Source organism: Kribbella sp. NPDC104218, assembly GCF_055584105.1.
Map to the genome: position 1 here is coordinate 114,391 of NZ_JBVJMQ010000005.1, position 115,343 is coordinate 229,733.

The window sequence follows — 115,343 nt, forward strand, 5'->3', positions numbered from 1 at the left end:
TGGAGCCGATCACCAGCGCGATCTGCGGCTCCTCCGGCACGCAGGGCTCGACGATCGGCGGCACCACGGCGGCGGCCAGGTCGCGGACGATCTGGGCGCACCCCGCCGGATGCGAGTCCAGGAACAGGAAACCACGGCCGACGGGCTTGACCACGCGCTCACTCATGGCACGACCCTAACCCGCAACGCCGTTCGGGGTGGCGGGGCGTTTGAAGAATGCGTAGGCGCCGGTGCCGAGGGCGGCGATGGCTAGGACTGCTGCGCTGAGGGCCAGGGACCAGGTGATGCCGATGGCGGTGCCGGCCAGGCCGACGGTGAAGCCGCTGCCGATGCGGAGGCCGCCGGAGGAGGTGTTGTAGAGGCCGATGATGCGGCCGCGGTCGGCAGCGGGAGCCTCGAGCTGGACGACGGTTTGGGAGACGGACATGGAGACGAAGTTCGCGACGCCGCTGATCATCAAGGCGATCAGGGCGAGGATGTAGTAGCCGGTCAGGGCGAAGACGACGATGCTCAGGCCGTAGCACGCCGTCGCGACGACCGCGGTTCGCACGGTCGGGCGCAGCCGGCCGGTGGCTTCGATGACCAGGCCGCCGACCACTCCGCCGAATCCGGCCGCGAACAGCAGGGCGCCGTATGTCAGGCCGGTGGAGCCGGACCCGAGGGATTCGGCGAACTGCGGCATCGCGGTCTGGATCGAGGCGCCGACGAAGAACGAGCCCAGGCCTGCCAGGATGATCATGCTCCCGATGGTCGGGCTGATCGTCAGCCCGCGGGCCGCACGCAGCGCGGCGAGCGGCCCGACGCGGGGCCGGGCGCCGGCCCCTTCGCGGACGTGGCCGGTGAAGCGGGTGCGGAAGAGCAGGATCGTCAGCGGCAGGTAGATGGCGATGTTCGCGAAGATGCCGCCGGTCGGGCCGAGCAGGAGCAGCAGCGCCGAGCCGACGACCGGGCCGCACAGCACGCCCAGGCTGCGGAAGGTCGCGTTCAGGCGGACGGCGCTGGGCAGGTCGTCGCGGCCGACGAAGTCGTGCAGCATCAGTTGTTCGGCGGGACCCCACAGTGCGCCGGCGCAGCCGTGCAGAACGAGCAGGACACATGCGTGCCAGACCTGGAGCGAGTCGGTCAGGAAGAGCAGGCCCCAGCACAGGGACACGACCATGAACAGCGCCTGCGCGGACTGGATGACGCGCCGGCAGTCGTACCGGTCTGCCAGCGATCCGGACAGCACGGAGAACAGCAGGAACGGCAGCCAGTGGCTGATCACCTGGAATCCGGCCAGCGCAGGCGAATGGAACTCCCGCCAGAGCACCCAGTACGTGATGACGTGCTCGATGTTGTCGCCCATCATCGCCAGGCCGGTCCCGAACAGGTACGGCCGCGCGTCCCGGTTCCGGAGCGCGGCGAAGCGCGGCGGCCGGGCAGGTTCGGGCTGGTGGTCGATCGAGCCGCAGGCTCGGCACATGCGGATGCCTCCAATTTACGAGGCATTGTGCCTCGGAAACGAAGATTAACAGATCCAAGACACGATGTCTCGGTATGGTGCTCCGATGAACCGGTCACCAGGACGCCCGCGCAGCGAGGAGGCGCGCCGCGCGGTGCTCAACGCGGTCGACGACCTGCTGGTCGAGATCGGGTACGGCGCCATGACGATCAAGGGCATCGCGGAGCGGGCCGGGGTCGGCCGGCAGACGGTGTATCGCTGGTGGTCGACGAAGGCCGAGATCCTGCTCGAGGCAAGTGTCATCGACGGCCGGCAGGAGCTCGGTACGCCGCCCCGATCCGATCCCGCGAGTGATCTGGTCGCCTACCTGACGGCCTTGACCGCCTTCCTCACGACCTCGCCGGCGGGGCTGAGCTATCGGGCGCTGATCGGCGAGGCCCAGCACGATCCCGCCGTGCTCGGCCTCGTTCGGCAGGCGGATCTGCTGGGCGCCAGCGCCGGCGACGTCCTCGAGCGCGTTCGGCCGGCCGCGCCGGAGATGCCGGATACCGCGCTCGCCACCGCCCAGTTGATCGGGCCGGTTGTTTCCGCTGTCCTGACCAGTCCGTCGCCGCTACCGCCGAAGGCGTTGCGCCTGCACGTGACGACGCTCCTCAAGGCCTGGCGGTAGCGGCTCGGCTCAGTTCCAGTACACGTCCGAGTCGTCCGGCTCGACGGTGACGTCGGCGCCGAGGCGGCGCAGGTTCCCGGCGAAGTCGGTGTAGCCGCGGTGCACGTGATGGGCGGCCGAGACCAGGGTCTCGCCCTCGGCGGCCAGGCCGGCCAGGACGAGCGCTGCGCCGGCGCGGATGTCGGAGGCGACCACCGGGGCGCCGGACAGCCGCGGGACGCCGCGGACGACGGCGTGGTGGCCGTCGGTCTGGATCTGCGCGCCCAGCCGGGTCAGCTCCTGCGCGAACGTGAACCGGCCCTCGAAGAGGTTCTCGGTCACCATCGCGGCGCCGTCGCTGATCGCGTTCAGCGCGATCACGAAGGCCTGCAGGTCGGTCGCGAACCCCGGGTAGGGCAGCGTCACGACGTCGACGGGTTTCGGCCGGTCGTTCATCCGGACCCGGAACCCCGGGTTCAGGACCTCGATCTCGGCGCCGGCCTTGTGCAGCTTGTCCAGCGGCAACTCGAGGTGCTCGGCGTGACCGTTCGTGATCGTGACGTCGCCGCGGGTGATCGCCGCGGCGAAGGCCCAGCTGCCGCTGACGATCCGGTCCGGGACGACGACGTGGTCGACCGGCTTCAGCAGCCCGCTGACCCCGGTGATCTCGATCCGCGGCGAGCCGGCGCCCTCGATCTGCGCGCCCATCTCGACCAGCATGATCGCGATGTCCTGGATCTCCGGCTCGCGGGCCGCGTTCTCGATCACGGTCGTACCGCGGGCCAGCACGGCCGCCATCATGATCGTCTCGGTCGCGCCGACACTCGGGAAGTCCAGCCAGACCTCGGCGCCGTGCAGCCCCTGCGGGGCCTCGGCGATCACGAAGCCGTGCTCGATGTGCACCTTCGCGCCCATCGCCTCCAGCCCGGCGACGTGCATGTTCAGCCCGCGGGAGCCGATGTTGTCCCCGCCGGGCAGTGCGACCTCAGCGCGGCCGCAGCGGCCCAGCAGCGGGCCCAGCACCGAGATGGACGCGCGCAGCTTGCGCACCAGGTCGTAGTCGCACTGGTAGCCGATCTCACCCGGGACGGCGATCGTGGCCAGCCCGGCGTCCGCCTCGACGCTCACCGAACAGCCCAGGGTGTCCAGCAGTTGGGCCATGAAGGTGACGTCGAGGATGCCGGGCACCTGCCGCAGCGTCGTCGTCCCTTCGGCCAGCAGCGCCGCCGCCATCAGCTTGAGCACGCTGTTCTTCGCCCCAGCCACCTCCACGGCTCCCTCGAGCCGTGCCTCACCTGCGATCCGAAACCGTTCCACTGGTCGACTGTAGCGTTTAGACGTAGTCACCTTTGCGTAGAGTCCCTGCCATGGCTGTGAACTTGACGCGGATCTACACCCGCACCGGTGACGCTGGCGAGACCCGCCTGGGCGACAACTCGACGACTTCGAAGACGGACCCGCGGCTGGCGGCGTACGGCGATGTCGACGAAGCCAACTCGGCGATCGGGGTCGCGATCGCGGCCGGCCACCTGAACAGCGCGCTGGTGGTGCTGCTGACCAGGATCCAGAACGACCTGTTCGACGTCGGCGCGGACCTCTGCAACCCGATCACGCCGAACCCGGAGTACCCGCCGCTGCGGATCACGCAGGAGTACATCGACCGGCTCGAAGGCTGGTGCGACGAGTACAACGGCCGCCTGTCCAAACTGCGCTCGTTCATCCTCCCGGGTGGCACGGTCGGCGCGGCCTACCTGAATGTCGCCCGGACGGTCGTACGCCGTTCCGAGCGCACAGCGTGGGAGGCGGTCGAGGCGCACGGCCCCTCGGTCAACCTGCTCGCCATCACCTATCTGAACCGGCTGTCGGACCTGCTCTTCATCCTGGGCCGGGTCGCCAACCTGTCGTCGGGTGGCGACGTCCTCTGGGTGCCCGGCGGCGAGCGGACCTCCTGACTATCCCAGCTGCCAGTTGAGCGGCATGCGGAGCAGACCGGCCGGCGGGAGGCCCAGCGCGCTGTAGAGGCCGCTGGTCAGGCCGTCCAGCGTGAGCGGCTGCGTCGTGACCGCCAGATCGTCAGTAGTGGTCGGTGGGCGCAGCTGGTCAAGCAGGTTGCGGTGCGGGACGGTAGCGACTCGAATGTCGTCCCGGTCCAGCCCGGCGCGGTCGCAGGCGAGCGTCAGCGCGTGCTGGAAGCCGCCGAGCTCGTCGACCAGCTTGCGTTCGTGAGCGTCCGCTCCGGTCCAGACCCGGCCGCGAGCGAGCCGCTCCAGCTCCTCCTCGGGTAGGCCGCGGTCCTGGGCGGCCTTGGCGACGAAGTCCTGGTAGATGCGGTCGAGCGTCTCCTCGAGGCGGGACCACTGCTCGTCGGTGAACTCCTCCTGCGCGGAGAACATCCGGGCGTTCGCGCCCTCGGAGACTGCCTGCTGCGAGATGCCGATCCGCGCCAGCGCGTCCCGGACGACGCCCTTCCCGGTCAGGACGCCGATGGACCCGGTGATGGTGCCCGGCTGCGCCACGATCACGTCGGCCGGCATCGCGACGAAGTACCCACCGGAGGCGGCGACGCTGCCCATGGAGGCGATGACCGGCCGGCCAGTGGCCCGCAGCCGCAGCACCTCGTTGCGGATGGCATCCGACGCGACGTACGAGCCGCCTGGGCTGTCGATCCGCAGTACGACGGCCTTGACCTTCTCCTGGTCCGCAACCGCGCGCAGCGCCGCACCGACCGTGTCCGAGCCTGAGCCCGGCCCACCGAGCGGACTGGCCGAGTTACGGCCGACGGTGATCCCGCCGGAGACCCGCACCACGGCGACCACCGGCTTCTCCAGCCAGGGGAGGCGGCGCTGGAACTCGGCGAACGTGCGCGGGCCGCGGCGTACGTAGCGCTCGGCCAGCAGTCGCTCGGTCTCGCCGAGCCTCTTCGCCAGCTCGTCGTACACGTCGGACCGGTAGCCGAGCCGATCGACCAGCCCGGCGTCCAGCGCCGCCTGGGCGGGCAGCGGTGCGCTGTCCACCAGCTCACGCACCCGCTCCGGACTCAGCTTGCGACGGACGGCGATGCCGTCGGCAATCTGCTCGTACGCCGACTCGGCCAGCCGGGCCGCCATCTCGCGTGCCGGACCGGTCATCTCCTTCTCGGTGAAGGTGTCCGCGGCGGTCTTGTACTCACGCCGCTTGCCGAACTGCGGAATCACTCCGGCCTTGTCGAGGGCCCCTCGCAGGAACACGGCCTGGACGGCGACGCCGGTGATGCCCAGCTCGCCGGAGGGCTGCACCCAGATCTCGTCGAAGGCGGTGGCCAAGTAGTAGGGGACCGTGCCGCTACCGGTCTCGCCGAACGACTCCGTCCACGCGATCGCGGGCTTTCCTGAGGTGCGGAAGTCGGCCACGGCGTCCCGCAGGTCCTGCACCTGGGAGAGCGACAGCGCGGGGCCGCCCACATGCGCCACGACACCGGCCACCGACTCGTCGCGCGCGGCCTTGCGCAGCGCGGCGACCAGCTCCCGCAGTGTCGGCAGATGCCGCGCACGGAAGGCAGCCACCGGCGAGGCCGGCGGCGTCTCGATCACACCACGGGTCAGGTCCAGCTCGAGCAGAGTCGCCATACACCGACATTAGTCACTGCTGTGGATTTCCCAAGGCCTGGCGGCTCGAAGCCCCTCAACCGCGAGCCGCCAGGTGCTCCTGGGATTACTTCACTTCGTAGGCCCGCTTGATGGTCTGGTCGACCTTGTTACCGGCCGCATCCCGGGCCTGCGCCCGCAGCGTGACGTAACCGGCAGCCGAGTGGTCCAGCGCCGCCGTCCAGGTTGCGGTGCCGGTTCGGCGTACTGACACCTGCTGCCAGGTCTTGCCGTCGTCGAACGATGCGGACAGCTCCAGCGCGACGATCGGCCGCTTGGGTGCCAGGAACGCCGTCTGCACGGTGACCGGGAACTGGAACCGGCCCTGCGGCGCATAGTTCCGGTCGTCGAGCTCTGGTGTGTAGCGGACGTTCAGCAGTGGCAGTGCGGTGTTCACGCCGTCCGGCGTGCGCTGCGAGCGGAAGGTCCACTTCGAGGCGATCTCCGGCGACAACCTGGTCCAGTCGGCGGCCCGCTTGGTCACCTTCGTCAGCTCGTACGTCGCCGCATCCGGCGGGACGGCGAACGTCTGTACTGATGGTGAATCGGTCGCACCGATCTCCCGCCCGTCGCGGGCCAGCGTCGTCCGTTCCGATGCCAGACCGGTGTCGCCGAGCCGGTCCGGGTGACCGTCGGCGAACGACGGCACGTAGATGCTCAGGCTGTCGCCGTCCCGCGCCGACCACGGCCGAGCCTTTCGGCCGGGGTTTCCGATCCGGGAGTCGGCCAGGCTCGGTCCGAAGACCCCGCGCTGCCAGTTTTCCTTGGTCGTCCGCCCAGCGGGGTACGACCGCGCGGGGGAGTCCAGCACGGTCAGGTAGTCGAAGCCCGCCTCCTCGCTGTACCGGTAGACCTCGTTCGAAGCGCCCCACAGCACGTTCTTCGCGGTGTAGTACTCGTTGCGCCGGAACGGCAGCGTCATCCCGACCGAGGGTGTGAAGATGAACGCCGGCACCCAGGTGCCGTCGCCGTTCTGCTGCGGCAGCGTCGGGTAGCTGTAGTTGTTGGCGCGGTATCCCGGCTCTCCGGCGTACGACGCGTCCACGTGCGCGTAGTCGGCCGGAGCAGTGACCAGCGACGGTGCAGCGGGGACGTTGCCGCCCGGCCAGATGGCGGAGTCGTGGTAGAAGTACGGGCTGTCCAGGAAGAGCTCCCCGCTCGGGTCCGGCCCATCGGGCATGCCCACCCAGACGGCGTGGGCGTACATGGTGAACCCCTTGCCGGTACCGGTCTTGCGCGGGACGACGTACAGCTTGGGCACGTAGTTCGCGTTGCCGCCGTTGATGAGTCCGACACCGCCGGTGTACGACCAGTCGTCGATCTGGCGCGCTATGCCGACTCCTGTCGACGCTGTCGTCGCGTCGGTGACCGGAGCCTTCAGAGCGATCCCGCGGGCGGCGCGGCCGTCGAGAGTGATCGGTCCGCCCTTGTCGAGGACCAGGTCCGGCTCGGAGTAGTAGGTGCCTTCCTGATAGCCGTAGCCGTTGTCGTTGAACTTCGCCGCGAGACCGTCAACGATGTAGCGGCCGGCCGGCAGCTCGACCTTCTCGCCGGCCGGGACGAAGTGCCAGACCATGCGGTCGGGATCGACCAGATAGGCGCCGGAGAGGTGCTGCTCGTCGTTGCGGGCCGGTGCGCCGGTCCGGTCCAGCATGTTCAGCGTGTACTCGTGGGTGGTGACCTCTTTACCCACTCCGATCGTGGTGCGGACGGTCGACCCGTTGCCGGTGGCAACGAGCCAGGCGGCGTGCGCGCCTTCGGCCTCCGGACCAGAGGTGTCAGCAGTGACGTCGACGGTCGCACTGCCGTTGGCCGGCACCAGAAGGGACGTCGTGCTCAGCCGGAACAACTTGGCGCCATCGAGCCGCAGCGACAGCCGAACCGGTTGGGAGCTGTGGTTGAAGTACGTCACCGGCTTGGTGACCGGCTTGTCGTCGTCGTGCGGTGCTTTCTGCAGCCCCAGGCTCAGATTGCTCGGAATGGCCAGCACCGGCTGCTTCAGCGCGCTGGCGACGTCCACCCGGCCGGCGCCTTGGCTGTAGATGCCCTGGTCGCGCAGGTACAGCGAAGAGCCCATCAACGCGGACTTCAGCTGCGGCGCCTTCCAGTCCGGGTGCGCCTGCGCCACCAGCGCAGCCGCACCGGCGACGTGCGGCGACGACATCGACGTCCCCGAGAGGTCGGCGTACGAGTCGTTGATCGCGAACGGGTCCAGCGGGGTGTTCGCGGCCCGAGCGGCGACGATGCGGCTGCCGGGCGCCGTGATGTCCGGCTTGACCGTGAGGTCCCCGAACCGCGGGCCCTGACTGGAGAAGTCGCTGCGGGTGTCGGACTTCGTCACCGACGCGACCGCCAGGGCGGCGTCCGCCGCGGCCGGTGTCGACACCGTGGTGTCCACGCCGAAGTTGCCCGCCGAGATGACGAACAGCGCACCGGTACTAGCGGTCAGCTCGTTGACCGTCTGGGACAGGATGTCGGTGCCGTCGGTCGGACCGGCGCCGATACTCATGTTGATCACCCGGGCGCCGGACTTCGCGGCCCACTCCATCCCGGCGATCATCGCGGAGGTCTCGCAGTTGCGAAGGCCACAGACGCGGCCGATCATCAGGTCCGCCTCCGGTGCGACGCCGCGGTACTTGCCGGCCGAGGCGGCGCCGGTGCCGGCGACCGTCGAGGCGACGTGCGTACCGTGACCGGCCTTGTCGACCGGCGATTCGTCGTCCGCGACGAAGCCCTTGGTCGCCACCACGCGGTCCTTGAGATCGGGGTGCGTCGGATCCCAGCCGGTGTCGAGGACAGCGACCTTGACGCCCTTGCCGGTCAGACCGGCCTTCCAGGCGGTCGGTGCGCCGATCTGCGGGACGCTGCGGTCGAGGAGCGGTGTGGCGCCGCCGTCCAGCCAGAGCTTCTGCACAGTGCCGGCCAGACCGGTGCGGCGCTTCGCCTGGGTGCTGTTCAGCCAGTTCCACCACAGGTCGCCGGCCTGCTTGCGGTCTTGACCGATGGCGACCGCGTCGATGCTCGGCAGTTCGCGCTTGACCTCGGTGCCCTCCGGCAGCGCGGACCGGACTGCGCGGGCCGTGCCGTTGGCTGCGTACTGGACCAGCAGCGGTAGCTGCGGCGCGGACTTGTCGTCCAGACCGAGCTTGTCGAGCAGTGCAATGTCGAACAGCCGAGAGTCGATCACACCGGCGTGCACGAGTGGCATGGCGTCCAGCGGGACGACCAACTGCTGCGTCTTGAGCGACAGCTTGTGGAACGCCATCGGTCCGCGGCCGGTGCCGGGACGGACGTCGACCGGTACGACGCCGGTAGCGGTCCGCCGGGCGATCACCTTGTCGCCGGTGACCAGGGTGAAGGTCAGCGACGACAGGTCGCTCGACGCGGACGCCGTCGTACCGGGGGCGCCGGCGCCGACAGCGGGCGGGACGGCGGCGGCGAGGCCGACCAGAGCGACAGCTGTCGCCGCGGCAACGGCCTTGTGTGGGCGGAATCTGGGCAAGAGGTCACCTCTCGGGGAAGGGCGTTTCCGGGCAGGGTGAAGCGCGGTACCGGCCAGACGGCCGGTACCGGAATCAGAAGTGCGTCAGCGGATGCTGGTCGAGGGCGGCTTCGGCCGCTCGTTCGTCCAGCCGGACTCGAGCACGATGTCCGCGCCGTCGACCTTGATGCCTTGGTTCAGCGAGGCGAGCAGACGGCCGTGGACGGGGTCGATGATGTAGTCGATGCGGCCGTCGCTGTACAGCGTCGGCTGCGCCCCGGGCTTGACCCGCCCGTAGTCGAGCTTGAGCGAGATCTTGGTGCCGACGCGTCCGAGCGGGTCCTTGACGTTCTGCTCGATCGTCACGCCGGGAATCGTCGAGAGTACCCGGAGGAGGGCACCACGCAGCTTCGGCGGGGACGGCGCCTCGAACAGCAGCCGCCCGGCCGAGGAGTACAACTCGTGGTGCAACAGCGCCTGGTTGCTCGGGTCGGCGCCGCGGGCCAGCAGCGCGCGCAGCTTGACCGGGTCGGTCGGCAGTGCAGCGATCTGCTGGGCTGTGAGCGGCTTGCTGCCGGTCACGTAGTAGCCCGTAGGCACGTCCTGGAAGGACATCTCGTTGACTACGGGCCGAGTGGGCTCGTAGGTGATCGGATTGGCCAGCTCGCTCTGCTCCCAGGACTTCGGGGAGCCCTGCGCACGCCACTTGGCCTCGTCGGCAGGTGTCGCCGGCCGGTAGCCGAGCTCGGTCCAGCCGAACCAGGACTTCGCCCCTGGCTCCATCGGCATCCAGCGCTCGGTGATCGACTGCCGCTTCAGCGAGTACCTCGGGTTCCCGACGCGGGTCCCGGCGTCGACGTGCAGCATGCGGACCCGGAAGTACTTGCCGGAGACCTTCTCGTCCTTCTCCTGCTGCACAGCGGCCGCGAGCAGCGCCTCACTGGCGCTGGCCAGCTTCGGCGGCGTCAGAGTCGCCGGTGCGACACCGACGTCCCCGCTGGTGTCGCCGTTCAGTAGCGGCACGCCGAGGGCCACGACGGTGACGACAGCCGTGGCTCCGGTGACGGCAGTACCGATCCAGCCGATCCGCGCCAGCGTCGACCGGCTGCGGTTCTGCTCCTCGCTGATCAGAGTCTGCAGCTTCCGCCGGGCCGCGGCGGACGCCTCGGGCGTCGGACCGTCCTGCTCCGGGTAGGCGTTGCGAATGGACTCGAGCTCGTTCATCAGGAGTCACCTGCTGTCGGATCGGTGTGGCCGAGGGACTCGCGGATGACGCGCCGGGCCCGGGACAGTCGCGAGCAGACTGTCCCGTAGGCGATTCCGAGCGCGGCTGCGACCTCGTCGTACGTGAGCTGGCCGAGAGCTACCAGTAGCAGCACCTCACGGTCCTTGGTGGAGACTTTGGCCAGTGCGGCAGCCAGCTCCCGGCTGACGCCCTGCGCGGTCACCTGGGCGGCGACGCGCTCTTCGTGCCCAGTAGTCGGTTCTGGCAGCGGCAGCTTCGCCGTGGCCCGCCAGGCTCGCACCTCGTTGCGGCGGTGCCGCCGGATCAGGTTGGTCGCGATGCCGTACAGCCAGGCCCGGACGACGCCGTTGCGGCTGTTGAACCGCTCCCGCTGCCGGAACGCGATCAGAAACGTCTCCGCGGCCAGGTCGTCGGCGATGTCGCTGCCGAGCCGGCGGGCGACGTACGCGTGCACCTGGCCGAAGTAGGTGTCGAAGATCTGCGTGAACCGGTCCGGCTCCCGGACCGACGCCTCCAGGGCGCGGCTGTCCTCGTCCGAGGTCTCCACCGGTGCGGCGGAGACCCGCCCGGGGAAGACTATGGCCGCCAGGGCCACGTCGGGCGTCATCGCACTCCTCGTGTCTGCTGGGTCGCCGCCAAGCGGCTCGCCCTGTTCTTGCCCGATGTCCCCAAGACCCTTCTCGTGACCCCGATCACACCTGCCCGGCGCCCGGGCCGGCGGCGGGTAGACGCGCGAGGACGCCGTTCGGAGGACAGCGAACGGTCAGGAAATTGCCAGGAACGGGCTCAGCGGGTGTCCAGCAGGCCACGGGCGGCCTGTTCGTCCTTCGGCCAGACGTAGACCGTCCAGCCGTCCCTGGTCCGGGCGGTGGTCGCCTTGATCCCGAAGTCCTTCAGCTTGGACACCGCGATCCGCGCCTCGTTGTGGCTGCGCTCGGTGCGGACGTCGATCAGCAGGCCGAACGAGTCCCGCCGGGCCGGGCCGTCCTCGATCCGGCGGACCAGCGAGCCGCCCTTGGCCTTGGAGAACGCCCAGCGGCACAGCAGCACCATGACCACCGCCAGTGCGATGGCCACGACCGGGAACAGGAAGTACCGCTCGGCGAACACACATCCATTCTCCACCGGTACTGAAACAAAATGTCCTGACCCCTTGGCAACCATCCGTGTCCCCGGGGAGTCTTTACCAACACACGCTGCAACAGCGGCCGAGGACTCGGGGGCCGCCGAAAGAGCGGAGGGCACGGACATGCACGCACCGACCCATGACAACGTCGTACAGCTGACCGGCATCCTGGACGTGCGCACTGTGGGCGACGTCCGGCAGACACTCAACCATCTGATCGACACCTCCGAGGGCGACGTGATCGTCGACCTCGAGGCCGTGGACGCGGTCGACGCGACCGGTCTGGGTCTCCTGGTGGCGACCCACCGCCGGACGCAGCTGCTCGGCCGGCAGCTCGTCCTGTGGCACCCACTGCCATCCGTGGTGCGGATCCTGGCGGTCACCCGCCTGCATCGCATCCTGCACGTCGAACGGACGCCGCTGCCGATCAGCGCCTGATGTGACGCAGCCCCCTCGTGACACGAGTCACGAGGGGGCGACTCACAAGGGCACACAGTCCTACTCTCGAGTACATGGCGAGCCTTGAGCGGGATCGGCCGTGGGTGATGCGGACGTATGCGGGGCATTCGTCGGCGGCTGAGTCGAATGCGCTGTTCCGGCGGAACCTGGCCAAGGGCCAGACCGGGCTGTCGGTCGCGTTCGACCTGCCGACGCAGACCGGGTACGACGCGGACCACCCGCTGGCCAAGGGCGAGGTGGGCAAGGTCGGGGTGCCGGTGGCGCATCTGGGTGACGTACGCGCGCTGTTCGACCAGATCCCGCTCGCGCAGATGAACACCTCGATGACGATCAACGCGCCGGCCATGTGGCTGCTGGCGCTCTACCAGGTCGCCGCGCAGGAGCAGGGCGCTCTGCCCTCGGAGCTGACCGGTACGACGCAGAACGACATCGTCAAGGAGTACCTGTCCCGCGGGACGTACGCGTTCCCGCCGGACGCCTCGCTGCGGCTGACGACCGACCTGATCGCCTACACGGTCGCCAACGTCCCCAAGTGGAACCCGATCAACATCTGCAGCTACCACCTGCAGGAGGCCGGGGCGACGCCGGTCCAGGAGCTGGCGTTCGCGCTGTCGACGGCGATCGCAGTACTGGACCGGGTGCGCGACGGGGGACAGGTGCCGCCGGAGCGGTTCGGCGACGTCGTCCAGCGCATCTCCTTCTTCGTGAACTCGGGTGTCCGGTTCATCGAGGAGATGTGCAAGATGCGCGCCTTCGTCCAGCTGTGGGACGAGCTGACGCTGGAACGGTACGGCGTCACCGACGCGAAGGCGCGCCGGCTGCGGTACGGCGTCCAGGTCAACTCGCTCGGCCTGACCGAGGCGCAGCCGGAGAACAACGTGCAGCGCATCGTGCTGGAAATGCTCGGTGTGACGCTGTCGAAGAACGCTCGGGCCCGTGCGGTCCAGCTGCCCGCGTGGAACGAGGCCCTCGGTCTGCCGCGGCCCTGGGATCAGCAGTGGTCGCTGCGGATGCAGCAGGTGCTCGCCTACGAGTCGGACCTGCTCGAGTACGCCGACATCTTCGACGGCTCCCATGTCGTCGAGGCGAAGGTTGCCGAGCTGGTCGAGGGCGCCCGCGAGGAGATCGATCGGGTGCAGGCGATGGGCGGTGCGGTCGCTGCGGTCGAGAGTGGCTATCTGAAGCAGGCTCTGGTGGCGTCGCATGCCGAACGCTGGCAGCGGATCGAGTCCGGTGAGCAGGTCGTCGTCGGCGTCAACAAGTTCGAGAACACCGAGCCGTCGCCGCTGACCGCTGATCTGGACACTGCGATCCAGACGGTTGATCCGGCCGCGGAGCAGGCAGCTCTGGCCTCGCTGCGGGATTGGCGAACGCAGCGGGACGCCGAAGCGGTGGAAACCGCTCTGGTGAAGCTGCGCGAGACTGCGAAGGGCAGCGAGAACCTGATGCCCGCGACGCTGGAGTGCGTGCGTGCGGGGGTCACCACTGGTGAGTGGGCCGGTGTGCTGCGGGAGATGTTCGGCGAGTACCGCGCTCCGACCGGAGTGTCCGGCTCGGTTGGGGTGTCGGCCGGTGGTGAGGCGATTGCCGCGGTGCGCGAGAAGGTGGCGAGCACGTCCACCGAGCTGGGTGGACGGCTGCGGTTCCTGGTCGGCAAGCCCGGTCTGGACGGTCACTCGAACGGCGCCGAGCAGGTCGCCGTCCGGGCTCGTGATGTCGGTTTCGAGGTGATCTACCAGGGCATCCGGCTGACACCGGAGCAGATCGTTGCGGCTGCGGCCGCCGAGGACGTGCACTGTGTCGGGCTGTCGATCCTGTCCGGCTCGCACATGGAGCTGGTCCCGGCCGTCGTGGCCGGCCTGCGTGAGGCCGGCCACGAGGACGTCCCGGTGGTCGTCGGCGGCATCGTCCCGGACGCCGATGCCAGAGCGCTGCTCGCATCCGGAGTAGCCGCCGTCTACACGCCGAAGGACTACGACCTGACCGGAATGATGTCCGACATGGTCGATGTCATTCGGCGGGCCAACAAGCTCTAGGCGCTCTTGGCCCGGATGACGTCCTCGACGGACTTGGGCAGCGTGGTCTCGAAGTCGAGGAGCTTGACCCAGGTGGGCGTGACGGTGATGACGACCATCTCGGTGTAGAGCGCTTTCACACCGGCCTCCCAGTCCGGGTACTGCTCGTCGGTCATCACCTTGTGGCCGGCGTGCAGGTAACCCGCCGGGATGCTCTGGACCAGCTCCAGCTCGGCCGTGCCGCGGATCAGCAGCACCTTGGGCGGGAACGAGCCCTTGTCGATCGTCAGCGCGACCTTCGGGTTCTTCTTCAGCGCGGCGACCTTGGCGGACTTCGGCAGGGTCGCGATCTGCAGCTGGTCACCGTGCACCCAGAAGCCGATCGGGATCACCCGCGGGTCGCCGTCCAGCCCGTTGTAGGCGAAGCGGGCCGGCTCGGGGCCGTTGAGGAGCTGCTGCGCGTAGGGCTTGGCGAGGATCTCGGCGATCAGTTCGGGGGTCATGTCGGTTCCTTCCGTTGAGGTGCTGTCAGCAGTGAGACGGAGCCGCCGGACGGTCCTCGACATCGTTAGGTTGGCAATTGTGGAGAATTTCGGATTCGGTCCCGGAACGGTCCAGGTCGCCGAGGACGGCACCGTAGCCGGGGTGACGCACCCCGACGGTCGCCAGGTGCTCCTGGACGGCGAACAGCACGCCTGGGGCAAGGGGTTCGTGGTCTCCGACCACGGCAGCCACCGGATCGGCACTCCGGCGCTGGTGCGCTGGCGACAGACCGGGATCGACCTCCTCTACCAGCTGGGTGAACTGGAGCTCCGCGTCGGCCGCCGCTTCGGCGAGCACTGGACAGAGACGTACGAACTCCGCAACACCGTCACCGAGCCGGTCGAGATCGGCTCGCTCGCGGTCAGTACGCCGTACCGGGACATCTACCGGTCCAGCCAGGAGAGCCTCACCGGTGCGGTTCATGCGCACGTCTGGACCGGGGGAGCGGACGCCTGGGTCTGGGCGGTGCCTATGTCCGGTGGTGGGCCCGGTCTGGGGCTGCAGCTCAAGGAGGGTGCGCTCTGGGCGTACTCCGTCGAGTCGCGCGACGCGAGCACCAGCAGCAACATCCGTGGCCACATCTACCTGCACGTCACCGACCACGCCCGGGCTCCGCACGCCATGGGCGGACAGCCGGTCATCACGCTCGCACCGGGTGCGTCGTACCGCTGGACGTGGCAGCTCGGTTGGTACGCCGATCTGCCGGCCTTCCACGCCGACCGGCAGCCGCTACTCGACGCCGACCGGCTGGCGGCTGAGGTGGGCGAGACGATCGAGCTCCGCGGCCACGAGCCGGTTACCGCGGACAGTCCGGGCTTGAAGTACGTCGAGACGCCCGACGGCCGCGCGCGGATCGCGCTGCTCTTCCATGAGCCACTACAGGTCATCGCGGAACGCCGAGTGCGGTTCATCCTCGACCGTCAGCGCCGACCAGAGCTGTCGGACAGTCGCCGGTACGCATTCGTCCCGTACGACGTCGACAGCGGGCTCACCGTCGTCTCCGGCACCTGGCGTGACTGGTCGGACGGCCGGGAGCGCGTCGGCATGGCCCTCCTGCTCCAAGAGGTCCGCGACCAGGGGTGGGGCGACCGCAGTGAGCTCGACGAGGCGTTGGCCGGGTACGAGCGGTTCGTCCGTGAGTATCTGGTGGACGCTGATGGCACAGTCCAGGAAGACAGCGACAACCGCGGCCACGTGCGGCTCTACAACTTCCCTTGGTTCGCCCGCTTCCTCCTCAGCCAAGGGGACCGCGAAGGCGCCACTCGAGTGCTCAACCGGTACTACGAGCTTGGCGGCGACCACTTCCTCGCCTTCGACCTCGGTCCGCTGCTGGCCGAGCTAGGACTGCACGAGCACCTCGTCCGGCACGCACGCACCTTTGTCGAGTACGGCGACGCGTTGCCACCCCATGAGGTCAACTACGAGCAATCGATGGTTGCACCGCTGCTGGAGCTGCTGGTCTGGGCCCACCGCGTCGCACCGGACCAAATCGACGCGTCCGAGCTCACCCGGCGGCTGCCATGGCTGACCGCCTTCGCAGCCGACCAGCCGGACGTACGCCTCCGGCACGTGCCCATCCGGCACTGGGACGGCTACTGGTTCGGCCGCCTCCGGCTCTGGGGTGATGTCTTCCCGCACTACTGGTCCATCCTCAGCGCCGCCGTGTACGCCGCCTGGCCGCGCGAGCTGGTCAGCAAAGACCAGGCGGCCTGGCTGGACGCCGCCGCGGACGCCGTCCTGCGGGCGAACCTGGTCAACTTCGCACCGGACGGCTCGGCGACCTGTGCATTCGTCTACCCGAGTTGCGTGAACGGCCAGCCCGCCCACGTCGCCGACCCGCTCGCCAACGACCAGGACTGGGCGCTGGTCTACGCACTCTGGGCTGTTAAGAAGACCACAAGTGAGTGAGATGACACCGGCAGCTTACGAAAGATAGCTACCTGAGCAGGGGTCACCGATGGTAACTTCGCGACATCGACCGCCACCGCCCGGGTGGCCGATCTTGGTGGGGGATGTCGCGTGGTTGCCAATGTCTCCGCCGGCTTCGGCCGGCAGCCGCAGAATCTGTCCGAACACGAGAAACTCGTCCGCGAACTACTGCCGGTCGACGTCGCCGAGGCCTACCTCGAGCTGACGTACACCGGCGCCCGGGTGACGCACCTGGGCGACCCGACCGACCAGGAGCTGCTGAACCGGCAGCTCGCCTATGTGCAGCCCGGCCGGAACACTCCGGTCATCCGGGCCGTCGATCCGCTGATCGCTGTGACCGGCCTGCTGACCCAGGTCCATCACGAGCTCACCAAACAGCACGGCCGGCTCCTGCAGGGGTACGTCGCCGCGGCAGAGATGCACCAGCAGCAGTTGCACGACCGCCGGTCGGATCACGTGCCGTCGGTGCTCGCCCAGGTCATCACCGACCCCGACGAGCTGACTGCACGCTGGACGACGTCCATTCAGACCGTCCAGTGCACCTACCGCTCGATTGTCACCGGCGAAGGCCCGGAGCCGGTGCTTCCGGCGCCGATCAACGGCCGGTGCGACACCATGAAGTTCCGTGAGCTCTGTACGCCGGAGTACCTGGCGGACCGTGGTGCGCAGACCGCTCTCGACGCCGGAGTCGACGTCCGGACGACGCGCGAGCTGCCGACGCGCCTGGTGATCGTGGACGACCACTTCGCGCTGATCGGGCTTGCGGGCGGTGGCAGCACCGGTGCGGTGCTGGTGCGTTCGGCCGCAATGGTCGCTGCGCTGACGCAGTACTACGACCAGCTCTGGGAGACGGCCACACCAGTCATCCAGAACGAGACAAAGGGCCTGAGCGGCACAGAGCGCGAGGTGCTGCGGCTGCTCGTCCACGGGCTCAAGGACGACGCCATCGCGCGTCACCTCCAGCTCAGCGTCCGTACGGTCCGCCGACACATCGCAGCGATCATGGAGTTCGTCAGTGCGCCGACGCGGTTCGCGGCCGGTGCAGCTGCGCAACGGCTGGGGTTGCTGGACTGAAACGGTGGGCCGCTGCAACGGCCCACCGTCGTTTCAACGCAGGGTCGGCAGCAGGCCCTGCAGGCTCTCCATCAGGTGGCTGTGCACGCTCGTCCCGTAGGACACCCGACGGGCACCTGCGGCGATCAGCTCAGCCGGTGTCGGCCCAGCCGGTGCGGCGTGGGCGTTGATCGGCCCACCGATCTCCGCGACCAGCTCTGGCAGGACGCCGATCGGGGCGAAGATCGGGTAGACGCAGTCCGCCCCGGCGCGGCGGTAGTCCCGGCCGCGTGCGACCGCATCGGCCACGGTCCCTTGGAACAGGAAGACGTCGACTCTGGCGTTGATGACCAGATCCGCACCGGCGGCCGCACGTACCTCGGCCAGGTAGTCGGCGAACTGAGCAGGGTCGGTCAGGCCGCCGCTCCCGGAGTCCTCCAGGTTGCAGCCGACCGCGCCGGTCTCCAACAGTCGCTCGGCGAACTCCTTGGCCGCCAGGCCGTAGCCGGCCTCCATGTCCGCAGTCACCGGTACGTCGACTGCCCGGACGACCCGGCCGACGGCGGTCAGCATTTCCGCGGCCGGAGTCAGCTCGCCGTCGTCGTACCCGAGCACGCGGGCCATTGCGCCGCTGCTGGTGGCTACTGCCGGCGCACCGCTCGCAGCGATGAGCTTGGCGCTGACCGGATCCCAGGCGTTCGGCAGGACCAGTGCGGGCCCGGAGTGGTGCCGGGCCCGAAAGGCTTCCGCAGTCATCGCCGGCTCAGCTCGGGTGGTAGTGGCCAGGAGCCATCTTGCCGGTGACGCCGATCCGGTTCCAGGCGTTGATCGTGATGATCAAGGCGATCAGCTGGGCCAGGTCCTTGTCCTCGAACTGTGCGGCCGCCGCGTCGTACGCCGAGTCCGGCACATGGCCGTCGTGGACCAGCGTCACCGCCTCGGTCAGCTCGAACGCGGCCAGCTCCTGCGCGGTGAACAGGTTGGCGGACTCCCGCCAGACCGGCAGCACGTTCAGCTTCTGCTGCATCCCGCCCTCGTGCAGGTAGTCCAGCGAGTGCATGTCGGTGCAGTACGCGCAGCCGTTCACCTGGGAGGCGCGGGCCCGCACCAGGTGCGCGAGCAGCGGGTCCAGACCGACACCGGCGGTCGCGTCGAGGGCGATCATCGCCTGGTAGAACTCCGGGGCCAGGTTGGCCAGCTTCACACGTCGTGTTGTCATATGACCACCGTAGGCCTGGATCGGCCCAGGTGTATGGTCCACTTCCATGGAGGAATCAGGGGCCAATTCCGGTGCGGACCTGCATCTCGACCTGGCTGCGTCCCGCGGCCGGAGCGACCTGGTCCGCGCGTTGCACGCGTCGATCCGGAGTGGCCGGCTGGCCGCCGGCACGCGGCTGCCGTCGTCGCGATCGCTGGCCAAGGACCTCGGGATCGCCCGGAACACGGTCGCCGACGCCTACGGTCAGCTCGTCGCCGAAGGCTGGCTGACCGCCCGCCAGGGTTCCGGGACTGTAGTCGCCAGCCGAGCGGCTGTGCCCCCGCAGCCGGCCACCACCGTGCCGCAGGAGACGACGTACCGGTACGACCTCCGGCCGGGCTCACCCGACGTGTCGACGTTCCCGCGCGGCGAGTGGCTGGCCGCCGCGCGCAAGTCCTGGATGGCGGCGCCGAACGAGGCCTTCGCGCTCGGTGACCCCCGCGGCCGGATCGAGCTGCGCCGGACGCTCGCCGACTACCTCGCCCGGTCGCGCGGCGTCCGCGCCGACCCGGAGCGCATCCTGATCTGCTCCGGCTACGTCCAGGCGCTCAGCCTGCTCTGTGAGACCGTCAAGAACCTCGGTGGGACGACGATCGGCACCGAGGAGTTCGGCTACGGGGTGCACCGCGACGTGATCCGCGCCCGCGGCCTCCAGCCGATTCCGATCCCGCTCGACGAGCACGGCGCCGATGTGGCCCATCTGGCCGGCCAGGCCGTTCTGCTGACTCCGGCGCACCAGATGCCGACCGGCGTCCCGCTGTCGCCGGAGCGGCGTACTGCGGCGGTGGAATGGGCTGCCGAGACCGGAGCGGTGCTGATCGAGGACGACTACGACGGTGAGTTCCGGTACGACCGGCAGGCCGTCGGAGCTCTACAGGCGCTCGACCCCGAGCGCGTCCTCTACACCGGCACCGCCAGCAAGAGCCTCGCCCCCGGCGTCCGCCTGGCCTGGATGGTGCTCCCGCAACATCTGCTCGAGCCGCTTGTCGCCGCCAAACGCGTCAGCGACTACCAGACCGCCACTCTGGAGCAGCTCGTGCTCGCCGAGTTCATTGCCTCCGGCCACTACGACCGGCACGTTCGACGCTCCCGGCTGCACTACCGCCGGCGCCGCGACCGCCTCGTCGAGCTGCTCGCCGTCCGCGCTCCCAAAGTCGAGGTCGCCGGTATCTCCGCCGGCATGCACGTTCTCCTCGACGTCCCCACCGACGCCGACGACATCGTCGCCCGCGCCGCTCGCCAAGGCCTCGGCCTCGCCTCGATGTCCACCTACCACCACGCCCCGACGCCCACCACCCGCCAAGCCGTCATCGTGGGGTACGGCACCCCACCCGATCACGCTTACCCGGGCGCTCTCGACCTACTTTGCCAGGTGCTGGGCGTCTAAGGCTTTCGCCAACTCACTGATCTGAGCGGGCCCAACCTGGCAGCAGCCGCCGACGTAAGCCGCGCCGGAGGCGACCCAGGTCGGAGCGAGGGCGGCGAAGTCGGCCGGGCTGCCGGTCCAGCGCCGGGCTTCGGCGTCCCAGGTCTCGCCGCTGTTGGGGTAGGCGACCGCGGGGCGCCAGGTGACCGCGACGGCGCTGGCGACGGCTGCGCGGACGTCGCCCGGGGCGCAGCAATTGATGCCAACAGCAACGATCTGCGGGACGGCGGTGAGCGCGAAAGCGTCGGCGAGCGGCTGACCGGCGCGGGTCGCGCCGTCAGCGGCGGAGTAGGCGAACCAGGCGGGGAAGTCGAGCTCGCGCAGCAGCTCGACGAGGACTTCGGCCTCGTCGAGATCCGGGATGGTCTCGATCGCGAGCAGATCCGGACCGGCGTCGATCAGCAGCTCCATCCGCGGGCCGTGGAAGTCGCGGAGGGCGGACGCCGGGACGCCGTACCGGCCGCGGTACTCCGAGCCGTCCGCGCGGAAGGCGCCGTACGGGCCGACCGAGGCGGCCACCAGCCGGTCGTCGTCGAACTCGTCCCGAACGTCGCGCGCGATCCGCACACTCGAGCTGATCAGCCGCTCCGCCTCCGGCGCCGGGACGCCGGCCTGCGCGAAACCGGGCACGCTCGCCTGATAGCTCGCGGTGGTCGCCACCATCGCGCCCGCCGCGAAGTACGTCCGATGGACGGCGGCGATCTCGCCGGGGGCGTCCTTCAGCAGCCGCGCCGACCAGAGCGCGTCGGACAGGTCGTGGCCGCGATCCTCGAGGGCGTTCGACATCCCGCCGTCGAGGATGATCGGACGCTCAGCGCCCATTGGCCAGCGCCAGCACCTCGTCGGCGCAGCCCCACGACAGCGTCACCCCGGAGCCGCCGTGTCCGTAACAGTGGATGACGTCGCCGACCAGCTCGCATCGAACCTCCGGCCGGGTCGGCCGCAGCCCCACCCGCTCCCGCAGGACGGTTGCCGTCCGCAACTGGGGCACGAAGGTCGCCGCCCGCGCCAAAATCGCCTTACTGCGCTCGGGATCCGGCGCCAGCGTCCAGTCTCCGGCCTCGCTCGTGCCGCCGACGATCACGTCGTTCGACCGCGGAACGACGATGGTGTCACCCGCAATCAGCCACTCGGTCAGCCCACACTGCGCGACGCTCAGCACCTGCCCGCGCACCGGCGTGACCGTCGAGTCGGACGCCGTCAGCCGCGCGCCCAGCCCGGCGCAGTTCACCACCAGATCGGCCGAGCTCGGCAGGCCGGACAGCGCGGCGCGCGTCAGCGTCCCACCGGCGGCCTCCAACCGCTTCACCAACATCGGCAAGTACATCGGCATCTCGACGACCGGAGTCGTGAACGCCAGCCCATCCGCGAACCCGACCGGCGGCGACGCCACCCGGGTCAGATCCGGCAGGACATCTGCCCAAGCCGGCTCCGGCGTCCGCTCGACGTACAGCTCCCGCCCGTGGCGAAGCTGCACCGACGACTCCTGCTCGGCCAGCTTCACGAACTCGTCGTACGACGTCCGCGCCCAGGCGGCCACCCGCTCGACCGGACCGGCCAGGTACGGCGACCAGATCGCCCCGGCCACCGCCGACGTCGTCTCCAACGGCAGATCGCGCGCGATCACCGCGACCTCGTACCCGCTCTCGGCCAGCCGGACCGCACAACTCAACCCGATGACGCCGGCACCCACCACGATCACGCGCATTCACACATTGTCACGTGATCGTGGCGGTTACGCCATGGCGGCCTCAGTGCAGGTCGACGGCCAGCGAGTAGAGCCGGGTGATCTGCGCCGGGTTGATGTTGTCGTCGGACAGCAGGTACAGCTGCCGCCGGCCGCCGGGCAGGTGACCGCCGAGGGCGAGCGCTTCGACGTTGTCCAGCAACGGGTTCGGCTGCGGTTGGTTGGCGACGGCACCGGACGGCGGGCAGTTCACCAGATCGAACAGCAGCTTCTTCCGCAGGAAGACCTTCGACGGCGCATCGGCCAGCGAAGCGCGCCGCGTGACGTCGGTCGCGTGCCGCAGCGAGACGCTGAACACGCGGATCGTGTTGCCGACGCCCGCGACGAACGTCCGCTCCATCGAGACCAGCTGCTGCGGGCTCACCCAGGCCAGCTCGACCAGCGACAGACCGGCGTCGGTCTTGTAGGCGTACTGCGCGGTCGGCTGGTAACCATGCCCCGAGCGGCCCGTGTAGCGGATGATCCGGTTCGCATCAGCGCCGTCCGGTGCGAGCGGCGCCTCCATCCCGGCGAACAGCGACCGTCCGTCCCGGCTGGCGGCGAGCGACTCGAACGTCCCGTTCGAGGCTGCCTCACCGGCCGGCGCGACCTGGAAACGCGCCGGGACCGGCAGCGAGGCGAGCTCCTTGCCGTCCGTGAGCCGGAAACGCCGGATCGACGGCTCCCGCTCGGACGTCGCCAGGATCGTCCGGTTGCCGCGCTCGACGACGAGCCCTTCGCCGTCGAAGTCCTGCCCGTTGTACGGCGTCCCGTCCGGACGCTTCAGGATCGTCATCCCGGTCACGCTCACGGTCGGTTTGCTACTGACCTTCAGCTGGAAGACGCGGGCCGGGGTGGTGAGCACGTTGTCGACCAGCGCGGTCGCGGTGTTCGGGCCGGTCAGGTTCAGCGCCGACAGCCCCGCGACCGGTTGGCCGTCGTACGTCGTCTTGTTCAGCGCGTCGCTGAACCCCAGGAAGCGGGCGTCGGGCGAACACGCGCCGCCGGCCGGCGGGGGAGTGGCGGTCGCGGTCAGGGTGGTGGTCAGAGTGGTGAGAACGACAGCAGTGGCGAGCGGCTTCTGCCAACGCATGCAAGGCTCCTCGATCAACGACGGATGAACATCAGCGCACCAAACAGGGACGCTTCGGATCGAAACTCCAGTCCTTGATCACATACTGCATGGCGATCGCGTCGTCGCGAGCACCGAGTCCATGTTCGAGGTAGCGCTCATGGGCTGCCGCCAGCGCTTCGCGGTTCAGGGTGACGCCCAGACCGGGAGCGGTCGGGACGGCGATCCGGCCGTCGACGATCTGCAGCGGATCGGTCGTGAGGGCCTGGCCGTCCTGCCAGATCCAATGCGTGTCGAGGGCGGTGATGGGGTCGGGCGCGGCCGCGCCGGTGTGGGTGAACATCGCCAGCGAGATGTCGAAGTGGTTGTTGGAGTGTGAGCCCCAGGTGAGGCCGAAGTCCGCGCAGAGCTGGGCGACGCGGACCGAACCGGCCATCGTCCAGAAGTGCGGGTCGGCCAGTGGGATGTCGACGGCGTGGGAGCGGATCGCGTGCGCGAGCTCGCGCCAGTCGGTGGCGATCATGTTCGTTGCCGTCCGCAACCCGGTCGCCCGCCGGAACTCGGCCATCGTCTCGCGGCCGGAGAAGCCGGGCTCGGCGCCGCACGGATCCTCGACATAGGCCAGGACGTCGTCCAGACCGTTGCACAGGGCAATGGCTTCGCGGACCGGCCAGGCGCCGTTCGGGTCGATGGTGATCCGCGCCTGCGGGAAGCGGGCGGCCAGCGCGCGGACCGCCTCGATCTCGCGAGCGCCTGCGAAGACGCCGCCCTTGAGTTTGAAGTCGGCGAAGCCGTAGCGCTCCTGCGCGGCCTCGGCCAGGACGACCACGGCCTCGGGCGTCAGCGCCGGTCGGCGGCGGAGCTGGGACCAGCGATCGGGCCCGGAATCGTCAACCAGGTAAGGCAGATCGGTCTGCGCGGGGTCGCCGACGTAGAAGAGGTAGCCGAGGACCGGTACGTGCGTACGTTGCTGGCCGTCGCCGAGCAGCTCCGCGACCGGGACGCCGACGTACTGGCCGAAGAGGTCGAGCAGCGCGGATTCGACACCGGTCACGGCGTGCACCGTCGTCCGGAGATCGAAGGTCTGCAGGCCGCGGCCACCGGCGTCCTGGTGGGCGAAGGTCGTCGAGATCGTGCGGAGGAGCTGCCGGTAGCGGGCGATCTCCTGGCCGATCAGCAGCTCGGCGGCCGCGGTGATCGTGGCCGCGATCTTCGCGCCGCCGGGGACCTCGCCGAGGCCGGTGTTCCCCGAGCTGTCGGTCACGATGACGATGTTGCGGGTGAAGAACGGGCCGTGCGCGCCGCTCAGGTTGAGCAGCATGCTGTCGTGGCCCGCGACCGGGACGACCTCGACGGAGGCGATCGTCGGCGTCACTTGACGCGGCCGATCAGGTCGGTGAGCTGGGCGAACTCGTCCGCGGTGAGGTCCTGCAAGGGCGGGCGGACCGGACCGGCGTCGCGGCCGATCGCGCGGACGCCGGCCTTCACGATCGAGACGGCGTACCCCTTGGCGCGGTCGCGGATGTCGAGGTACGGGATGACGAAGTCGTTCAGCTTGCGGTACACCGCGTCGCGGTCCTGGGCCAGGACGTCGGCGTAGAAGCCGAGCGCGAACTCGGGGACGAAGTTGAAGATCGCCGACGAGTAGGTGCTGACGCCGAGCTGCAGCAACGGCAGCGCGAAGGTCTCGGCGGTCGGCAGGCCGCCGATGTAGGTGAGCCGGTCGCCGACCCGCGCGTAGGTCCGCGTCATCTGCTCGATGTCGCCGACGCCGTCCTTCAGGCAGACCAGGTTGTCGTTGCGGTCGGCAAGCTCCGCGACCGAGACGTCGGTGAGGATCGCGTTGGCCCGGCTGTAGACGGCGACGCCGAGCGAGGTGCTGCGGCAGACGGCCGAGACGTGCTCGACCAGGCCGCGCTGCCCGGCCTCGGTCAGGTACGGCGGCAGCAGCAACAGCCCGTCGGCGCCCGCGGCCTCGGCGGCGCGCGCCTGCTCGATCGCGGCCGCCGTCCCACCGGTCGCCGGGGCGATCACCGGCACCTTGCCGGCGACCTCGGAGACGGCTGCACGGACGACGGTGTCGATCTCGGCCGGGGTCAGCGAGAAGCCCTCACCGGTCCCGCCGGCGGCGAACAGCCCGGCGACGTCGTACTGGCTGAGCCAGGACAGGTGCTCACGGTAGGCGGTCTCGTTGAAGGTCAGGTCGTCGTGGAACGGCGTGACCGGGAACGAGAGCAGTCCGGTCTTCAGCTGGGCGGCGAGTTCGGTGGGGGTCACCTGGCCAGCGTAGGAAGTCTGGTGGATACCTGTCCAAGACTGCTTTTGGATCTATTGATGCTCTGAGAGCATCGATAACACCCGGCGCAGGACCGGGCTGGTCGACTCCCGCCGCCAGATCGCGTGCAGCTCGACCGGCTCGCCGGGGAGTGCGATCTCGCGGTACGTCACGCCCGGCACGCCGAGATCGAGCGCGGACTCCGGGACGAGCGCGACCCCGCGACCGGCCGCGACCAGGAGGACGACGGTGAGGACCTGCTGCACGCGCTGGGTGATCCGGTGCTGGGAGCCGGCCAGGAAGCGGACCGTCAGCTCGTGGAAGTAGCCGGCGCGCGCCGGGTCGTAGCTGATCACCTGTTCGTCGGCGAAGTCCGCCGCGGTCAGCGTGCGATCGAGCGTCGCGAGCCGGTGGCCGATGGGCAGGACGGCACGGAGCGACTCGCGGACGACGACGCGGGAGTCGAGAAGCGTGGTGTCGAAGGGCGGCCGGCCGAGCGCGAGGTCGAGCTCGCCGTGCAGGAGACCGTCGACCTGCGCCGGGGTGACCCGCTCGTGCAGGATCACGTCGACGTCCGGGAGCTCCTCGGAGATCCGGCGGAGGAACGGGCCGAGGGTGCGGATCGCGGTCACGGCGGTGAAGCCGAGCCGGAGCGTCCCGGCGGCGCCGCTGTCGACGCGGCGGGCGAGGTCGCCCGCGGTCTCGACCAGCGCGAGCATCCGGCGGGCCTCGGTCAGGAACGCCTGCCCGGCCTCGGTCAGCACGACGCGGCGGTTGTCCCGTTCGAGCAGCCGGACGCCCACGGCCCGCTCCAGCTTCTGGACCTGCCGGCTCAGCGGCGGCTGCGTCATGCTGAGCCGCTCGGCGGCGCGGCCGAAATGCAGCTCCTCGGCGACGGCGACGAACGCACTCAGCTGGTCGAGCGAGAACATGATTCCCGAAAGGTATCACTCGATGCCTAAACAGCCTTGGACACGCATCGACGGGCGTTCCTACGCTCACGCAATGAAGCTCAACCGCCACGCAGTGCTGATCGCGGCCGCCGGAGTCCTCCTGACCGGCTGCGGCGGAGTGAAGACGACCGCCGGGGGTGGGGCCGGGGAGTACCCGACCGGCAACATCCAGATGAGCGTCGGCAACGCGCCCGGCGGCAGTACCGACCTGATCACCCGGGCCATTGCCGAGGGCATCGGCCGGGAGCTGGGCGTCGCCGTACCGGTGGTGAACAAACCGGGCGCGAACGGCGCGCTGAACGCGAAGGAGCTGGCCGCCGCGAAACCGGACGGCTACCGGATCGCCGTCCAGAACGCGTCGCTGTTCACGATCACGCCGCTCGCGGTGTCGGCCGCCGAAGCGGTCTCGATCGACGACTTCGAGCTGATCGGCGGGATCTCGCAGGACGACTTCGTGCTGCTCGCGCCGGCGGCGTCCGGGGCGAAGACGATCGCGGATCTGCGCAAGGGCGGGAAGAACCTCAAGTACGGGACCACCGGGGTCGGGACGGGCGCGCAGCTGGCCTCGGCGCTGACCTTCAAACAAGCCGGGATCCCGGCCACCGACGTCCCGTTCGACGGCGGCGCGCCCGCGCTGACCGCGTTGCTGGGCAGTCAGATCGACGTCGCGACCATCCAGGTCGGGGACAGCATCGCGCAGATCAAGGCGAAGAAGGTCGTACCGATCGCGGTCTTCTCGGACGCGCGGATCAAGTTCCTCCCGGAGGTCGCGACGGCCAAGGAGCAGGGGTACGACGTCGTCGTCTCCCAGTACCGCTTCCTGACCGCGCCCAAAGGTACGCCGGACGCCGTCAAGACCAAGCTCGCCGACGCCGCGAAGAAGACCTTCGCCACCGAGGCCTACCGGCAGTTCAACGACAACCACTGCCTGACGCCGATCGAGGTCACGCCCGACGAGGTCCACAAGATCCTCGATCAGTACGCCGCCAAGTACAAAGCCCAGCTCGACCAGTACAAGATCACTCTCGGCGCGAAGAAGTGACCGAGGACGGGCCCGCTCCCGGCGGGGCTTGGTATCAGGTCGGCGCCGCGGTTGTCGCCGCGGCTGTCGGGGTTGCCGGGTTGGTCGGCTCGTGGTCGCTCGGGCTGGGACGGCTCACTGCGCCGGGGCCGGGGTTGTGGCCGTTCGCCGTCAGTGTGTTGATCACCGGGCTTGCCGTGGTGCTCGGGGTGACCGGGCGCGGCGCGGCGGATACCGAGCGGTTCACCACCGCGAGTTTGCGGACGGCGGGGGTTGTGGTCTGCCTGGTGTTGTTCGCCGTGCTGTTGCCGTTGGTCGGGTTCGAGATCCCTTCGCTGCTGTTGGTGCTCGGCTGGATGCGCGTGCTGGGTAAGGAGGCCTGGGGGCTGTCGGCGGTGGTGAGCGTGGGGACGGTCGCGGCCTTCTACGGGTTGTTCGTGGTCCTGCTCGAGATTCCGTTGCCGCGGTTGATCTGATGGAGTTCCTTGAGCCGCTCAACCTGCTGTACTGCCTGATCGGCGTCGTGATCGGGATGCTGATCGGCGTCCTGCCCGGCTTGGGGCCGGCGGCAACGATCGCGATCCTGCTGCCGGTCACCTACGGCGTGGAGCCGGTGTCGGCGATCATCCTGCTGGCGGGCATCTTCTACGGCGCCCAGTACGGCGGGACGATCACGTCGGTACTGCTGAGACTGCCCGGGGAAGCCTCTTCGGTGGTCACCGTGTTCGACGGCCATGCGCTGGCCAGACAGGGCAGAGCCGGGACGGCGCTCGGCGTCGCCGCGATCGGCTCGTTCATCGGCGGCACCGTGTCGATCGTCGGGCTCACCCTGCTCGCGCCGCTGGTGGCCGCGGTCGCGCTCGACTTCGGGCCGCCGGAATACGCGGCACTGTCGTTGTTCGGCGTCCTGCTGGTGGCGACTGTCGGCAACGGCGGGCGGACGAAGGCGCTCATCGCCGCGGGGCTCGGGTTGCTGCTGGCAACGGTCGGCCGGGACACCTTCACCGGTGCGAGCCGGTTCACCTTCGACACCCTGAACCTTGCCGACGGCATCGACTTCGTGCCGATCGCGATGGGCCTGTTCGGGCTCGGCGAGATCCTGCACAACCTGGAGGAGCGGCATCGCACCGCCCCGGCGCCGGCCACGGTCGGCAACGCCTGGCCGTCGCGCGCGGATCTCAGGCAGTCGAGCGGCGCGATCGGCCGCGGCTCGGTCATCGGGTTCGCCCTCGGCGTCCTGCCCGGCGGCGGCGCGACGCTGTCGTCCCTGGTCGCGTACGCCGTCGAGAAGCGCCGGGCCAAGCAGCCCGAGCGATTCGGCCAGGGCGCGGTCGAGGGCGTCGCCGCGCCGGAGACCGCGAACAACGCGGCCGCGACGTCGTCGTTCATCCCGCTGCTCACCCTCGGCATCCCGGCGAACGCGACCATGGCGCTGCTGTTCGGCGCGCTGCTCATCCACGGCATCCCGCCCGGCCCGCAGCTGATCACCGAACACCCGGACCTGTTCTGGGGTGTGGTCAACTCGATGTACGTCGGCAACGTCCTGCTGCTGATCATGAGCATCCCGATGGTCGGGCTGTTCGTGAAGATCCTCCGCGTCCGGCCCGCGATCCTCGCCCCGATCACCGTGCTGATCACGCTGATCGGCGTCTACACGGTGGCCAACCAGGTCTTCGACATCTTCCTGGTGATCGGCTTCGGCGTCCTCGGCTACCTGCTGAAGAAGTTCGGCTTCGAGCCCGGCCCGCTGGTGCTCGCGTTCGTCCTCGGCAGCCTGCTGGAGACCGCCGTCCGCCAGTCCCTGCTCATCTTCGGCGGTAACCCGGCCGGGTTCTTCACCCGCCCGATCTCGGCCACCGTCCTCGTCCTGCTCCTGCTCGTCCTGCTGCTCCCCGTCGTCCGCAAGCTCCGCGCCCCTGCCGATCGGGCAGGGGCGCGGGCGGAGTCGAGGACTACTCGACGGTGACGGACTTGGCCAGGTTGCGCGGCTTGTCGACGTCGTGGCCGAGGGCGACGGCGGCGTAGTACGCGAGGATCTGGAGCGGGATCGTGAGCAGGATCGGGTCCAGCTCGGGCTCGTTCTTCGGGACCACGATCTGCGCGGCGACGCCGTCCGGGACGTCGACGTCCGGGTGGGTGACGACGTACAGCGGGCCGGAGCGGGCGGCGATCTCGTGCAGGGCGCCGATGTTGCGGTCGAGCAGCTCGTCCTGCGGGACGATCGCGACACTCGGGACGTCCGGCGAGATCAGCGCGAGCGGGCCGTGCTTGAGCTCGGAGGTCTGGTACGCCTCGGCGTGCCGGTAGGAGATCTCCTTGAGCTTCTGCGCGCCTTCGCGGGCGACCGGGTAACCGCGGGTCCGGCCGACGAAGAACAGGCTCTCGTGCTGGGCGAGGCGACCGGCGATCTCGGCCAGCTGCTCCTCCTGGGCGACGATCGAGGCGATGTGCTCGGGGAGCTTCTTCAGGCCCTCGATCAGCCGGCGGCCGTCGGCCGGCGAGACATCGCGGATCCGGCCGAGGTGGATGCCGAGCATCGCGAACGCGACGGCCATGTTGGTCAGCGCCTTGGTCGAGGCGACCGAGACCTCCGGGCCGGCGTGCAGGTAGACGCCGCCGTCGACGGCGCGGGCGATGCTGGAACCGACCGCGTTCACCAGGCCGATCACCCGGCCGCCCTTGCGCTTCAGCTCCTGGACGGCGACCAGCGTGTCCAGCGTCTCGCCGGACTGGCTGACCGCGATGTACAGCGTGTCCCGCTCGACGACCGGGTTGCGGTAGCGGAACTCCGAGGCCGGCTCGGCGTCGGCGGGGATCCGGGCGACCTCCTCGATGAACTGCGCGCCCATCTGACCGGCGTAGTACGCCGAGCCGCAGCCGAGGATCTTGACCCGCTTGATCTCGCGCGCCTCACGGGCGTCCATGTTCAGGCCGCCCAGGTGGACGGTGTGGAAACGCTCGTCCAGCCGGCCGCGGAGCGCGCGGCCGACGGCGTCCGGCTGCTCGTGGATCTCCTTCATCATGAAGTGCTCGTGCAGGCCGCGCTCGTACTCGTCGGCCTCCCAGTCGACCGTCTTGGCGGTCTTGGTGGTCGGCGAGGCGTCCTGGGTGAAGGTGCGGTAGCCGTCGGCCTTGACGGTCGCCATCTCGCCGTCGTCCAGGTAGACGACCTGACGGGTGTAGCGGATCAGCGCGGCCGCGTCGGAGGCGACGTGCATCTCGCCGTCGCCGATACCGAGGATCAGCGGGCTGCCGTTACGGGCGACGACGATCCGGTCCGGGAAGTCGAGGTCGACCACGGCGATGCCGTAGGTGCCCTCGATCCGGCGCAGCGCGGCCATCACCTTCTCCTCGAGGGTCGCGCCGTCGGACTGCTCGATCAGGTGCGCGAGGACCTCGGTGTCGGTCTCGGAGCGCAGTTTGACGCCGGCGTCCTCGAGCTGGCTGCGCAGCGCGCCGGCGTTGTCGAAGATGCCGTTGTGGACGACGGCGATCCGCTCGTTACCGCTGGCGTGCGGGTGCGCGTTGTCCTTGCTCGGGCCGCCGTGGGTGGCCCAGCGGGTGTGGCCGATGCCGAGCTTGCCGCCGAAGCGCTTCGGCAGCGAGGCCTCCAGCTCCCGGACCCGGCCGGCGTCCTTGTGCACCTTCAGCTCGCTGGATCCCATGACGGCCACGCCCGCCGAGTCGTAGCCTCGGTACTCCAGCCGGGCCAGGCCGTCCACCAGGATGGGCGCGGCCGGCTTGGTGCCGACGTACCCGACGATTCCGCACATGTGTTGGTGCCTTTCGAAGGTCGTTTGCTTGCTGTCAGCCGTAGACGATCCGTCGCAGCTGACGGGCGGAGAGTTCGGGCGAGCGCACGGGCCAGTGCCGCAGCTCGCTGCCCACCCGCGCGAAGATCTCGTCGTTGCGGGCGCCGTAGGTCTGCAACTCACGATGCCGGCGCCGGACGTACTCCTCGGCGGTCTCGGTGAAGTACGCCAGCACGTCCGCGACCACTCGTCGCGCGTCGTCCGCGGACAGCCCGGTCGTCCGGCTGACCTGCTCGGCCAGCTCGTCCACCGGCGCTGCCGCCGCCTCACTGATCACCCGACAACTCTGCAGCGCCAGAAACCGAAAAGCCAACATCCTGCCCGAAATCGGGCAAGAAACCTGAGATGTCAGCCTTACGGCTGGTACGGCGGCTGGGGCGGGGGCTGCTGGTACGGCGGCTGACCGGGGTACTGCTGACCGGGGTACTGCTGACCGGGGTACTGCTGCTGGTGCTGCGGCGGGTAGGGCTGCTGGAACTGGGGTGGGAACGGCTGGCGGCGCTTGCGCTGGGATCGAACAACCAGGAGCACGATCACCACGGCGGCGATGGCTGCCAGCGGCAGCGCGAGCCAGACAGCCCAGCTCAGCGCCGTTTCGAAGGGGTTCGCCGGTTCGGGTGGCATGAGGGGCTCCTGGGGTCAGAACAGACGCAGTACGTCGGACTCCATGCCGCGGAGGGCGTCGTAGTCGACCGTCACGCACTCGAGACCGCGGTCGGCGGCCAGGAACTGGGCCTGGGGTTTGATCAGCTGTGCGGCGAAAATACCGCGCACCGGGGCCAGGAGCGGGTCGCGGTTGAGCAGTTCGAGGTAGCGGGTGAGCTGCTCGACGCCGTCGATCTCGCCGCGGCGCTTGATCTCGACGGCGACGTGGTTGCCCTCGGCGTCCCGGCAGAGCAGGTCGACCGGGCCGATCGCGGTCGGGTACTCGCGGCGGACCAGCGTCCAGCCCTCGCCGAAGGTGGTGACGTGCTCGGCGAGCAGCTCCTGCAGGTGCGCCTCGACGCCGTCCTTGATCAGGCCGGGATCGGTACCGAGCTCGTACGCCGTGTCGCTGTGCACCTCCTCGAGCGTGATGCGCAGCTCCTCACCGGCCTTGTTCGTCACGCTCCACACGTTCTCGTCCTCGTCCACGACGAGCTTGCACGGCGGCGACATCCAGTTCAGCGGCTTGTACGAACCGCCGTCGGCGTGGATCAGCACCGACCCGTCCGCCTTCACCATCAGCAGCCGCGGAGCCATCGGCAGATGAGCAGTCAACCGGCCGGAGTAGTCAACGGAACACGTAGCAATCACCAAGCGCACGAGGAGTGACGGTACAGCACTTCGACGTGCGAAGGTGGTTGGCATGAACCTCATGTGTCCTGCGCGGATTCTGCTCCTGCCGGGGGACACAGCCGAGGTCGCGGAGCGGGTGGCACAGGTCTACGCGGCGACCTTCGACGCCGCGGCCGGTGCGCGGCTGGCGGAACGACTGGGCGTACGCCTGACCGTCGTACCGGAGTTGACCGCAGATCCGGAGCGGGAGCTCCAGACAATCTCGGACCAACACCGCGGCGAGACCGTGGTGGTGCTGGGCATCGACCTCGGACTGCGGCTGCCGGCGCTGGTCGAGCACACCGGCGACGGCTGGACGCAGCTGCCCCGCACGCCGGACCAGCCGTGACTGAAGCCTTCCAACAGACGCTCCGCGCCGGCGTCCTGCTCTTCTCACCCGATGGGGTCGCGGTCATCGAGCGGGTCCGAGCGGGGACGACGTACTACACGTTGCCCGGCGGTCAGCTGGAGGACGGCGAGACTGCGGCCGAGGCGGCCCGCCGGGAGAGCTTCGAGGAGCTCGGCGTCCAGGTGGCGATCCATGGACTGGTCGCGGTGGTGCATTTCGGTCTGCAGACGCAGCACTACTTCCTGGCTGAGGCGGTCGGCGGTGTCTTCGGCACCGGGGGCGGGCCGGAGATGGGCAGTTCGGTGGACTCTGAGGCGGGGAGCTATCGGGCGATGTGGTTGTCGCCGCGGCGGTTTGTGGAGCTGCGGCCGAAGCCGATCGGTGCGGCGCTGGCCGCCGTATCGGATCCGGGGGAGCTGGTGACTCGCTGGTTGGACTCGCCGGTAGTTTTTGATGAGCCGAGGTGACTTGGCTCATGGGCTGGACCAGTGGGGGACTGGCATAGTGCCTGCATGGGTCGCGAACTGCAGACGGTGGGTGTGGTCGGTCTCGGCACGATGGGCGCCGGTATCGCGGAGGTGTTCGCGCGGAACGGGCTGACCGTCGTGGGCGTGGAGCGGGACGACGAGGCGGTCGCGCGCGGGCGGGGGCACATTCAGCACTCGACCGACCGGGCGGTGAAGCGCGGGAAGCTGTCGGTCGAGGACCAGCAGGGGCTGTTCGACCGGGTGAGCTTCGCGACGTCGCTGGAGGCGCTGGCCGACTGCGATCTGGTGATCGAGGCCGTGGTCGAGCGGCTCGAGCTGAAGCGGGAGATCTTCTCGGCGCTCGACAAGATCGTCCGCGAGGACGCGATCCTCGCCACCAACACGTCGTCGTTGTCGGTCACCGAGATCTCGGTCGCCACCCAGCGGCCGCGCCGCGTGGTCGGGATGCACTTCTTCAACCCGGCTCCGGTGCAGGAGTTCGTCGAGGTGATCAAGACGGTCGTCACCGAGCCGGATGTCGTCGAGGACGTGCAGGCGCTGGCCCGCCGGCTCGACAAGGTGCCGGTGGTCGCGGCCGACCGGGCCGGGTTCATCGCGAACGCGCTGCTGTTCGGCTACCTCAACCACGCCGTCTCGATGGTCGAGTCGCACTACGCCACCCGTGAGGACGTCGACGCCGCGATGCGGCTCGGCTGCGGCTACCCGATGGGCCCGCTGGCCCTGCTCGACCTGATCGGCCTCGACACGGCGTACGAGATCCTGGACACGATGTACAAGCAGGGCCGCAACCGCCTGCACGCCCCTGCCCCGATCCTCAAGCAGATGGTCACCGCGGGCCTGCTCGGCCGTAAGACCGGCCGCGGCTTCTACACCTACGAGGCACCGGACTCGCCGGTCGTCGTCGACGACGACCAGACCCCGAAGCCGAACGGCGCCGAGACGGCGATCCGCCCGATCCAGCAGGTCGGCGTGGTCGGCTCCGGCACGATGGCCGTCGGCATCATCGAGGTCTGCGCCAAGGCCGGGTACGACGTCCTGTACGTCGCTCGCGGCACCGAGAAGGTGGACAAGGTTCGGGCGGGTCTCGAGCGCTCGCTGGAGAAGGGCGTCCAGCGCGGCAAGCTCTCCGAGGAGGAGCGCGACGCGGCGCTGCGCCGGATCACCGGCACCGCGCGCCTGGACGACCTGGCCAACGCCGACCTGGTGATCGAGGCCGTCGTCGAGGAGCTGAGCGTCAAGCAGGCGCTGTTCGAGACCTTCGACGAGATCTGCAAGCCGACCGCGATCCTGGCCACGACGACGTCCAGCCTGCCGGTGATCGACCTGGCGATGGCGACCAGGCGCCCGGCCGCGGTCGTCGGCCTGCACTTCTTCAACCCGGCCCCGGTGATGAAACTGGTCGAGGTGGTCAGCACGGTCGCCACCGCGCCGGACGTCGCCGACACCGTCGCCGCCCTGGCCGTTGCCGCCGGCAAGCACCCGGTCCGCTGCGGCGACCGGGCCGGCTTCATCGTCAACGCGCTGCTGTTCCCGTACCTGAACGACGCCGTCCGGATGCTCGAGGCGCACTACGCCGGCGTCGACGACATCGACGCCGCGATGAAACTCGGCTGCCGCCTCCCGATGGGCCCGTTCGAGCTCCTCGACGTGGTCGGTCTCGACGTCTCGCTCGCCATCCAGCGCACGCTCTACCTGGAGTTCCGCGAGCCCGGCTTCGCCCCCGCGCCGCTGCTGGAGCACCTGGTCACCGCCGGCTACCTCGGCCGTAAGACGGCGCGCGGTTTCCGGGACTACGCGAAGGTCTGACGGACCGCGCACCTGGCACACTTCCGCAGGTGCGAGAAAAGTTCGCGGGGTACGTGTTCGCCGGCTGCATGCTGTTCCTGCACTTCGCGCTGACCCTCGGACTGATGTTCATGCCCGGTCAGGTCGGCGCCGACTGGCCGGGCTGGCAGTCGACGATGTTCATGGTCGGTATCACGGTGATTCCGGCAGCGATGTGGCTGATCATCATGTCGTCCGGTGGGCTGGCGGCCGCTCGCTGGATCTCGGCCGTCGCGGTCGGCGGTGTCCTGCTCCGCGTGCTGTGGACGGCGTACGACGGCGGCTGGTCCGCGACGGTCGCCGTACTGCCGGTGCTGCTCTTCCTGCTGGGTATCGCGGTGTGGCTGGTCTACACCTGGCCCCGGTCGTCCGGTACGCTCCGAGACCTCGCCGCACGGCACGGCTGGCAGGTGGAGGACGCCCGCAAGCTGAACCTGCCGGCGCTGCCGGTCCCGGTCGGCCCGGCCTGGAGCGTCCGCGACGCCGTCCGGACGCCGAGCGGCGGCGTGGCCTTCGAGGTGCGCTGGCTGCAGTGGCACTGGCTGATCGCCCACCGGCGCCGGTTGAGCGTCTTCGCCCGGGTTCTCGACGTCGCGCTACCGCCGTTCGAAGTCCGGCCCGGTGGGCTGGCGCGCTCCGATCTGGAGCTGGAGAGCGGTGAGTTCAACCGCAGCTTCGACGTCATCGGCGACGACCCGCGCTACCTGATGGCGACTCTGCACCCCCGGAACCTGCAAGCGCTCCTCGACGCCCGGCCGATCAGCTTGGCCGTCAACCGCGCTGCCCTCGTGCTGTCGGACGACGGCCCGCTGACCGACTCGCTCACCCGCGGCCTGACCGCCCTCGACCGGCTCTCCATCCCGTCCCACGTCGCCGAGGACTACGGCCACTACCGCGGCGCCACCCCCGGCCAGGGTCTCCGCTTCCGCGTACCGGACCTCCCCGCGAACGTCATCCTGGCCCGGCTGTTCTTCTTCGCCGCGAGCCTGCTCGGTCTCACCTACCTGTCCTGCCTGGCGGCGGTGCGGATCTACGGCGGATAAATGGGAAAGATCTTCAAGCCGGGAGAACTGCCGGCGCTCGGCTCCCGGTTGTTGATGATCTTCACGCACGCCGCGTTGTACCCGATGGACGACTTCGTCGGCGCGGACTGGCCGGAATGGACGTCGTTGATGACGACCTTCTCGCTGACGATCCTGCCAGTGGCTTGGCTGCTGGTGTGGGCCGGTGCGAGTGCGGCGCCGGTCGGTCGCTGGATCGCGCTGGCCGGTGTGCTGGCGGCCATCCTGCGGGTGCTCTGGGTCGTCTACGACAGCGGGCCGATGCCGACGATCGCCGTCGTCCCGCTGCTGGTGGCGCTGCTCCTGATCGCGGTGTACCTCGTCTACACCTGGCCGCGGCGGGCGTCCCGCGCGCTGCGAGAGCTTGCCTGGCGCAACGGTTGGCAGGTGGTCCCGACCAGGAAACTGCAGTTGCCGATCCTGCCGCTGCCGGTCGGCGTGGCCCGGAGCACCCGGGACGCCGTACGGACGCCGACCGGTGTCGCCTTCGAGGTGCGCTGGGTGAAATGGCATTGGCTGGTCGCCCGCCGGGTCCGGCTGAGCGCCTTCGTCCGGCTGGTGGACTTCAACCTGCCGACCCTGGAGGTCCGGCCGGGCGGGCTGACCCGATCGGACCTGACGCTGGAGAGCGGTGAGTTCAACCGCAGCTTCGACGTGATCGGCGAGGACCCGCGCTACCTGATGGCCGTCCTGCACCCACGGAACATGGAGGTGCTGCTCCACGCCCGGCCGATCGGCCTGGCCGTCGACGGCCGGGTGATCGCGTTGTACGACAGCAGTCCGCTGACCGAATCGCTGACCCGCGGCCTCGCCGCCCTGGACCGGCTCACGATCCCGCCGTACGTGCTCGAGGACTGGGGACGCTACGCGGGCCCCAACCTGCCCCGGCCCGGCCTGAAGTTCCGGGATCCCGAGAAATGGTCGCACCGGACGGCGCTGCTGCGGTTGGTCGGATTCTCGGCCGGGTTGCTCGGGTTCACCTGGCTCGGGTGTTTCATCGGGGTGTCGATCTACGGTTCCTGATCGCCGTAGTCGCCGCACGGGCCGCCGCCGATGGCTTCGGGGAGGGTGGTCGGCTGGTGGTCGGGGCGGATGAGGGGGTTGTAGAAGGCGGCGATCTCGGTGCTGGCTTCCGGGACGTAGTGGAAGATCAGCGACCGGCGGAAGCGGTCGGCGCTGCTGTTCGGGCGGGATCCGTGGACGACGCTGCCGTGGAAGAACAGCACGTCACCGGCCGTCATCTTGGTCTGGACCTTGTGCAGGCCGGCCGGGATCGGGACCTCGGCATTCGTGAAGGACTCGGTCAGGTCGGCGGCCTCGGGGCAGACCAGCTCGGTCCGGTGTGAGCCGGGGACGACGGCCAGGCCGCCGTTCTCGGCGTCCACGTCGTCGATCGCGATCCAGGCCGCCAGGCAGGTCTCGGGATCGGCGCGGAGGAACATGTTGTCCTGGTGCAGCGCCTGACCGCGGGCGCCCGGCGGCTTGAAGTAGAACATTGACTGGGCGGCCAGCGGCGGGCCGATCAGGGTGCTGACGACATCGAGGATCCGGCTGTCGAGCATCAGCTCGCGGGCGAGCCGGCCGGCCTCGACGTCGGTCCGCCGGTGCGGGTGCACGAAGCGGGGGTACCGGGCCAGCGGGTCGCCGTCCGGGATGCCGTCGTCGAAGTCCATCGAGCGGTCGGACTCGACCTGCTCCATGAAGGCGGCCCGGACCTGCGCGACCTCGGCCAGGCCGAGCAGCTGGGGGACCTGGACGACGCCTTCGGCGGCGTAGATCTCGGCAAGTGCTGTCATACCTTCAGGATCGGCTCGCCGAGCCTGGCCCGGCGATAGGCTATGACGCTGTGAACCTTCGAGATCCTGCTGAGTCGCCCTCGCCGGTCGTACGTCGCCTGGTCACCGGCGAGTTCGACGAAGGACCGGAGTACCGGACGTTCCGGCGGCGCGGGACGACGGACTGGCTGCTCGTGCTGACCCTGGACGGCGCCGGTCACTTCAGCGCCGTCGCGGCCGAACCAGGGACGATCGTGCTGGTCCGGCCCGGCACACTGCACGACTACGGGACCGTGGGGGAGCGTTGGCACTTCCTGTACGCGCACCTGCACCCCAAGCCCGAATGGCTCCTGCTCCTGGACTGGCCGGTCGTTGCTCCCGGCATCCTCCTGCTCCGGCCCGCGAACACCGATCGGATCGCCGACCACCTGCGCGACGCGGTCCGTTTCCAGCGCAGCGTCCTGCCTCAAGGCGAGTTGCTCAGCCTGAACGCCCTCGAAGCCGCCCTGCTCTGGTGTGACACGCAGAATCCGAAGGCCGTCCGCATCGACGACCGCCTGCTGCGCGCCATCGAGCTCGTCGACCAGAACCTCAAAGCCCCGCTCGACCTCACCGATCTGGCTCGCGCCGCCAACCTCTCCGTCTCCCGCTTCGCGCACCTCTTCCGCGCCCAGCTCGGCATCACCCCGCAGCAGTTCGTCGAACGCCGCCGGATCGACGCCGCCCGCCGCCTCCTCGAACTCACCACCCGCTCGATCGCCTCCGTCGCCGCCGAAGTCGGCTACCCCGACCCCCTCTACTTCTCCACTAGATTCCGGCTGTCCACGGGGAGTAGCCCTACGGCGTACAGACGTCGTTGACGCGTACGCTTCTGACCATGACTTCGCGTGTGTTGGGGATCGCGGCGGCCGTACTGCTACTCGGTGTGGTTGCTTGTGCGCCGGAGGACCAGTCGAGCGGGACGCCGGCGCCGAGCGGGGCCGATGCCTGCAGCAAGGACAAGCTGGCGGTGAAGACGGCCGGGACGCTGTCGGTCGGGACGGACAAGCCGGCCTACGAGCCGTGGTTCAGCAAGGACGACCCGGCCAACGGCCAGGGCTACGAGTCGGCGGTCACCTACGCGGTCGCTGAGAAGCTCGGCTTCGCCAAGGACGCGGTGAAGTGGCAGACCGTGCAGTTCAACGCCGCGTTCGCGCCGGGCCCGAAGAAGTTCGACCTGGACGTCAACCAGGTGTCGATCTCGGACGCGCGCCGTAAGGCGGTCGACTTCTCGTCCGGGTACTACGACGTCCGGCAGACCGTGATCACGACCGCGGGCAGCAAGATCGCGAACGCCAAGTCGGTCGCCGAGCTCGCCGACGCCAAACTCGGCGCCCAGGTCGGGACGACGAGCTACACGGTCGCCAAGGACCAGATCAAGCCCAAGCAGCAGGTGGCGGCGTACGACACCAACGACCTGGCCGTGCAGGCGCTGAAGAACAAGCAGCTGGACGGGATCGTCGTCGACCTGCCGACCGCCTTCTACATGACCGCGGCCCAGCTCGACGACGGCAAGATCGTCGGCCAGCTCCCGGCGTCCGGGACGGCCGAGCAGTTCGGGTTCGTGCTGGAGAAGGACTCGAAGCTGACCGGCTGCGTGTCCCAGGCTGTCGACGCGCTGAAGGCCGACGGCACGCTGGCGAAACTGCAGCAGCAGTACCTGACCGAGGAAGGCGCCCCCGAGCTCTCATGAGCTGGGAACCTTCGGCGCTGCAGCAGGAACGGACGGCGTACCGGCGGCGGCAGGCGCGGCGCTCGACCTGGATCGCGGCCGGCAGCTCGGTCGTGCTGCTCGTGCTGGTTGCCTTCGGCATCGGTTCGACCCCGGGCTGGCCGCGGGTCCGGGAGACGTTCTTCAACGTCGACCGGGCCTGGGAGGCGTTGCCGACGGTCGCTCAGGGGCTGTGGCTGAACATCCGGGTGATGCTGGTCTGCGCGGTGCTGATCGTGCTGATCGGGATGACGCTGGCGATCCTGCGGACGTTACGCGGGCCGATCTTCTTCCCGCTCCGGGTGTTCGCGGCGGCGTACACGGACGTGTTCCGCGGGTTGCCGTTGCTGCTGGTGATCTTCCTGCTGGGCTTCGGCGTACCGGCGCTGCAGTTGCGCGGGCTGCCGACCGACGCGGTGATCTGGGGTGGGGCGGCGCTCGTGCTGACCTACTCGTCGTACGTCGCGGAGGTGTTCCGGGCTGGGATCGAGTCGGTGCATCCGTCGCAGCGGGCCGCGGCGCGGTCGCTTGGGCTGACCTATCGGCAGACGCTGCGCTTCGTCGTCCTGCCGCAGGCGGTGCGCCGGGTGCTGCCGCCGCTGCTGAACGACTTCGTCAGCCTGCAGAAGGACTCCGGCCTGATCGCGGTCCTCGGCGTGATCGACGCCATCCGCGCCGCCCAGCTGGAGACCGCGATCGACTTCAACTTCACCCCGTACGTCGTGGCGGGGCTGCTGTTCGTCGCGCTGACCATCCCATTGACCCGGCTGACGGACTACGTCGCGCGGAGGCAGGGCTGGTACGGCGTCGGAGGGGGACCGGTATGACGCTCTTGTCGCTGCGCGGAGTGCGGAAGTCGTACGGCGCGAACGTCGTCCTCCAGGATTTCAGCCTGGACGTCGCCGAGGGGGAGTGCGTCGTCCTGATCGGCGCCTCCGGGTCGGGGAAGTCGACGTTGCTCCGGTGCGTCAACCTGCTCGAGGTGGTGGACGACGGCGTCGTCGAGCTCGCTGGTCGTGACATCACCGACCCGCGGGTGAACGCCGACCAGGTTCGCTCCGGGATCGGATTCGTCTTCCAGTCCTACAACCTCTTCCCGCACCTGACCGTCCTGGACAACATCACTCTCGCTCCCATCCGCGTCCACGGCGTCCCTCGTGATGTCGCTCGCACCCAGGCCCTCGCCATGCTCGCCCGCGTCGGGCTCGCCGAGAAAGCCACCGCCAGACCCGACGAGCTCTCCGGCGGCCAGCAGCAACGCGCCGCCATCGCCCGGGCGATGGTCAACAACCCCCAGCTGCTCCTCCTCGACGAAGTCACCTCGGCCCTCGACCCCGAACTCGTCGGCGAGGTCCTCGACCTCCTCCGCGACCTCAAACGCGAAGGGATGACGATGCTCGTCTGCACCCACGAGATGTCCTTCGCCCGCGAGGTCGCCGACCGGGTCTGCTTCCTCCACCAAGGCCGCCCGCTGGAAGTAGGCCCACCCGCTCAAGTCCTCGACAACCCCCAGGAACCCCGCACCCGAGAGTTCCTCAGCCGAATCCGCAGCTGATCAGCGGGCGGAGCCCCCGCCCACCACACCACCGTGCCGCCCCCGCGCCGTGCTGCGCGCAGCGCCTTCCTCCGCCCGCCCGCGTCAGCGGGCGGAGAGGTATTGGAGGACGGCCATCACGCGGCGGTTGTCGTCTTCGGACGGGGGCAGGTCCAGCTTGGCGAAGATGTTGTTGGTGTGTTTGCTGACCGCCTTCTCGGTGACGAAGAGGGCGGCGGCGATGGCGGCGTTCGAGCGGCCTTCGGCCATCAGGCCGAGGACTTCGGACTCGCGTGGGGTGAGCCGGCCGATGGGCTCGTCGCGGGTGTTGCGGGCGAGCAGCTGGCCGATCACGTCGGGGTCCATCGCGGTGCCGCCGGCGGCGACCCGGCGGACCGAGTCGAGGAAGTCGGCGACGTTCGAGACGCGGTCCTTGAGCAGGTAGCCGACCGCGCCGCCGCCGGTCAGGAGCTCCCGGGCGTAGAGCTGCTCGACGTACTGGGACAGCACCAGGATCGGCAGGCCGGGCACCTTCTTCCGCGCCTCGATCGCGGCCCGCAGTCCTTCGTCGGTGAACGTCGGCGGGAGCCGGACGTCGACGACCGCGACGTCCGGCCGGTGCTCCACCAGCGCGGGCACCAGCCGGGGTCCGTTGTCGACCGCCTCGACGACCTCGAAGTCGTGCGCCTCCAGCAGACGGATCAGGCCGTCCCGGAGGAGGGCGTGGTCTTCAGCGATGAGGACTCGCAAGGCAGCTCCATGATCACGGTGGTCGGCCCGGCGCTCGGGCTCACCACGGTCAACGTACCGTCGAAGGCGGCCAGCCGCCGCTCGATACCGTACAGACCGCCGCCGGGCCGGATCACCGCCCCTCCCACCCCGTCGTCGCCGACCAGGATGTGCAGCTTCTCGTCCTCGTGGGTGATCTGGATCCAGGCGTTCGTCGCGGCCGAGTACTTGACCGCGTTGGCCAGCGCCTCGGCGACCGCGAAGTACGCCGCGGACTCCACCGGCGCGGCCGGCCGGCCCGGGACGTCGAAGGTGACGTCGACCTTGAACGGGCAGGACAGCGCGAGCGCCTTGACCGCGCCCTCGAGACCGCGATCGGCGAGCACCGGCGGGTGGATCCCGCGGACCAGGTCGCGCAGCTCCGACAGCGCCGTACTGGCCGATTCGCGGGCCTCGGTGAGCAGCGCGGCCGCCGTGGCCGGGTCGCGGGCGACCATCTCCTCGGCCATGCCGAGGTTCATGCTCAGGGCGGCCAGCCGGGCCTGCGCGCCGTCGTGCAGGTCGCGTTCGATCCGGCGCAGCTCGGCCGCCTGGGTGTCGACGGTCTCGGCGCGGGACTCCGCCAGCTCGCGGACCCGCAGCGCCAGCTTCGCGCTCTCGGTCGGCCCGAGCAGCGAGCGGGCGATGTACGCGTTCGCCTTCAGCAACCGCTCACCGGCCGCCTGCCAGATCAGGAACCCGAGCAGCGCGACCGGCATCACCAGGAAGCTGGTCCAGAAGTTCACCCAGACCAGGCCGCCGAACGGTTCGTTGAAGATCCCTCGCGGCGTCACGCCGACCAGCAGCGGGTAGACGCCGTAGAAAAGTGTGGTCAGGAACAGCACCGCGCTCACCAGACACAGGACGAAGCCGATCACCGCGTTCACCAGCAGCCAGATGATGTCGCGCCAGGTGGCCGGGTCGGTCAGCGTCGTCCGCAGCCACATCAGGACGCCGGGCATCGGGGGCTTGCGGTACGGGCGGGGGATCCGCTCGCCGATGAAACCGGCCAGCATCGTCCGGTGGCAGTTCGCGAACCAGCGGGTGGCCGGCACGACGCCCAGCAGCAGCGGGATCCCGACCCAGACCGCGATCAGCGGCACCGACACGACGCTCAGCACGAAGAACGCGATACCGACCTCGGCCAGAACGGCGAGGAACAGCGCGATCCACGGCTGCGCGAGTTTGGGATACCGCATCGGCGGCCTCTCCACGACCTGAGTGCTCATGGCCACCATCATGACCGACCGTGAGCCTCGAACCAGTGGTGCTAACTCCCCAATGCGCGGGTGGCCTAACCCCCGGCCGCTGCGGGAGTTAGGCGGCGTGCCCGGCGCCGCGGTACCGACCAGGCTGGTCCCATGACGAGCACAGTGACGACAGCACCCACCCGCGGGAGCGGTTTCGCCCCGCTGCTTCGCGAGATCAAGAGCGCCGGGCTGTTCGAGCGGCGGACGGCGGCGTACGGGATCTCGATCGCGGTCAACGTAGGTCTGATGGCGCTCACCTGGGCCGCGATCGCGGCGGTCGGCGCGTCCTGGTGGGTGCTGCTGCTCGCCGTCCCGCTGGGCATCCTGACCACCCGCGCGGCGTTCTTCGGGCACGACGCCGGCCACCAGCAGATCGCGAGCTCGCGTAAGCTGCACGACTGGATCGGCGTCCTGCACGCCGACCTGCTGCTCGGGATGAGCTATGCCTGGTGGAACGACAAGCACAACAGACACCATGCCAACCCGAACCACACCGACAAGGATCCGGACGTCGGCGAGGGCATCCTGGTCTGGACGATGGAGCAGGCCGAGGGCCGCAAGGGTCTGGAGGGCTGGCTGACCCGCAACCAGGCGCGGATCTTCTTCCCGCTGCTCACGCTCGAAGGTTTCAACCTCAAGGTCTCCAGCGTCCGCTTCCTGCTCGCCAACCGGCGGACGCAGGGCCTCGAGCTCGGCCTGATGGCCGCGCACCTGGTGCTGTACTTCAGCGCGCTGTTCCTGCTGCTCTCCCCGGCGCAGGCGATCGTCTTCGCCCTCGTGCACCACATGGTCTTCGGGCTGCACCTCGGCAGCGTCTTCGCGCCCAACCACAAGGGCATGGAGATGCCGGAAGAGGGCAACGACTGGGGGCATCTGGAGAAGCAGGTGCTGACGTCACGTAACGTGCGCGGCGGCCTCGTCACCGATTGGATGATGGGCGGCCTGAACTACCAGATCGAGCACCACCTCTTCCCGAGTATGCCGCGCGCCAACCTGCGGTTCGCCCAGCCGATCGTCCAGCGGTACTGCGAGGACGTCGGCCTGCCGTACCTGAGCACCGGCCTGATCGATTCGTACCGGATGGGTCTGCGGCACATGCACGAGGTCGGCCAGGAGCTGCGGGACGAAAAATCCTTCACTAACTGAGATCTCTCGATTACCTTCTCTGCTCTCGGGGCCGCCACCCTTGTGAGGAGAGACCTGCATGACCGACACATCCGGTATGAGCCGCCGCGGCCTGTTGGGCGCGGCGGTTGCGGGTGTCACCGTCGCCACCGCGATGCCTGCGCTCCCCGCGTGGGCCGCCGACGACCAGCGCCCGGGTGCACCCAACCGCCCGAAGCTCGACATGTACGACCGGCAGGTCGTCTCGGCCATCTCCGCGGAGCGGGCCCTGCGGCACCTACAGGTGCTCTCGCAGGACATCGGCCCGCGGATCGGCGGGACCAGGAGCGAGAAGCGAGCGGCCGACTACATCGCCGACCAGCTCGACCGCTACGGCTACCGGACCCGGCTGGAGCCGTTCCCGGTCGCGGACAAGTTCACGGCCGAGATCGAGGACGTCCGGGGCATCCTGCCGAACGACATCTGCTGGCAGGCCGGAGCGGCGCCGGGCGGGAAGCTCGACGTCACGGTCCAGGGCCCGGTCCGGGACGTCGGCCCGGCGACCGCGCCGGTCTGGCCGGCTGACGTAGCGGGTGCGATCGTCATTGCGGAAGACACCGCGGCCGCGCGGCCGGCATTCGTCGCCGAGGCTGCAGCGAAGGGTGCGGTCGGGGTCATCCTGCTCCCGGCCGATCTGGTCTTTCCGCGTCGCGCCTCCGCGTTCCAGCCTGGCGGGCTCACTGACGCGCCGATCCCGGTCATCGGCGTCGCTCAGGTGCAGAAGCGGCTGCTGCGGGAGGCGCTCGCGGTGGTGACCACGCTGCCGCTGAAGCTCAGCACGAAGGCGCACCGCGGTCTGACCTCCAACAACGTGATCGCCGAGCGGAAGGGCCGCAGCGGATCGAACGGCCCGATCGTGATGGTCAGTGGTCACTACGACTCGGTCATCGGCGCTCCGGGCGCGAACGACGACGGCTCCGGCACAGTGCTCACCATGGAGCTGGCTCGCGTGTTCAGCAGGCTGAACACCAACGCGACGCTGCGGTTCGCCCTATGGGGTTCTGAGGAGCAGGGGCTGATCGGATCCCGCTACCACGTCGCTCAGCTGCCGCAGGACCAGCGCGACCGGTACAAGGCCGTGTTCCAGAACGACATGGTCGCCACCAGCTGGGATCCGGCGGTCACCTACTGGATTCTGTCGTTCACCGGCCTGGCCAACACCGCCACGGACGCCGTCCGCGGCTCCGGTCAGCGGCTCGGCTACGACCCGCAGATCGTCGGTCCGGTACTGCGGGGTGCGTCCGACCACCAGTCGTTCCAGGAGGTCGGCATCGCGTCGGCCAACTTCTCCTGGCGCGGTGAGATCTCACCGGCGCACCTGGAGCCGCCGTACCACTCGCCGGAGGACACCATCGAGAAGAACGTCAGCCTGGAGCGCCTCCAGGTTTCGATGGAGCTGATCGGCACGGCGGCGTACCGGGTCGCCCGTGGCTAAGTAGTAGGTGCCTGTGCCGGGGTGACATGGCTCATACGGATAGCCTTGAAGGGCTATGTCGCCCCGGAGCAGGAAACCGTCGAAGTGGCAGCGGCCCGTCAGCGACCGGCCGTTGCTGGGTGGTTCCCAGGCCCGGGAGGCGCGCGCCGACGGGGACTGGAACGTCCGGCGCGTGTCCGGTTCGGCGTCCGGTAAGTCGTACCGCTGCCCGGGCTGCGACCAGCAGATCCCGCCGTCCACTCCGCACGTCGTGGTCTGGCCGGACAACCCCAGCCTGCTCGCCGCCATCGGTGGCGCGCAGTCCCTCGACGAACGCCGCCACTGGCACACCGCCTGCTGGCAGCGCCGTCGCTGAGTCGGAGGTCCCGAGTGAAGCTCCCGGTCACGTCGTACGGCGAAACTGGTTCGCCGATCGTCGTCATGCACGGTCTGTTCGGCTCCGGCCGGAACTGGATGACCGCAGCTCGCCGGCTGGCCACTGAGCACCGCGTCTTCGCACTGGACCTGCGCAACCACGGCTCGTCGCCGCACGTCGACACGATGAGCTACCCGGAGATGGCGGACGACGTCCGCGAGACGATCGAAGGCCTCGGCACCGGGCCGGTCGCGCTGGTCGGCCACTCGATGGGCGGCAAGACGGCGATGCTGACCGCGCTGCTCTACCCGGCAGTGGTCGAGCGGCTGGTCGTGGTGGACGCCGCTCCGGTCACGTACCCGCCGGCGTTCGTCGAGTTCGCCCAGGCGATGCGGAACGCCGATCTGTCGTCAGTCCAGCGCCGTGCCGAGGTGGACGCGCAGCTGGCGGACGCCGTACCGACACCGGGCACGCGGGCGTTCCTGCTGCAGAACTTGATCCTGGACGACGACGGCGCCCGGTGGCGGCCGAACCTGCCGGTGATCGAGGCCGCCCTGCCTCAGATCTCCGGCTGGCCGGCCGCCGGTCTGGAGAACCGCCAGTACGACGGCCCAACCCTCTTCGTGTACGGCGGGAAGTCGGACTACGTCCAGCAGGATCACCGGGCGGAGATCGCGTCCTACTTCCCGCGCGCGCAGTACGCCGAGGTCGCCGAGGCGGGGCACTGGGTGCATGCCGAACGCCTCGACGACTTCCTCGCTGCTGTTACCGCTTTCCTGGCTTGACCGGGTCCGCCATCGGCGGGGTCGGACGGTGCGGCTTCATCGGCTGCGCCTTCCGGTCGGCCTCGGCCTCGGCGCGCTTCTCGGCCTCGAACGCCGAGACGCTCACACCGGCCTTCTTGGCGGCTGCGACGACCGCGTCGTAGGCCTGGTCGGCAAGCTGCCGCGTGGTCTCGTACTGGTGGTCGGCCAGCCGGCTCTTGGCCGCGCCGATCAGCTTGTCGGCACGGATCAGGTCGGCGTACCCGCGGTCGGCGGTGGGCGACGCCAGGACGTCGGCCGCCAGCGCGTTGGCGGACTCGACCAGCGCCGCGGCCCGGAACCGGCCCAGGTTGTCGTGGTCGAACTGACCGAAGTCGAAGTTCGTCTGCATGTAGTTCATCACCGAGTTCGAGTAGCCGCCGAGCCAGGTGAAGTAGTAGTCGCCGGTCGGCTCGAAGAACTTGTTGGTGCGGCCGTCGTAGCCGTCGTGCGGGTGCGACAGGCCGATGTGGTGGCCGACCTCGTGGATCATCGTGCTGGTGGCGCCGTAGCCCCAGCCGATGTACTGCGGGGACAGCCAGTTGTAGACGAAGCCGGGGCTGCCGTCGGAGAAGTTGTCACCGGCGTACCCGAGCCACGGCAGGTTCTCCTGCGTCATCGCGTAGGTGAAGATCGGCAGCTCGTAGTCGACCTTGCCCTTGTCGTCGAGCACCTTGTCCAGGTCGCGCTTGTTCTGCAGGTACATGTTCGCGAACGGCGGCAGGCCGGTCTCGGGGTAGCAGGAGACGTTGCGCAGCCAGTCCTCGACACAGCGCTTGGCCTCACCGTCGTACGGGAGGTTCTGCTGGTCGAACGACAGCTCGATCCCGGGCAGCACCTCGCCCAGCTCGCTGGTCAGCAGCTCGGGCTTGAGGTAGCGGTTGCTGTCCGGCCAGCCCTCGTAGGTGTTGCTGTCCAGGTTGACCGTCGAGGCCTTCGCGATGGTCAGCTCGACCGGGTAGGTCGGCGACGCGGTGGCGATGCCCTGGATGAAAACCGTTGACAGCAGCTTGCCGAGGTCGCCGGTCAGCGCGGCGGGGCTGCGGTAGCCGTCGGCGGCGTACTCCCAGGCCGGCGGGATCCGCCAGTCCGGCTTGTTGTCGCCGTCCAGGTCGGCGTCGTCCACGTTCTCGGCGCCGCCGAACTGCTCGGGACCGGCCGACAGGTCGTGGAACCAGACCCGCCGGGTGTCGCCGAGCCCGCTCTCCTCGTCGTTGGCCGTCGTCCCGCCCCAGGCGTTCATGGCCCGGCTGGCGTACTTGCCCCAGTTCTGGCCGGTGTCGGGGTCGACCTCGTCGGTCTTGGTGTAGACGTGGAACTTGAAGTCGGGGCGGTCGTACCAGTTGATCAGGTAGACCGTGTTCTGCTTGGTGTCGACCCCGGCCGGCGCGTTGAACGCGAGCCACTTCTCGACGGCGGGCGCGTCGATCTCGTGGTTGGCGGTGACGTCGAGGTTGTTGTTCTGCTGGGCGTTGTACCGGGTCTGGACGGCGTTCAGCTCGACCGGGCGGGCCAGCTCGGACAGCTTCCGGAAGAAGGTGTTCTGGTAGGTCTGGTCGGCGTACTGCAGCTTGTAGTCGTAGGTGTAGTTCAGGCCGATCGTCTCGTCGATCCCGGCCAGCAGCCGGGTGATCTGCTTGGGCTTGTGCGCCTTCGGCAGCGCGCTGTTCAGCGCGGCCAGGTCGACGCTCCCGGGCTTGTACCCGAGCAGGACGACGTTCACGGGGACTTTCTCGGCCAGCTCGGGCTGCGCGCCCGGTTTGAGGTGCTCGAACCGCGGCGGCGCCGCACTGGCAGGTGCTGCCGCCCCGAGGCCCGCGACCAGGCCCAGGATCGTCGCAGCCACCACTGCCAACCGTCGTCTTCTCATCGCACTCCTTCGAATTCATCTGGTGACAGTGCGGAGTTCTACACGGCGGGCAGGGCCACCGGCGACGCCTTCGGTCCTGGTCGAATCGGTGACTGGTCAGTCGTTGACTGGCATGCTGGTTTGGCGGAAACTTTTCGACAAGCCGGGGGGCGGAGAGGAGCCCCCATGGGCAGAACGGTGCTGGCGATCGGCGCGCACATCGGTGACATCGACCTGACCGCGGGCCCGACGCTCGCCAAACTTGTACTCGACGGCGCGAATGTCACGATGCTCGCCCTGACCGCGGGCGAACGCGGCCACCCCCGGCTCGCGCCGGCCGAGTACCGCCGGCAGAAGGTCGCCGAGGGCGAGGCGTTCGCGACCGCCATCGGCGCCGATTTCATGGTCCTCGGCCACCGCGACGGCTTCCTCCCCGACACCGACGAGGCCGCCGCCGAACTCGCCACGATCATCCGCGAGAAACAGCCCGACATGCTCATCACCCACTGGACCCACAGCCAGCACCGCGACCACACCCGAGCCGCCGCCCTCACCACCCGCGCCCGCTTCCTCGCCGACCTCCCGATCACCCCCGACGACCGCCTCGGCACCCTCCACGACCTCCCGCGGCACGCCGTCCGCACCCTCCTGCACACCGAGAACTGGCAGGACATGGACAGCTTCCACCCCACCCACTACGTCCCCATCCCCGACGAAGCCTTCTACCGCTGGATCTCCGCCATCCGCCACCAGGCCTTCGCCCGCGGCGAAACCCAGGGCTTCCGCCACATCGACTACTACACAGCCCTCCTCACCACCCGAGGCTGCCTCTCCGCCTACCCCCGAGCCAACGCCTTCCACCAACCCCCCACCCCCGAAACCACCAAACTCGCCGGCCCCTGACCCGCCCGCCCACTCCTTCCCCGGCCCGAAGGGCGGGAGGTGCTGTACCTGGCGTCGCGTGGAATCGGTCGAGGATTCGGGTCACGCCGAATCGCGCCCGGAGCGTGCGGCGCGCTTCTTACTGTCTCGTCTGCCGCCCAGAGCTGGGCGACACGACGAGGCAGCGAGGAGTTGGCGATGAACCGTACGACCTGGAGCGGATCGGCATCCAGCGGACGGCGCACGGCGTGTCCTTTATCGGGTGCGCCTAGCGCAGCAGCCGTGATGTGAATCCGGCGTCGACCAGTCGCTGAAATGCGAGCAGCACGCCATCCGGGACCGCTTGGTGCACGGCGAAACCGCGCTCCGGGTACTCGACGACTCGCTGCAGGTCCCCGACCAGCATCTCGATCACCAGCTGAGGATTGTTGATGGTCAGAATGTAGTTTTCGAGGCTCAACGGTGCGGAGGCGCAGATCACTCGCACCTCTGGCCAGAGTTTCCGGCAGGTCGCGTAGGCACGACGTTCCATGTACGGCTTCGAGATCAGCATGACCGCGTTCGGACGGATCCCGTGGTCCGCGAGAACTTGCTTCGACAACGCGATGTTCTGGCCGGTGTTCGTAGCGGCAGGCTCGACCAGGATGCTGTCAGCGGGGACGCCGAGCGAGACTGCGCGCTCCTGGTAATGGACGGCTTCGCCGCGAGGGAACCTGGCGATCGTCGATCGGCTGGTTGCGCCGCTGAAGACAACCATCGGGAAGTAGCTCAGCTGGTGCAGCTCGGCCGCGTGGTCGGCGACCCCGAGGTCGTGACTGCCGAGTCCGATCGCGGCGTCCACCCGTTCCAGCGCATGGCCCATCTGGTGGTACTGCCAAATGAGCCGCGCGTCTGCGAGTTGCTCGCGGGTGGGTGGGTCTGTCATCGCAGCAGGTACTCCTCGGCATGGGCCATGTACTGCCGCCTCCGTGGTGGGTCGTTTGACCAGCTCCGCATGCGGGTGGGGGTGTGGGTTAGGAGGCGTCGGCTTTGCGGACCCAGACTTCGCGGATGATGAGGAGGATGGCGGCGGCGGAGGGGATGGCGAGGAGGGCGCCTACGACGCCGAGGAGGGCGCCGCCGAGGAGGGCGGCGATGACGGTGACGGCGCCGGGGATGTCGACGGCTCGGCGCATGATGCGGGGGGCCACGACGTAGTTCTCGATCTGCTGGTAGACGATGCCGTAGATGAGGCAGGCGATGCCGACCCAGAGGCCGTCGGTGAAGCCGATGAGGGCGACGACGACGACGCCGATCAGGCCGCCGACCATCGGGATGAAGGCGGTGAACATGACGACGATGGCCAGGGCGACGGCGTAGTCGCGGAGGCCGACGATCTCGAGGAAGATGAACATGCAGACGCCGGCGCAGAGGGCGACGGTGAACTGGCCGCTGACGTAGCCGCCGACGCGGGTCAGGACCTCGTCGCCGAGGATCGAGACGCGGTTGCGGCGGGACGCCGGGACGAGGCTGTAGGCGGCGCGTTTGACCGACGGCAGGGACGCGAGGAAGTAGAGCGTCAGGATCAGGATCGTGAAGGTGTTGAACAGGGCGCCGGCGACGACCTTGCCGACGCCGAGGATGCCGCCGAAGGCGCGTTGCGCCAGGGCCGGGTCCTGGATGTACTCCTGGGCCTTCTTGATGAACTGGTAGCGGTCGTTCAGCTCGTTCAGGGTCTTCGACTTGGTGAGCAGGTCGAGCCACTCGGGGGCGTTCTTGATCAGGCCGTTGATCTGGTCGGTGACGACCGGGACGATCGCGAAGCCGACGCCGGCGACGGCGAGGATGACGAGCAGGAAGACGACGCCGACCGAGAGGCCGCGTTTGAGGCCGCGGCGCATGAACCACTCGACGAGCGGGTTCAGGCCGACGGCGATGAACATCGAGACCAGCAACAGGATCAGCACCGAGCGGGCGTGCCCGAGCGCGTTCCACAGCCCCCAGGCGACCAGGACGCCGAGCGCCGCGAAGAAGCCGAAGACGAACGGGTTGGAGCGTTGCAGCGGCGGGCCGGGTTTGCCCATGCCCTCGTCCGGGTGGCGCTCGTCGATCAGCAGCTCGTCGCTGTCGTCGTCCTGGACGGCGGCAGCGGACGCCCGCCGGGCAGCCAGCTCGGCGCGATCGGCCGAGCCGCCGGCTTTACCTGCAGCGGCGCCGGCCGCGACCACGGCGGCGCCCGCCTCGTCGGCTTCGTCCTCCGCGCGGTCCGCGGCCGAGACGGACTGCTTGGCCGAATCCCCGGCCAGCACGGCCGAGTCGTCGGCCTGCTCCGCCGCCCCCTGCGCCTGGTCGGCCGACTCCGCGGCGTCATGCGCCGCGGCCTCCGCCTGCACGGCGGCCGCCTTCACCTCGCGCGCGGCCTCGACAAGTTCGGCAGCGGCCGGTACGTCGGCCGCGGACACCTGCTCGCCGGACGCCTGCGTACCCGACGGCTGCTCGCCGGTCGCCTGCGCACCCGACGGCTGCTCGCCGGACGCGGGAGCGGCCGGTACGTCGGCCTCGCGGGCGGTGCCCGGGTCGGGGGACTCGGGCGTGGCTCCGGCCCGCGACGGCTCGGCGGGTTCGGGAGTCGCTGTGGAGTTGTCGTCGCCGGATGGCGTCACTTGGTGTCCTTCGGGGATGGCGAGCCCGCGCCGGACTCGTCGGTCTTCTCGTCAGCCTTCACCGAAGTGTGCTCGCTGGTGAGGTCATCCAGGCGGAACTCGTCGATCCTCGTCGAGTCGGCCGGCTCGTCGTCGTCCGCGGCCGGTCCGCCGGCGGATTTGCTGGTCAGCTCGGCGGCGACGTCGGCGTCGACGCGCAGGCCGGTGTCGATCCGGGTCTCGTCGACGCGCGCGCCGCCGGCGTCCGAGCCGATGAACGGGCTGGTGCCGGTGAAGGTGTCCGGCTCCGGGGTGGACGGCGTACCGGCGCCGAATGCGCTGTCGTCACCCGCGGGCTTCGATGCGAACGGGCTGTCGGCGGGTGCGTCTTCGGCGAACGGGCTCGCGCCCGAGGCGAAGGGGTTGCTGCCCGCGGTGCCCGGGCCGCCGGCCGTCGGGGTCAGCCCGCTCGGGGTGAAACCGTCGGCGGAGGAGGTGAAGCCGTCGGACGACGCGGCCGAGAAGCTGTCGGACGACGAGCCGGAGAAGCTGTCAGAGGAGTTGGTCGGCCCGGAGAAGCTGTCGGCGGCGGCCGGCGCGGGGGACGACGAAGGTGCCGCGAAGCCGTCGGACGGGCGCGTGGGCGCGGCGAAGCCGTCGGACGCCGGGGCGGCGAAGCTCTCGGCGGCCGGGGCCGGCTTGAACGGGTTCACGTACGGGGTGACGGACGCCGTCTCGGAGTCGAGCTCGGCGGCCTGCCGGGCGATGTTGCCGGCGATCTCGTTCAGGCCGGCGATCTGGGTCAGGATGCCGTCGCGGCGCTTGGCCAGCCGCTCGGTCTCGCGGGCGACGATCGTCCGGGAGCGCTCGGCCTCGTCGGCGGCGCTGGCCAGCTCGGCCTCGGCGCGCGTCCGGGCGGTGCTGAGCAGCTGCTCGGCCTCGCGGCGGGCCCGGGTCAGCGTGCGCTCGGCGGACTCCTCGGCCTCGGCGCGGATCTTGCGGGCCTGCTCGGTCGCCTCGGCGACCCGGCGCTCGGAGGCCTCGGCGGCCTCCTTCATCTGGGTGGTCAGGTTCTCGGTGTCGGCGGCGATCTGGTTGTGCTTGTCGGCCAGCTCCTTGGCCTGCTGCTCACGCTCGTCGGCCAGCCGGGCGCGCAGGGCGGCCGACTCGCGCTGGATCGCCGTCCGGATCTTCTCCGCCTCGTGCAGCGCGCCGTTCTTCAGCGTGCTCGCCTGGGACTCGGCGGTCAGCGTCAGCTGCTCGGCCTTGCGCTTGGCCGCCTGCAGCACCTCGGCGCCCTCGGTCTCGGCCGTCCGGCGCAGCTCGCCCGCGTCGCCCTCGGCCGTCCGCCGCATCGAGTCGGCCTCGTTCAGCGCGACCGTGCGGATGTCCTCGGCCTCGCGCTCACCGGTCGCCCGGGACGCCGCCGCCTCCTTGGACGCCGTCGTCCGCAGCTCCTCGGCCTCGCGCCGGGCCTCCTCGAGCGCCTCGGACGCCTGGTCCTGGGCGAGCCGCAGGATCTGCGCGGCGCGGTCCCCGAGACCGGCGTACGACGGGTTGGCGCTGGCCTCGAGCTGCCGAGTGGTCTCATCCAGCTTGCGCTGCAACGGCGCCACGCTGCCCTGCAGCTCGTCGGCCCGCTGCCGGATCTCGACCAGCTGCATCTCCAGCGCGCGGACGTAGTCGTCCACGGCCTGCTTGTCGTAGCCCTTCCGACTGACCGGGAAGCCTCCGGCGGCGGTCGCAGTGCGGTCGAAGAACGGCAGGCTCGACTCGTCAGGCATTCCCGAGATTCCCTTCAGGCGGCTCAAGCTGAATCCCCCACCTTAAGCCTGTCAGAAACCGGCCCCGACCACCCAATCGGGCCCCTATCGGTTACGGAAGCGGTCGATCGCCTGCTGGTGCCGCGCGCGCAGCTCCGGATCGCGGACGCCGAGACCCTCGGCCGGCGCCAGCGTCAGGACGCCGACCTTCCCCTGGTGAAGGTTGTGATGGACGTCGTACGCCGCCTGCGCGGTCTCCTCCAGGCCGTACACGCGGCTCACGGTCGGGTGGACCATTCCCTTGGCGATCAGCCGGTTCGCCTCCCACGCCTCGCGGTAGTTCGCGAAATGCGACCCGACGATTCGCTTGAGGTTCATCCACAGGTACCGGTTGTCGTACTCGTGCATGTACCCGGACGTCGACGCGCAGGTGACGATCGTGCCGCCCTTGCGGGCCACGAAGACCGACGCGCCGAAGGTCTCCCGGCCGGGATGCTCGAAGACGATGTCGGGGTCGTCGCCGCCGGTCAGCTCGCGGATCCGCGCGCCGAGCCGCTTCCACTCCTTCGGATCCTGGGTCGACTCGTCCTTCCAGAACTTGTAGCCCTCCGCGGACCGGTCGATGATCAGCTCCGCGCCCATCGCACGGCAGATCTCGGCCTTCTCCGGCGACGACACCACACAGACCGGGATCGCGCCGCCGTTCAGCGCGAACTGCGTCGCGTACGACCCCAGCCCGCCGGAGGCGCCCCAGATCAGCACGACGTCGCCCTGCTTCATGTTCGCGCCGTTCGGCGAGACCAGCTGCCGGTACGCCGTACTGTTCACCAGACCCGGCGACGCGGCCTCCTCCCAGGTCAGGTGGGCCGGCTTCGGCATCAGCTGGTTCGACTTCACCAGCGCGATCTCGGCCAGCCCGCCGAAGTTCGTCTCGAAACCCCAGATCCGCTGCTCGGAGTCCATCATCGTGTCGTTGTGGCCGTCGGGGGACTCCAGCTCGACCGACAGGCAGTGCGCGACCACCTCGTCGCCGGGCTTCCAGGCGTTCACGCCCGGGCCGGTCCGCAGGACGACGCCGGCCAGGTCGGAGCCGACCACGTGGTACGGCAGGTCGTGGCGAGCGGTCAGCGGCGACAACTTCCCGTACCGCTTGAGGAAGGAGAACGTCGAGACCGGCTCGAAGATCGACGTCCAGACCGTGTTGTAGTTGATCGCGCTCGCCATCACCGCGACCAGCGCCTCACCCGGGCCGAGCTCCGGCGTCGGGACGTCGTCCAGGTGCAGGCTCTTGCGCGGGTCCTTCTCCTTGGCGTCCAGCCCCTCGAACATGTCCGCCTCGTCGGCGTGCACCGTGATCCCGCGATAGTGCTCGGGGACATCGAGCCCGCCCACCGCCGCGTTGTTGCCGGCCAGGATCGCGTCGAGGATCTGCTTCACGGTCGTACCTCCTGCAAGGAGCGGGACTGGTGAGCGGACGTTACCGTCGAGTATGCGCCGTGGGCTGTGCCTTGTGACACAGTTCGGGACGGGTGAGACCACCGTCACTTTTCCAGTCCACCGTTGTCAGTGGTCCTATCAGCGCAGGCGCGTGTGCAACCGGACCTGGGTGAAGTCGTCACCCGATCGGAGCTGGGCCAGATCGCAGAGCTGGTTGGCCAGCCAGACGCCGCGGCCGCCGAGGCCGTCCAGCGGCGGGAGCACCCGGCCGACCAGCAGGTCGTCGATGCGGCCCTGGTCGGCGACGTCGCAGACCAGAGCGCCGTCCTCGATCCAGACGGCCAGCCGGCCGCGGCCGCCGCCGAACCGGATGCTGTTGGTGCAGATCTCGTGCAGGGCCAGGCCGAGATCGTCGAGCCGGTCGCGGATGACGCCGTGCGAGGTCGCCCGCGCGTTCACCCATTGCCGGACGTCGCCGAGGTCGGCCAGCCCGAACTCCCAGCGCTCCGCGCGATCCGGGACGTCGCTCAGCGGCGTCCGGAACGTCTTCTCCACATCGGCCGCCGAGTGGTAGCCGGTCGGGTCGAAGCCGGTCTCGGCGGCGTACGGGCAGCAGAGCCGGAAGTCTTCGGCGCCGAAGGCGAGACCGAGCAGACCCTCGTGCAACAAGACCTCGTCGTACTCCGCCGCCCGGCGACCGGCGTACATCGCCAGCCCCAGACCGCGGACGGCCCGGCCGCCGGCCTGCGTCAGAACGTCGCGCCAGAAGGGAATCAGCCGCGCCGGGTTGCGCCCGATGATCGCCATATCGATAAAACGCGCGGATCCGGCGGGGAGGGCCTCGCGCAGCAGGGCCAAGTGGTCCGGCGGCAACGCCGCCACGACCAGAGCCCCCGCCGCCAGGCCGTCCTGGACGAAAGGCGCCGACCGCCGCACGAACTCCTCGTCACTGGAATAGACGAAGGCGTCGTGCTGGAAACTCGCCGGCGCACCGTTCAGGGCCTCGGTGGCGCTGTCCTTCAGCACCAGAACAGACTAGTCCGCGAAACCCAGTCGTGGCGGGGTTTCTGCGCGCCGTCACCGCCTGTTGGACAGCCGTAACAATCCGGCTCCGTCAGGCCGGCTCGACCAGCTCGACCAGGACGCCGCCGGCCGACTTGGGATGGACGAAGTTGACCCGCGAGCCGGCGGTGCCGCGGCGCGGTTCGGCGTACAGGAGCTCGGCGCCGCGCTCGCGCAGGATCGCCGACACCGCGTCGATGTCGCGGACCCGGTAGGCGAGCTGCTGGATGCCGGGGCCGCGCTTGTCCAGGAACTTCGCGATCGGCGACGCGTCCGACAGCGGCGCGAGCAGCTGGATCGACGAGCCTGACGAGCCGACCGAGAGCATCGCCTCGCGGACGCCCTGCTCCTCGTTGACCTCCTCGTGCGCGACCTGCATCCCGAAGACGTCGACGTACTGGCGCACGGCCGCGTCGAAGTCCGGAACGGCGATGCCGACATGATCGATGGCCTCGAAGAGCTCGGTGTCCATGCCCAGAGCCTAGGACCGGATCCGCGCAAGGCGTCGTTCGTGTGACCCGTTCGACAGCCGCGTACCAGTGCGGTCGCAGGTATCGTGACAGCATGTCTGACACGCAGAACCGAAGCGTCATCGTCGCCGGTGCACGGACCCCGATCGGGCGGTTGCTCGGTGGCCTCAAGGGCTTCACCGGAGCCGAGCTGGGCGGGTTCGCGATCAAGGGCGCGCTCGACAAGGCCGGCGTCGCGCCGGACCAGGTCGAGTACGTGATCATGGGCCAGGTCCTGCAGGCCGGCGGCGGTCAGATCACCGCGCGTCAGGCCGCGGTCAAGGGCGGGATCCCGATGAACGTCCCGGCGATCACGATCAACAAGGTCTGTCTGTCCGGGCTGAACGCGATCGCCCTGGCCGACCAGCTGATCCGCGCCGGCGAGTACGACGTCGTCGTCGCCGGCGGGATGGAGTCGATGACGAACGCCCCGCATTTGCTGCCGAAATCGCGTGAGGGCTTCAAGTACGGCGACACCACGCTCGTCGACTCGATGTCGTACGACGGTCTGTGGGACGCGTTCACCGACCAGCCGATGGGCGCGCTCACCGAGCAGGCCAACGGCGCGCTGACCCGCGAGGAGCAGGACGCGTTCAGCGCCCGCTCGCACCAGCAGGCCGCGGCCGCGTGGAAGAACGGCGTCTTCGCCGACGAGGTGGTTCCGGTCGAGGTCCCGCAGCGCAAGGGCGACCCGATCGTGATCGACAGCGACGAAGGCGTCCGCGGCGACACGACCGTCGAGACGCTGGCCAAGCTGCGTCCGGCCTTCGGCAAGGAAGGCACGATCACCGCCGGCTCGGCCTCGCAGATCTCGGACGGCGGGTGCGCCGTTGTCGTGATGAGCAAGGCGAAAGCCGAGGAGCTGGGGCTGTCCTGGATCGCCGAGATCGGCGCCCACGGCGCGGTCTCCGGCCCGGACTCGACACTGCAGAGCCAGCCGGCCAACGCGATCGCGAAGGCCTGCGCCAAGGAAGGGATCGAGCCGGCCGCGCTCGACCTGATCGAGATCAACGAGGCCTTCGCCTCGGTCGGCATCGCCTCCACCCGCGAGCTCGGCGTCGACGAGGACAAGGTGAACGTGAACGGCGGCGCGATCGCGCTCGGTCACCCGATCGGGATGTCCGGCGCGCGGCTCGTACTGCATTTGGCGCTCGAGCTCGGGCGGCGCGGCGGCGGCGTCGGCGCGGCCGCGCTGTGCGGTGGCGGCGGCCAGGGTGACGCGCTCATCGTTCGCGTCGCGCAGAGCTGATAGACAGGCCTGATGCCACGCCGCACCCCACCGGTCAGTGAACTGGTCGAACGCGCCCGGGAGGGGGAGTCCCGGGCCGTCGCCCGGCTGATCTCCCTGGTCGAGGACGAGTCGCCGCTGCTGCGCGAGGTGATGGCGGCGCTGTCGCCGTACGCCGGCCGGACGCACATCGTCGGGATCACCGGTTCGCCCGGGGTCGGCAAGTCCACATCGACGTCCGCGCTGGTCTCGGCGTACCGCAAGACCGGGAAGCGGGTCGGCGTCCTGGCCGTCGACCCGTCGTCGCCGTTCTCCGGCGGTGCGCTGCTGGGCGACCGAGTGCGGATGCAGGACCACGCGATGGACGCCGGCGTCTACATCCGCTCGATGGCCTCTCGCGGGCATCTCGGTGGGCTGTCGTGGTCGACGCCGCAGGCGTTGCGGGTGCTGGACGCGGCCGGTTTCGACGTGGTGTTCGTGGAGACGGTCGGCGTCGGGCAGTCCGAGGTCGAGATCGCCGGGATGGCGGACACGACGATCGTGCTGCTCGCGCCGGGGATGGGTGACGGCATCCAGGCCGCCAAGGCGGGAATCCTGGAGGTCGGCGACCTGTACGTCGTGAACAAGGCCGACCGGGACGGCGTCCAGAACGTCACCCGCGACCTGCGGCATATGCTGGCGCTGGCCGAACGGGCCGAGGGCGCCTGGGCGCCGCCGATCCTGAAGACGGTCGCGTCGCGCGGCGAGGGCGTCGACGAGGTCGTCACCGCGATCGAGGACCGGCTGACCTGGATGCGCGGCAACGGCGTCCTGGCCGAGCGGCGACGCTCCCGGGCGCGGGACGAGATCGAGGCGATCGCGATGACCGCCCTGCGGACCCGGTTCGCGCATCTGCACGGCGACGCGCGGCTCGACGTCCTGGCCGCCAAGGTCGCCGAGGGCGGCACCGATCCGTACCGCGCGGCGGACGAACTGATCGCCGCGTTGTGATTTGCGTCTCGCGATGTGACATTTCGTCACGCATTGTCACATCGTTGCGCTATGGTCCTCTGCGGCGCGGCGTCCGCCTGCGAGCGGCGCGCCGGGGGCTGAAGTAGCCTCGAATCCGTTACACAATGGACCTTGTAGCTGGTGAGCATCGTGCGGTGGGCTGTGTTCAGTCAGTGACAATTGGTGACGGTCCGTGATACAAATCCAAACACAGTCGACCCAGTGGTTGCGAACGAGGAGTGGTGACATGCCGAAGAAGCTGTTGATCTGGTCGGTCATCGCCTTTGCCGGCTTCTATCTGTTCACACAGCCGACGAATGCCGCTGATGCGGTGGGCGGTGCGTTCTCCGGCGTCGGTGACCTGTTCGGGAGCATCATCACCTTCTTGACCGCGCTGTTCAACTGATCTGCGGTTCGAGTGTCCCGTGACGAGCGATCGTGCGGGACACTGGTCCGTACGGGGTCACCAACAGTCGCGTGACAGGGGAGTGAACCGATGGCCGGTTTCGGTCTGTTCCGGGTCTTGGACCCGAAGGTCCGGCGGCACCTGATCTCGGACGAGGGCGAAGTCGTCATCGACGAGGTCCGCCAGCACTGGGTGGTCTTCACCCTGCCGATGCTCGAGGTGGTGCTGGCCACGGCCCTGCTGGTCACCTTGGCGGCCACTTCGATCCCCGGTCAGCAGGTGCTGCTCGCGATCGTCCTGGTGCTGCTCCTGCACGCCTTCTGGAACTTCCTCACCCATCACCGGGACCGCTTCGTGGTCACGAACATGCGGGTGATGCGGATCCGCGGCGTCTTCTCCCAGACCGTCGCGACCACCCCGATCGCCCGGGTCCTCGACATCACCCTGCAGAAGCCGATCATCGGCCGGATCCTCGGCTACGGCCACTTCATCTTCGAGTCGGCCGCGCAGGACCAGGGTTTCCGCGAGATCAAGTGGGTCAGCCGCCCCGACGACCGCGACCTCACCATCCAGCGCGTCATCCAGCGCACCGGCCTGCGCGCCTCCGCCAGCGTGGACGTCGTCCAGTCCGACGACGACACCGACGACGACGGCACCGGCCCCATCGGCATGGACTCGAGCCAAGAGGTCGCCACCACCGTCGCCCCCGCCGCCACCACCCGCCCAACCCCCCGCCCCGCCACCACCAGCCCCGCCTCCAAGTCGATCTTCAACAGCGAACGCGGCAACTGGACCGACGAGCCTGACTGACCTCAGGTCTCCCGCCGCGCCTGAAAGACGGCCAGGCGGCGTTCTCGGTGGTGGCGTTCGGCTGTGGTGGCCGGATCGGTCAGGGCTGCGGTTAGTTCTTGGGTGGCTTCCTCGTAGCGGTTGAGGCGGGCTAGGAGTTCGGCGCGGACTGTGCGGGTTCGGGCTGTGGGTGGTAGGTCGGCCAGGAGGGTGAGGGCGGCTTGGGGGGCTTGGGCTTCGGCGGTGGCTACGGCGTGGGCGAGGGCGGCGGCGGGGGTGGGGGCTACGGAGAGGAGGAGGGTGTAGAGGCGGACTATTTCGGGCCAGTCGGTGGTGGAGTAGGTGGGGGAGCGGGCGTGTTCGGCGGCGATGGCGGCTTGGAGTTGGTAGGGGTCGGCTTGGCGGGCGGAGCGGGTGAGGGAGTCGTTCAGGAGGGCGATGCCGCGGGTGATGGCGGCGGCGTCCCAGAGTGAGCGGTCCTGCTGGTCGAGGGGGACGAGGTCGCCGGCGGCGTCCAGGCGGGCGGGGCGGCGGGCTTCGGTCAGGAGGAGCAGGGCGAGGACGGCGGTTGGCATGGGTTGGGTGGGGAGCAGGGTGTGCAGGAGGTCGGCCAGGCGGATCGCCTCGGTGCAGAGATCGAGGTCGTACGCCGAATCGCCCGCCGCCGGGGCGTGCCCCGCGGTGTAGAGGGTGTGGACGACGGCGCAGACCGCGGGGAGCCGGTCGGGTAGCTCGGCCGCGGCTGGGACGCGGTAGGGGATCCGCGCCGCCGCGATCTTGGCCCGGGCCCGCGTGAGCCGCTTGGCGGTGGCTGCCTCGGAGGTGAGCATGACTGCCCCGATCGAGGCAGGGGACAGGCCGCAGAGCGTGCGGAGCGCAAGAGCGACCCGGGTCGGCGGCGCGAGCGTCGGATGGCAGCAGGTGAAGATCAGCCGAAGCAGGTCGTCCTGGACGACCTGGTCAGGCTCCACGACGGAGCTGCTCAGTTCGAGCAGCTCCGTGCCCTGCCGCTCCTTGTCGCCCCGGGCCCGCTCGCGGCGCAGGATGTCGATCGCCTTCCGCCGCGCGGTGACGGTCAGCCAGGCCCGCGGCTCGGCCGGGACCCCGCTCTCCGGCCAGGCCCGCAAGGCCGCCAAGGACGCCTCCTGGACGGCGTCCTCCGCGACCTGGACGTCGCCGACCGTCCGGATCAGGGTCGCGAGAATCCGCGTGCCCTCGATCCGGACCGTCTCGGCGACCGCGTCGAAGTGCACTACTTCGCGATGATGACCGGCCGGACCTCGACGGCGCCGTTCCACGCGGCGGGGATCCGCGCGGCGATCGCCACCGCTGCCTCCAGGTCGTCGGCCTCGATCAGGTAGTACCCGGTCAGGGCCTCCTTGGTCTCGGCGTACGGCCCGTCGGTGGTGACCACCTGCCCGCCGCGCGCGCCCTCGACCCGGACGACGGTCGCGGTCGACGTCGGGTGCAGGACGGCGCTGGCCGTGACCTGCCCGGCGTACTCGACGCCGAACTGCCGGTACTCGGCCAGCTCATCCGCATGCTCCGGGGCCCACCAGTCCACATCGGGGGTGTAGGTGAGTGCCAGGTACTGCGCCATGGCGCGACTCCTCTCGTCAGGACCACCGTGGTCCCTCGATAAGGAACGAACGGCCGGCCACGATCAGGACATCTCTACTGCGTACTCTCCGTCAGCCGCCCACGGAAGGCCCGGATCACCTCGGCGTCACCAGCGAACTGGACGGCGTCGTCACCCAGCCGACCCCACAACCAGAGGTACACCGCGCTCGGCTCGCCGAAGACCTCGGCCGCCGCATCGCCCTCGGCACCCTGAACGACCGTCACACTCGTCGCATCGAGCCGGACCGTCCACGACCGGCCGCCCGCGGTGATCCGGACCGCGGCGTCGACCGGGTACTCGGTGTCGCCCTCCTCCCACCAGGGCCCGCCCAGGCTCGGGTAGAGCAGCTCGTCGATCCCGTCGAGGGCGAGCTCGGTGTCGAGCGGCGTCACGACGTCATGCGCCAGCTCGGCGTCGACGCGGTGGACGACGGTCTCCATCGCCATCCGCCGGAACCAGAACCCGGACGTCGCATCGGCCGGGCTGAACGTCCAGACCGGACGGCCCGGGCCGGCCGCGGTCAGCGCCTCGACGATCGCGGTGACGGCCTCGGCGTACAGCTCGGCGGCATCGCGCGCCGCCAGCTCGGCCGGCGGCCAGGGGTCGGGCCGCTCGCCGGTGCGCAGGATCTCGACCTTGTGCAGGTAGACCTGCGCGACGTGGCGGACGACGTCCTCGACCGTCCAGCCGGGGCAGCTCGGCACCGCCGCCGCGGCGCCGAGGCGGGCCACCTCCGCCAGCCGCGCCGCTTCGATCTCGACCTGTCCCAGGTAGTACTCCACCGGCAATCCCATGCCCTGCACCCTCCCACACGCCATCGACAGTTACTCTTCGGTTCATGGCGAGGAGACGAGCGTTGCCGTTCGATCCGATCGACGAGGCGTCGCGGCAGTGGGGACGGCGGTGGGGCGCGGTCGAGCAGATGCGGGCGGTCACGTCGCTGATGCGGGCCCAGCAGATCGTGATCGGCGAGCTCGACGACATCCTGCGCAACCACGAGCTGACGTTCGCCCGGTTCGAGGCCCTGGTGCTGCTCACGTTCTCGCGCCGCGGCTCGCTGCCGCTGGGCAAGATGGGCGAGCGGCTGCAGGTGCACCCGACCTCGGTCACCTCGATCGTGCGCCGGCTGGAGGCCGCCGGCCTGGTCCTGCGCACCCCGCACCCGGACGACGGCCGCGCCGTCCTGTGCGAGATCACCGCCGAAGGGCGGGCCGTGGTCGAGCGGGCGACCGCCGATCTGGTCGCCGCCGACTTCGCGCTCAGCGGCCTCACCGACGACCAGCTGAAGATGTTGTGGTCCGTACTCGAGCCGTTACGGCAGAATGCGGGCGACTTCACCTGATCCGATCTTCACGGGGAGCTTGACATGAAACGTGCGCTGAGCGCTGCCCTGGCCTGTGTGCTGGCCCTGTCGAGCTGCGCCCCGGACCAGCCCGCCGACGAGCCGAACAAGGCGATCTCGTACGCCGTCGAGGACCCGATCACCCTGCACCCGGGCCGGCAGACGATCGCGTTCTCCCAGGACATGGTGCTGTTCTCCGGGCTCACCTTCGTCGGCAAGGACGGCGCCGTCGAGTTCCGCAACGCGGAGTCGGTGACCTCGACCGACGCCGTGCACTGGACGATCAAGCTCCGGCCGGGCTGGACGTTCCACAACGGCGAGCCGGTCACCGCCAAGAGTTACGTGAAGGCCTGGAGTGCCGTTGCCTACGGCCCCAACGCCTGGCAGAACAGCGGCCAGCTGGCCAATATCGCCGGGTACGACGCGCTCAACCCGGCCAAGGGCAAGCCGGCCGCGACCGAGCTGTCCGGTCTGAAGGTCGTCGACGACCACACTTTCACCGTCACGCTGAAGAGCCCCGACGGCCAGTTCCCGGCGCAGCTTTCCCAGGCGCAGACCGGTTTCTACCCGCTCCCGGAGGCCGCGTACGCCGATGCCGACGCGTTCGCCAAGAACCCGATCGGCAACGGTCCCTTCCGGATGCTGCAGCCCTACCGCGAGAGCGAGCCGATGACGGTCGGCAGGTACGACGGGTACCAGGGCCCGCAGCCGACGGTCGACGAGATCACCTTCAAGCCCTACACCGACATGAACACCGCCTACACCGACGTCCTGGCGGGCAGCACCGACATTTTGTACGTCCCGAACTCGCGGCTCGGGCAGGTCAAGAAGGACTTCGGGGACCGGGCCTACGTCTTCCAGGGCCTGGCGATCAGCTACCTCGGCCTGCCGCTGTGGGACAAGCGCTACCAGGACATCCGGGTCCGGCAGGCGATCTCGATGGCGATCGACCGGGAGGCCGTCAGCAAGGCGATCCTCGGCGGCATCTGGGAGCCGGCCACCGCGCTGACGCCGCCCGCCCAGCCCGGGACGCCGAAGGGTCTGTGCGGTGAGCTGTGTACGTTCGACCCGGTCAAGGCCCGCCAGCTGCTCGCCGCGGCCGGCGGGTTCAGCGGCTCGATGGAGATCCGTTACCCGGGCGGCTTCGGCCGCGAGGACCTCTTCAACGCCTATGCCAACCAGCTCCGGCAGAACCTCGGCATCAAGGACGTCACCGCGAAGCCGACCGCGGACTTCCCGGAGTTCTTCAAGCTGCGCAGCGAGGCCACGCTGAGCGGCCCGTTCTTCGCGCGCTGGGGTGCGCTCTACGCCAGTCAGCAGAACACGCTGCGGGCGATCTACACCAAGACCGGCGGCTGCACGAACTGCGTCCCCGACCACGACCCCGGGATCGCGCGGCTGATCGCGAAGGCCGACGCGCAGGTCGATCCGCAGCGGGCGGCGGCCGGGTACGTCGACGTCCAGAAGGCGATCCTGCAGCGGTTCCCGGCGCCGCCGATGTTCTTCGAGAAGAACGTCTTCGCCACCTCGGACCGGATCGCGAGTCTGCACGAGGGGTCCGGGGTGATCCTCGAGAACACCACGCTCGCGCGCTGATGCTGCGGTTCACGCTGCGGCGGCTGGCCGAGCTGGTGCTGGTGTTCTTCGGGGTGACGTTCGCGATCTACGCGGCGGTCTTCGCGCTGCCGGGCGACCCGATCGCCGGCCTCGGCGGCGACCAGCCGTTGTCGCCCGCGGTGGCCGAGCGGATCCGGGCGGCGTACCACCTGAACGATCCGCTGTGGTCGCAGTACCTGCGCTATCTCGGCCGGTTGCTGACCGGTGATCTCGGCATCGACTTCCACGGCCGGTCAGTGGCCGAGCGGCTCGCGACGCGCTGGCCGGTGACGATCCGGCTCGCGCTCACGGCCTGGGTGATCCAGGTGCTGTTCGGCGTCGGTCTCGGCCTGCTCGCCGGGCTGCGGAAGAACACCTGGATCGACCGCGGCGTGCTGGTGCTGACGATCCTGATCGCGGCCGTCCCGGTCTTCGTCCTGGCGGTGACCGCGCAGCTGGTGTTCGGCGTCCAGCTGCGGCTGCTCCCGATCGCGGGGATCGGGGACGGCTGGCCGCTGTCGTACTTGCTGCCGGCAACGACTCTCGCGGTGACCGGGCTGGCCGCGGTCGCCCGGCTGACCCGCGGGAGCGTGATCGACACGATGAGCTCGGACCACGTCCGCGCGCTCTGGGCCCGCGGCCTGAGCCGGCGCCGGGTGATCGGCGTCCATGTCCTGCGGAACTCGTCGATCCCGGTGCTGACCTTCCTCGCGGTCGATCTCGGCTTCCTGCTCGGCGGCGCCGTCGTCACCGAAGGGATCTTCAACCTGCCGGGGGTCGGGCAGCTGCTGTTCCAGTCGATCCGCGCGCACGAAGGGCCGACGGTCGTCGGCCTGGCCACCGCGCTGATCATCGTGTTCCTGCTGAGCAGCGCGATCGTGGACCTGCTGAACTCGTTGCTCGATCCCCGGATCCGCCATGACTGAGCGCGGCGTCTGGCCAACCGTCCGGCGGCAGGTGCTGTTCTGGCTGCCGGTCGCGGTGCTGGTGGTGCTCGGGCTGCTCGCGGTGTTCCCAGGCGCCTTCAGCAGCGTCGATCCGCGGGCCTGCGACCTGTCGGCGAGCGCCCGGCCGCCGTCGTCCGGGCATCCGTTCGGCCAGGACCTGCAAGGCTGCGACGTCTATGCCAACGTGGTCTTCGGGACCCGGGCGTCGCTCGCGGTCGGGCTGCTCAGCACGCTGATCGCGCTCGGTATCGCCGTCCTGGTCGGGACGCCGGCCGGGTACGCCGGCGGCTGGGTGGACTCCGTGCTCGCCCGGTTGACCGATGTCTTCCTCGCATTCCCGTTCCTGCTCGGGGCGATCGTCGTCCTGAACAGCCTCGGCCGGCAGACCGTGCTGTCGGTATCCCTCGTGCTGGCGGTCTTTTCCTGGCCGACCCTGGCCCGAGTCGTCCGGACGTCGGTCCGCGCGACCCGGGACGCCAAGTACGTCCAGGCCGCGCGGGCGATGGGGTTCCCGGTCCGCCGCATCCTTGCTCACCATGTGTTACCGAATGCTGCCGGTCCGGTGCTCGCGCTGGCCACGCTCACCGTCGCCGGCGTGATCGTTGCCGAGTCCACCCTGACGTTCCTCGGTCTCGGTCTGCGGACGCCGTCCGTCTCGTGGGGACTGCAACTCGCCACGGCCCAGTCGCGTTTTCAGCAGGCACCGCACACGCTGGTCTATCCGGGAGTCTTCCTCGCGATTACCGTCCTGAGTCTGATCACTCTCGGCGACGTCCTCCGGGACGCGGTGAACCCGAAAGAGCGCTCCTGAATGGCCATCGACGACAGAACGGACACCGCCTTGTTCGACCTCAGCACCGCCCAGGAAGCCGCCCCGGCCGTGGAGAGCTGGCTCGATTTCCAGCGCCGCTATCTACGCACGCCCGGCGTCCAGGCCGCGGTCCGGGTCGGCGGCGAGCTCGTGCTCTCGGCCGCGCTCGGCGTCAGCGACGAGGTCGCCGGGACGCCGCTGCGCCCGGACCACCTGTTCCGGGTCGCCTCGCACAGCAAGATGTTCACCGGCACCGCCGTCCTGCAGCTCGTCGAGCAGGGCCGGCTCCGGCTCGACGACCCGATCCAGACCTACATCCCCGAGCTGGCCGGCAGCGCGGTCGCGGCGGCCACCGTGCGCGAGTTGCTCGGCCATCAGGCCGGCGTCATCCGCGACGGGATCGACAAGGACTACTGGCAGCTGATGGACCCGTTCCCCGGCCGCGCGGAGCTGATCGAGCTCTGCCGGTCGCACGGCCGGGTCTTCGAGCCGAACGAGCATTTCAAGTACTCCAACATCGGCTACTCGTTACTCGGTCTCGTCATCGAGGCGGCCAGCGGATCGTCGTACGGCGAGTACCTGGCGACCAACATCGTCGACCGGCTCGGCCTCCGCAACACCGGCGCCGAGTGGGACCCGCGGCGCGCCGACCAGTACGCCGGCGGCCACAGCGGGCTCCTGGACGGCGACGACCGGCGCGAGCTGATCCCGCACGCCGACACCCGCGCGATGGCGCCCGCGACCGGCGTCTACTCGACCGCGGAGGAGCTGACCGCCTTCGGCGCGGCGCAGTTCTTCGGCGCCGAGAAGCTGCTGACGGACGCGAGCAAGCGGCTGTTGCAGCGCGACGAGAGTCTGGTGATCGCGTTCGGCACCGAGATCGAGCGGTACGGGCTCGGGATGGAGATCGTCAAGGTCGGCGAGCGGCGACTGGTCGGGCACAGCGGGGGGTACCCCGGCCACGTCACGCGCACCTTCATCGACCCGGCCGACCAACTGGTGGTCTCGGTGCTGACCAACTGCATCACCGGTCCGGCCGTCGCGCTCGCGACCGGGGTGATGCGGCTGCTGGATCTGGCGGCCAATCCGCCCGCCGGGACCAAGGTGCCGGACGGCGTGGACGCGCGCCGGTTCTGCGGCCGCTTCGCGAACCTGACCGCCGTGCAGGACATCGCGCTGCTCGGCGGCCGGCTGGTCGCGCTGTACCCGGCGTACGCGAGCCCGCTGGACGGATACGAAGAGCTCGAGGTGATCGACGCGAACACGCTGCGCGTCGTCCCGACCTCCGGGTTCGGGTCGGTCGGCGAGCGGGTGGAGTACACCTGGGACGCCGACGGCCGGCCGGAGGTGGTTCGGTACGGCGGGAGCTCACGCTGGCCGATCGACGTGTTCCGTGCGCGCCGGACCGAGCAGATCGAGCAGGCCGTGCTGGGGAGGCCGGAGGTGTGAGCGACGTTCTGACCGTGACCGATCTGACGGTCGACTTCGCCGTCGGCGGTACGCCGGTGCGCGCGGTCGATCGGGTCAGCTTCGGCGTCCGCCCGGGCGAGGTGCTCGCGCTGGTCGGCGAATCGGGCTCGGGGAAGAGCGTGACCGCGCTGGCGGCCGTCGGTCTGCTGCCGCCGACCGCGACCGTGGCCGGCCGGATCACGTTCGGCGGCGCGGACGTGCTGTCGATGAGCCGGCGCGAGCTGACGGCGTTGCGCGGGCGGCGGATCGCGATGGTCTTCCAGGATCCGGTCAGCGCGCTCGACCCGGTGTTCACGATCGGCGCGCAGCTGGTCGAGACGATCCGCGCCTATCGGCCGGGGCTGCCCCGGGTGGCAGCGCGGGCCCGGGCGATCGAGTTGCTGGAGCTCGTCGAGATCCCCGCGGACCGGTTCCGGTCGTATCCGCATCAGCTGTCCGGCGGTCAGTGCCAGCGGGTGATGATCGCGCTCGCGGTCGCGGGCGACCCCGAGCTGCTGATCGCCGACGAGCCGACCACGGCCCTCGACGTCACCGTGCAGCAGGAGATCCTCGGCGTCCTGCTCGCGATGCGGGCCGAGATCTCCGGCGCGATCCTGCTGATCACGCACGACCTTGGGGTGGTAGCGGACGTCGCCGACCGGGTCGTCGTCCTCCGGGCCGGGGCCGTGGTGGAAACGGCTGCTGCTGCCGAGCTGTTCGAGCGACCGCAGGCGGCGTACACCAGGGAGCTGCTGGCGGCCGTCCCGCGCGGCGGGCCCCGGAGTCAGGCCGCCCCGGCCGCCGACGTCGTACCGGTGTTGTCGATCGCTGGGCTGACTGTCGACTACCGGCGGACCGGCCGCGCGGTGGACGACGTCAGCCTGCGGCTCGACCCAGGGGAGATCACCGGGCTGGTGGGGGAGTCGGGATCGGGGAAGTCGACGATCGCGAAGGCGGTCCTCGGGCTGGCGCCGATCACCGCCGGCGAGATTCGCGTCGGCGGGCAGTCGCTGACCGGCGCGCGACCGGCCGCGCTGCGCCGGATCCGCGCGGGGATCGGGGTGGTATTCCAGAATCCGGCCGGCTCGCTCAACCCGCGGGCCGCGATCGGGCGCTCGATCGGCGAGCCGCTGGTCGTGCACCGCGGCGTCCGCGGGAGTGCCCTGCGCGCCCGCGTCGGCGAGCTCCTGGAGAGCGTGGAGCTGCCGCGGTCGTGGGCGGATCGCTATCCGCACGAGCTGTCCGGTGGTCAGCGGCAGCGGGTGTCGATCGCCCGTGCACTCGCGCTCGATCCGCCGCTGCTGATCGCCGACGAGCCGACGTCCGCGCTCGACGTCTCCGTCCAGGCGACCGTCCTGGAGCTGATTCGCTCCCTCCAGCGCGATCTGCACTTCGCCTGCCTGTTCATCTCCCACGACCTCGCGGTGGTCGACCAGCTCTGCGATCGGGTGGCTGTCCTCAGTCAGGGCCGCTTGGTCGAGCAGGGGGCCCGGGAGGCGGTTCTGCGGGCGCCGCAAGCGCCGTACACGCTCAGGTTGCTGGCCGCGCGCAGTTGGAAATAGTTGGACGTCCAAGTACTTTGAGTACATGGATGCCGAGCAGATCGCGGCCGGCCGGAGCCGGTGGCAGCAGCGGTACGACGCGGCGCGGAAGCGCGAGGCCGATTTCACGACGCTCTCGGGGACCGAGGTGGAGCCGGTCTACGGCCCGCCGGAGGGCCATGACGACCCGCGGATGGAGCGGATCGGCTGGCCGGGCGAGTTCCCGTTCACCCGCGGGCTGCACGCGACCGGGTTCCGCGGCAAGCCGTGGACGATCCGGCAGTTCGCCGGGTTCGGCAACGCGGAGCAGACCAACGAGCGCTACAAGATGATCCTCAGCGGCGGCGGTGGCGGGCTCTCGGTCGCCTTCGACATGCCGACGCTGATGGGCCGCGACTCCGACGACCCGAAGTCGCTCGGCGAGGTCGGGCACTGCGGCGTCGCGATCGACTCGGCCGCCGACATGGACCGGCTGTTCAACGGCATCCCGCTGCAGGACGTCACGACGTCCATGACGATCTCCGGCCCCGCCGTCCCGGCGTTCGTGATGTACCTGGTCGCCGCCGAGCGCCAGGGCGCGGACATCACCAAGCTGAACGGCACGCTGCAGACCGACATCTTCAAGGAGTACATCGCCCAGAAGGAGTGGCTGTTCCCGCCGGAGCCGCATCTGCGCCTGATCGGCGACCTGATGGAGTACTGCGCGGCGAACATCCCGGCGTACAAACCGCTCAGCGTCTCCGGGTACCACATTCGCGAGGCGGGCTCGACGGCCGGCCAGGAGCTGGCCTACACGCTGGCCGACGGCTTCGGGTACGTCGAGCTCGGGCTCGACCGCGGCCTCGACGTCGACGTCTTCGCACCCGGGCTGTCGTTCTTCTTCGACAGCCACCTGGACTTCTTCGAGGAGATCGCCAAGTTCCGCGCCAGCCGGCGGATCTGGGCGCGCTGGATGCGCGACGTCTACGGCGCCAAGACCGACAAGGCGCAGTGGCTGCGGTTCCACACCCAGACCGCGGGCGTCTCGCTGACCGCCCAGCAGCCCACGCTGAACGTCGTCCGGACGGCGGTCGAGGCGCTCGCCGCGGTGCTCGGCGGGACGAACTCGCTGCACACCAACGCGCTCGACGAGACGCTCGCGCTGCCGACCGACCAGTCGGCCGAGATCGCGCTGCGCACGCAGTCGGTGCTGATGGAGGAGATCGGCGTCACCAACGTCGCCGACCCGCTCGGCGGCTCCTGGTACGTCGAGGCGCTGACCGACAAGATCGAGGCCGAGGCCGAGGAGATCTTCGCCCGGATCAAGGAGATGAGCCCGGACGGCTCGATGACCGGCGGCATCCTGCGCGGGATCGAGGACGGCTGGTTCATGGCCGAGATCGCCGACGCCGCCTTCGAGTACCAGCAGAAACTCGAGAAGGGCGAGAAGAAGATCGTCGGCGTGAACACGCTGACCGACACCGTCGCGGGTGAGCTGGAGATCCTCCGGGTCAGCCACGAGGTGGAGATCGAGCAGTGCCGGGTGCTCGCGGCCCGCAAGTCCCAGCGCGACGAGGACCGGGTACGGCGTACGCTGGCGGCTCTGCTGGAGGCAGCCAGGGGGACCGGCAGCCTGATCGAGCCCATGCTGGAGGCGGCGCGTGCGGAGGCCACGATGGGGGAAATCTGTCACGTTCTTCGGGTTGAATGGGGCGAGTACCGAGAGCCCGCCCGCTTCTGAGTCGACCCCGGCCGAACCGGTCACCCCCGCGCAGGTCCAGGCGGCGGCCGGTCCGGCCGACGGGCGCGCGGTCGTCGTCTGCGGTTCCGACCGGACGATGCTCCGCGTCGTCACCGAGCTGGTCGGCTCCGGCGAGCGGGTGATCGCGATCGTCAACCCGGGCTCGCGGCACTTCGACCGGATCAGCGAGCTCGGCGCCCAGGTGATGGGCGTCCGGGTGATCAGCGAGTCGCTGCTGCGCCGGGCCGGGATCGACGCGAAGGACGGTCAGTCGTCGACCGCGCGGGCGCTGGTGCTGCTCGACACCGACGACGTCCACAACGTGCACACCGCGCTGACCGCGCGGGACATGGATCCGGAGCTGCGGATCATCGTCCAGATGGTCAACCCGCGGCTCGGCAAGCAGCTCTACAGCCTGCTCGGCGACTGCGTGGTCGTCTCCGGGCCGTCACTGGCCGCGCCCGCCTTCGTGTCGGACGCCCTGGAGGACGACGAGCTCACCTGGCTCGACATCGGCGGCCGCCGGCTCGTCGCCGGGCAGGCCGACCTGATCCGCGAGCCGCATCTGACCGTGCTCGCCGACACGACGTCGTCCGCCACGCCGGAGCTGCTGCCGACCGTCAGCCATGACCCGGTCGGCGACATCGTGCTCGGCACCGGTATCCGGAGTTTGTGGCGGACGCGCGACGTCCGGCGAGCCGGCTGGCTGATGGCGCTCGGCGACATCTTCGACCGCCGGGTCCGCCGGATCGCCGCGGTGATGGCGTTCCTGGTCACGATCGGGACGGTGCTGACGCACTACATCGCGCATCTCGACTGGTTGCGGGCCCTGTACCTGGTCGCCGGCGCGGTGACGTCGGCCGGGATCGAGGACGACGTGTTCTCCGAGGCGGAGCCGTGGGCGAAGGTCGCGGCCGTCGTCGTCCAGCTGACCGGGATCGTGCTGGTCGCGCTGCTGACCGCCGTGATCGTCGACTCGCTGATCGGGGCGCGGCTGTCGCGGGTGATCGGCGGCGTCCGCGGCCGGCCGCGTAACCATGTCGTCGTCTGCGGGCTCGGGACGGTCGGCGCCCGGGTGCTGGAGATCCTGACCGAGCGTGGGGTCGCGGTGGTCGGCGTCGAGCACGACGAGGACGCGCCCGGCGTCCAGACCGCCCATCGGCTGCGGATCCCGGTCGTGATCGGCGACAGCAGCAACGAGGAGACGCTACGGTCGGCCGGCGTCCAGCGGGCGCAGTCGGTGCTCGCGCTGACCGACGGGGACATCACGAACCTGGAGTCCGCGATGGTCGTCCGCGACCTGAACCCGGACGCCCGGATCACGATGCGGATGTTCGACCACGACCTCGCCCAGCGCGTCGAGCGCCGCCTCGGCCTCGGCCACAGCCGCTCGGTCTCGATGCTGGTCGCCCCGGCCATCGCCGCGGCCGCCGCCAACCGCCGCAGCCAGGTCACCGTCCCCGCCGGCCGCCGCGTCCTCCTCCTCACCGAAGTCACCGTCGAGCCCAACTCCATCGCCGTCGGCCTCCGCCTCAGCGAGCTCAACGAGGACGGCGGCCTCCGCATCCTCGCCAACCAGCGCAACACCGGCCACTGGGACTGGACCCCGGCCCTCGGCGCCGTCGTCCACCCCAACGACCGCATCGCCGTAGCCGGCACCCGCTCCGGCCTAGCCCGCCTCCTCATGGCCACCCGAGCCCGCACCACCCCCACACCCCCGTAACACCTGGGTTGTGAGCGTCGTAGAAGATGGGTCCTGTCATTGGAAGCGTGCGCCGTGTGGCGCGACCGGAAATGCGAGGGCACTGGTGAGCCAGTCGAACTTCTCCCGTCCTGGGGCGATCGATCTGTCGTCCTTGCGCAAGCCTGCCGGGGCGCCGGGTGGAGCGCCCGGCGCGGGTGCGCCGGCCGGTGGCGGTGGCGGCGCCGCGGGGGCGTACGTGCTGAACGTGAGTGAGCCGACCTTCCAGAGCGACGTGATCGAGCGGTCGCTGCAGGTGCCGGTGGTGGTCGAGTTCTGGTCGCCGCGGGCGCAGGGCGCGGCCGCGCTCGGCGAGGTGCTCGCGCGGCTGTCCACGGAGTACGCCGGCAAGTTCCTGCTGGCCCGGGTCGACATCGACGCGAACCCGCAGCTGGCCCAGGCGGTCGGCGTCCAGTCGGTGCCGCTGGTGATCGCCGTCCTGCGCGGCCAGGTCGTGCCGCTGTTCCAGGGCGCGGTCGGCGAGCCGGAGGCCCGGCAGTACCTCGACCAGCTGATGCAGGTCGCGGTCGCCAACGGCATCAGCGGGCGCGTCGAGCCGGTCGCCCCCGCGGCCGACGCGGCCCCCGTCGAGGAGGACGCGCCGAACCCGCGCTACGAGGCGGCCGAGAACGCGCTCGGCGCCGGTGATCTGGACGGCGCGATCGCGGCGTACGAGGCGCTGATCAAGGAGACGCCGAACGACGCCGAGGCGAAGTCCGGCCTGGCCCGGGTGCAGCTGGTGAAGCGCACCCAGGAGGCGCCGGCCGACATCCGGACGCGCGCCGCCGACAACCCGGCCGACATCGAGGCCCAGCTGTTGGTCGCCGACGTCGACCTGATGGGCGGGCACGTGGACGACGCGTTCAACCGGTTGATCAACACCGTCCAGACCACGGCCGGCGACGAGCGCAACGCCGTCCGCCTGCATCTGCTGGAGCTGTTCGACGTGGTCGGCGCCGACGACGAGCGAGTCGGAAAGGCTCGCCGCCGGCTGATGGCCGCCCTGTTCTGATGTATCGCGGTTACGCGGCCGAGTAGCCCAGGAGCTGCTCGGTTCGCTGCCCTTCGCACCCGGCTTCGGGTGAGATGAAGTGGTCGCCGGTCCCCGGGATGTAGCACCGGTAGATCGGCACGCTGCCGGCCGCCGGCGCCGTCCGCGCGTAGCCAACCGGCCCGAGCGGCCGGAGCCCCTCGCACCCGGCGTCCTTGGTGAGCAGGTTGTGGCCGCCGACCTGGCACTCGTAGAGGGCGACCGTGTCCGCCGCCGGCTCACGCAGCAGCTTCCAGGTCTTCTCGGCAGCGAAGCCGGGCGGCAGCAGCCGCGTGGAGGCCCAGTGCCCGCGATCGGCCTTGTAGCCGCGGGTCAGCTTCGTGTAAGGCAGCTGCTCGAACCCACAGGCCAGCTGGGACGGCATGTCGGTCCGGTTCGCCAGCGCCCACGTCGTCCAGGACGGCTTCGGGCTGCCGTTCTCGTTGCGCAGACCGAACCCGTATCCACCCTCGGCCGGGTGGTCCACCATCCGGTGGTAGACCCAGCTCTCGATCCCCGGCGTCCCGAGCATGTTGCGGAAGGCGTTGCAGATCGCGTTCTGCTGCCTGGTCGGAGACGAACCCGAGGACTCGCGTGAGTTGATCCCGACCTCGGTGATCTGCACCTCGGCCGCGGCCTTGGTGCCCGGGTAGTTCTTCCGCAACCAGCCGACCAGGACGCCGACGTTGCCCGGTGTCAGCACCGGGTACGAGTCCGCGCTCATCGAGTCACTGCCCAGCGGCGCGGGGTAGGGGTGCGCGGCGACCCGCCAGGTCCGCGAGCCGACCCGATCCGCGAGGCCCTTCAGCACGGACTCGCCGGCCAGGGTGGGATCGTCCCCGCCGGTGGCCGGACGTTCGAGCTCGATCCCCCACTGCTGGTCGATCGACGTCAGCACCTTGGCCTCGGACTGCGCCGCGACGATCCGGTCGTACGCCGCGTTGTAGTTCGCGGCGATCTCGTCCAGCCACTTGTTCTTGTCACAGGGGACGCCGTGCCCGCAGCCGATGTCGAACCACAGGTTGGTGTTCACCTCGTTCCCGATCACGAAGTCCGCGATCCGGCCGTGGCCGTGCAACCCGTTGTACCGTTCCGCGATCATCCCGGCGTACCGGCCGAAGTCGGCGGGATTCGTTGGGGAGCAGAAGTTCTCCATCCCGCCGGGCTGGACGCAGCGCTTGCCGGCCCGGGCCCACGCGGGCGTGCCGTAGACGATCGCGGTGACGATCACGCCCCGGTCGGAGTACGCCTTGATCTCCGCGTCGACCTGCGGATCGACGCTGAAGCAGCGACCGTCGTACTCCTGCTCACTCGCCGCGCAGGGCGCCCGTTTGTCGGTCGCCTGCCAGGAGCTCCATACCATGTTCATCGCGATCGCGCCGGTGTTGTTCCCGGCGATCTCGTCCGGGTTGTGCCAGAAGTCGGTCTGGATCGCCTTCATCCGGTACGCGTCCCGCGCCGGATAAGGCAACCCCGCCGTCACTCCGTTCCCTTCATCGGCCACGCCGGCGCCCGCCACCCCAGGCGCCTGCACACTCAGCCCCACCACCACGGCCAACGCCGCAACCACTCTAGTTATCCGCATGCCCTGAACATCCGGTCCACCCGACCCCCGGTAAACCCCTTCAACCACCGCCGAAACCCGCCACACACCAACCCGCCCCACCCCTCACCACACCGACCCACCCCACCCCAACACCCCCGTTTCCCCAACCCCGCCTAGGATTCCGCCCACCCCACGCCCTCCACAACAACCGCCGCCGAACGCCGCCCAGCCCAGCCCGGACGGCGTGAACCCCTGTCCGAATTCGGCCAGGCCCTTCAGGTTCGCTCAGGGCATCTGCGACCGCCCAGTTCTGCAGCTTGATGCAGGACTTCTGCAGCTTGGTGCAATTCGGGTAACGGCCTCCGGCAGGCCCGCGATGTCGCGGGAGCCGGCTGCCTTCGGCGATGCCCCGTCGAAGGCTGTCCCCTTCCCAAGGCCGGCGTGAGGTGGTGTAACGACGTGCCCGATAGCGGTCGATCTCGACGTGCCAACGGTCGGTGGTTCCGACGCGGTGTGGCGCTGCTGGTGACGTTCGGTGTGGTGGTGACCGGGCTGGAAGCCCGGCAGCCGGCGGTGGCCGGGCCCGCCGCCGATCCGGTGCCGGCGGCGCCGAAAGTCCTGTCCCGGCCGGACCAGGTCTCCGCGGTCCTGACCGCGCGATCCCAGGGCGCCAGGGTCGAAGTGGAGTCGATGCGGTCCGAGACCGCGACGACCTGGGCGAACCCGGACGGCACCATGACCACCGAGGCCTACCCGGTCCCGGTGCGATACCGGAACTCCTCGGGGCAATGGCGCTCGATCAACCTCGAGCTGGCCAAGAGCGCCGACGGCTCGGTCGCCCCGAAGGGGCACAAACTCGGTCTGCGACTGGGGAAGCGGTCCACGGCCGGCGGCGGCGTGTTCGCCGGCGCGGCCGACGCGGGGCGCCAGGTGGAGTGGCTGGCGCCGTGGAAGTTGCCTGAGCCAACGATCGCCGGCACCAAGGCGACGTACGCCGACGTGCAGCCCGGCGTCGATCTGACGGTCGATGCCCGACGCAACGGCTTCGAGACCGACTTCGTCGTGAAGGCGCGGCCCGCCACCGCGCCGGTCTGGCGGCTCCCGTTGCGGACCAAGGGTCTGACCGCGCGCACCGGCAAGGCCGGAGTGATCGAGTTCGTGGACGCGAAGAACGTCGTCCGCGCACGGATCCCGGTGGCTTTCATGTGGGACGCGAAGCGCGACCAGGTGACCGGTGAGCCGGTCGACCAGGCCGTGGTGAAGGTCTCCGTCGAGCAGGTCTCGCCCGGTCGGGCGACGCTGGTCATCGCTCCGGACGCGAAGTGGCTGCTGGCCCCGGAGCGCGTCTTCCCGGTGACGGTCGATCCGACGTACACGACGCAGTCCGCGCCGGCGAGTTTCGACACCTACGTGCAGACCAGCGCGAACGTCGACCTGTCGTCGTCCGTCGACCTCAAGGTGGGCCGGAACAACACCCACATCGAGCGCACGTTCCTGAACTTCCCGACCGCGCCGTTCGCGGGCAAGGACATCGTCGACGCCTACCTGTCGCTCTACCAGAACGGCTCGATCACCTGTACGCCGACCGCGGTCAACCTGCACTCGGCCGACCCGGCCTCGACCGCGACCCGGTGGGACGCGCAGCCCACCACCAGCACGACCGTCTCCGGGACGGCGACCACCGCGAAGGGCTTCTCCAGCGCCTGCGGCTCGGGCCGGATCGGCATCAACCTGACCGGCCTGGCCAAGACGTGGACGACGGCCACGGCCGCGACCGTCGGCGTCGCGCTGAAGGCCGCGAACGAGTCCGACAAGAACTACTGGAAGCGCTTCGGCTCCACCGAGTCGCAGACGCCGCCGTTCGTCTCCTACACCTGGAACCGGCCGCCGAACACCCCGGCCACAGTCGAGCCGACAGAAGCCGTCGCGTACGCGGCGCCGGGTGAGACCGCTTCCGCCCTCTACTCCGCGACCTTGCGGCCTTGGGTTCGCACCAAGGCGACGGACCCGGACGGCAACACCGTGAAGTACATCTTCGAGTTCTACACCGGCAGCGGCCCGACCCTCAGCGTCAAGGGCACCTGCACCTCCTCGGTCTACGCCTCGGGCACGCTGGCGGGCTGCCGGCCCGCGACCCCGCTACCGGACAACACGCTGCTGTACATCCGCGCGAAGGCGAACGACGGTCGCATCGACGGCCACTGGGTCAACTACAACACCCGCCTCCGCACCGGCGAGGCGACGCCGGCGGCTCCGGTCGTCTCGTGCCCGACGCCGTACGCCAACAACAGCTGGCAGGACGCAACCCCGGCCGCCGACGTGAAGTGCACCGTCACCGCCACCGGCACCGGCTACAACGCCCCCGGTTACCTACGCCTGATCATCGACGGCAAACGCCCCGCGGCCAACACCGCCGGCGGCCCCGAGGGCCAGATCAAGATCACCCCCTCCAGCGACCCCGACGTCGCCAAATGGGAGGTCACCTTCCCCCGCGACAAAGCCGGTCTGCACCTGATCCGCACCCAGTCCGAGACCCCCGCCGGCACCCTCTCGACCAGCATCAACTACCAGTTCGGCTGGGGCGGCGCGACCCTGACGACACCCGCGGCCCATCCGAAGATCACCACCGCGGACAACATCCGCATCACCGCCTCGGGCCCGCCCAAGGGCACCGCTCCCACCGTCACGGCCCGCGTCAAATGGCGCGTCTCCGGCTACGGCGGCGCCGACGACCTGATCGGCTGGAACGACTCCACCGAGCTCCCGGTCACCGACAACGGCGCGGCCGGAGTCACGGTCAACACCCTTTGGGACACCAACAAGGCCGAGATCGACGAGCTGCTGGACTCCGATCCCGCGATCGCGGGCATCCAGCCCACCGAGCTGAGCGACCGGGTGCCCGTCAACCTCGATGTTCAGGTCTGTTTCCGCTACGGCTCGACCGAGCAGTGCACCTGGTCGGAGTCCCCGGATGCGAGCGTCCAGCGGTTGCCGCACGCCTTCGGCGACGGCTTCCCGGTCGCGGACGCCGGTCCCGGACAGGTCGCGCTCTGGACAGGCGAGCTCAACGTCGAGGTGACCGACGCGACCGCTTCCGGCAGCAGTGGCGACCTGGCGATCACCCGCTCGCACACCACGCACGAGTCGCCGGCCACCGAGCTCAGCGGCGTCTTCGGCCCCGGCTGGACGGCGCAGTTCGACGGCGCGGACTCGGGTGCGTCGGGAATGCAGCTCGTCGACTCGAGCCGCCTGGACAGCACGCTCGTGCTGATCGACGGCGACGGCACGACGAAGACCTTCGAGTCTCCGTCGGGGCGGCGCCGGTCCGGAGCGGGCTTCGAACTCGGCGCCTGGACGCCTGCCGACGAGACGACGACGACCGATCGGTCCCGGCTGACCGTCAGCGGCAGTGGTGCCGCGACGACGCTGTCCTACACCACTGACCAAGGCGTGACCACGCGCTGGACGACGCCCACCGCGCCGGTCGCGACCGCGGACACGACCTTCCGGGTCAGTGAGGTCACGGAGGCCGGCACGACCGCACGGACGACGTACTCGTACGACGGTGGCCGGGTCAGCCGCATCCTCGCTCCGGCACCTGCCGGTGTCACGTGCGGCGCTTATGTCCCGGCGACGCCGTTGGCGGGTATGAACGCGGGCTGCCGCGCGCTGCACTTCGCCTACAGCCCGATCGGTTCCGCGGGCTGGCGGATGACCGGCGCCTGGATCGACGCCTACAACCCGGACAAGGTCGGCGGTGCGGCGATGGACTCGATCAAGATCGCCGAGTACGCCTACGACGCCGACGGCCGGCTGATCAAGGTCACCGACCCCCGCTCCGGACTGAACACGGAGTACACCTACAACGCGGCGGGGGACCTCGCCACGCTGAAGGAGCCTGGGCAGACGCCGTACAAGTTCGGCTACGTCACCGGTGATCGGCACCCGAAGCTCGACGCCGTCCTGCGGGATCGCCCGGCCGGCGATCCGACCGGCGGCACCGCGGTGCTGGGCAAGTTCGTGTACGACGCCCCGCTCAGCGGCGACGGGCTGCCCGATCTGACTGCCTCGTCGGTCACCCGGTGGAACCAGAAGTCCGCTCCGGTCAAGGGATTCGCGGTCTTCGGGCCGGACCGCCCGTTGTCCGGTCCTCCTGCCGCGGCCGATTGGCAGTACGCCGATCTGCAGTACGCCGACGCCGAGGGATACACGGTCAACACGGCGCGCTACGGCGCCGGTAACTGGCAACTCGCCGCGACCGACTACAACGATCAGGGCAACACGATCCGTCAGCTCGACGAACGGGCTCTGCGCGCGATCGTCGACAACGCGATGCCGTCCGGAGCGACGGTCGATCAGCTCGCGTCGCTGACGGTCTACAACCCGGACCTCAAGAACGGCGACACCGTCGTCACTCCGGCCGGTTCGCTGGTCACCGACACCTACGGCCCGGCGCGCTACGCCGTACGGAAGGACGGAACGGTCGCCTGGGTTCGCCCGCGCAGCCACACGACGTACGACCAGGGCGCACCGAACGGCGGGATCAACCCTGAGACCTCTCAGCCGTACCGACTCGCCACGGCGCAGACGGTATCGACGTACGACCCCGGTACGGGCGCGGATCTGGAGCTGGTCAGCCAGACGCTCACCGACTACTCCGGCGGCTGGGACGTCGGACGCGCGGCCAGGACGATCACCGATGTCGACCTGAACGGCGTTGCGGGACCCGGCGACATCGTCAAGGCCGACGGTTACGACGCCGACGGACGCCTCGCTGAGACTCGGCAGCCCACCTCCACCGGTTCGGACGCGGGTACGTCAAAGATCGTCTACTACACGGCCGGTGCGAACGCTGCCGCTCCCGAATGTGGCAACAAGCCGCAATGGGCCGAGCTGATCTGCCGGACAGGCCCTGCGGCCGCTCCGTCGGGTAACACCGGCAGCCTGCCGACCAAGACCTACAAGGCGTACAGCTACCTGCTGGCTCCGCAGGTCGAGGTCGAGAAGTCAGGTGCCGTGGAGCGGACGACGACCAGCACCTACCGGCTGGACGGACGCCGGTTGTCCGCCAAGCAGACGGTTGCCGGTCTGGCCGGTTCCACGCCGAACACGGAGAAGTCCTTCACCTACGACCCGAACAACGGCCTGGTCACGCTGATGACGGCTACCTCGAGCAGCGGCACGATCGAGACGATCGCGACCGGGTTCGACGGCTGGGGCCGGCAGACGACGTACCAGCCGTCCGGCGAGCAGGTGGCCAGGACGACGTACGGCGCCACGGGCAGCCCGTCGGTGGTGGCGGACGCGAACGGCTCGACCGCCTACTCGTACGACGGCGCCGACGCGCTCGGACTGGCCGAGCGTCGTGGCATGGTGACGAAGGTCGAGGTCACGACCGGCGGCAAGACCTGGTCGGCGACCGGCGCGTTCGATGCCGGTGGCGCGATGACCACCCAGAAGCTGCCGGGCGGGATCAGCCAGACCAGCGAGTTCGACAGCGCCGGGGTGCCGGTGGGCCTGCAGTACCGAGGCCAGGTCAGCACGGTCAACGAGGACGGCAGCACGACCGTCGACCCGAACGGGAGTTGGTTGTCCTGGGCAACCGAGAACGACAGCTCCGGACGCGCGGTGCGGGAGTGGACGCCGGACGGCGCGGCGTTCGACGGGCAGGCCGGTGACGCCAAGCCGTACGATCGCGCGTTCAGTTACGACGGCGCGGGCCGGCTGATCCAGGTTCGCGACCGGACGTCGGCGCTGCCGGGGATCGACATCGCGGACCCGACCGCGGCCCCGTGCGTCACCCGCACCTATGCGTTCGACGGCAACCACAACCGGTTGCGCAAGTCGACCGCGATCTCCGGTGCCGACGGCGCCTGCACGACCGCGAACGCGCAGACCGAGACCCGGGCCTTCGACACCGCCGATCGTCCGATCAGCGGCGCCAACGGCTCCGGTCAGTACGCGTACGACCTCCTCGGCCGGGCGCTGACCGTGCCGGCCGCGGATGCCCCAGTGAGCGCGAACGGCGATATCGCGCTCTCCTACTACGACAACGATCTCGTCCGATCGATCAAGCAGAGCACGACGACCACGACGTACACCCTCGACGCTGCGGATCGGCGAGCCGTGGAGACCGTGAAGACCGGCAGCGCCGATCCGGTCGCGGTCACCCGGCACTACACCGATGGCGGTGACAACCCGACCTGGACCACCCAGGGCGGTATCGCGCGTCGCTACGCGCAGCTCTGGGGGAACCTGGCGTTGTCGCTGCAGGACGGGCAGGCCGACATCAGCATCGCCAACCCGCACGGTGACGTGGTGAGCCTCGTCGAGGTCCAGCAGCCTGGCCAGACGGCGACCGGCATCAAGGGGTGGCGCAACTACGACGAGTACGGCCGGACTACCCAGGTCGTGTCAGGTTCGCTCGACTACGGCTGGCTGGGCGCCAGGGGACGGGCGACCTCGGGCGCCGGTCTCGTCTTGATGGGCGTCCGCGTCTACAACCCGGTCACCGGACTCTTTACCTCACCGGACCCGGTCGTCGGCGGCAACCCGAACAGCTACATGTACCCCTCCGACCCGGTCGGCATGGACGACCTGACCGGAGCCGCCGGCGGCCGCCGCTGGTGGGGCAAGTGGAGCATCTGGCAGCGCTGGTGGAGCCCTTATCGCCACTTGTCGATCAACTTCTCCCGCGCGGGAACAGCTCGGGTGAAGGACGACTATTCGGCCTACTTCTCCTTCAGCGCCCTGTCGTTCAACGGTAAGTGGATCGGTGCGGTCGCAGCGCTGGTCTCAGCGCTGGCCGGCTACGTCTACGCGACTGCCTGGTACGCAGCCAGACGTAACAGGTGTCTGTGGATATATGTGTTCAACATCAAGGGGCCGCCCGTCTACAAGGCCACCTCATGGTTCGCCTCTTCGGCGGGCTGTCCGTTCTGATCTAGCCGGCGCCCCCATCTTCGTTCTGCGGAGATGGGGGCGCCGGTCGTTCAGGCGGAGCGGTCCGCTGTTGGGGCTCGTCGGGTGAACTTCAGGGTGCCGTCTTCGAGGGCGCCGAAGCGGAAGGTGAGGAGGTCGCGGGGGTAGTTCTGGCGGAGGCGCCAGGGGCCGTTGGGGCCTTGGCGGGGGAGGATGGCGGCGGCTCGTTGGATGTAGCCGGAGGAGAGGTCCACGACGGGACGGCGGGGGGCGGCGTATTCGGCGGGGTCGATGTCGGGGAGGCAGATGTCGGTGCCGGTTGCTTGGAGGTGGTTGAGGAGGCGGGCGACGAACTGGGAGCTGAGGTCGGAGCGGAGTGTCCAGGAGTTGTTGGTGTAGCCGACGCACCAGGCCAGGTTGGGGACGCCGCTCAGCATCAGGCCTTTGTAGACGAAGGTCTCGCTGACCGGGGCGGGCCGGCCGTCGACGGTGAGCTCGATCTTGCCTAGGGCAACCATGCGTAGGCCGGTCGCGGTGACGACGACGTCCGCCTTCAGTTCTGCGCCCGACTTCAGGAGCAGGCCGTCGGTCGTGAAGCGCTCGATCTCGTCGGTCACGACCGAGGCGGTGCCCTTGCGCAGGGCGCGGAACAGGTCCGAGTCCGGGACGAGACAGAGGCGCTGGTCCCAGGGCTTGTACGTCGGGGTGAAGTGCGGGTCGGCCGGGATCGAATCGGGTAGCTGTCGCGCGGCCATTCGGTTGAGCAGCCGGGCGGCCGGCGCGGGGAACTTGCGGAACGCGTTGTAGGTCAGCGTGCTGAGCGCGATGTTCTTGGTGCGGACGATCCGGTGCGCCAGCTTCTCCGGCAGCGCCCGGCGGACCCGATCCGCGAACGCGTCGACGGCCGGTCGCGAGGCGACGTAGCTCGGCGTCCGCTGCAGCATCGTCACGTGCTCCGCGGTGGCTGCCATCGCCGGTACGAGCGTCACGGCCGTCGCCCCGCTGCCCACGACGACCACTCGCTTGCCGGAGTGGTCGAGGTCGGCGGGCCAGTGCTGCGGGTGGATCACCTCGCCCTGGAACTCGCTCTGCCCCGGGAAGTCGACCACGTGGCCGGCGTCGTAGTCGTAGTACCCGCTGCAGCAGTAGAGGAACGAACAGGTGTACGCCGAGTCCTCCGTCTCGACCGTCCACTGCGCGGTCTCGGACGACCAGGACGCGCGTGCGACCCGCTGGCCGAACCGGATGTGCTTGTCGATCCCGTACGTCGCCGCCGTCTCGTTCACGTACGACAAGATGTCTGGCCCGTCAGCAATCGCTTTCCCCGCCCAGGCGTGGAAGGGGAAGCCGAGCGTGAACATGTCGGAGTCCGAGCGGATGCCGGGGTAGCGGAACAGGTCCCAGGTGCCGCCGATCGCGTCCCGCGCCTCGAGGATCGCGTACGAGCGGCCGGGCGCCTGGGTCTGCAGCCGGTACGCCGCTCCGATCCCGGACAGGCCGGCGCCGACGATCAGGACGTCGAGGTGCTCCATACGGTTCCTCCAGGGGCGCGAAGAGGGCTTGTTGAGTAATCGCTCAATAGTAGTCCGGAAAGTTCTTCCTTGGGGGTGTCGATTCCGTCCGGCCCCGTTCGTCAGGAAGATGTTCAAGACAAGCCCCAGACAAGGGAGTCCGAGATGGCGCAGTACGTTTTCCTGCTGTTCGACAGCGAGGAGTGGTTCGACAACCTCACGCCCGAGGAGTGGCAGAAGGCGATGGAGCTGCACGGCGCGTTCACCGCGGCCGTCGAGGCGGCCGGCGCGCGGGTGCTCGGCGGCGAGGCGCTCGAGCGGTCGACGACGGCCAGCACGATCCGGAAGCAGGACGGCGGCGAGGCCCTGGTCACCGACGGTCCGTTCATCGAGACCAAGGAGGCCCTGGGCGGCTACTACGTGATCGAGGCCCGTGACCTCGACCAGGCCATCGAGCTCGCCAAGCTCTGCCCGGCCGGCAACGTCGAGGTCCGTCCGATCATGAGCACTTCGGACGACGCCGAGTCGCCTGCCTGATGACCGGCCGGACCACCCCGCCTCTGCCCTCGCCGGAGCCACCGGCGGGGGCGGAGGTGCGGGAGGTCGTCGATGCGGTGGCGCGTGCGCACCGCGAACACTGGTCCGTGGTGCTGGCGGCCGTCGTCCGGCTGACCCGCGACCTGGACCTGGCTGAGGACTGCACCCAGGACGCGTTCGTCCAGGCGATGCGGGTCTGGCCGGAGGGTCTTCCGGCCAATCCGGCCGGTTGGCTGACCACGGTGGCGCGGCGGGTCGCGCTGGACCGGCTGCGGCGTGAGACGACCCTCCGGCGGAAGCTGCCGCTGCTGGTCGACGAGGAGCCGGCAGACGACGAGCAGCCGACGGACCCGTTGCGGCTGGTGTTCACCTGCTGTCACCCGGCCCTGGCTCGGGAGTCGCAGGTGGCGCTGACGCTGCGGCTCATCTGCGGTCTGACGACGCGTGAGGTGGCGGCCGGACTGCGGATCGGCGAGGCGACGGCAGCGGCGCGCATCACCCGGGCGAAGAAGAAGATCGCCGCCGCCGGCATCCCGTACCGGATCCCCGCTGACCACGAGCTGCCCGATCGACTGGACGCCGTGCTGACCGTCGTCCATCTCGTCTACACCGCGGGGCATGTCGCGGCCGGCGCCGAGCTGACTCGTGCCGATCTGACCGGGCGTGCGATCGAGCTGGCCCGGATGCTCGTCCGGCTGATACCCGCAGAGACCGAGCCGGAGGCGCTGCTCGGCCTGCTGCTGATGACCGAGGCGCGCGGCACCGCCCGGATGAGCACGGACGGCGAACTCGTCCTGCTCGCCGACCAGGACCGCGCCCGCTGGGACGTCAAACTGATCGCGGAAGGGGTCGCCCGAGCGACCGCTGCTCTGCAGCGTGGCGGCGGCCGCTTCGCGCTCCAGGCCGCGGTCGCCGGTCTGCATGTCACCGCTCCGTCCTGGGAGCGCACCGACTGGCGTCAGGTCGTCCGCATGTACGACGCGATGATGGTCAGCTGGCCGACGCCGGTCGTGGCCCTCAACCGCGCCGCCGCCCGCAGCTTCGTCCCCGACGCCGACCTGCCCGAGATCCTCGCCGAGCTGGATGCCCTGGGCGACGAACCCGCCCTCCAGTCCTACCCCTACCTACCCGCCACCCGCGCCGACGTCCTGGCCCGCCTGGGGCGCAGCGTCCAGGCCGCCGCCGCGTACGCCGAAGCGATCACGCTCACCGGCAACGAAGCCGAACGCCGCTTCCTGCGCCGCCGCCACGACGAGCTCAGCTGAACCTTAGGATGGGCGCGTTCGCGACGGCCACGGGGAGTCAGATGCGCTGGTGGAATCGGGAGTTCGCCCGGCAGATGCTGGTCCTGCCGCTGATCATTCCGGCACTGTTCCTCCCGGGGGAGACGCTGCTCAGGGTCCTCGCCGGCTGGAATCTCTACTTCGCCGGCTACCTGCTGCTGACCTGGCTGACGTTCCGCCGCCGCTCACCGGAGGCGCTTCGTGAGCTGGTGCTGGCGACGTCACGGCAAGGAGTCGCCGACCGCTGGTTCCAGAGCACGCCGGAGCAGTTCGCCCAGGGTGCGGCGATGATCGCCCTCTTCGCGACCGTCTCGGCGCTGCCGCGGGCCGAGTCACTCGGCGCGCCGCCAAAACTGGCCCTGGCGATCTGCGTCCTGGCCGTCATCACCGCCTGGCTGGCGCTCCAGATCGCCTTCGTGATCTCGTACCTGGCCTTACACGCCCGATCCGGCGGGTTCGACTTCCCAGGCACCGACGAACCGGGCCTGGTCGACTTCGCCTACTTCGCGGTCTCCGTCGGTACGACGTTCGGTACCACTGACGTGACCGTCACCCAGAGCCGCGTCCGCCGCCGGGTGCTCGCGCACGCGACCCTCGCGTTCGTCTTCAACACCCTCATCCTGGCCACGGCCGTCACCTTCGTCACGTCGTACCTGACGAACTAGCTGATCGGCCGGCCGTTGCTCAGGTTGTGCAGCTGGCCCGGCTTCGCGAGCAGCAGCGGGAGGCGGCGCGCGTTCAGCGGCGAGACCAGGCCTTCGAGCGCCTCGGGGGAGTGCCAGCCGATGGCGAGGATCTCGCGACCGTCCGGTTGCAGGGTCTGCAGGATGGACGGGTCGTGGACGCCGCCGTCGTACAGGATCTCGACGGCGTCGCCCCAGCCTTCCCAGCGCGGGAGCCAGTCGATGGCGAGGACGCCGAGCAGCGGCAGGGCGAGGCCCAGCTCCTCTTCCATCTCACGGGAGGCGCCGGTGGCCGGGTCCTCATCAGGTTCGACGACGCCGCCCGGCAGCTCGCGGTCCTGTTTGTAGCTGACCTGGCAGAGCAGCACGCGACCACTGGTGTCGCGGACGACGACGTGCGCGATCACCCGCTTCTTCGGAAGAGCGGAGTCCATCAGTGTGGTCCAGCCGAGCAGGCTGTCCGGCCGCGGGTCGTCGCTGCGCATGCCGTAGATGGCCAGATCCCGCCGCTCGCCGTCCACGAGGGCTGCGCCGCGCAGTAGGCCCTCGCGCCGGAAACCGGACCGAATCGCCACCCGCGCCGAAGAGTGCAGCTCCGGGTCCACCTCTATCTGCAGCCGGGCCAAGCCGAGCTGACTGAAGGCGTACTCCGAAACCAGCCGCACTGCGCGCTGTGCGACGTCGGAGCCGCCCTCCAGCGCCCAAACGACCAGACCGACGCCAACCGTCGTCCGCCGGACCTCTACGGTCCCGAAGGCGCCCACGGTGAAGACCGTCACGTCTTCACCGTCCTGGGACAGCTGCAGCGTCAGGTCACCATCGGTCAGTTCGGCGGTCACACCCTGAACGCTACCCGTCGTACCGCAAGTACACCGTGGCCAGGGGCGGCACGGACAGCTCGGTGCTGGTTGCCATCCCGTGCCACTCCGGGCCGTCGGCCTGGACGGCGCCCAGGTTGCCGACCCCGGAGCCGCCGTACGAGCCGGCGTCGGTGTTGATCGCCTCGGACCACTGACCGGCGTACGGGAGCCCGAGCCGGTAGCCGTGATGCGGTACGGCGGAGAAGTTCGCGATGCAGGCGATGGTCGGCTCACCCTCGGCGCCGAAGCGGACGAACGAGAACACGTTGTTCCCGGCGTCGTTGGCGTCGATCCAGCTGAACTTCTCCGGGTCGTGGTCGGTGCCCCACAGCGCGGCGGTGTCCTTGTAGACGTGGTTCAGGTCGCGGACCAGGTCGCGCAGACCGCGGTGGTCGGCGTGGTCCAGCAGCCACCAGTCCAGCTCGCCCTTCTCGGACCACTCCGACTCCTGGCCGAACTCGCAGCCCATGAACAGCAGCTGCTTACCCGGGTGCGCCCACATCATCGCCAGGTAAGCGCGCAGGTTCGCCAGCTGCTGCCAGCGGTCGCCGGGCATCTTGCGCAGCAGCGAACCCTTGCCGTGCACGACCTCGTCGTGCGACAGCGGCAGGACGAAGTTCTCCGAGTAGGCGTACATCATCGAGAACGTCAGCTCGTGGTGGTGGTACTGCCGGTGCACCGGCTCGTGCTCCAGGTAGCGGAGCGAGTCGTTCATCCAGCCCATGTTCCACTTGAAGCCGAACCCGAGCCCGCCGAGATGGGTGTCCCGGGTGACGCCCGGCCAGGACGTCGACTCCTCGGCGACCGTGATCACGCCCGGGACGCGCTTGTAGAGCGTCGCGTTCATCTCCTGCAGGAACGACACGGCCTCCAGGTTCTCCCGGCCGCCGTACTGGTTCGGCACCCACTGACCCTCTTGGCGTGAGTAGTCCAGGTAGAGCATCGAGGCGACCGCGTCGACGCGCAGGCCGTCGATGTGGAACTCCTCGGCCCAGTAGATCGCGTTCGCGACCAGGAAGTTGCGGACCTGCGGGCGGCCGAAGTCGAAGACCAGCGTGCCCCAGTCGGGCTGCTCGCCGCGGCGCGGATCCGGGTGCTCGTACAGCGGCGTCCCGTCGAACCGGGCCAGCGCCCACGCGTCCTTCGGGAAGTGCGCCGGCACCCAGTCGACCAGGACGCCGATGCCCGCCTGGTGCAGCTTGTCGACCAGGAAGCGGAAGTCGTCCGGGTCGCCGAACCGGGACGTCGGCGCGAAGTACGACGTCACCTGGTAGCCCCAGGAACCGCCGAACGGGTGCTCCATCACCGGCATGAACTCGACATGGGTGAAACCCATATCGTTGACATAGGCAACGAGCTCGTCGGCCAGCTCGCGGTAGCTCTTGCCCTTGCGCCAGGAGCCGAGGTGCACCTCGTAGACGCTCATCGGCTCGGCGTAGGCCTGCGACGCCGCCCGGCGCTCCAGCCACTCGGCGTCCGCCCACTCGTACGTCGACTCGTGGACGACCGACGCGTTCGCCGGGGGAACCTCGGCCAGGTTGGCCATCGGGTCCGCCTTCTGGCGCCAGACGCCGTCCCGGCCGCAGATGTCGAACTTGTACCGGGTGCCGGCGCCGACGCCGGGGACGAACAGCTCCCAGACGCCCGACGAGCCCAGCGAGCGCAGCGGATGCGCGCGGCCGTCCCAGAAGTTGAAGTCGGCGGTCAGCCGGACGCCCTGCGCGTTCGGGGCCCAGACGGCGAACGACGTCCCGGTCACGGCTCCGGCCGGGCCCTCGTACCGGCGGACGTGCGCGCCGAGCACCGTCCACAGCTGCTCGTGGCGGCCCTCACCGATCAGGTGCAGGTCGATCTCGCCGAGCGACGGCAGGTAGCGGTACGGGTCGTCCACCTCGAGCGCGGGCCCGTCGGTGTAGCCGACCTCGAGCCGGTAGTCCGGCACCTTGTCGGTGTCGATCACGCCGACCCACACGCCGTCGTGCTCGTGCCGCAACTCCAGCCGCTGCGCATCCCCGTGCAGAACGGTGACAGCACTGGCGAACGGCCGCAGCACCCGCACCGTCACGCCACTCGCGCCCAGATGCGGCCCGAGCACCTGGTGCGGATCGTGATAAGTCCCACCGACCACCCGATCCAAGACGGTCCGTTCCACCGGAACCGCTGTCACCAAAGGCTGGTCGGCCGAAACCACCGGTACCTCCATGGCTTCGTTCTCACTCGATCCCATATGCACATCCTGCCCGATCGCGGCCACGTTCACTGCACCCCGTACCCGCCGACTCGCCGCCTACACACTCGCGGTCTGGACCGGGGTCAGCCTTCCGCGGATTCGGCCTCGGCGAGCGCCGCCACGGCCGAGAGCGGGATGCGCAGCCAGGTCGGGCGGTTGCGGGCCTCGTAGAGGCATTCGTAGATGAGTTTGTCGGCGAGGAAAGCGCTGAGCAGGACGGACTGCTGCCGCGGGTCCGTGCCGGCGACCTCGGCGTAGCCGTCGCAGAAGGCCTGCTGGTTACGGGTCGCCCATTCCGAGGCCCGGTAGGCGATCTGCTGGTCGCCTTCGTGGTCGGTGAGCAGGAGCGAGCGGGCCGCGTAGTCGAACGAGCGGAGCATGCCCGCGATGTCCTTGACGGCGGTGTCGAGGGCACGGCGCTCGATCAGCGACTTGGCCGGCTCGCCCTCGAAGTCGATCAGCTTCCAGCCGTCGATCGTCCGGAGCACCTGACCGAGGTGGAAGTCGCCGTGGATGCGCTGCACGATCACCGGCTGGTCGGTGGCCGCGAGTGCGTCGAAGGCCCGGCCGAGGCCGGCGGCGTACGGCGCGAGCTCGGGGATCGCCGCGACCGCCTGGTCGAGGCGGCGCTGCATGGCGGCGGCGTGCTCGACGAGTTTGTCCTGCTCCCAGACGTCGGTGCCCAGCGCTTTGGCCAGCTCGGAGTGCACCTGGGCGGTGCTGGCGCCGAGCCGGTGCGACTCACCGGCGAAGTCGCCGCCGACCTCGGCCGCGTGCAGGTCGGCCTCGGCGTACAGGTCCCGGACGGAGGACGTCGCGAACGCCCAGCCGTCGGTCGCGTTCTTCTGGAACGCCGTCATCATGGCGAGCTCACCGCTGTCGGTGCCGCCGCCGGCGCGCGGCCAGCTGCCGCGCGCCGAACCCAGCACCTCCGGGACCAGCTCGGACCCGGACTCGGTGAGCGCCGACTCGATCTCGACCCCGGGATTGCTCCCGGGCTCGAGCCGGCGGAACACCTTCAGCAGCGCGACGTCGCCGAAGACCAGCGACGTGTTGGACTGCTCGACCGTCAGCACCAGGGACTGCGCGTCCTCCGGGACGACGGTCGCGCCCTCCGGCGCGTGCACCGGGTGGAACTCCAGGCCGTCGAGAGTGCGGCCGTTGGTCAGGCCGTCCAGCCAGTACGGCGTGGCTTCCTTGTCGTGCAGGGCGTCGTACACCCAGACGCGGGTGTCGTCGAGGTCCTGCTCCGCCCAGTCGCCGATCAGGGCGTGGCCGAGGTTGTCGACCGGCGCCCGGTGGTAGCTGAGCGGGAGCTGGTACACCCGGATCGGGGTGTCCGACCCGGGGGGACCCGAACAGTAGACGAACCCGATCCGGACCGCGGGCCAAACGCCCTCGCCGGACAACCAGGCCGAGGTGGCGATGGCGTCGACGACGACGTCGTGTCCCTTCTCCCCGAACCAGCGCTGGTTCGTGCAGAAGGACTGGACCTGGTCCAGATGGGAAGTCACGAAATGCTCTCCTCATGGTCGTCCGACTTGGCCACGGGCAGCCGGAACCAGTAGAAACCGTGGGCGCCGAGGGTCAAAAGGTAGGGCAACTCCCCGATCGCCGGGAAGTGCACCCCGCCGAGAAGCTCGACCGGTTCCACGCCCTGCCACTGCCGCAGGTCGAGTTCGATCGGCTGCGGGAAGCGGGACAGGTTGTTCACGCACAGGACGACGTCGTCGCCGAACTCGCGGATGTACGACAGGACGCTCGGGTTCGAGCCGCCCAGATCGGTGAAGGTGCCCATCCCGAAACAGGGGTGCTGTTTACGGGTCTGGATCATCCGCCGGGTCCAGTGCAGCAGCGAGGAGGCGTTCTCCATCTCGGCCTCGACGTTCACCGCCTGGTAGCCGTAGACCGGGTCCATGATCACGGGCAGGCTGAGCTTGCCCGGGGTCGCGGTGGAGAACGAGGCGTTGCGGTCCGGGGACCACTGCATCGGCGTCCGGACGCCGTCGCGGTCGCCGAGCCAGATGTTGTCGCCCATCCCGATCTCGTCGCCGTAGTACAGGATCGGCGAGCCGGGCAGCGACAGCAGCATCGCCGTGAACAACTCCATCTTGTTGGTGTCGTTGTCCAGCAGCGGGGCCAGCCGGCGGCGGATGCCGATATTCGCCTTCATCCGCGGGTCCTGCGCGTACTCCGACCACATGTAGTCGCGGTCCTCGTCGGTGACCATCTCGAGCGTCAGCTCGTCGTGGTTGCGCAGGAAGATGCCCCACTGGCAGGTGTCCGGGATGGCCGGGGTCTGGGCCAGGATCTCCGAGATCGGGAACCGCGACTCGCGCCGCACGCCCATGAAGATCCGCGGCATCACCGGGAAGTGGAACGCCATCTGGCACTCGTCGCCGCCCGAGTCGCGGTCGCCGAAGTAGTCGACCACGTCGGCCGGCCACTGGTTGGCCTCGCAGAGCAGGATCCGGTCCTCGTAGTTCGCGTCGACCTCTTTGCGGACCCGCTTGAGGAACTCGTGGGTGCGCGGGAGGTTCTCGCAGTTGGTGCCGTCCTCCTCGAACAGGTACGGCACGGCGTCCAGCCGGAAACCGTCGATGCCGAGGTCGAGCCAGAACTTCAGCGCCTCGATCATCGCGTCGCCGACGGCCGGGTTCTCGAAGTTGAGGTCCGGCTGGCTGGAGTAGAACCGGTGCCAGAAGTACTGGCCGCGGACCGGGTCCCACGTCCAGTTCGACTGCTCGGAGTCGACGAAGATGATCCGGGCGTCGCCGTACGGCTCGTCGGTGTCGGACCAGACGTAGAAGTCGCCGTACGGGCCGTCCGGGTTGGCGCGGGACTCCTGGAACCAGGGGTGCTGGTCCGAGGTGTGGTTCATCACGAAGTCGACGATCACGCGCATCCCGCGGGCGTGCGCGGCCTCCATGAAGGCGGCGAAGTCCTGGATCGTGCCGACCTCCGGCATCACGCCGGTGTAGTCGGAGATGTCGTAACCGCCGTCCCGCAACGGTGACGGGTAGAACGGCGGCAGCCACAGGCAGTCCACGCCGAGCCACTCGAGATAGTCGAGTTTCTCGGTCAGGCCTTGCAGGTCGCCGATGCCGTCGGCGTTCGAGTCCTTGAACGATCGCACCAGGACCTCGTAGAAGACGGCCCGCTTGAACCACAGCGGATCCTTCTTCGTCAGTCCGTGGTGCTGCTCCGGCAGCATGTCGGTCACGCTCACCTCCATCGGGAAGGTTGTGGGTCGGGCCGGCCCAGGGCGCGCACTGACCTCCCGTACCCATTACCGGGCTCGTCAAAAGAGGCAGTGCGTGAACCCGGTCGGACCCGGTGATTGGGGTACGTCGCGCGACGGACGGTTCCGCGTGATCGTCGCGCTTAGTCTGACCGCCCTTTGCCAGTACAAGCAAATGGACCGGCCGACATCCCACCCAATAAGACCTCTGGCCTACTGGTCTCAGATGTTCAGCGTCCGGAGCCGAAGCCCCGTTTGTTGCTCTTGCCGTGCCGCTGGGTGCTCTGCCGCTCGCCCTGCGCGGCGTCGTTGCCCTTCCCGCCGGCCGGCGTGACGCCCTCGTTGGCCAGCCGCATCGCGTCGTCCCCGCTGTCCCGGCCGGACTTGTCCTGCTTGATCCCGGCCTGGCGCTCGATGTTGCTCCACGTCCCGGTCTTGATCTCTTCCTTCTTCGGGACGATGACCGTGCGGCCGCTGCTGTTTTTGTAGGTGATGTGGCTGCCGTTCTGGCGGACCGGCTCGAAGCCCTCTTCGCGCAGCTTGCGGTCGGCGTCCCGGAATTTCTTGGGCATTACGGCAGCTCGATCTTCACGACCAGCTGCTCGGGCACGCCGACCTCCTCGGCGAGCAGGGCGATCGCGGCGCGCAGGTCCTCGATCGCCTCCTCACGGGTGTCGCCCTGCCCGTTGGCGAACGCCTCGGGCGTCAGCGCGGCCTGCGCGGCCCAGGCGCCGTCCTCGTCCTGCTCGACGAGGAAGGGGACATGAATCTCTTGCTGCACGGTCGTCCTCCAGGATGTGATCACTCCGGGTCACGATCGTACGACGCAACGGGATCACTCCGGCGGGGCGACCGACTTCCGCGGCTTCCGGACGTACTTCGTGAAGCCCGCGCGCTCGGCGTCCGCCTCCGTCCGGAACCACACCTCCGCCTTCGTCCGCCCGTAGTACGGCGACTCCGGCGTGTGGAACAGCATCGACTGCGCATTCCCCTTGATCGTGAACCCGTCCGGCGGCCCCTGGTGCGGCACCGCCTCCGCCGACCCCTCCCCGTACCGCCCAGGCGCCACCACATCCTGGTCGAACAACGTCGGCTCCGAATCCATCACCCGCGAGAACTGCCCACGCCCCTCGGACGCCGCTCGCGCGGCCGGAGCCGAGGCGGACGCCGCCGGCGCGGGCTCGGCCGCAGGCGGCGCAACACCTTCGTCCGGCTCGGGCTTGTCAGGCGCCGCTGAGGGGGTGTGCGTTGGGCCTTCTGCTGGTGTTGCGTGGGTGGCTGGGGCCGGGCTGGCAGCTGCTGCCACCGGAGCCGCGGACGCCGCTGGCTCGGGTTCGGCTGCGGGCGGCGCGACAGCTTCGTCCGGCTCGGGTTTGGCAGGCGCCGCTGAGGGGGTGCGCGTTGGGGCTTCTGCTGGTGTTGCGTGGGTGGCCGTGCGGGGGGCCGGTTCTGTTCGGGCTGGTGGTTCGGCCTGGGGCTGGGTGGCCGTGCCTGCGGTGGGGGTGGGGGCTGCGCCTACCAGCACTGGTTCGGCGGCTTCGGGGTGTTCTGCTGTTGGGGGTGGGGTGTGGGGGCGGCGGTCTAGGAGGTACCAGGTGATGGCGGCGCCCAGGAGGAAGGCGGCGAGGGTCCAGGGCCAGTTGTGGCGGAGGAGCCAGCTCATGTGTGGGCCTTCCGGGTGGCGCGGTGGAGGAGGTAGGTGAGGGCGCTTCCGAGGAGGAAGGCGGTGAGGAGGAGGAGCCAGTTCTGGGCGATCAGCCAGGTCATCAGTTCTCCTGCAGGGGTCTGATCTCGGCGCGGCGGTTGGCGATCCGGCCGGTGGCGGTGGAGTTGGAGGCGATCGGGAACGCCTGGCCGTAGCCGGCGGCGACCAGACGGTCGGCGGGGACGCCGAGGCGCACGAGCTGGTTCTTGAGCGCGGCGGCGCGCTGCTCGGACAGCGGGAGGCTGCTGGCGGGGGAGCCGAGGTTGTCGGTGTGACCGGCGACCTCGACGCGGGCCGTCGGGCAGGTCTTGAGCAGTTCCGCGGCCCGGACGACCGCCGGCTTCGAGGCGTCGTTGACGATCGCCGTCCCGGACAGGAAGTTGATCCGCTGCTGCCGGCCGAACTCCGCCAGCCGGCTCTTGAACGTCCGGCACGGCTCACTCTGCGTCGGCTTCGCCGTCGGCACGATCAGCTCGTCCGCGACGACCGCCCCCGGCACCGCCTTCGCCGCGGCCCGCGCCGCCATCGCCTTGGTCGCCTGGTCCGGCACCTCGCCGCTCAGCGTGACCGTGCTCCCGTCGTACCGGACCGACGCGTCACCGGTCCCGATCGCCAGCGCGGACAGCAGCGCGGTCAGCGTGGTCGGCTCGACGAACCCCTTGGCCGCATCGACCGTGACGCGCTCGTCGTACTCCCGATCCGGCCCGAGCAGCTTCTCGACCTCGGTCCGCAACACATCCTTCGCCAGCTCACTCCGCACGACCGCCTGAACGCGGATGGCCGTCTCCGTCCGCCCGAGCTCGAACCCGGCCTCCGGCTCCGGCTCCGGGCTCGGAGTCTCGCCGCCCTGATCGGCCTGCCCACGTTCGATCGAGACGACGCGGACGCCGTCCACCCCGGCGACGATCTCGCGCAGGTGCGTCTCGTCCACATCGGTGGACACGGAGACCGTGGCGTCCCGCCCGTCCATCCGCACGGAGGCGTTGACACCGCCGGCTCTGAGCGCCGCCTCCGTCCGCGCACGCAGCTGATCCTCAGTAGACCCCGCGGTCGCCGGCACCAGCACGGCGACGAGCAGCACGGGTACGGCAAGAGCCGCGAGCAGCCAGATGACGAGCGGCCGCCGAACGAGTCCGGACACTGTTCCTCCGTCAGAAGCGGTCCTCCGACGGGTGCGGGCCGAAGTGACCGTGCGCGAGGAGACTACTCCGCCGCGCACACGCAGCGCACGCGGGATCGCAAATCAAGGCCGCGTGTCGCTCTGACCGGATCCGGTCAAACTGTCCTGACGTTGACAGTTCGCATTTGTGCCAGCCCGACGTGCAGGGAATCCCTTGACTTAGTTCGTGGCTTAAACCGTACTTGTACGGCGTTTGCCCACACCGTTCGACCGCCCGGTGGGCACACAGGGGAGGAACTGCTCATGGAGGGGACGTCCGAATCGTCGCTGATCATCGGCGTGGCCACGTCGACGGCCGAGCGGATTCAGCTGGCCCGGCTGCTCGGCGACGCCGACGCGCTGCTACTGGTGTCCAGTGCTGAACAAGCCCGGGTGTTCCTGGAGCTGACCGAGACGCTGGCCGCGACGCCCCCGCCGGTCGTCGTGGCGCCGGGCGTCGTCCCGCGCCTGGACCAGCCGACGCAGCTGGAAGAGGAGCTGTTCCTGGACGTCGAACGGCGTACCGTCCGGTGGCGTGATCGTGAGGTGCCGCTGACCCGGCTCGAACACGACTTCCTGCACTGTCTGGTCGAGGAGCCCGGCCGAGTGTGGACCTACCAGCGGCTGCACCATGCTGTCTGGGGCAACGAGCATCTGGGCCACGGCTCCCACATTCACTCAGTGGTGAAGCGCCTGCGGCAGAAGCTGGCCAATCTGGGCGCCACGGTGACCATCCACGCCGTCCGCGGCGTCGGCTTCCACCTGCTGCCTACTACCTAGCAAAGGGCCAGGCCCCGGACCAGTGAAGGTCCGGGGCCTGGCTGTTGCTGTAGCTGGTTACTTGAGCGACTTCAGTGCGAAGTCCTCGGTGACCGGCTCATCGGCCAGCAGCTCCGTCGAACGGGTCTGCGGCTTGTAGCCGTCCTTGGCGGCGATCAGCGTGAGCGGGTTGTTGCGGATGTCCAACCAGTACGCGTACTCACCGCTGGCGTCCGTGCTGAACGTGTAGGACTGCGCCCACGAGTCCACCTGGACGGTCGCACCGGCGAGCGGAGCGCTGGCGCCGGTCTTGCTGACGCCGGTCACCGTGCCCTGGATCTTGGCCCAGGTGCTCGGCGGGGTGACGCTCAGCTTGATGTCGACCGGAGCCACCGAGTACGGCGTGTCCTCGCCGATGGTGACCGCGCCGGTGTAGGTGCCCGGCTGGTCGACGTTCGCGTTCAGCGTGACCTTGACCGTCGTGGACTCGCCCGGGGCCAGCTCGGCTTCGGTCTTGTCCAGCGCCAGCCAGCTCACGTCGGCCGCGGACTCCGTGCAGTTCTCCAGGCCCGGCAGGTTCTCACTGTCGTCGGTGGCGGTGAAGCCACCCGACGAGCCGCCGACCTTGTAGAAGCCACAGGCCGCGCCGCCGCGGTACCGCGCCTGGTTGGCGTTCGGCAGCGCCGACCAGGTGCCGGCGGCCGGGTCGAAGGCGAAGCCGGCGTTGGTGACGGCGCCCGCCTGGACCCCGCCGACGACGTTGAACTTGCCGTTGGCCACCGCGTACGAACCGGCCCAGTGGTCGGCCGGAGCGTCGGCGATCGCCGTCCACGAGTCCGCACCCGGGTCGTAGACGTAGGCGTTCTTCAGCGAGTTCGTGCCGTCGTTACCGCCGGCGCAGTAGACCTTGCCGTCGATCGCGCCACAGGACGCGAACGCCACCGACTTCGGGTACGGCGCCTTGGTCGCCCAGGTGTCGGCGTCGGCGTCGTACTCGACGACGGTGTTGCTCATCGGCGTACAGCTGGCAGTGGTGCAGCCGCCGATGGCGTACAGCTTGCCGTTCGCGACGGCCTGGCCCGCGGCAGCCCGCGGAGCCGGGTTGGCCGCGACGGCGCTCCACGCGTTGGCGGCCGGGTCGTACGACCAGGTCGCCGCGTCCGGACCGGACGCGCCCCAGCCGGAGCTGGCGATGATCTTGCCGCCGACGGCGCCCAGGGTGACGGCGTTGCGAGCACCCGGCAGCGGGGCGATCGCGGTCCAGGCCTTGGCGGCCGGGTCGTACACGTAGCTGTTCGCGCTCGAGGCCGTGCCGTTGCCGCCGGCGATCGAGTAGATCTTGCCGTCGACGGTGACGACGCGGTTGTCCATCACGACCGACGGGTAGTCGGCGATCCCGGCCCACGGCGGGGCCTGCGGCCCGTCAGCGGCCGGAACGGCGGCGCCGTTGGTCTTGTCCGGCGACTGCGCGAACGACGTCGGGACGTCGAGCCGCTGCAGCGGAGCGCCCTTGCTGTTCAGCACCTGCGCCTTGGTGGTCGTGCTGCCGTCGGCGTTCTGCAGGACGAAGCCGTTGTCCTTCTCGCCGAACTTGACCTTGACCGGGGCGCCACCGGTGTTGGTGACGACGACGTTCTTGGTCGTCTTGGCGTTGCCCAGCGGCAGCGAGGCGTTGATGTCGCCCGGCGTGACGCTCAGCTGACCGGCGTCCAGCGTGTAGTCGGCGCTGGTCACCCAGTCCGCCTCCACGGCGACGGTCGACTGCGCGCTGACGTAGTTGCCGGCCTTGGCCGTGAAGCCCTGGTCGCCGTCAGCCGAGGAGTAGAGCCAGTAGAAGCCGTCGCCGAGGCCGGTGTCCTCCGGCGTCGCGACCGTGGTCGCGGACTCCGTCGAGCCGTCGCGGGTGACGACCGCGCCGTTCACGGCGCCGCCGGTGTTGGCGTCCTTGACGTTGCCGACGACCAGACCGCCGCCGGTCGGCTCGCAGAAGACCTTGCCGAACAGGACGTTGTCGACCTGCCACCACCAGTCGTACGACGCGTCGTAGTAGCGGAAGCGGACCTGGACGGCCGCCTTGTTCGCGGCCTGCGGCAACGCGATGGTCTTCACGCCGCGGTTGCCGGCGGTCTGCCGGAGCACGTTGGTCCAGGTGGTGCCGCCGTCGACGGTCACGTCGACATCGGCCTTCTCACCGCTGATGTAGCGCAGGTCCTGGTTGAACCGGACCTTCGGCGAATCGTTGCCGGAGAAGTCCAGTACCGGGCTGACCAGCGACGTGTCCTGGGTCTGGTCCCGTCCGTACTTGTCGCTGTCGATGATCGCGAAACCGCCGGTCCCGCCGGTCAGGTTGCCGCGCTTACCCGGGTCGTCGAACGTCCAGACCTGCCCGTTGCCCTTGCCGTCCACGACGGTCCAGCCGCTGGGTGCGGTGGTGCCGTCGAACGCCTCGACCGAGCCCTCGGTGGCCTCGCGGTAGCCGGGAGCGGTGAAGCAGCCGTCGCCGTCGCGGACCGGGACGGCGACGTTCTTGGTCAGGTTGCCGGCGCCGACCGTGATCGGCACGGTCGTCGTCTGGTAGCCGGGGATCTGCGACTCGACCTTGAGGGTGTACGAGGCGCTGCCCGGAACCTTGAAGCTGAACCGGCCGTTGGTCGGCGTCGTGTAGTCGAACGTGCCGCCGGGGCCCTCGACCGAGACCTTCGCGTACAGCGGCCAGCCGTGGCCGGAGCCGTCGGTGATGGTGCCGCCGACGCTGACCAGCGGCTTGCTCTCCAGCGCGAAGTTCTTCGTGGTGGTCTGGCCGGTGGTGACGGCGGCGGTCGCGGTCTGCGACTTGTACCCGAACGACTCCACCGTCAGCGAGTAGTCGCCGGTCGCGAGGACGACGGAGTACGCGCCGGTGCTGTTCGTGGTCAGAACCTTGTCGGCCTGGCCGGCTGCCTTGACCGTGACGCTGGCGCCGGCGAGCGCGGCGCCGCCGGTCGCGGCGGTGACCTTGCCGGCGAGCGTGCCGGTCTGGCCGATCGGGGCGGCGTTCAGCAGCGCGAGCGCGTCGAGCCGGCCCTCGCCGAAGACGTTGTTGTTCTCGGCGGTGCCGCCGCAGGTGGTGTCCGCGACGTTGGTCGCCGTCGAGTTCAGCAGCGCCCGCGTGGCGGCGACGTTGCCCTTCAGGGTCGGCGCGGCGGCCCAGAGCAGCGCGACCGCGCCGGCCAGGTGCGGCGAGGCCATCGACGTGCCGTTGAAGGCCGCGTAGCCGTTGCCGGGGACGCTGGACCGGACGTTGACGCCCGGCGCCGCGATGTTCGGCTTGATGGTGCCGTTCTGGCCCGCGCCGCGCGCCGAGAAGCTCGCGATCGCGTTGTTGATGTCGTAGGCGCCGACCGAGTAGTTGCTGGTCGAGCTGCCGGGGGAGCCGGACGTCGCGCAGTTGGGTCCGCTGTTGCCGTTGGAGAACGCGCCGAAGATCCCGGACGCCGTCCAGGCCAGGGTGACGTCTTCCATGAACGGGTCGTTCGACGGCGCGCGGGTGCCCCACGAGTTGTTGATGATGTTGGGCCGCTTGCTCGCGTCGGGGTTCTGCCCGGCGAGGTTGGTCGGCTGCAGCATCCACTGCCCGGAGTTGATCAGCGCGGCGTCGCTCGGGCAGCAGCCGTTCGCGGCGATCCACTTGACGCCGGGCGCGACGCCGATCTGGTTGGCGGCGCCGTCGTCACCGGCCATGGTGCCCATCGTGTGGGTGCCGTGGCCGTTGGTGTCGCCGGGCTGCGCCGGCGAGGAGCCGGCCGCGTCGAACCAGTTGTAGTTGTGGTCGAACTGCCCGTTGCCGAGGTTGCCGCGGTACTGGTTCACCAGCGCCGGGTGGTCGTACTGGACGCCGGTGTCGATGTTGGCGATCGTGATCCCGGCGCCCTTGTTGCCGAACTGCGTCCAGACCTGGTTCGCCTTGATGTTGGCGACGCCCCACTCGACCGCGTTGATCTCGTTCTGGTTGGCGCCGGCGGTGGTCTCCGGAACCTCGATCTGCTGCGGGTTGTAGAGCCCGGCGACCTCGCTGTGCGCGGCCAGCTGCTTGGCCAGATCCAGGGAGCCCTTCTCGACCCGGACCGCGTTCGTCGCCCAGAAGGCCTTGTACGGCACGCCGGCCGCGTCGAGCTCGGCCTTGACCTTCTTCTGGCTGGCGGTCGCGGTCTTCTGCAGGGCCTCCGCGACCGCGGTCCCGCGCTTGGTCCAGTCCGCGATCTTGCTCGCGGCGGCCAGGTCGGCCTTGGCGCCGAAGTACACCCAGTAGTCGGTGTCGGCGGCCTTCGCGTCCTTGCCGGAGAACTTCTCCATCAGGTCCGGCTTGATCTTGGCGGCGGGATCGGTTCCCGTCGGCTTGGTGGGCGGTGCGGCCTGGGCGGCGCCGGCGCCGAGCCCGGTCGCGACGACGGCCACCGTCGCCAAGGCGCCGACCAGAGTTCTGGCCAGCCCCTTTCGTCTGCTGTCTGACATGTCTTCGCAGCCCCTCACTGTGACGACCCCGAGTTGACTCCCCCGAGTCATGTGGTGCGCAGAGGGGCGCGACGGGCGGATCGCGCAGGGCGGTGAACCGGTTGAGCGAACGCGCTCGGTGCCCCCCAGGTCGCCGCGTGTGACGCGGCGAGCCTGCCGAGGACGATATGTGTCAGAGAAAGGGCCGAACAAGCACACCTGGTGAGCAAGATGTGACTAACCGTTGCCATCATCGAGGCAAGATGGTCAAAGAGTGGCCATCGGTTGACGATCTCGGGCAGGGGTTGACATCGTGACCGGATGGTCACCGCCCGTGTCCCCGCCCCAGCGGACGTCGATCAGACCATGACCGACGCTGAATCCTTCCCGCTGCTCATCGCCGTCGCCGCCTCACCCGAACAGCGGGTGCGGCTGGCCGAACTCGTCGACGACGTCGCGCCACTGCTGCTCGTCTCCAGTCTCGACGAACTCCGCAAGCTGTTGGTTCCCGGCCGGACGGCGTTGTCCGCCGGCCGCCCGGAGCCGCCCGAACCCGAGTCCGCGGCCGAGCCCGATCCGCCCGCACCGCCGGACGCCGACGTCCTGACGATCGACCGGGCCCGCTCCGTCGCGCGCTGGCGCGGCCGCGAGGTCCAGCTGACCGAACTCGAGATCGACCTGCTCGCCCGCCTGATGTCCGCCCCAGTCCGCGTCTGGACCTACGACGCCCTCCACCAGGCCGTCTGGGGCACCCGCGAGCTACGCGGCACCGCCGACGTTCACTCAGTCGTCAAACGCCTCCGCCGCAAACTCGACGAACTCGGCACCACCGTCACCATCGACGCCGTCCGCGGCACCGGCTTCCGCCTCACCGACCACCAACGCCCATCCATCACCAGCCTGCGCGCCGGCTGACGCGCAGACTGCGTTCCGGCGCGGTCAGGCCTGGCCGCGGCGGACGGCGAGGATGTGTGCGGGCTCGCCGTTGGGGTCGAGTTTGACGTAGTTCTGCTGGCCCCAGCGCCAGGTGGCGCCGGTGATCTCGTCGTAGACGGTGAAGGTGTCCTCGGGGCGCATCCCGAGGGCGGCCATGTCGAGGTGCACCATCGTCTCGCGGACGGCGTGCGGGTCGGTGTTGACGACGACGATCAGGGTGTCGCTGTGGCCGTCGGCGCCGGTGGTGCGCTTGGAGAAGCAGAGGATCTGCTCGTCGTCGACCTTGTGCAGGCTGAGGTTGCGCAGCTGCTGCAGCGCCGGGTGCCGGCGGCGGACCGTGTTCAGCAAGGTGAGGTACGGCGCCAGCGAACGGCCCTCGGCCTCGGCGGCGGCCCAGTCCCGCGGGCGGAGCTGGAACTTCTCGGTGTCCAGGTACTCCTCCGAGCCCGGCCGCAGCGCGACGTATTCGAACAGCTCGTACCCGGCGTACACGCCCCAGGACGGCGAGGACGTCGCTGCGATCGCGGCGCGGATCTTGAACGCGCCGGGGCCGCCGTACTGCAGGTAGGCGGTCAGGATGTCCGGAGTGTTGACGAAGAAGTTCGGCCGCAGGAAGTGGCCGGTCTCCTTGGTCAGCTCCTCCAGGTACTCCTCCAGCTCCCACTTCTCGTTGCGCCAGGTGAAGTAGGTGTAGGACTGGTGGAAACCGACCTTGGCCAGCTCCTGCATCATCGGCCGCCGGGTGAACGCCTCGGACAGGAAGACGACGTCCGGGTCGGTCTTGCGGATCTCGCCGAGCAGGTACTCCCAGAAGTTGACCGGCTTGGTGTGCGGGTTGTCGACCCGGAACACCGTGACGCCCTTGTCGATCCACAGCTTCACGACCCGCAGCACCTCGGCGTAGATGCCCTCGGGGTCGTTGTCGAAGTTGATCGGGTAGATGTCCTGGTACTTCTTCGGCGGGTTCTCGGCGTACGCGATCGAGCCGTCGGCGCGGACCGAGAACCACTTCGGGTGCTCCTTGACCCACGGGTGGTCCGGCGAGGCCTGCAGGGCCAGGTCGATCGCGACCTCGAGCCCGACCTCGCGGGCGCGGCCGACGAAGTACTCGAAGTCCTCGAAGGTGCCGAGCTCGGGGTGGATCGCGTCGTGGCCGCCGTCCTCGGAGCCGATCGCCCACGGCGAGCCCGGGTCGCCGTCCTTGGGGTCGAGGGTGTTGTTCGGGCCCTTGCGGAAGGACTTGCCGATCGGGTGGATCGGCGGCACGTAGAGGATGTCGAAGCCCATCTTGGCCACGGCCTCGAGCCGCTCGGCGGCCGTCCGCAGCGTGCCCGACTTCCACTCGCCGGTCGCCTCGTCGTACTCGGCGCCCTCGGACCGCGGGAAGAACTCGTACCAGCTGCCGTAGAGCGCGCGGGTCCGGTCCACCCAGACCGGGTAGGTCTCGGACGACGTGATCAGCTCGCGCACCGGGTACCGGCCGAGCGCGGCCCGCACCTGCGGCGAGATCCCGGCGGCGAGCCGGGCCTCCGGCGGCAGCGCGCCGTTGGCCAGCGCCTGCGCGGCGTCGCCGAGCGTCGCCCGATCGGCGCGGACGGCGGGCGGGACGCCGGCGGCCGCGCGGTCGAAGAAGGCGGCGCCCTCGGCGAACATCAGGTCGACGTCGAGGCCGGCCGGGATCTTGATCTCGGCGTTGTGCCGCCAGGTGCCGTACGGGTCGCTCCAGCCCTCGACCGCGAACGTCCACGCGCCCTGCTCCTGCAGGGTGACGTCGACCGACCAGCGGTCGGTGCCGGCCTGGCCGGGCGTCATCAGCATCCGTCTGGTCTGCCCCGACGGCGAGGTCAGGACGACGTTCGCGTTCACCGCGTCATGGCCCTCGCGGAACACCGTCGCGGCGATGGTGAACGTCTCGCCGACCGCGGCCTTGGCCGGATACGCTCCGGCGTCGACGGTCGGAGTGACATCGGTGATCGGGATGCGCCCAGTCATGGCGTGGCAGAACCTTCGCTCTCTAGGGTGATCGTTCGTACGACAACACTGACCGTATCGGTTCCCAGCGTCCACACCGCGCAAGCGTGGGTCACGGTTCGGTCCACGGTCTGGAATCTGAACAACCGGTCACCGGACGGTCCCTGCAAAGTCTTGCTCGTGTTGCAAAAAAGATGCATGCCGGGGGTGTCCTGACCGCTTCGGGCCGGTACGGTGTCCCGGTGCGAGCGATACGACGATTCTCCGTCCGCCCTGTCCTGCCCGAGCCGCTGACCGGTCTCGGCACCCTGGTGAACAACCTCCGCTGGGCCTGGCACCCGGAGACGCAGGACGTCTTCGAGGCCGTGGATCCGCAGCTGTGGCGCAGCACCGGCGGCGATCCGGTCCGCCTGCTCGGCGAGGTTCCGGCGGCCCGGCTCGACGAGCTGGCGAGCGACCCGGCCTTCCTGCGCCGCCTCGAGCTGGCCGTCTCCGACCTGACCGGCTACGTCTCCGACGCGCGCTGGTTCCAGGCCGAGGCCGGCTCGCCGGTGAGCGGCGTGGCCTACTTCTCCCCGGAGTTCGGCATCACGCACGTGCTGCCGCAGTACTCCGGCGGTCTGGGCATCCTGGCCGGCGACCACCTGAAGGCGGCCTCCGACCTCGGCGTCCCGCTGATCGGCGTCGGGCTGCTCTACCGGCACGGCTACTTCGCCCAGTCGCTGAACCGCGAGGGCTGGCAGCAGGAGCGCTACCCGCTCGTCGACCCGGACGGGCTGCCGATCAGCCTGCTCCGCGACGGCGACGTCCCGGCGACCGTGACGCTGACGCTGCCTGGTGAGCGGCAGTTGCGCGCGCAGATCTGGGTCGCCCAGGTCGGCCGGGTGCCGTTGCTGATGCTCGACTCCGACATCGAGGAGAACGAGCCCGCCGAGCGCGAGGTCACCGACCGGCTGTACGGCGGGACGACGGAGCACCGGCTGCTGCAGGAGCTGCTGCTCGGCGTCGGCGGCGTCCGCGCGGTCCGCGAGTTCTGCCGGATCACCGGGCATGCCGCGCCGGAGGTCTTCCACACCAACGAGGGCCACGCCGGTTTCCTCGGCGTCGAGCGGATCCGCGAGCTGGCCGCCGACAAGGGCCTGGACTTCGACACCGCGCTCGAGGTCAACCGCGGCGGCACCGTGTTCACCACGCACACGCCGGTCCCGGCCGGGATCGACCGGTTCCCGGTCGAGCTGATCCAGCAGCACTTCTCGCCGGACGCGTTCGGCGAGGGCGTGCCGATCGACCGGATCCTGGAGCTCGGCGCCGAGGACTTCGAGGGCGGCGACCCGGGCGTCTTCAACATGGCGATCATGGGACTGCGGCTGGCCCAGCGGGCCAACGGCGTCTCGAAACTGCACGGCGTGGTCAGCCGGGGGATGTTCGCCGGCCTGTGGCCGAGTTTCGACTCCGCCGACGTCCCGATCACCTCGATCACCAACGGCGTGCACGCGCCGACCTGGGTGGCCCGCGAGATCAACCAGCTGACGCTCGCGACCACCGACACCGCCGAGGCCGAGGACATCTTCGACGGGCTCGACAAGACCACCGACGCGCAGATCTGGGAGACCAAGCGGATCCTGCGCCAGCGGTTCATCGACGACACCCGCGCCCGGGTCCGCCAGTCCTGGCTGAACCGCGGCGCCAGCGAGGCCGAGCTCGGCTGGGTCGACGAGATCCTCGACCCGGACGTGCTGACGATGGGCTTCGCGCGCCGCGTCCCGTCGTACAAGCGGCTGACGCTGATGCTGCGCGACCCGGCCCGGCTGAAGAAGCTGCTGCTCGACCCGCAGCGGCCGATCCAGATCGTCATCGCCGGGAAGTCGCACCCGCACGACGAGGGCGGCAAGAAGCTGATCCAGGAGATGGTCCGCTTCGCCGACGACCCCGAGGTCCGGCACCGGATCGTCTTCGTCCCGGACTACGACATCGCGCTCGCGCAGCCGATGTACCCGGGCTGCGACGTCTGGCTGAACAACCCGCTGCGGCCGTACGAGGCCTGCGGTACGTCGGGGATGAAGGCCGCGCTGAACGGCGCCCTCAACCTGTCCATCCGCGACGGCTGGTGGGACGAGTGGTACGACGACGAGTTCGGCTGGGCGATCCCGTCGGCCGAGGGGATCGAGGACACCGACCGCCGCGACGACCTCGAGGCGCACGCGCTCTACGACCTGATCGAGAAGCAGGTCGCGCCGCGCTTCTACGACGGTGAGGTGCCGGGCCGCTGGATCGAGATGCTGCGGCACACGATCAAGGAGCTCGGCCCGAAGGTGCTCGCGACCCGGATGGTCCGCGACTACGTCGAGCAGCTCTACGTCCCGGCCGCCAAGTCGTCGCGCGCGCTGAACTCGACGTACGACGGCGCCCGCGAGCTGGCCGCGTGGAAGCAGAAGATCCGCGCCGCCTGGCCGCAGATCCGCGTCGACCACGTCGAGCTCCAGGGCCTCGGCGACGTCCCGCAGCTCGGCACGACGGTCGGCGTCCGCGCCTTCGCCGCGCTCGGCGACCTCGACCCGGCCGACATCTGCGTCGAGGTCCTGCACGGCCGGGTGGACGCCAACGACGAGATCACCGATCCCGTCCACGCGGCGCTCTCCCTGGCCGAGACCTACGAGGGCAACCGGCACCGCTACGAAGGTGAGCTGAAGCTCGACCGCACCGGCCCCTTCGGCTACACGGTCCGCGTCGTCCCGAACCACAAGGCGCTGGCCAGCTCGGCCGAGCTCGGCCTGGCCGCCGGCCCGTCCGACCCGGAAGACCCGAGCACCCCCGACCTCCCCGCGGGCTCAGAGTTCTGAGCCGTTACTGAAGAAACCGGCCCCGCCTGCCTCACCAGGCGGGGTCGTCCTTTTCCGTGGGATCGTACGGCGGTGGAGTTCAGTCTGCTGGGGCCGTTGCGGGTGGTGGTGTCCGGTGCGGAGGTTCGGGTGCCGCCGGGCGGGCAGCGGACGGTGCTGGCGGCTTTGTTGCTGAGGGCCAACTCGGTTGTGCTGGTGGACGAGCTGATCGAGCGGGTGTGGGATGCGGCGCCGCCGGCGAAAGCCAAGGCTGCGCTGCAGGTGCAGGTGGTTCGGCTGCGGAGTGTTCTGGGGACGCCGAGCCCGATCGAGACGGTGCCGGGTGGCTACCGGATTGCGGTCGAGCCGGGTGAGCTGGATGTCGAGCGGTTCGAGTCGCTTGTTCGGGACGCCGATCGGACTGCGGACGCCGGTGTGCGGGCGCGGTGCTTGACTGACGCGCTGGCGTTGTGGCGTGGTCCGGCGCTGGTTGATGTGCCGGGGGAGTCGCTGCAGCGGGATCTGGTGCCGGCGCTGGCCGAGAGCCGGTTGCAGGCGTTGGAACAACGGATAGACGCGGAGCTGAGTCTTGGGCGGCATGCGGCGTTGATTGCCGAGCTGCGGGTGCTGACCGGTGAGCATCCGTTGCGGGAGCGGTTCTGGGCGCAGCTGATGATCGCGCTGTACCGGTCGGAGCAGCAGGCCGAGGCGCTCGAGACTTATCGGACTGTGCGGCGGCTGCTGACGGATGTGCTTGCTGTCGAGCCTGGGCCCGAGTTGCGGCGGCTGGAGCGAGAGGTGCTGGAGGGCGTCGCTGACCTGAGCCAGGCGCCCGTCGTACGTCGGTTGGACAGCTGGGAGCCGCAGTACCAGTTGCCGCGGGAGGCCAGCGGCGTGGTCGGCCGGGAGACCCTGGTCGATGAGCTGGCTGAGCGGCTGTCAGGTGACTCTGTGCCGGTTGTGGCGATCCATGGCGGTGCTGGGGTTGGGAAGTCGACTCTGGCCGTGCGGATCGCGCACCGGGTGCGGGAGTCGTTTCCGGACGGCCAGTGGTTCGTGCGACTCGACGGCGCGCAGCGCGGTGGTCGCGACGCGTCCGACGTCCTGGGGGAGTTGTTACTCGCTTCTGGCGTTGCTGGCACGGCTATACCGCGTGGGGCGTCGGCTCGGGCGGCTGCGTTGCGGGCGCGGCTTGCTGGTCGTCGGGTGTTGCTGGTGCTGGACGACGCGGCCGGTGCGGCACATGTCGAGGATCTGATCCCGGGTACCGAGGGCAGCGCCGTCCTGGTGACGAGTCGGCAGGACCTGCGGGGGCTGGCGGTACGCCATGGTTCGTCCGGGCTGCAGTTGCCTGTGCTGACAGCTGATGCCGGTACGGCGTTGCTGGCCGCGGTGCTCGGTGCGGACCGAGTGGCCGCGGAGGCGACGGCTGTCGCCGAGCTGGTCGAGTTGTGTGCCCGGCTACCGCTGGCGCTCCGGATCGCCGGGGCCAACCTGAGCCTGCACCCGGATCGGTCGATCGCCGGCTACGTAGACGAGTTGCGCGGTGGCGATCGCCTCAGCCGGCTGCAGGTTGCGGGCGATGACGCCGTCCGGGCTGCGTTCGACCTGTCCTACCGTGGGCTCGACCCGGCGGTAGCGCGCACGTTCCGGCTGCTCGGCACAATCCCCGGCCCGGACTTCACTGCAGAGTCCGCAGCCGTCTTGCTGGCGACGACGTACGCCGAAGCCGAGCGCCTGCTGGAGAATCTGGCCGCCACGAGTCTCATCCAGCACTACCGGCCCGGCCGCTACCAGTTCCACGACCTGCTCCGCCTGTACGCCGCCGAGCAGGCTCTGGCGACGGATGGACCAGCGGCTGCTGATGCAGCGGTCCGCGGACTCGTCGAGTACCAGATCGCTCGCGTCGACCGAGCTGCTGGTCTGCTCTATCCCGTCGTCCGGCGGCTCCCGCGGTCGTACGGCGACGTCCCAGCCTTCTCGGATCACGGAGCCGCGCTGGCCTGGCTGGATGCCGAACGTGCCGGTCTGGTCGCGGCCGCCCAGCAGGTGACCGAGCCCGTCGAGCTGACCTGGCACATCGCCGATTCGCTGCGCGGCTACTTCGCTGCCCGCCGCCACAACGACGACTGGGAGCGCCTCGCCCGCGCCGGCCTCGCTGCGGCGGAGGAGGCGGGGACGGTCGACGTACAGGCCGTTCAGCATCTGAGTCTCGGCGTACTGCACAGCTATCGCGCCGAGTTCCAGCTGGCGGAATCGCATTACCAGCAGGCGATCGCGCTCCGCCGCTCGGTCGGGAAGGACCAGGACAACGGGCCGGTCTACAACAACCTGGCCGTGCTTTACACGTCGCAGGCCAGGTACGCCGAAGCGATCGAGGCCTTCCAGTACGGCGGCGCGCTCGACCACGCTTCGGGCGCCGCGGTCAGCCGCGCGACCAAGCTGTCCAACCTGGCCACCGTGATGTTCTACACCGGCGACCTGACCGAGGCTGTTCAGCAGCTCCGCGAATCAGAAGCGGTCCGTGCGGCCACCGGCGCGACAGCGACGCCGCACACGACCTTCACCCTCGGCCAGTGCTTGCACAGACTTGGCGACACCGCCGGTGCGGCTGTCGAGCTGGCTCACTCGCTCCAGCTCGCCCGGGAGATCGGTGAGGACCTGTCGGTCGCCTACGCGTTGTACGGCCTGGCTGAGCTCAGCTGCGACCTCGACGAGCTCGACCAGGCCGCGAAGTACGCCGCCGACGCTCTGACGTTGGCCCGAGCGATTCGCAGCCCAGCCGCGGAGATCGACACCAGCAACGTCTCCGGCGTCGTGCAGCGCCGCCGCGGCGACCACCTGCAGGCAGTAGCGCTCCACTCGCGCGCACTGGAGCTGGCACAACAGACAGGTGAACGCCGCGGCGGAGTGATCGCCCAGATCGGCCTGGCCGCCGCCCTCGCTGACAGCGGCCGGACCGCGGCTGCCGCGGCACACGCGATCAGCGCGGTCGCAGCCGCGCGCCGCTACGGCCTGCGCATCTCTGAAGCCAATGCACTGGCCTTGCTCAGCCGCCTGCAGATCTCTGTCACCACAAGTGCCAAGCAGGCTCGTGAGCTGCACAGAGCTACCGGCTACCAGCCGCCCAGCTGGGAAGCGGCCTGGCTGACCGACGTGTAGGCGCCGTGTAGGCGGCCGCTGCGAACCTCTTCAACGGATGGACACCGTTGAGTCGAAGGGGTTGAGATCATGCAGTCACGCGACTTCTGAGGGAATCGTGTCCCAGCGCTCGGGAGCACCGCTGGGCGACCTCATCTGAACTTTGCCGGCCGGTCCCCACTCCGGGTAACCGGCGGCAAGGGCTCCTACGGCCTCCGGCTGATCGAACGCCATCAGCAGGTTCGCCACCTCGTCGGTGCGCTCGGGAGCACTGGGCGTCAGACCGCGCTCGGTGTGGGCCGGCCAGGCGTCCCAGAGCAGGGTCTCGTCGCCGAACAGGTGCGCGAGCTGCAGGTAGACGTAGTTGTTGACGAACCACGCGCCGCCGAGCGGCGAGCCGGGCTCGACGCCGAACGTGTCCGGGTCACGGCGTCCGGCGCGAGTGTCGAGCCAGACCTCCGCTGCGGACAGGAACGGGCCGACCGGCATGTCCAGCGGGTCGAACCCGTGGTCCGCGGCGAGGTCCAGTTGCGGGTCGGTCATCACCCAGCGGTCGCCGTTCCAGTACTCCGCGACGACGTGGTCGTAGTGGTAGTCCGGACCGAAGTACGCCGCGAAACCGATCCGGCTCCGGGCCGGGATGCCGCGGTGGCGCAGGGCCGAGACGAACACCAGGGTGTAGTCGCGACAGCAACCGACGACGCGGTCGAAAGGCTGACGGGGGACCGCGAGCGGGGTGCCGTTGCGACGCTGGTCGGTCGCGAGGATCGCGGCGACCCAGCGGTGGTCGATCTCGGCGAGCCGGTCGCCGGTGAACTGGATCCCGCCGCCGCGGTAGTGGATGAGCAGATTGCGGACGGCGGCCCCGATCGCGGGGATGTCGTCGGGGAGCGCGTCGAACAGGTGCGCGTAGGCGCCCGGGTCGCTGTACGGCGTCTGCCGCGTGTAGTCCATCAAACTGTCCTCTCGATGACTGGCAGGGCAATGTCGACGGCAGGCGCGTTCCGGGGGAGGAGGTGGCAGTCCGGCCGGTAGACCTCACGCGGCGCGCCGGCTTCGGGGCGGCCGGCCGCTCGGGCCCAGTCGAAGACCAGGTCGTAGGCGTGCAGGATCCGCGGGAACGCGCACTCGTCCATCGTGATCGTGCAGTACGCCTCCGAGTGCGCGGCCTCGACCCGGATCGTGATCTCACCGGACGGGTCGACCAGCCCGGTGAACGGCACGCACATCTCGACAGTGCCTTCACCTTCCGGCGTGATCGGGTCGTGGTAGATCACCCAGGACTCACCGGTCCGCTGCGCGCCGGCAGCCGACAGGTAGGACGCGATCTCGTCGGTCGCCGACACGATCACGCCGACCAGCAGCTGCTGGTCGGTCGTGGTCCGGATCGTGGCCACCTTCGTCGCCGGCACCTCGCGGACGAGTACCGGCCGCGGTGCGAGGTCGGGGACGTCGGTCCGGTTCAACCGGCCGCGCAGGTACTCGAACGTCGCCCGCCGCGCCGCTGTCGTGGCCTCCTCGGCGGTCCACCACCGATCGAGCCGGACGACGGCGTCCGCGTCGGAACAGGCCAGCACCTCACTGATCGTGCTCAGCGGCATGGCGAGCTGTCTGAGCACGCTGATCCGCCGGGCCCGTTCCAGCTGGTCCTCGTCGTAGAAGCGGTAGCCGTTGGCGGGGTCGACGCGGGCGGGCGGTAGCAGCCCGGACACGTCGTACAGCCGCAGAGCCTTCTGGGAAAGCCCTGCTCGCCGCCCGAACTCGCTGATCGTCAACACACGATCATCAAACCCCCTGCCCCAGGGGCAGAGTAAAGCGCTAGCTGCGAATGCCGGTCGGCAGTGCGGCGAGCAGGGCGTCGGCGTGGCGGCGATAGCCGAGGTTGTTGGGGTGGAAATTGTCGGGGGCGAGCATGCCGCGCCACGGGGGCCGGGCGTGCCTGGAGACCTCGGCGACGGGCAGACTGCGCCCGGCTGCCGTCGTACTGATGTGTTGATTGATGCCGGCTACGTAGGGGCTGACTGCGCCGCCGACGCGCCACAGGCGGTCCGGAACGGTGAGGTCCATGACCACTGATGAGGAGGGCAGCCGTTCGATCACTTCGCTGAGGTGGTCGCGGAACCGCTTCGGCGAGGTAGCGAGGATGTCGTTGCTGCCGATGCCGCAGGTGACCAGGGCGGGCCGGACGCCGTCCAGCAGCGGGAGCTGGTCGTCCAGCACGTGTTTGGTCTGTGCACCGGAGCGGGAGAGGTTGAGGACGCGCCAAGGGCTGCCGCCCCGGCGGAGCGCGTTCAGGACCTGACCCACGTAGCCGTGCAGTGGGGAGGACGCACCGAGGCCCTGCGCGGTCGAGTCGCCGAGGACGACCCACAGCGGACCGTCTCCGGCCAGGGCCTGCGTGTTCTGCTTGGTCCAGTAGTCGGCGTACGTGCGCGCCTGGACGTCGACGTACGCGACGCCGTCGAGCCAGCGCTGCACGGCGAGGCGAGAACTGGTCCGCTCGGCCTCGCCCCAGCGCATGATCGCGCGGTGCAGCGCGCCGATCGGCGTCGTCCGTTGACGAAAGAACATTGGTCCCCCCACGGGTGAACAGCAGGTGACCAAAGAAGGTACAAGGCGAAGGTTAACAAGCTAGCCAGATTCCTTCGCCGCCCCAGTCAGAGCGCGCGGAGCAACACCAAACAGCGAGGCGGTAGCGGCACGGTCGCACCGGCCTCCACCTCGGTGACGAAGCTGTTGCTGGTGTCCAGGACGACCTCGTACGCCGGCGCCCACGACGCATCCGGGACGACGACGTTCCGGGCCTCCGGTGTCGCGTTCAGCGCCAGCAGGAAGGAGCTGTCGGTCAGCGCGTTGCCCTCGGCGTCCAGCGCCCGCAGCGCGTCGCCGGCGAGGAACATCCCGATCGTGCGCAGACTGCCGTCGTGCCAGTCGGCATCCGTCATCTCGCCGCCGTGCGGCGCGATCCAGGACAGGTCCTTCCGGCCGCCGGGTACGACGGGCTGCCCGGAGAAGTAGTGCCACTGCCGCAGAGTCGGGTGCGTGGCCCGGAGCGCGATCAGCTTCTTGGTCAGCGCGAGCTGGTCGGCCCACTGGTCGGGCAGAGCCCAGTCGAACCAGGAGATCTCGTTGTCCTGGCAGTAAGCGTTGTTGTTACCGCCCTGCGTGCGCCCGCACTCGTCGCCCATGGTCAGCATCGGTACGCCGGTCGACAGGATCAGCGTCGACATCAGATTGGCCATCTGGCGTTTCCGCAGCGCCACGATGTCGCCGTTGTCGGTCTCGCCCTCGACACCGCAGTTCCAGGACCTGTTGTCGTCAGTCCCGTCTCTGTTGTCCTCGTGGTTCGCCTCATTGTGCTTGTGGTCGTAGCTGACCAGATCGCGCAGAGTGAAGCCGTCGTGCGCGGTGACGAAGTTGATCGACGCATACGGGTAGCGGCCGTCGTCGCCGTACAGATCGCTGGAGCCGGACAGCCGGTAGGCCAGATCCTTCACGCCGTCGGAGGTGTTCCGCCAGACGTCCCGCACGCTGTCACGGAACTTGCCGTTCCACTCCGACCACGGCGTCCCGAAGTTGCCGACCTGATAGCCGAAGTTGCCGATGTCCCACGGCTCGGAGATCAGCTTGACGGTGCTGAGCACCGGATCGGCCGCGACCTCGGACAGAAAGGGGTGATCGACCAAGTCGACCTCGTGACGCTCGTTCCGGACCAGCGTGACGGCCAGGTCGAACCGGAAGCCGTCGACGCCCATCTCCTCGACCCAGTAGCGCAGCGAGTCCATCAGCAGCTGCCGGACCTGCGGATGCGAGGTGTTGACCGAGTTGCCGGTGCCGGTGACGTCGTACATCGTGCCGCCGTGGCCCAGCCGGTAGTACGTGCGGTTGTCGATCCCGCGGAAGCTCAGCGTCGGTCCGTCGAAGCCGCCCTCGGCGGTGTGGTTGTAGACCACATCCAGGATCACTTCGATGCCTGCGGCATGGAACGCCGCCACCATCGCCTTGAACTCGGCCACCTGCTCACCGCGGGAGCCGGCCGACGAGTACGCCGCATGCGGCGCGAAGTACCCGAGGGTGTTGTAGCCCCAGTAGTTCGGCAGGCCGCGCGCAGCGATTGCCGGCTCGGTCAGAAACTGGTGAATCGGTAGCAACTCGACAGACGTGACGCCCAGCTCGGTCAGGTAGTTGATGACCGAGGGGTGCGCCAGACCGGCGTACGTGCCGCGCTGGTGCTCCGGTACATCGGGATGCAGCTTGGTGAAGCCCTTGGTGTGCAGCTCGTAGATGACCGTCTCGCCCCAGTGCACCGGCTTGCAGATCGGCGGTGGCGGCTCGGAGTGGCCGACTACGACGCTGACCGGGACATGGCCGGCGGAGTCCCCGTCCGACGAGTCGTAGATGAGCGGGTTCGCGAAGTCGAGCTCTCCGTCGACTGCGCGCGCGTACGGGTCGAGCAGCAGCTTCGACGGGTTGAAACGCAGCCCGTGCGCCGGGTCGAACGGACCGTGCACGCGGTAGCCGTAGCGCTGCCCAGGACCGACGCCAGGCACGAAGCCGGTCCAGAACTCACCGGTGTGGGCGAGGTCGAGGTTTCGCTGGCTGCCGTCGTCCGCGACCAGCGCCAGCTCGACCCGCTCGGCGGCCGGCGCCCAGAGGGTGAACGTCGTCCCATCGGTCTGGACCACAGCTCCCAGCCGCGGTCCGGACTCAACAGCAGGCCCGGCGGCGGGCAGGGCGGTGGTCGCGTCGGTCACCGGCACATTCTGCACAAGACCTCCGAAACCGGTGGGACGGTGGGGTGCGTCGGCCCCAACTGAACGCGTTGTGTTCGTGAGACGGTCCTTGCGATCGTCTGTGCGCAATGATACGCAAGGATCGTTACTAAGTTACGACAAACTCCCGGACTCATGTGAGGGTCTCAATGGCGGAACAGCTGGCCGATCTGCGGGTCGGTCTGATCGGCGCGGGCAACATCGCGCATGTCCACGTGGCGGCGTGGAAGGCACTCGGCGCGCACATCCTGGTGCACTCGGTCGAGGGCGCCGAGGCGCTGGCCGAGGAGTACGGCCTGGAGGTGGCGGCGTCCGCGGAGGCGCTGTTCGCCGCGGTCGACTTCGTCGACATCGTCACCCCTTCGGCGACGCACAAGGAGCTGACGCTGGCTGCCATCGCAGCCGGCAAGAACGTGATGTGTGAGAAGCCGCTGACACTGACGGCGGCCGACTCGCACGAGGTGATGGCGGCCGCCGAGGCAGC

96 protein-coding genes (2 of these 96 only partly in view) are annotated in these 115,343 nt (G+C 69.7%); 46 read left to right on the forward strand and 50 right to left on the reverse strand.

The window, feature by feature from the left end:
- Together fabV and ACZ6ZD_RS33960 are read right to left on the reverse strand one after the other, a co-directional pair.
- Positions 1-166 carry the 5' end (the start) of an enoyl-[acyl-carrier-protein] reductase FabV gene (gene fabV, locus ACZ6ZD_RS33955; protein WP_465678369.1) on the reverse strand. It extends 1,025 nt beyond the left edge of the window, so the window shows 166 of its 1,191 coding nt (coding positions 1-166); it begins with the start codon at positions 164-166; the stop codon falls past the left edge of the window.
- Between the two features lie 9 nt (positions 167-175).
- Positions 176-1,462 (reverse strand): MFS transporter, encoded by a 1,287-nt coding sequence (locus ACZ6ZD_RS33960; protein WP_465678371.1) that lies wholly within the window; start codon positions 1,460-1,462, stop codon positions 176-178.
- A gap of 85 nt (positions 1,463-1,547) precedes the next feature.
- Here ACZ6ZD_RS33960 and ACZ6ZD_RS33965 point away from each other — a divergent pair, with 85 nt between their 5' ends.
- On the forward strand, positions 1,548-2,111 hold the full coding sequence (locus ACZ6ZD_RS33965; protein ID WP_465678373.1) for a TetR/AcrR family transcriptional regulator: 564 nt from the start codon (positions 1,548-1,550) through the stop codon (positions 2,109-2,111).
- Between the two features lie 9 nt (positions 2,112-2,120).
- Here the strand turns inward: ACZ6ZD_RS33965 and murA are convergent, their stop codons facing one another.
- Positions 2,121-3,407, reverse strand: coding sequence for a UDP-N-acetylglucosamine 1-carboxyvinyltransferase (gene murA / locus ACZ6ZD_RS33970; protein ID WP_465678374.1), 1,287 nt, complete (start codon positions 3,405-3,407; stop codon positions 2,121-2,123).
- A gap of 50 nt (positions 3,408-3,457) precedes the next feature.
- Here murA and ACZ6ZD_RS33975 point away from each other — a divergent pair, with 50 nt between their 5' ends.
- Positions 3,458-4,042 carry a cob(I)yrinic acid a,c-diamide adenosyltransferase gene (locus tag ACZ6ZD_RS33975; RefSeq protein ID WP_465678376.1) on the forward strand — a complete coding sequence of 195 codons (585 nt, stop codon included), beginning with the start codon at positions 3,458-3,460 and terminating at the stop codon, positions 4,040-4,042.
- Here the strand turns inward: ACZ6ZD_RS33975 and sppA are convergent, their stop codons facing one another.
- The 5 genes from sppA to ACZ6ZD_RS34000 form a co-directional block, all read right to left on the reverse strand.
- A complete protein-coding gene (gene sppA, locus ACZ6ZD_RS33980) occupies positions 4,043-5,695 on the reverse strand; it encodes a signal peptide peptidase SppA (protein ID WP_465678378.1) in 1,653 nt (550 codons plus the stop codon). It lies immediately after the preceding gene.
- An 85-nt stretch (positions 5,696-5,780) separates the two neighbouring features.
- Entirely contained in the window at positions 5,781-9,215 is a 3,435-nt protein-coding gene (locus ACZ6ZD_RS33985) for a S8 family peptidase (protein WP_465678380.1), read from the reverse strand.
- Between the two features lie 84 nt (positions 9,216-9,299).
- Positions 9,300-10,418, reverse strand: a complete 1,119-nt coding sequence (locus ACZ6ZD_RS33990) for a CU044_5270 family protein (protein WP_465678382.1) — start codon at positions 10,416-10,418, stop codon at positions 9,300-9,302.
- Entirely contained in the window at positions 10,418-11,047 is a 630-nt protein-coding gene (locus ACZ6ZD_RS33995) for an RNA polymerase sigma factor (RefSeq protein ID WP_465678384.1), read from the reverse strand. Before ACZ6ZD_RS33995 ends, ACZ6ZD_RS33990 begins: the two co-directional genes overlap by 1 nt.
- Before the next feature lie 179 nt (positions 11,048-11,226).
- Positions 11,227-11,550 (reverse strand): hypothetical protein, encoded by a 324-nt coding sequence (locus tag ACZ6ZD_RS34000; RefSeq protein ID WP_465678386.1) that lies wholly within the window; start codon positions 11,548-11,550, stop codon positions 11,227-11,229.
- A 139-nt stretch (positions 11,551-11,689) separates the two neighbouring features.
- On the opposite strand from ACZ6ZD_RS34000, the gene ACZ6ZD_RS34005 reads away from it, so the two are divergent.
- Both ACZ6ZD_RS34005 and ACZ6ZD_RS34010 read left to right on the forward strand, forming a co-directional pair.
- Positions 11,690-12,004: an STAS domain-containing protein gene (locus tag ACZ6ZD_RS34005; RefSeq protein ID WP_465678388.1), complete on the forward strand. Its 315-nt coding sequence runs from the start codon at positions 11,690-11,692 to the stop codon at positions 12,002-12,004.
- A gap of 74 nt (positions 12,005-12,078) precedes the next feature.
- Positions 12,079-14,061, forward strand: coding sequence for a protein meaA (locus ACZ6ZD_RS34010; protein ID WP_465678390.1), 1,983 nt, complete (start codon positions 12,079-12,081; stop codon positions 14,059-14,061).
- On the opposite strand, the gene ACZ6ZD_RS34015 is transcribed toward ACZ6ZD_RS34010, so the two are convergent.
- Positions 14,058-14,543: a pyridoxamine 5'-phosphate oxidase family protein gene (locus ACZ6ZD_RS34015; protein ID WP_465678392.1), complete on the reverse strand. Its 486-nt coding sequence runs from the start codon at positions 14,541-14,543 to the stop codon at positions 14,058-14,060. The two genes, ACZ6ZD_RS34010 and ACZ6ZD_RS34015, sit on opposite strands and share 4 nt — an antisense overlap.
- Positions 14,544-14,622: 79 nt before the next feature.
- Here ACZ6ZD_RS34015 and ACZ6ZD_RS34020 point away from each other — a divergent pair, with 79 nt between their 5' ends.
- Both ACZ6ZD_RS34020 and ACZ6ZD_RS34025 read left to right on the forward strand, forming a co-directional pair.
- Positions 14,623-16,491 carry a hypothetical protein gene (locus ACZ6ZD_RS34020; protein WP_465678394.1) on the forward strand — a complete coding sequence of 623 codons (1,869 nt, stop codon included), beginning with the start codon at positions 14,623-14,625 and terminating at the stop codon, positions 16,489-16,491.
- Positions 16,492-16,602: 111 nt separating this feature from the next.
- A complete protein-coding gene (locus ACZ6ZD_RS34025; RefSeq protein WP_465678396.1) occupies positions 16,603-17,586 on the forward strand; it encodes a helix-turn-helix transcriptional regulator in 984 nt (327 codons plus the stop codon).
- A gap of 33 nt (positions 17,587-17,619) precedes the next feature.
- Here the strand turns inward: ACZ6ZD_RS34025 and ACZ6ZD_RS34030 are convergent, their stop codons facing one another.
- The gene (locus ACZ6ZD_RS34030) at positions 17,620-18,321 is read right to left on the reverse strand and encodes an isocitrate lyase/PEP mutase family protein (protein WP_465678398.1); all 702 of its coding nucleotides are present in this window, start codon (positions 18,319-18,321) and stop codon (positions 17,620-17,622) included.
- A 7-nt stretch (positions 18,322-18,328) separates the two neighbouring features.
- On the reverse strand, positions 18,329-18,784 hold the full coding sequence (locus tag ACZ6ZD_RS34035; protein WP_465678400.1) for a carboxymuconolactone decarboxylase family protein: 456 nt from the start codon (positions 18,782-18,784) through the stop codon (positions 18,329-18,331).
- A gap of 46 nt (positions 18,785-18,830) precedes the next feature.
- Here ACZ6ZD_RS34035 and pdxR point away from each other — a divergent pair, with 46 nt between their 5' ends.
- On the forward strand, positions 18,831-20,210 hold the full coding sequence (pdxR, locus tag ACZ6ZD_RS34040; protein WP_465678401.1) for a MocR-like pyridoxine biosynthesis transcription factor PdxR: 1,380 nt from the start codon (positions 18,831-18,833) through the stop codon (positions 20,208-20,210).
- Here the strand turns inward: pdxR and mmuM are convergent.
- Genes mmuM through ACZ6ZD_RS34070 form a run of 6 tightly spaced genes read right to left on the reverse strand, consistent with a single transcriptional unit; the run spans position 20,184 to position 26,254 of the window.
- Entirely contained in the window at positions 20,184-21,071 is an 888-nt protein-coding gene (gene mmuM / locus ACZ6ZD_RS34045) for a homocysteine S-methyltransferase (RefSeq protein ID WP_465678403.1), read from the reverse strand. The genes pdxR and mmuM overlap by 27 nt on opposite strands.
- Complete coding sequence (locus ACZ6ZD_RS34050; RefSeq protein ID WP_465678404.1) at positions 21,061-21,957, reverse strand: FAD-dependent oxidoreductase; 897 nt, start codon at positions 21,955-21,957, stop codon at positions 21,061-21,063. The genes mmuM and ACZ6ZD_RS34050 overlap by 11 nt, the downstream gene beginning before the upstream one ends.
- Before the next feature lie 43 nt (positions 21,958-22,000).
- Positions 22,001-23,068: an esterase-like activity of phytase family protein gene (locus tag ACZ6ZD_RS34055; RefSeq protein ID WP_465678406.1), complete on the reverse strand. Its 1,068-nt coding sequence runs from the start codon at positions 23,066-23,068 to the stop codon at positions 22,001-22,003.
- Positions 23,069-23,099: 31 nt separating this feature from the next.
- Positions 23,100-24,422, reverse strand: a complete 1,323-nt coding sequence (locus ACZ6ZD_RS34060; RefSeq protein WP_465678408.1) for an enolase C-terminal domain-like protein — start codon at positions 24,420-24,422, stop codon at positions 23,100-23,102.
- Positions 24,419-25,324 (reverse strand): 5-dehydro-4-deoxyglucarate dehydratase, encoded by a 906-nt coding sequence (gene kdgD / locus ACZ6ZD_RS34065; RefSeq protein ID WP_465678410.1) that lies wholly within the window; start codon positions 25,322-25,324, stop codon positions 24,419-24,421. The genes ACZ6ZD_RS34060 and kdgD overlap by 4 nt, the downstream gene beginning before the upstream one ends.
- Before the next feature lie 51 nt (positions 25,325-25,375).
- Positions 25,376-26,254: a LysR family transcriptional regulator gene (locus tag ACZ6ZD_RS34070; RefSeq protein ID WP_465678412.1), complete on the reverse strand. Its 879-nt coding sequence runs from the start codon at positions 26,252-26,254 to the stop codon at positions 25,376-25,378.
- A gap of 73 nt (positions 26,255-26,327) precedes the next feature.
- Between ACZ6ZD_RS34070 and ACZ6ZD_RS34075 the strand changes: the two genes are divergently transcribed.
- From ACZ6ZD_RS34075 to ACZ6ZD_RS34085, 3 genes are read left to right on the forward strand one after another with little or no spacing between them, the layout of a single operon-like run.
- Positions 26,328-27,317, forward strand: a complete 990-nt coding sequence (locus ACZ6ZD_RS34075) for a Bug family tripartite tricarboxylate transporter substrate binding protein (RefSeq protein ID WP_465678414.1) — start codon at positions 26,328-26,330, stop codon at positions 27,315-27,317.
- Positions 27,314-27,772 carry a tripartite tricarboxylate transporter TctB family protein gene (locus ACZ6ZD_RS34080; protein WP_465678416.1) on the forward strand — a complete coding sequence of 153 codons (459 nt, stop codon included), beginning with the start codon at positions 27,314-27,316 and terminating at the stop codon, positions 27,770-27,772. Before ACZ6ZD_RS34075 ends, ACZ6ZD_RS34080 begins: the two co-directional genes overlap by 4 nt.
- On the forward strand, positions 27,772-29,262 hold the full coding sequence (locus ACZ6ZD_RS34085) for a tripartite tricarboxylate transporter permease (protein WP_465678418.1): 1,491 nt from the start codon (positions 27,772-27,774) through the stop codon (positions 29,260-29,262). Before ACZ6ZD_RS34080 ends, ACZ6ZD_RS34085 begins: the two co-directional genes overlap by 1 nt.
- On the opposite strand, the gene glmS is transcribed toward ACZ6ZD_RS34085, so the two are convergent.
- From glmS to nucS, 4 genes are all read right to left on the reverse strand, one after another.
- Entirely contained in the window at positions 29,249-31,069 is a 1,821-nt protein-coding gene (gene glmS, locus ACZ6ZD_RS34090; RefSeq protein WP_465678420.1) for a glutamine--fructose-6-phosphate transaminase (isomerizing), read from the reverse strand. The two genes, ACZ6ZD_RS34085 and glmS, sit on opposite strands and share 14 nt — an antisense overlap.
- Before the next feature lie 34 nt (positions 31,070-31,103).
- Positions 31,104-31,385 carry a hypothetical protein gene (locus tag ACZ6ZD_RS34095; protein ID WP_238175947.1) on the reverse strand — a complete coding sequence of 94 codons (282 nt, stop codon included), beginning with the start codon at positions 31,383-31,385 and terminating at the stop codon, positions 31,104-31,106.
- A gap of 77 nt (positions 31,386-31,462) precedes the next feature.
- On the reverse strand, positions 31,463-31,732 hold the full coding sequence (locus ACZ6ZD_RS34100; RefSeq protein WP_465678422.1) for a hypothetical protein: 270 nt from the start codon (positions 31,730-31,732) through the stop codon (positions 31,463-31,465).
- 15 nt (positions 31,733-31,747) lie between these two features.
- Positions 31,748-32,413 (reverse strand): endonuclease NucS, encoded by a 666-nt coding sequence (gene nucS / locus ACZ6ZD_RS34105; protein ID WP_465678424.1) that lies wholly within the window; start codon positions 32,411-32,413, stop codon positions 31,748-31,750.
- Between the two features lie 43 nt (positions 32,414-32,456).
- On the opposite strand from nucS, the gene ACZ6ZD_RS34110 reads away from it, so the two are divergent.
- Genes ACZ6ZD_RS34110 through ACZ6ZD_RS34130 form a run of 5 tightly spaced genes read left to right on the forward strand, consistent with a single transcriptional unit; the run spans position 32,457 to position 37,170 of the window.
- Entirely contained in the window at positions 32,457-32,774 is a 318-nt protein-coding gene (locus tag ACZ6ZD_RS34110) for a hypothetical protein (RefSeq protein WP_465678426.1), read from the forward strand.
- The gene (locus ACZ6ZD_RS34115) at positions 32,771-33,241 is read left to right on the forward strand and encodes an NUDIX domain-containing protein (RefSeq protein WP_465678428.1); all 471 of its coding nucleotides are present in this window, start codon (positions 32,771-32,773) and stop codon (positions 33,239-33,241) included. The genes ACZ6ZD_RS34110 and ACZ6ZD_RS34115 overlap by 4 nt, the downstream gene beginning before the upstream one ends.
- A gap of 45 nt (positions 33,242-33,286) precedes the next feature.
- A complete protein-coding gene (locus ACZ6ZD_RS34120; RefSeq protein WP_465678430.1) occupies positions 33,287-35,068 on the forward strand; it encodes a 3-hydroxyacyl-CoA dehydrogenase family protein in 1,782 nt (593 codons plus the stop codon).
- A 29-nt stretch (positions 35,069-35,097) separates the two neighbouring features.
- Complete coding sequence (locus ACZ6ZD_RS34125) at positions 35,098-36,129, forward strand: hypothetical protein (protein ID WP_465678432.1); 1,032 nt, start codon at positions 35,098-35,100, stop codon at positions 36,127-36,129.
- Complete coding sequence (locus ACZ6ZD_RS34130; protein ID WP_465678433.1) at positions 36,130-37,170, forward strand: hypothetical protein; 1,041 nt, start codon at positions 36,130-36,132, stop codon at positions 37,168-37,170.
- Here the strand turns inward: ACZ6ZD_RS34130 and ACZ6ZD_RS34135 are convergent.
- Complete coding sequence (locus tag ACZ6ZD_RS34135; protein ID WP_465678435.1) at positions 37,158-37,943, reverse strand: phytanoyl-CoA dioxygenase family protein; 786 nt, start codon at positions 37,941-37,943, stop codon at positions 37,158-37,160. The two genes, ACZ6ZD_RS34130 and ACZ6ZD_RS34135, sit on opposite strands and share 13 nt — an antisense overlap.
- A 50-nt stretch (positions 37,944-37,993) precedes the next feature.
- Between ACZ6ZD_RS34135 and ACZ6ZD_RS34140 the strand changes: the two genes are divergently transcribed.
- The 4 genes from ACZ6ZD_RS34140 to ACZ6ZD_RS34155 are packed head-to-tail and all read left to right on the forward strand — an operon-like array spanning position 37,994 to position 41,227.
- Positions 37,994-38,782: a helix-turn-helix domain-containing protein gene (locus ACZ6ZD_RS34140; protein WP_465678437.1), complete on the forward strand. Its 789-nt coding sequence runs from the start codon at positions 37,994-37,996 to the stop codon at positions 38,780-38,782.
- A gap of 17 nt (positions 38,783-38,799) precedes the next feature.
- The gene (locus ACZ6ZD_RS34145) at positions 38,800-39,654 is read left to right on the forward strand and encodes an ABC transporter substrate-binding protein (protein WP_465678439.1); all 855 of its coding nucleotides are present in this window, start codon (positions 38,800-38,802) and stop codon (positions 39,652-39,654) included.
- Positions 39,651-40,499 carry an amino acid ABC transporter permease gene (locus tag ACZ6ZD_RS34150; protein ID WP_465678441.1) on the forward strand — a complete coding sequence of 283 codons (849 nt, stop codon included), beginning with the start codon at positions 39,651-39,653 and terminating at the stop codon, positions 40,497-40,499. Before ACZ6ZD_RS34145 ends, ACZ6ZD_RS34150 begins: the two co-directional genes overlap by 4 nt.
- Positions 40,496-41,227, forward strand: a complete 732-nt coding sequence (locus ACZ6ZD_RS34155) for an amino acid ABC transporter ATP-binding protein (protein WP_465678443.1) — start codon at positions 40,496-40,498, stop codon at positions 41,225-41,227. The genes ACZ6ZD_RS34150 and ACZ6ZD_RS34155 overlap by 4 nt, the downstream gene beginning before the upstream one ends.
- A gap of 84 nt (positions 41,228-41,311) precedes the next feature.
- Here the strand turns inward: ACZ6ZD_RS34155 and ACZ6ZD_RS34160 are convergent, their stop codons facing one another.
- A complete protein-coding gene (locus ACZ6ZD_RS34160) occupies positions 41,312-41,956 on the reverse strand; it encodes a response regulator (RefSeq protein WP_465678445.1) in 645 nt (214 codons plus the stop codon).
- Positions 41,908-43,203, reverse strand: coding sequence for a sensor histidine kinase (locus ACZ6ZD_RS34165; RefSeq protein ID WP_465678447.1), 1,296 nt, complete (start codon positions 43,201-43,203; stop codon positions 41,908-41,910). Before ACZ6ZD_RS34165 ends, ACZ6ZD_RS34160 begins: the two co-directional genes overlap by 49 nt.
- Positions 43,204-43,335: 132 nt before the next feature.
- On the opposite strand from ACZ6ZD_RS34165, the gene ACZ6ZD_RS34170 reads away from it, so the two are divergent.
- The 4 genes from ACZ6ZD_RS34170 to ACZ6ZD_RS34185 are packed head-to-tail and all read left to right on the forward strand — an operon-like array spanning position 43,336 to position 46,963.
- Positions 43,336-44,370, forward strand: coding sequence for a fatty acid desaturase family protein (locus tag ACZ6ZD_RS34170; RefSeq protein ID WP_465678448.1), 1,035 nt, complete (start codon positions 43,336-43,338; stop codon positions 44,368-44,370).
- A 58-nt stretch (positions 44,371-44,428) separates the two neighbouring features.
- On the forward strand, positions 44,429-45,823 hold the full coding sequence (locus ACZ6ZD_RS34175) for a M28 family metallopeptidase (RefSeq protein WP_465678450.1): 1,395 nt from the start codon (positions 44,429-44,431) through the stop codon (positions 45,821-45,823).
- A gap of 55 nt (positions 45,824-45,878) precedes the next feature.
- On the forward strand, positions 45,879-46,178 hold the full coding sequence (locus tag ACZ6ZD_RS34180; protein ID WP_171677173.1) for a hypothetical protein: 300 nt from the start codon (positions 45,879-45,881) through the stop codon (positions 46,176-46,178).
- A 14-nt stretch (positions 46,179-46,192) separates the two neighbouring features.
- Positions 46,193-46,963, forward strand: coding sequence for an alpha/beta fold hydrolase (locus tag ACZ6ZD_RS34185; protein WP_465678452.1), 771 nt, complete (start codon positions 46,193-46,195; stop codon positions 46,961-46,963).
- On the opposite strand, the gene ACZ6ZD_RS34190 is transcribed toward ACZ6ZD_RS34185, so the two are convergent.
- Complete coding sequence (locus ACZ6ZD_RS34190) at positions 46,944-48,851, reverse strand: zinc metalloprotease (RefSeq protein WP_465678454.1); 1,908 nt, start codon at positions 48,849-48,851, stop codon at positions 46,944-46,946. The genes ACZ6ZD_RS34185 and ACZ6ZD_RS34190 overlap by 20 nt on opposite strands.
- 165 nt (positions 48,852-49,016) lie before the next feature.
- On the opposite strand from ACZ6ZD_RS34190, the gene ACZ6ZD_RS34195 reads away from it, so the two are divergent.
- Positions 49,017-49,733 (forward strand): PIG-L deacetylase family protein, encoded by a 717-nt coding sequence (locus ACZ6ZD_RS34195; protein ID WP_465678456.1) that lies wholly within the window; start codon positions 49,017-49,019, stop codon positions 49,731-49,733.
- 247 nt (positions 49,734-49,980) lie between these two features.
- Here the strand turns inward: ACZ6ZD_RS34195 and ACZ6ZD_RS34200 are convergent, their stop codons facing one another.
- The 6 genes from ACZ6ZD_RS34200 to mce all read right to left on the reverse strand — a co-directional run bounded on the left by ACZ6ZD_RS34200 (position 49,981) and on the right by mce (position 57,067).
- Complete coding sequence (locus ACZ6ZD_RS34200) at positions 49,981-50,637, reverse strand: YdcF family protein (protein ID WP_465678457.1); 657 nt, start codon at positions 50,635-50,637, stop codon at positions 49,981-49,983.
- 88 nt (positions 50,638-50,725) lie between these two features.
- On the reverse strand, positions 50,726-52,354 hold the full coding sequence (locus ACZ6ZD_RS34205; protein ID WP_465678459.1) for an AI-2E family transporter: 1,629 nt from the start codon (positions 52,352-52,354) through the stop codon (positions 50,726-50,728).
- Positions 52,351-54,117, reverse strand: coding sequence for a transposase (locus tag ACZ6ZD_RS34210; RefSeq protein ID WP_465678461.1), 1,767 nt, complete (start codon positions 54,115-54,117; stop codon positions 52,351-52,353). The genes ACZ6ZD_RS34205 and ACZ6ZD_RS34210 overlap by 4 nt, the downstream gene beginning before the upstream one ends.
- A gap of 84 nt (positions 54,118-54,201) precedes the next feature.
- The gene (gene ccrA, locus ACZ6ZD_RS34215; protein ID WP_465678462.1) at positions 54,202-55,533 is read right to left on the reverse strand and encodes a crotonyl-CoA carboxylase/reductase; all 1,332 of its coding nucleotides are present in this window, start codon (positions 55,531-55,533) and stop codon (positions 54,202-54,204) included.
- Between the two features lie 138 nt (positions 55,534-55,671).
- Positions 55,672-56,559: an MEDS domain-containing protein gene (locus ACZ6ZD_RS34220; RefSeq protein WP_465678464.1), complete on the reverse strand. Its 888-nt coding sequence runs from the start codon at positions 56,557-56,559 to the stop codon at positions 55,672-55,674.
- Between the two features lie 88 nt (positions 56,560-56,647).
- Entirely contained in the window at positions 56,648-57,067 is a 420-nt protein-coding gene (gene mce / locus ACZ6ZD_RS34225; RefSeq protein ID WP_465678466.1) for a methylmalonyl-CoA epimerase, read from the reverse strand.
- Between the two features lie 92 nt (positions 57,068-57,159).
- Here mce and ACZ6ZD_RS34230 point away from each other — a divergent pair, with 92 nt between their 5' ends.
- The 4 genes from ACZ6ZD_RS34230 (at position 57,160) to ACZ6ZD_RS34245 (ending at position 60,538) form a co-directional block, all read left to right on the forward strand.
- Positions 57,160-58,353 carry an acetyl-CoA C-acetyltransferase gene (locus tag ACZ6ZD_RS34230; RefSeq protein ID WP_465678467.1) on the forward strand — a complete coding sequence of 398 codons (1,194 nt, stop codon included), beginning with the start codon at positions 57,160-57,162 and terminating at the stop codon, positions 58,351-58,353.
- A gap of 12 nt (positions 58,354-58,365) precedes the next feature.
- The gene (gene meaB, locus ACZ6ZD_RS34235) at positions 58,366-59,322 is read left to right on the forward strand and encodes a methylmalonyl Co-A mutase-associated GTPase MeaB (protein WP_465678469.1); all 957 of its coding nucleotides are present in this window, start codon (positions 58,366-58,368) and stop codon (positions 59,320-59,322) included.
- A gap of 247 nt (positions 59,323-59,569) precedes the next feature.
- Entirely contained in the window at positions 59,570-59,728 is a 159-nt protein-coding gene (locus tag ACZ6ZD_RS34240; protein ID WP_465678471.1) for a hypothetical protein, read from the forward strand.
- Between the two features lie 90 nt (positions 59,729-59,818).
- Positions 59,819-60,538 carry a PH domain-containing protein gene (locus ACZ6ZD_RS34245; RefSeq protein WP_465678473.1) on the forward strand — a complete coding sequence of 240 codons (720 nt, stop codon included), beginning with the start codon at positions 59,819-59,821 and terminating at the stop codon, positions 60,536-60,538.
- A 2-nt stretch (positions 60,539-60,540) separates the two neighbouring features.
- On the opposite strand, the gene ACZ6ZD_RS34250 is transcribed toward ACZ6ZD_RS34245, so the two are convergent.
- From ACZ6ZD_RS34250 to ACZ6ZD_RS34260, 3 genes are all read right to left on the reverse strand, one after another.
- Entirely contained in the window at positions 60,541-61,770 is a 1,230-nt protein-coding gene (locus tag ACZ6ZD_RS34250; protein WP_465678475.1) for an RNA polymerase sigma factor, read from the reverse strand.
- Positions 61,770-62,117 (reverse strand): YciI family protein, encoded by a 348-nt coding sequence (locus tag ACZ6ZD_RS34255; RefSeq protein WP_465678476.1) that lies wholly within the window; start codon positions 62,115-62,117, stop codon positions 61,770-61,772. The genes ACZ6ZD_RS34250 and ACZ6ZD_RS34255 overlap by 1 nt, the downstream gene beginning before the upstream one ends.
- A gap of 74 nt (positions 62,118-62,191) precedes the next feature.
- On the reverse strand, positions 62,192-62,932 hold the full coding sequence (locus tag ACZ6ZD_RS34260) for a maleylpyruvate isomerase family mycothiol-dependent enzyme (RefSeq protein WP_465678478.1): 741 nt from the start codon (positions 62,930-62,932) through the stop codon (positions 62,192-62,194).
- A 44-nt stretch (positions 62,933-62,976) separates the two neighbouring features.
- Here ACZ6ZD_RS34260 and ACZ6ZD_RS34265 point away from each other — a divergent pair, with 44 nt between their 5' ends.
- From ACZ6ZD_RS34265 to ACZ6ZD_RS34305, 9 genes are all read left to right on the forward strand, one after another.
- Positions 62,977-63,480 (forward strand): MarR family winged helix-turn-helix transcriptional regulator, encoded by a 504-nt coding sequence (locus ACZ6ZD_RS34265; RefSeq protein ID WP_465678480.1) that lies wholly within the window; start codon positions 62,977-62,979, stop codon positions 63,478-63,480.
- 24 nt (positions 63,481-63,504) lie between these two features.
- Positions 63,505-65,076: a peptide ABC transporter substrate-binding protein gene (locus tag ACZ6ZD_RS34270; RefSeq protein ID WP_465678482.1), complete on the forward strand. Its 1,572-nt coding sequence runs from the start codon at positions 63,505-63,507 to the stop codon at positions 65,074-65,076.
- On the forward strand, positions 65,076-66,002 hold the full coding sequence (locus tag ACZ6ZD_RS34275) for an ABC transporter permease (RefSeq protein WP_465678484.1): 927 nt from the start codon (positions 65,076-65,078) through the stop codon (positions 66,000-66,002). Before ACZ6ZD_RS34270 ends, ACZ6ZD_RS34275 begins: the two co-directional genes overlap by 1 nt.
- The gene (locus ACZ6ZD_RS34280) at positions 65,995-66,834 is read left to right on the forward strand and encodes an ABC transporter permease (RefSeq protein ID WP_465678486.1); all 840 of its coding nucleotides are present in this window, start codon (positions 65,995-65,997) and stop codon (positions 66,832-66,834) included. The genes ACZ6ZD_RS34275 and ACZ6ZD_RS34280 overlap by 8 nt, the downstream gene beginning before the upstream one ends.
- Positions 66,835-68,283, forward strand: coding sequence for a serine hydrolase domain-containing protein (locus ACZ6ZD_RS34285; RefSeq protein WP_465678487.1), 1,449 nt, complete (start codon positions 66,835-66,837; stop codon positions 68,281-68,283).
- Entirely contained in the window at positions 68,280-69,845 is a 1,566-nt protein-coding gene (locus ACZ6ZD_RS34290) for a dipeptide ABC transporter ATP-binding protein (protein WP_465678488.1), read from the forward strand. The genes ACZ6ZD_RS34285 and ACZ6ZD_RS34290 overlap by 4 nt, the downstream gene beginning before the upstream one ends.
- Positions 69,846-69,870: 25 nt before the next feature.
- Positions 69,871-71,544, forward strand: a complete 1,674-nt coding sequence (locus ACZ6ZD_RS34295; RefSeq protein ID WP_465678490.1) for an acyl-CoA mutase large subunit family protein — start codon at positions 69,871-69,873, stop codon at positions 71,542-71,544.
- Positions 71,507-73,267, forward strand: coding sequence for an NAD-binding protein (locus tag ACZ6ZD_RS34300; RefSeq protein ID WP_465678491.1), 1,761 nt, complete (start codon positions 71,507-71,509; stop codon positions 73,265-73,267). Before ACZ6ZD_RS34295 ends, ACZ6ZD_RS34300 begins: the two co-directional genes overlap by 38 nt.
- A gap of 85 nt (positions 73,268-73,352) precedes the next feature.
- Complete coding sequence (locus ACZ6ZD_RS34305; protein WP_465678493.1) at positions 73,353-74,297, forward strand: tetratricopeptide repeat protein; 945 nt, start codon at positions 73,353-73,355, stop codon at positions 74,295-74,297.
- A gap of 10 nt (positions 74,298-74,307) precedes the next feature.
- Here ACZ6ZD_RS34305 and ACZ6ZD_RS34310 read toward each other — a convergent pair whose 3' ends face one another.
- Positions 74,308-75,900 (reverse strand): DUF5722 domain-containing protein, encoded by a 1,593-nt coding sequence (locus ACZ6ZD_RS34310; RefSeq protein ID WP_465678494.1) that lies wholly within the window; start codon positions 75,898-75,900, stop codon positions 74,308-74,310.
- Between the two features lie 474 nt (positions 75,901-76,374).
- Between ACZ6ZD_RS34310 and ACZ6ZD_RS34315 the strand changes: the two genes are divergently transcribed.
- On the forward strand, positions 76,375-82,803 hold the full coding sequence (locus tag ACZ6ZD_RS34315) for a DNRLRE domain-containing protein (protein ID WP_465678495.1): 6,429 nt from the start codon (positions 76,375-76,377) through the stop codon (positions 82,801-82,803).
- A 50-nt stretch (positions 82,804-82,853) separates the two neighbouring features.
- Here ACZ6ZD_RS34315 and ACZ6ZD_RS34320 read toward each other — a convergent pair whose 3' ends face one another.
- Positions 82,854-84,314, reverse strand: coding sequence for a flavin-containing monooxygenase (locus ACZ6ZD_RS34320; protein WP_465678497.1), 1,461 nt, complete (start codon positions 84,312-84,314; stop codon positions 82,854-82,856).
- Positions 84,315-84,458: 144 nt separating this feature from the next.
- On the opposite strand from ACZ6ZD_RS34320, the gene ACZ6ZD_RS34325 reads away from it, so the two are divergent.
- The 3 genes from ACZ6ZD_RS34325 to ACZ6ZD_RS34335 are packed head-to-tail and all read left to right on the forward strand — an operon-like array spanning position 84,459 to position 86,778.
- Positions 84,459-84,830 (forward strand): YciI family protein, encoded by a 372-nt coding sequence (locus tag ACZ6ZD_RS34325; RefSeq protein ID WP_465678498.1) that lies wholly within the window; start codon positions 84,459-84,461, stop codon positions 84,828-84,830.
- Between the two features lie 56 nt (positions 84,831-84,886).
- Positions 84,887-86,095 carry an RNA polymerase sigma factor gene (locus ACZ6ZD_RS34330; protein ID WP_465678499.1) on the forward strand — a complete coding sequence of 403 codons (1,209 nt, stop codon included), beginning with the start codon at positions 84,887-84,889 and terminating at the stop codon, positions 86,093-86,095.
- Positions 86,096-86,136: 41 nt separating this feature from the next.
- Entirely contained in the window at positions 86,137-86,778 is a 642-nt protein-coding gene (locus tag ACZ6ZD_RS34335; RefSeq protein ID WP_465678501.1) for a DUF1345 domain-containing protein, read from the forward strand.
- On the opposite strand, the gene ACZ6ZD_RS34340 is transcribed toward ACZ6ZD_RS34335, so the two are convergent.
- The 8 genes from ACZ6ZD_RS34340 to arfA all read right to left on the reverse strand — a co-directional run bounded on the left by ACZ6ZD_RS34340 (position 86,775) and on the right by arfA (position 95,973).
- Complete coding sequence (locus ACZ6ZD_RS34340) at positions 86,775-87,635, reverse strand: NUDIX hydrolase (RefSeq protein ID WP_465678502.1); 861 nt, start codon at positions 87,633-87,635, stop codon at positions 86,775-86,777. The genes ACZ6ZD_RS34335 and ACZ6ZD_RS34340 overlap by 4 nt on opposite strands.
- Positions 87,636-87,645: 10 nt before the next feature.
- The gene (gene glgB / locus ACZ6ZD_RS34345) at positions 87,646-89,883 is read right to left on the reverse strand and encodes a 1,4-alpha-glucan branching protein GlgB (protein ID WP_465678504.1); all 2,238 of its coding nucleotides are present in this window, start codon (positions 89,881-89,883) and stop codon (positions 87,646-87,648) included.
- A gap of 86 nt (positions 89,884-89,969) precedes the next feature.
- Positions 89,970-91,400: a maltokinase N-terminal cap-like domain-containing protein gene (locus ACZ6ZD_RS34350; RefSeq protein WP_465678505.1), complete on the reverse strand. Its 1,431-nt coding sequence runs from the start codon at positions 91,398-91,400 to the stop codon at positions 89,970-89,972.
- Positions 91,397-93,100 (reverse strand): maltose alpha-D-glucosyltransferase, encoded by a 1,704-nt coding sequence (treS, locus tag ACZ6ZD_RS34355; RefSeq protein WP_465678857.1) that lies wholly within the window; start codon positions 93,098-93,100, stop codon positions 91,397-91,399. The genes ACZ6ZD_RS34350 and treS overlap by 4 nt, the downstream gene beginning before the upstream one ends.
- A 257-nt stretch (positions 93,101-93,357) precedes the next feature.
- Positions 93,358-93,699, reverse strand: coding sequence for a type II toxin-antitoxin system HicA family toxin (locus tag ACZ6ZD_RS34360; protein ID WP_465678506.1), 342 nt, complete (start codon positions 93,697-93,699; stop codon positions 93,358-93,360).
- Positions 93,699-93,908, reverse strand: a complete 210-nt coding sequence (locus ACZ6ZD_RS34365; RefSeq protein ID WP_465678508.1) for a type II toxin-antitoxin system HicB family antitoxin — start codon at positions 93,906-93,908, stop codon at positions 93,699-93,701. The genes ACZ6ZD_RS34360 and ACZ6ZD_RS34365 overlap by 1 nt, the downstream gene beginning before the upstream one ends.
- Positions 93,909-93,962: 54 nt before the next feature.
- Positions 93,963-94,790: a sunset domain-containing protein gene (locus tag ACZ6ZD_RS34370; protein ID WP_465678510.1), complete on the reverse strand. Its 828-nt coding sequence runs from the start codon at positions 94,788-94,790 to the stop codon at positions 93,963-93,965.
- Positions 94,791-94,893: 103 nt separating this feature from the next.
- Positions 94,894-95,973: a channel-forming protein ArfA/OmpATb gene (gene arfA / locus ACZ6ZD_RS34375; RefSeq protein ID WP_465678511.1), complete on the reverse strand. Its 1,080-nt coding sequence runs from the start codon at positions 95,971-95,973 to the stop codon at positions 94,894-94,896.
- A 282-nt stretch (positions 95,974-96,255) separates the two neighbouring features.
- On the opposite strand from arfA, the gene ACZ6ZD_RS34380 reads away from it, so the two are divergent.
- Positions 96,256-96,771 (forward strand): winged helix-turn-helix domain-containing protein, encoded by a 516-nt coding sequence (locus ACZ6ZD_RS34380; RefSeq protein ID WP_465678513.1) that lies wholly within the window; start codon positions 96,256-96,258, stop codon positions 96,769-96,771.
- A gap of 57 nt (positions 96,772-96,828) precedes the next feature.
- On the opposite strand, the gene ACZ6ZD_RS34385 is transcribed toward ACZ6ZD_RS34380, so the two are convergent.
- Entirely contained in the window at positions 96,829-101,241 is a 4,413-nt protein-coding gene (locus tag ACZ6ZD_RS34385) for a S8 family serine peptidase (protein ID WP_465678515.1), read from the reverse strand.
- A 345-nt stretch (positions 101,242-101,586) separates the two neighbouring features.
- Here ACZ6ZD_RS34385 and ACZ6ZD_RS34390 point away from each other — a divergent pair, with 345 nt between their 5' ends.
- Complete coding sequence (locus ACZ6ZD_RS34390; protein ID WP_465678516.1) at positions 101,587-102,135, forward strand: winged helix-turn-helix domain-containing protein; 549 nt, start codon at positions 101,587-101,589, stop codon at positions 102,133-102,135.
- 24 nt (positions 102,136-102,159) lie between these two features.
- On the opposite strand, the gene ACZ6ZD_RS34395 is transcribed toward ACZ6ZD_RS34390, so the two are convergent.
- Complete coding sequence (locus tag ACZ6ZD_RS34395; protein ID WP_465678518.1) at positions 102,160-104,148, reverse strand: maltotransferase domain-containing protein; 1,989 nt, start codon at positions 104,146-104,148, stop codon at positions 102,160-102,162.
- Positions 104,149-104,369: 221 nt separating this feature from the next.
- On the opposite strand from ACZ6ZD_RS34395, the gene glgP reads away from it, so the two are divergent.
- Positions 104,370-106,967 carry an alpha-glucan family phosphorylase gene (glgP, locus tag ACZ6ZD_RS34400; RefSeq protein WP_465678519.1) on the forward strand — a complete coding sequence of 866 codons (2,598 nt, stop codon included), beginning with the start codon at positions 104,370-104,372 and terminating at the stop codon, positions 106,965-106,967.
- Positions 106,968-107,039: 72 nt separating this feature from the next.
- Entirely contained in the window at positions 107,040-110,108 is a 3,069-nt protein-coding gene (locus tag ACZ6ZD_RS34405; RefSeq protein WP_465678521.1) for an AfsR/SARP family transcriptional regulator, read from the forward strand.
- 75 nt (positions 110,109-110,183) lie between these two features.
- On the opposite strand, the gene ACZ6ZD_RS34410 is transcribed toward ACZ6ZD_RS34405, so the two are convergent.
- The 4 genes from ACZ6ZD_RS34410 to glgX form a co-directional block, all read right to left on the reverse strand.
- Positions 110,184-111,041: a transglutaminase-like domain-containing protein gene (locus tag ACZ6ZD_RS34410; protein ID WP_465678523.1), complete on the reverse strand. Its 858-nt coding sequence runs from the start codon at positions 111,039-111,041 to the stop codon at positions 110,184-110,186.
- Positions 111,041-111,865 (reverse strand): MerR family transcriptional regulator, encoded by an 825-nt coding sequence (locus ACZ6ZD_RS34415; protein ID WP_465678525.1) that lies wholly within the window; start codon positions 111,863-111,865, stop codon positions 111,041-111,043. The genes ACZ6ZD_RS34410 and ACZ6ZD_RS34415 overlap by 1 nt, the downstream gene beginning before the upstream one ends.
- Before the next feature lie 40 nt (positions 111,866-111,905).
- A complete protein-coding gene (locus ACZ6ZD_RS34420) occupies positions 111,906-112,658 on the reverse strand; it encodes an SGNH/GDSL hydrolase family protein (RefSeq protein ID WP_465678527.1) in 753 nt (250 codons plus the stop codon).
- 86 nt (positions 112,659-112,744) lie between these two features.
- A complete protein-coding gene (gene glgX / locus ACZ6ZD_RS34425; RefSeq protein ID WP_465678529.1) occupies positions 112,745-114,841 on the reverse strand; it encodes a glycogen debranching protein GlgX in 2,097 nt (698 codons plus the stop codon).
- Between the two features lie 167 nt (positions 114,842-115,008).
- Between glgX and ACZ6ZD_RS34430 the strand changes: the two genes are divergently transcribed.
- A protein-coding gene (locus ACZ6ZD_RS34430; protein WP_465678531.1) for a Gfo/Idh/MocA family protein crosses the window boundary here: on the forward strand, positions 115,009-115,343 show its 5' portion. It continues 688 nt past the right edge of the window; the window shows 335 of its 1,023 coding nt (coding positions 1-335); the start codon lies at positions 115,009-115,011; the stop codon falls past the right edge of the window.

Bases quoted from the DNA above. Each gene is read 5' to 3' on its own strand.
- ACZ6ZD_RS33960 (WP_465678371.1), bottom strand. From the start codon at position 1,462: ATGTGCCGAGCCTGCGGCTCGATCGACCACCAGCCCGAACCTGCCCGG.
- ACZ6ZD_RS33965 (WP_465678373.1), top strand. From the start codon at position 1,548: ATGAACCGGTCACCAGGACGCCCGCGCAGCGAGGAGGCGCGCCGCGCG.
- ACZ6ZD_RS33975 (WP_465678376.1), top strand. From the start codon at position 3,458: ATGGCTGTGAACTTGACGCGGATCTACACCCGCACCGGTGACGCTGGC.
- sppA (WP_465678378.1), bottom strand. From the start codon at position 5,695: ATGGCGACTCTGCTCGAGCTGGACCTGACCCGTGGTGTGATCGAGACG.
- ACZ6ZD_RS33990 (WP_465678382.1), bottom strand. From the start codon at position 10,418: ATGAACGAGCTCGAGTCCATTCGCAACGCCTACCCGGAGCAGGACGGT.
- ACZ6ZD_RS33995 (WP_465678384.1), bottom strand. From the start codon at position 11,047: ATGACGCCCGACGTGGCCCTGGCGGCCATAGTCTTCCCCGGGCGGGTC.
- ACZ6ZD_RS34005 (WP_465678388.1), top strand. From the start codon at position 11,690: ATGCACGCACCGACCCATGACAACGTCGTACAGCTGACCGGCATCCTG.
- ACZ6ZD_RS34010 (WP_465678390.1), top strand. From the start codon at position 12,079: ATGGCGAGCCTTGAGCGGGATCGGCCGTGGGTGATGCGGACGTATGCG.
- ACZ6ZD_RS34015 (WP_465678392.1), bottom strand. From the start codon at position 14,543: ATGACCCCCGAACTGATCGCCGAGATCCTCGCCAAGCCCTACGCGCAG.
- ACZ6ZD_RS34030 (WP_465678398.1), bottom strand. From the start codon at position 18,321: ATGACTGCGGAAGCCTTTCGGGCCCGGCACCACTCCGGGCCCGCACTG.
- ACZ6ZD_RS34035 (WP_465678400.1), bottom strand. From the start codon at position 18,784: ATGACAACACGACGTGTGAAGCTGGCCAACCTGGCCCCGGAGTTCTAC.
- pdxR (WP_465678401.1), top strand. From the start codon at position 18,831: ATGGAGGAATCAGGGGCCAATTCCGGTGCGGACCTGCATCTCGACCTG.
- mmuM (WP_465678403.1), bottom strand. From the start codon at position 21,071: ATGGGCGCTGAGCGTCCGATCATCCTCGACGGCGGGATGTCGAACGCC.
- ACZ6ZD_RS34050 (WP_465678404.1), bottom strand. From the start codon at position 21,957: ATGCGCGTGATCGTGGTGGGTGCCGGCGTCATCGGGTTGAGTTGTGCG.
- ACZ6ZD_RS34055 (WP_465678406.1), bottom strand. From the start codon at position 23,068: ATGCGTTGGCAGAAGCCGCTCGCCACTGCTGTCGTTCTCACCACTCTG.
- ACZ6ZD_RS34070 (WP_465678412.1), bottom strand. From the start codon at position 26,254: ATGTTCTCGCTCGACCAGCTGAGTGCGTTCGTCGCCGTCGCCGAGGAG.
- ACZ6ZD_RS34075 (WP_465678414.1), top strand. From the start codon at position 26,328: ATGAAGCTCAACCGCCACGCAGTGCTGATCGCGGCCGCCGGAGTCCTC.
- ACZ6ZD_RS34085 (WP_465678418.1), top strand. From the start codon at position 27,772: ATGGAGTTCCTTGAGCCGCTCAACCTGCTGTACTGCCTGATCGGCGTC.
- glmS (WP_465678420.1), bottom strand. From the start codon at position 31,069: ATGTGCGGAATCGTCGGGTACGTCGGCACCAAGCCGGCCGCGCCCATC.
- ACZ6ZD_RS34100 (WP_465678422.1), bottom strand. From the start codon at position 31,732: ATGCCACCCGAACCGGCGAACCCCTTCGAAACGGCGCTGAGCTGGGCT.
- ACZ6ZD_RS34110 (WP_465678426.1), top strand. From the start codon at position 32,457: ATGAACCTCATGTGTCCTGCGCGGATTCTGCTCCTGCCGGGGGACACA.
- ACZ6ZD_RS34120 (WP_465678430.1), top strand. From the start codon at position 33,287: ATGGGTCGCGAACTGCAGACGGTGGGTGTGGTCGGTCTCGGCACGATG.
- ACZ6ZD_RS34130 (WP_465678433.1), top strand. From the start codon at position 36,130: ATGGGAAAGATCTTCAAGCCGGGAGAACTGCCGGCGCTCGGCTCCCGG.
- ACZ6ZD_RS34135 (WP_465678435.1), bottom strand. From the start codon at position 37,943: ATGACAGCACTTGCCGAGATCTACGCCGCCGAAGGCGTCGTCCAGGTC.
- ACZ6ZD_RS34145 (WP_465678439.1), top strand. From the start codon at position 38,800: ATGACTTCGCGTGTGTTGGGGATCGCGGCGGCCGTACTGCTACTCGGT.
- ACZ6ZD_RS34150 (WP_465678441.1), top strand. From the start codon at position 39,651: ATGAGCTGGGAACCTTCGGCGCTGCAGCAGGAACGGACGGCGTACCGG.
- ACZ6ZD_RS34155 (WP_465678443.1), top strand. From the start codon at position 40,496: ATGACGCTCTTGTCGCTGCGCGGAGTGCGGAAGTCGTACGGCGCGAAC.
- ACZ6ZD_RS34165 (WP_465678447.1), bottom strand. From the start codon at position 43,203: ATGAGCACTCAGGTCGTGGAGAGGCCGCCGATGCGGTATCCCAAACTC.
- ACZ6ZD_RS34170 (WP_465678448.1), top strand. From the start codon at position 43,336: ATGACGAGCACAGTGACGACAGCACCCACCCGCGGGAGCGGTTTCGCC.
- ACZ6ZD_RS34175 (WP_465678450.1), top strand. From the start codon at position 44,429: ATGACCGACACATCCGGTATGAGCCGCCGCGGCCTGTTGGGCGCGGCG.
- ACZ6ZD_RS34180 (WP_171677173.1), top strand. From the start codon at position 45,879: ATGTCGCCCCGGAGCAGGAAACCGTCGAAGTGGCAGCGGCCCGTCAGC.
- ACZ6ZD_RS34190 (WP_465678454.1), bottom strand. From the start codon at position 48,851: ATGAGAAGACGACGGTTGGCAGTGGTGGCTGCGACGATCCTGGGCCTG.
- ACZ6ZD_RS34195 (WP_465678456.1), top strand. From the start codon at position 49,017: ATGGGCAGAACGGTGCTGGCGATCGGCGCGCACATCGGTGACATCGAC.
- ACZ6ZD_RS34200 (WP_465678457.1), bottom strand. From the start codon at position 50,637: ATGACAGACCCACCCACCCGCGAGCAACTCGCAGACGCGCGGCTCATT.
- ACZ6ZD_RS34210 (WP_465678461.1), bottom strand. From the start codon at position 54,117: ATGCCTGACGAGTCGAGCCTGCCGTTCTTCGACCGCACTGCGACCGCC.
- mce (WP_465678466.1), bottom strand. From the start codon at position 57,067: ATGGACACCGAGCTCTTCGAGGCCATCGATCATGTCGGCATCGCCGTT.
- ACZ6ZD_RS34230 (WP_465678467.1), top strand. From the start codon at position 57,160: ATGTCTGACACGCAGAACCGAAGCGTCATCGTCGCCGGTGCACGGACC.
- meaB (WP_465678469.1), top strand. From the start codon at position 58,366: ATGCCACGCCGCACCCCACCGGTCAGTGAACTGGTCGAACGCGCCCGG.
- ACZ6ZD_RS34240 (WP_465678471.1), top strand. From the start codon at position 59,570: ATGCCGAAGAAGCTGTTGATCTGGTCGGTCATCGCCTTTGCCGGCTTC.
- ACZ6ZD_RS34245 (WP_465678473.1), top strand. From the start codon at position 59,819: ATGGCCGGTTTCGGTCTGTTCCGGGTCTTGGACCCGAAGGTCCGGCGG.
- ACZ6ZD_RS34255 (WP_465678476.1), bottom strand. From the start codon at position 62,117: ATGGCGCAGTACCTGGCACTCACCTACACCCCCGATGTGGACTGGTGG.
- ACZ6ZD_RS34260 (WP_465678478.1), bottom strand. From the start codon at position 62,932: ATGGGATTGCCGGTGGAGTACTACCTGGGACAGGTCGAGATCGAAGCG.
- ACZ6ZD_RS34265 (WP_465678480.1), top strand. From the start codon at position 62,977: ATGGCGAGGAGACGAGCGTTGCCGTTCGATCCGATCGACGAGGCGTCG.
- ACZ6ZD_RS34270 (WP_465678482.1), top strand. From the start codon at position 63,505: ATGAAACGTGCGCTGAGCGCTGCCCTGGCCTGTGTGCTGGCCCTGTCG.
- ACZ6ZD_RS34275 (WP_465678484.1), top strand. From the start codon at position 65,076: ATGCTGCGGTTCACGCTGCGGCGGCTGGCCGAGCTGGTGCTGGTGTTC.
- ACZ6ZD_RS34280 (WP_465678486.1), top strand. From the start codon at position 65,995: ATGACTGAGCGCGGCGTCTGGCCAACCGTCCGGCGGCAGGTGCTGTTC.
- ACZ6ZD_RS34285 (WP_465678487.1), top strand. From the start codon at position 66,835: ATGGCCATCGACGACAGAACGGACACCGCCTTGTTCGACCTCAGCACC.
- ACZ6ZD_RS34295 (WP_465678490.1), top strand. From the start codon at position 69,871: ATGGATGCCGAGCAGATCGCGGCCGGCCGGAGCCGGTGGCAGCAGCGG.
- ACZ6ZD_RS34310 (WP_465678494.1), bottom strand. From the start codon at position 75,900: ATGCGGATAACTAGAGTGGTTGCGGCGTTGGCCGTGGTGGTGGGGCTG.
- ACZ6ZD_RS34320 (WP_465678497.1), bottom strand. From the start codon at position 84,314: ATGGAGCACCTCGACGTCCTGATCGTCGGCGCCGGCCTGTCCGGGATC.
- ACZ6ZD_RS34325 (WP_465678498.1), top strand. From the start codon at position 84,459: ATGGCGCAGTACGTTTTCCTGCTGTTCGACAGCGAGGAGTGGTTCGAC.
- ACZ6ZD_RS34335 (WP_465678501.1), top strand. From the start codon at position 86,137: ATGCGCTGGTGGAATCGGGAGTTCGCCCGGCAGATGCTGGTCCTGCCG.
- glgB (WP_465678504.1), bottom strand. From the start codon at position 89,883: ATGGGATCGAGTGAGAACGAAGCCATGGAGGTACCGGTGGTTTCGGCC.
- treS (WP_465678857.1), bottom strand. From the start codon at position 93,100: ATGCTGCCGGAGCAGCACCACGGACTGACGAAGAAGGATCCGCTGTGG.
- ACZ6ZD_RS34360 (WP_465678506.1), bottom strand. From the start codon at position 93,699: ATGCCCAAGAAATTCCGGGACGCCGACCGCAAGCTGCGCGAAGAGGGC.
- ACZ6ZD_RS34370 (WP_465678510.1), bottom strand. From the start codon at position 94,790: ATGAGCTGGCTCCTCCGCCACAACTGGCCCTGGACCCTCGCCGCCTTC.
- ACZ6ZD_RS34380 (WP_465678513.1), top strand. From the start codon at position 96,256: ATGGAGGGGACGTCCGAATCGTCGCTGATCATCGGCGTGGCCACGTCG.
- ACZ6ZD_RS34385 (WP_465678515.1), bottom strand. From the start codon at position 101,241: ATGTCAGACAGCAGACGAAAGGGGCTGGCCAGAACTCTGGTCGGCGCC.
- ACZ6ZD_RS34390 (WP_465678516.1), top strand. From the start codon at position 101,587: ATGACCGACGCTGAATCCTTCCCGCTGCTCATCGCCGTCGCCGCCTCA.
- ACZ6ZD_RS34395 (WP_465678518.1), bottom strand. From the start codon at position 104,148: ATGACTGGGCGCATCCCGATCACCGATGTCACTCCGACCGTCGACGCC.
- ACZ6ZD_RS34410 (WP_465678523.1), bottom strand. From the start codon at position 111,041: ATGGACTACACGCGGCAGACGCCGTACAGCGACCCGGGCGCCTACGCG.
- ACZ6ZD_RS34420 (WP_465678527.1), bottom strand. From the start codon at position 112,658: ATGTTCTTTCGTCAACGGACGACGCCGATCGGCGCGCTGCACCGCGCG.